This is a genomic window from Lactobacillus sp. LL6 (assembly GCF_007570935.1).
In the GTDB taxonomy this organism is placed as follows: domain Bacteria; phylum Bacillota; class Bacilli; order Lactobacillales; family Lactobacillaceae; genus Lactobacillus.
This window is the reverse complement of sequence record NZ_VLLR01000001.1, coordinates 461,373-576,715: the sequence shown is the minus strand read 5'-3', so window position 1 is coordinate 576,715 and position 115,343 is coordinate 461,373. Positions and strand designations below refer to the sequence as shown.

The 115,343-nt window shown below is 34.2% G+C and carries 101 protein-coding genes, 6 tRNA genes, 3 rRNA genes, 1 riboswitch and 1 other annotated feature (2 of these 112 cut by a window edge); of the genes, 24 read left to right on the top strand and 86 right to left on the bottom strand.

Annotated elements, in window-relative coordinates; genetic code table 11:
- A protein-coding gene (locus FOD82_RS02910) for an SH3-like domain-containing protein (protein ID WP_144354998.1) crosses the window boundary here: on the bottom strand, nt 1-1,362 show its 5' portion. It extends 150 nt beyond the left edge of the window; the window shows 1,362 of its 1,512 coding nt (coding positions 1-1,362); the start codon lies at nt 1,360-1,362; the stop codon falls past the left edge of the window.
- A 195-nt stretch (nt 1,363-1,557) separates the two neighbouring features.
- Here FOD82_RS02910 and FOD82_RS02905 point away from each other — a divergent pair, with 195 nt between their 5' ends.
- Both FOD82_RS02905 and FOD82_RS02900 read left to right on the top strand, forming a co-directional pair.
- Nucleotides 1,558-3,000: an amino acid permease gene (locus FOD82_RS02905; protein WP_144354997.1), complete on the top strand. Its 1,443-nt coding sequence runs from the start codon at nt 1,558-1,560 to the stop codon at nt 2,998-3,000.
- Nucleotides 3,001-3,097: 97 nt separating this feature from the next.
- The gene (locus FOD82_RS02900; protein ID WP_144354996.1) at nt 3,098-3,538 is read left to right on the top strand and encodes a Fur family transcriptional regulator; all 441 of its coding nucleotides are present in this window, start codon (nt 3,098-3,100) and stop codon (nt 3,536-3,538) included.
- A 26-nt stretch (nt 3,539-3,564) separates the two neighbouring features.
- On the opposite strand, the gene FOD82_RS02895 is transcribed toward FOD82_RS02900, so the two are convergent.
- Nucleotides 3,565-5,241, bottom strand: coding sequence for an SH3-like domain-containing protein (locus tag FOD82_RS02895; protein ID WP_186277705.1), 1,677 nt, complete (start codon nt 5,239-5,241; stop codon nt 3,565-3,567).
- Nucleotides 5,242-5,444: 203 nt separating this feature from the next.
- On the opposite strand from FOD82_RS02895, the gene clpP reads away from it, so the two are divergent.
- On the top strand, nt 5,445-6,029 hold the full coding sequence (gene clpP / locus FOD82_RS02890; RefSeq protein WP_144354994.1) for an ATP-dependent Clp endopeptidase proteolytic subunit ClpP: 585 nt from the start codon (nt 5,445-5,447) through the stop codon (nt 6,027-6,029).
- Nucleotides 6,030-6,071: 42 nt separating this feature from the next.
- Here clpP and whiA read toward each other — a convergent pair whose 3' ends face one another.
- The 23 genes from whiA to FOD82_RS02775 all read right to left on the bottom strand — a co-directional run bounded on the left by whiA (nt 6,072) and on the right by FOD82_RS02775 (nt 36,878).
- A complete protein-coding gene (gene whiA, locus FOD82_RS02885) occupies nt 6,072-7,007 on the bottom strand; it encodes a DNA-binding protein WhiA (RefSeq protein WP_144354993.1) in 936 nt (311 codons plus the stop codon).
- Nucleotides 7,000-8,043, bottom strand: a complete 1,044-nt coding sequence (gene yvcK / locus FOD82_RS02880) for a uridine diphosphate-N-acetylglucosamine-binding protein YvcK (protein ID WP_144354992.1) — start codon at nt 8,041-8,043, stop codon at nt 7,000-7,002. Before yvcK ends, whiA begins: the two co-directional genes overlap by 8 nt.
- 11 nt (nt 8,044-8,054) lie before the next feature.
- Nucleotides 8,055-8,930: an RNase adapter RapZ gene (gene rapZ, locus FOD82_RS02875; RefSeq protein ID WP_144354991.1), complete on the bottom strand. Its 876-nt coding sequence runs from the start codon at nt 8,928-8,930 to the stop codon at nt 8,055-8,057.
- An 81-nt stretch (nt 8,931-9,011) separates the two neighbouring features.
- On the bottom strand, nt 9,012-9,554 hold the full coding sequence (locus tag FOD82_RS02870) for a DUF308 domain-containing protein (RefSeq protein WP_144354990.1): 543 nt from the start codon (nt 9,552-9,554) through the stop codon (nt 9,012-9,014).
- A 62-nt stretch (nt 9,555-9,616) separates the two neighbouring features.
- Nucleotides 9,617-12,457 (bottom strand): excinuclease ABC subunit UvrA, encoded by a 2,841-nt coding sequence (gene uvrA / locus FOD82_RS02865; protein ID WP_144354989.1) that lies wholly within the window; start codon nt 12,455-12,457, stop codon nt 9,617-9,619.
- Nucleotides 12,457-14,493 (bottom strand): excinuclease ABC subunit UvrB, encoded by a 2,037-nt coding sequence (uvrB, locus tag FOD82_RS02860; protein WP_144354988.1) that lies wholly within the window; start codon nt 14,491-14,493, stop codon nt 12,457-12,459. The genes uvrA and uvrB overlap by 1 nt, the downstream gene beginning before the upstream one ends.
- 107 nt (nt 14,494-14,600) lie before the next feature.
- The gene (locus FOD82_RS02855) at nt 14,601-16,325 is read right to left on the bottom strand and encodes a phospho-sugar mutase (protein ID WP_144354987.1); all 1,725 of its coding nucleotides are present in this window, start codon (nt 16,323-16,325) and stop codon (nt 14,601-14,603) included.
- Between the two features lie 84 nt (nt 16,326-16,409).
- Nucleotides 16,410-18,191, bottom strand: a complete 1,782-nt coding sequence (locus FOD82_RS02850; protein WP_144354986.1) for a glycoside hydrolase family 13 protein — start codon at nt 18,189-18,191, stop codon at nt 16,410-16,412.
- A 2-nt stretch (nt 18,192-18,193) separates the two neighbouring features.
- Nucleotides 18,194-20,602: a glycogen/starch/alpha-glucan phosphorylase gene (locus tag FOD82_RS02845; protein ID WP_144354985.1), complete on the bottom strand. Its 2,409-nt coding sequence runs from the start codon at nt 20,600-20,602 to the stop codon at nt 18,194-18,196.
- An 11-nt stretch (nt 20,603-20,613) separates the two neighbouring features.
- Nucleotides 20,614-22,044, bottom strand: a complete 1,431-nt coding sequence (glgA, locus tag FOD82_RS02840; protein WP_144354984.1) for a glycogen synthase GlgA — start codon at nt 22,042-22,044, stop codon at nt 20,614-20,616.
- A 9-nt stretch (nt 22,045-22,053) separates the two neighbouring features.
- A complete protein-coding gene (gene glgD, locus FOD82_RS02835; RefSeq protein ID WP_144354983.1) occupies nt 22,054-23,196 on the bottom strand; it encodes a glucose-1-phosphate adenylyltransferase subunit GlgD in 1,143 nt (380 codons plus the stop codon).
- A complete protein-coding gene (locus FOD82_RS02830) occupies nt 23,186-24,331 on the bottom strand; it encodes a glucose-1-phosphate adenylyltransferase (RefSeq protein ID WP_144354982.1) in 1,146 nt (381 codons plus the stop codon). Before FOD82_RS02830 ends, glgD begins: the two co-directional genes overlap by 11 nt.
- Before the next feature lie 9 nt (nt 24,332-24,340).
- On the bottom strand, nt 24,341-26,224 hold the full coding sequence (gene glgB, locus FOD82_RS02825) for a 1,4-alpha-glucan branching protein GlgB (protein WP_144354981.1): 1,884 nt from the start codon (nt 26,222-26,224) through the stop codon (nt 24,341-24,343).
- A 205-nt stretch (nt 26,225-26,429) separates the two neighbouring features.
- Nucleotides 26,430-27,356, bottom strand: coding sequence for a thioredoxin-disulfide reductase (trxB, locus tag FOD82_RS02820; RefSeq protein WP_144354980.1), 927 nt, complete (start codon nt 27,354-27,356; stop codon nt 26,430-26,432).
- A gap of 75 nt (nt 27,357-27,431) precedes the next feature.
- Nucleotides 27,432-28,451, bottom strand: coding sequence for an NAD(P)H-dependent glycerol-3-phosphate dehydrogenase (locus tag FOD82_RS02815; protein WP_144354979.1), 1,020 nt, complete (start codon nt 28,449-28,451; stop codon nt 27,432-27,434).
- A 34-nt stretch (nt 28,452-28,485) separates the two neighbouring features.
- Nucleotides 28,486-29,322: a prolipoprotein diacylglyceryl transferase gene (gene lgt, locus FOD82_RS02810; RefSeq protein WP_144354978.1), complete on the bottom strand. Its 837-nt coding sequence runs from the start codon at nt 29,320-29,322 to the stop codon at nt 28,486-28,488.
- Nucleotides 29,323-30,279, bottom strand: a complete 957-nt coding sequence (hprK, locus tag FOD82_RS02805; protein WP_144354977.1) for an HPr(Ser) kinase/phosphatase — start codon at nt 30,277-30,279, stop codon at nt 29,323-29,325. It abuts the gene before it with no gap.
- A 13-nt stretch (nt 30,280-30,292) separates the two neighbouring features.
- A complete protein-coding gene (locus tag FOD82_RS02800; protein ID WP_144354976.1) occupies nt 30,293-30,547 on the bottom strand; it encodes a hypothetical protein in 255 nt (84 codons plus the stop codon).
- 8 nt (nt 30,548-30,555) lie between these two features.
- Nucleotides 30,556-31,672, bottom strand: a protein-coding gene (gene prfB / locus FOD82_RS02795; RefSeq protein ID WP_186277704.1) for a peptide chain release factor 2 whose coding sequence is annotated in 2 segments (ribosomal slippage) — nt 30,556-31,599 and nt 31,601-31,672 — 1,116 coding nt in all. Because the reading frame shifts where the segments join, the coding sequence is not laid out codon by codon here.
- 57 nt (nt 31,673-31,729) lie between these two features.
- Nucleotides 31,730-34,129 carry a preprotein translocase subunit SecA gene (gene secA / locus FOD82_RS02790; RefSeq protein WP_144354974.1) on the bottom strand — a complete coding sequence of 800 codons (2,400 nt, stop codon included), beginning with the start codon at nt 34,127-34,129 and terminating at the stop codon, nt 31,730-31,732.
- Nucleotides 34,130-34,267: 138 nt separating this feature from the next.
- Nucleotides 34,268-34,813, bottom strand: coding sequence for a ribosome-associated translation inhibitor RaiA (gene raiA, locus FOD82_RS02785; RefSeq protein WP_144354973.1), 546 nt, complete (start codon nt 34,811-34,813; stop codon nt 34,268-34,270).
- Between the two features lie 92 nt (nt 34,814-34,905).
- A complete protein-coding gene (locus FOD82_RS02780) occupies nt 34,906-35,598 on the bottom strand; it encodes a ComF family protein (protein ID WP_144354972.1) in 693 nt (230 codons plus the stop codon).
- A complete protein-coding gene (locus FOD82_RS02775) occupies nt 35,595-36,878 on the bottom strand; it encodes a helicase-related protein (RefSeq protein WP_144354971.1) in 1,284 nt (427 codons plus the stop codon). The genes FOD82_RS02780 and FOD82_RS02775 overlap by 4 nt, the downstream gene beginning before the upstream one ends.
- Before the next feature lie 54 nt (nt 36,879-36,932).
- Here FOD82_RS02775 and FOD82_RS02770 point away from each other — a divergent pair, with 54 nt between their 5' ends.
- Complete coding sequence (locus FOD82_RS02770) at nt 36,933-37,595, top strand: YigZ family protein (RefSeq protein WP_144354970.1); 663 nt, start codon at nt 36,933-36,935, stop codon at nt 37,593-37,595.
- Between the two features lie 24 nt (nt 37,596-37,619).
- Here the strand turns inward: FOD82_RS02770 and FOD82_RS02765 are convergent, their stop codons facing one another.
- The 13 genes from FOD82_RS02765 to FOD82_RS02705 all read right to left on the bottom strand — a co-directional run bounded on the left by FOD82_RS02765 (nt 37,620) and on the right by FOD82_RS02705 (nt 52,061).
- Nucleotides 37,620-38,777, bottom strand: coding sequence for an MraY family glycosyltransferase (locus FOD82_RS02765; protein ID WP_144354969.1), 1,158 nt, complete (start codon nt 38,775-38,777; stop codon nt 37,620-37,622).
- Between the two features lie 107 nt (nt 38,778-38,884).
- Complete coding sequence (gene rny, locus FOD82_RS02760) at nt 38,885-40,516, bottom strand: ribonuclease Y (protein WP_144354968.1); 1,632 nt, start codon at nt 40,514-40,516, stop codon at nt 38,885-38,887.
- Nucleotides 40,517-40,631: 115 nt separating this feature from the next.
- Nucleotides 40,632-41,711, bottom strand: a complete 1,080-nt coding sequence (recA, locus tag FOD82_RS02755) for a recombinase RecA (RefSeq protein ID WP_144354967.1) — start codon at nt 41,709-41,711, stop codon at nt 40,632-40,634.
- A gap of 174 nt (nt 41,712-41,885) precedes the next feature.
- Nucleotides 41,886-42,464 carry a CDP-diacylglycerol--glycerol-3-phosphate 3-phosphatidyltransferase gene (gene pgsA / locus FOD82_RS02750; protein ID WP_144354966.1) on the bottom strand — a complete coding sequence of 193 codons (579 nt, stop codon included), beginning with the start codon at nt 42,462-42,464 and terminating at the stop codon, nt 41,886-41,888.
- Nucleotides 42,465-42,480: 16 nt separating this feature from the next.
- On the bottom strand, nt 42,481-43,632 hold the full coding sequence (locus FOD82_RS02745; protein ID WP_144354965.1) for a helix-turn-helix domain-containing protein: 1,152 nt from the start codon (nt 43,630-43,632) through the stop codon (nt 42,481-42,483).
- Nucleotides 43,633-43,696: 64 nt separating this feature from the next.
- Nucleotides 43,697-44,425, bottom strand: coding sequence for an SDR family oxidoreductase (locus FOD82_RS02740; protein ID WP_144354964.1), 729 nt, complete (start codon nt 44,423-44,425; stop codon nt 43,697-43,699).
- Complete coding sequence (locus FOD82_RS02735; RefSeq protein ID WP_144354963.1) at nt 44,425-45,669, bottom strand: pitrilysin family protein; 1,245 nt, start codon at nt 45,667-45,669, stop codon at nt 44,425-44,427. Before FOD82_RS02735 ends, FOD82_RS02740 begins: the two co-directional genes overlap by 1 nt.
- The gene (locus FOD82_RS02730) at nt 45,666-46,937 is read right to left on the bottom strand and encodes an insulinase family protein (RefSeq protein ID WP_144354962.1); all 1,272 of its coding nucleotides are present in this window, start codon (nt 46,935-46,937) and stop codon (nt 45,666-45,668) included. The genes FOD82_RS02735 and FOD82_RS02730 overlap by 4 nt, the downstream gene beginning before the upstream one ends.
- Nucleotides 46,938-49,439: a DNA translocase FtsK gene (locus FOD82_RS02725; protein WP_144354961.1), complete on the bottom strand. Its 2,502-nt coding sequence runs from the start codon at nt 49,437-49,439 to the stop codon at nt 46,938-46,940.
- A gap of 12 nt (nt 49,440-49,451) precedes the next feature.
- Nucleotides 49,452-49,850 (bottom strand): DUF1149 family protein, encoded by a 399-nt coding sequence (locus FOD82_RS02720; RefSeq protein ID WP_144354960.1) that lies wholly within the window; start codon nt 49,848-49,850, stop codon nt 49,452-49,454.
- A 3-nt stretch (nt 49,851-49,853) separates the two neighbouring features.
- Nucleotides 49,854-50,411: a tRNA (uridine(34)/cytosine(34)/5-carboxymethylaminomethyluridine(34)-2'-O)-methyltransferase TrmL gene (gene trmL / locus FOD82_RS02715; RefSeq protein WP_144354959.1), complete on the bottom strand. Its 558-nt coding sequence runs from the start codon at nt 50,409-50,411 to the stop codon at nt 49,854-49,856.
- A gap of 48 nt (nt 50,412-50,459) precedes the next feature.
- Nucleotides 50,460-51,668, bottom strand: coding sequence for an AI-2E family transporter (locus tag FOD82_RS02710; RefSeq protein WP_144354958.1), 1,209 nt, complete (start codon nt 51,666-51,668; stop codon nt 50,460-50,462).
- 12 nt (nt 51,669-51,680) lie between these two features.
- Entirely contained in the window at nt 51,681-52,061 is a 381-nt protein-coding gene (locus tag FOD82_RS02705; RefSeq protein ID WP_144354957.1) for a PTS glucitol/sorbitol transporter subunit IIA, read from the bottom strand.
- Nucleotides 52,062-52,203: 142 nt separating this feature from the next.
- Between FOD82_RS02705 and FOD82_RS02700 the strand changes: the two genes are divergently transcribed.
- Together FOD82_RS02700 and FOD82_RS02695 are read left to right on the top strand one after the other, a co-directional pair.
- Nucleotides 52,204-53,232: a lactonase family protein gene (locus tag FOD82_RS02700; protein ID WP_144354956.1), complete on the top strand. Its 1,029-nt coding sequence runs from the start codon at nt 52,204-52,206 to the stop codon at nt 53,230-53,232.
- 92 nt (nt 53,233-53,324) lie between these two features.
- Nucleotides 53,325-54,017 carry a VTT domain-containing protein gene (locus FOD82_RS02695; protein ID WP_144354955.1) on the top strand — a complete coding sequence of 231 codons (693 nt, stop codon included), beginning with the start codon at nt 53,325-53,327 and terminating at the stop codon, nt 54,015-54,017.
- Nucleotides 54,018-54,047: 30 nt separating this feature from the next.
- Here the strand turns inward: FOD82_RS02695 and FOD82_RS02690 are convergent, their stop codons facing one another.
- The 4 genes from FOD82_RS02690 to FOD82_RS02675 form a co-directional block, all read right to left on the bottom strand.
- Nucleotides 54,048-55,823 (bottom strand): oleate hydratase, encoded by a 1,776-nt coding sequence (locus FOD82_RS02690; RefSeq protein ID WP_144354954.1) that lies wholly within the window; start codon nt 55,821-55,823, stop codon nt 54,048-54,050.
- A gap of 120 nt (nt 55,824-55,943) precedes the next feature.
- Nucleotides 55,944-56,825 carry an RluA family pseudouridine synthase gene (locus tag FOD82_RS02685; protein ID WP_144354953.1) on the bottom strand — a complete coding sequence of 294 codons (882 nt, stop codon included), beginning with the start codon at nt 56,823-56,825 and terminating at the stop codon, nt 55,944-55,946.
- Nucleotides 56,809-57,612, bottom strand: a complete 804-nt coding sequence (locus FOD82_RS02680; protein WP_144354952.1) for an NAD kinase — start codon at nt 57,610-57,612, stop codon at nt 56,809-56,811. Before FOD82_RS02680 ends, FOD82_RS02685 begins: the two co-directional genes overlap by 17 nt.
- Nucleotides 57,609-58,241: a GTP pyrophosphokinase family protein gene (locus FOD82_RS02675; protein ID WP_144354951.1), complete on the bottom strand. Its 633-nt coding sequence runs from the start codon at nt 58,239-58,241 to the stop codon at nt 57,609-57,611. Before FOD82_RS02675 ends, FOD82_RS02680 begins: the two co-directional genes overlap by 4 nt.
- A gap of 79 nt (nt 58,242-58,320) precedes the next feature.
- Between FOD82_RS02675 and FOD82_RS02670 the strand changes: the two genes are divergently transcribed.
- Nucleotides 58,321-58,935, top strand: a complete 615-nt coding sequence (locus FOD82_RS02670) for a CYTH domain-containing protein (RefSeq protein ID WP_144354950.1) — start codon at nt 58,321-58,323, stop codon at nt 58,933-58,935.
- Between the two features lie 101 nt (nt 58,936-59,036).
- Nucleotides 59,037-59,657, top strand: a complete 621-nt coding sequence (locus tag FOD82_RS02665) for a DsbA family protein (protein ID WP_144354949.1) — start codon at nt 59,037-59,039, stop codon at nt 59,655-59,657.
- Here FOD82_RS02665 and FOD82_RS02660 read toward each other — a convergent pair.
- From FOD82_RS02660 to FOD82_RS02635, 6 genes are all read right to left on the bottom strand, one after another.
- Nucleotides 59,643-60,494 carry a competence protein CoiA family protein gene (locus FOD82_RS02660; protein WP_144354948.1) on the bottom strand — a complete coding sequence of 284 codons (852 nt, stop codon included), beginning with the start codon at nt 60,492-60,494 and terminating at the stop codon, nt 59,643-59,645. The genes FOD82_RS02665 and FOD82_RS02660 overlap by 15 nt on opposite strands.
- A 62-nt stretch (nt 60,495-60,556) precedes the next feature.
- Nucleotides 60,557-61,213, bottom strand: a complete 657-nt coding sequence (locus tag FOD82_RS02655) for an adaptor protein MecA (protein WP_144354947.1) — start codon at nt 61,211-61,213, stop codon at nt 60,557-60,559.
- Between the two features lie 105 nt (nt 61,214-61,318).
- Nucleotides 61,319-61,717, bottom strand: coding sequence for a transcriptional regulator SpxA (gene spxA, locus FOD82_RS02650; protein WP_144354946.1), 399 nt, complete (start codon nt 61,715-61,717; stop codon nt 61,319-61,321).
- 233 nt (nt 61,718-61,950) lie between these two features.
- On the bottom strand, nt 61,951-63,684 hold the full coding sequence (gene ptsP, locus FOD82_RS02645) for a phosphoenolpyruvate--protein phosphotransferase (protein WP_144354945.1): 1,734 nt from the start codon (nt 63,682-63,684) through the stop codon (nt 61,951-61,953).
- On the bottom strand, nt 63,684-63,950 hold the full coding sequence (locus FOD82_RS02640; protein ID WP_144354944.1) for a phosphocarrier protein HPr: 267 nt from the start codon (nt 63,948-63,950) through the stop codon (nt 63,684-63,686). Before FOD82_RS02640 ends, ptsP begins: the two co-directional genes overlap by 1 nt.
- Before the next feature lie 114 nt (nt 63,951-64,064).
- On the bottom strand, nt 64,065-64,247 hold the full coding sequence (locus FOD82_RS02635; protein WP_144354943.1) for a hypothetical protein: 183 nt from the start codon (nt 64,245-64,247) through the stop codon (nt 64,065-64,067).
- A 218-nt stretch (nt 64,248-64,465) separates the two neighbouring features.
- Here FOD82_RS02635 and FOD82_RS02630 point away from each other — a divergent pair, with 218 nt between their 5' ends.
- A complete protein-coding gene (locus tag FOD82_RS02630; RefSeq protein ID WP_144354942.1) occupies nt 64,466-66,637 on the top strand; it encodes an ATP-dependent Clp protease ATP-binding subunit in 2,172 nt (723 codons plus the stop codon).
- 166 nt (nt 66,638-66,803) lie between these two features.
- Complete coding sequence (locus FOD82_RS02625; RefSeq protein ID WP_144354941.1) at nt 66,804-67,085, top strand: DUF1827 family protein; 282 nt, start codon at nt 66,804-66,806, stop codon at nt 67,083-67,085.
- Nucleotides 67,086-67,119: 34 nt separating this feature from the next.
- Here FOD82_RS02625 and FOD82_RS02620 read toward each other — a convergent pair whose 3' ends face one another.
- Nucleotides 67,120-68,691 (bottom strand): peptide chain release factor 3, encoded by a 1,572-nt coding sequence (locus tag FOD82_RS02620; RefSeq protein ID WP_144354940.1) that lies wholly within the window; start codon nt 68,689-68,691, stop codon nt 67,120-67,122.
- Complete coding sequence (locus FOD82_RS02615; RefSeq protein ID WP_144354939.1) at nt 68,691-69,560, bottom strand: hemolysin family protein; 870 nt, start codon at nt 69,558-69,560, stop codon at nt 68,691-68,693. The genes FOD82_RS02620 and FOD82_RS02615 overlap by 1 nt, the downstream gene beginning before the upstream one ends.
- A 122-nt stretch (nt 69,561-69,682) precedes the next feature.
- Between FOD82_RS02615 and FOD82_RS02610 the strand changes: the two genes are divergently transcribed.
- Entirely contained in the window at nt 69,683-70,144 is a 462-nt protein-coding gene (locus FOD82_RS02610) for a hypothetical protein (protein ID WP_144354938.1), read from the top strand.
- Here the strand turns inward: FOD82_RS02610 and FOD82_RS02605 are convergent, their stop codons facing one another.
- Nucleotides 70,145-70,624 (bottom strand): hypothetical protein, encoded by a 480-nt coding sequence (locus FOD82_RS02605; RefSeq protein WP_144354937.1) that lies wholly within the window; start codon nt 70,622-70,624, stop codon nt 70,145-70,147.
- Nucleotides 70,625-70,636: 12 nt separating this feature from the next.
- The gene (gene recX / locus FOD82_RS02600; protein WP_144354936.1) at nt 70,637-71,452 is read right to left on the bottom strand and encodes a recombination regulator RecX; all 816 of its coding nucleotides are present in this window, start codon (nt 71,450-71,452) and stop codon (nt 70,637-70,639) included.
- 122 nt (nt 71,453-71,574) lie between these two features.
- Between recX and rlmD the strand changes: the two genes are divergently transcribed.
- Complete coding sequence (gene rlmD / locus FOD82_RS02595; RefSeq protein ID WP_144354935.1) at nt 71,575-72,963, top strand: 23S rRNA (uracil(1939)-C(5))-methyltransferase RlmD; 1,389 nt, start codon at nt 71,575-71,577, stop codon at nt 72,961-72,963.
- A gap of 375 nt (nt 72,964-73,338) precedes the next feature.
- Here the strand turns inward: rlmD and FOD82_RS02590 are convergent, their stop codons facing one another.
- Entirely contained in the window at nt 73,339-74,283 is a 945-nt protein-coding gene (locus FOD82_RS02590; RefSeq protein WP_144354934.1) for an alpha/beta hydrolase, read from the bottom strand.
- 80 nt (nt 74,284-74,363) lie between these two features.
- On the opposite strand from FOD82_RS02590, the gene FOD82_RS02585 reads away from it, so the two are divergent.
- On the top strand, nt 74,364-74,645 hold the full coding sequence (locus FOD82_RS02585) for a hypothetical protein (protein WP_144354933.1): 282 nt from the start codon (nt 74,364-74,366) through the stop codon (nt 74,643-74,645).
- A gap of 46 nt (nt 74,646-74,691) precedes the next feature.
- Here the strand turns inward: FOD82_RS02585 and FOD82_RS02580 are convergent, their stop codons facing one another.
- The 6 genes from FOD82_RS02580 to map form a co-directional block, all read right to left on the bottom strand.
- Nucleotides 74,692-75,855 carry a hydroxymethylglutaryl-CoA synthase gene (locus tag FOD82_RS02580; protein ID WP_144354932.1) on the bottom strand — a complete coding sequence of 388 codons (1,164 nt, stop codon included), beginning with the start codon at nt 75,853-75,855 and terminating at the stop codon, nt 74,692-74,694.
- Nucleotides 75,855-77,090: a hydroxymethylglutaryl-CoA reductase, degradative gene (locus tag FOD82_RS02575; protein ID WP_144354931.1), complete on the bottom strand. Its 1,236-nt coding sequence runs from the start codon at nt 77,088-77,090 to the stop codon at nt 75,855-75,857. Before FOD82_RS02575 ends, FOD82_RS02580 begins: the two co-directional genes overlap by 1 nt.
- 8 nt (nt 77,091-77,098) lie before the next feature.
- Complete coding sequence (locus tag FOD82_RS02570; protein ID WP_144354930.1) at nt 77,099-78,256, bottom strand: thiolase family protein; 1,158 nt, start codon at nt 78,254-78,256, stop codon at nt 77,099-77,101.
- Nucleotides 78,257-78,413: 157 nt separating this feature from the next.
- Complete coding sequence (gene galU / locus FOD82_RS02565; protein WP_144354929.1) at nt 78,414-79,319, bottom strand: UTP--glucose-1-phosphate uridylyltransferase GalU; 906 nt, start codon at nt 79,317-79,319, stop codon at nt 78,414-78,416.
- A gap of 66 nt (nt 79,320-79,385) precedes the next feature.
- A complete protein-coding gene (locus FOD82_RS02560; RefSeq protein ID WP_144354928.1) occupies nt 79,386-80,303 on the bottom strand; it encodes a YihY/virulence factor BrkB family protein in 918 nt (305 codons plus the stop codon).
- Nucleotides 80,304-80,316: 13 nt separating this feature from the next.
- Nucleotides 80,317-81,144 carry a type I methionyl aminopeptidase gene (gene map / locus FOD82_RS02555; protein WP_144354927.1) on the bottom strand — a complete coding sequence of 276 codons (828 nt, stop codon included), beginning with the start codon at nt 81,142-81,144 and terminating at the stop codon, nt 80,317-80,319.
- Nucleotides 81,145-81,283: 139 nt separating this feature from the next.
- Here map and FOD82_RS02550 point away from each other — a divergent pair, with 139 nt between their 5' ends.
- Both FOD82_RS02550 and FOD82_RS02545 read left to right on the top strand, forming a co-directional pair.
- Nucleotides 81,284-81,730 (top strand): flavodoxin, encoded by a 447-nt coding sequence (locus FOD82_RS02550; protein WP_144354926.1) that lies wholly within the window; start codon nt 81,284-81,286, stop codon nt 81,728-81,730.
- A complete protein-coding gene (locus FOD82_RS02545) occupies nt 81,723-82,244 on the top strand; it encodes a GtrA family protein (protein ID WP_144354925.1) in 522 nt (173 codons plus the stop codon). The genes FOD82_RS02550 and FOD82_RS02545 overlap by 8 nt, the downstream gene beginning before the upstream one ends.
- Nucleotides 82,245-82,267: 23 nt before the next feature.
- Here FOD82_RS02545 and wecB read toward each other — a convergent pair whose 3' ends face one another.
- From wecB to leuS, 3 genes are all read right to left on the bottom strand, one after another.
- Nucleotides 82,268-83,404 (bottom strand): UDP-N-acetylglucosamine 2-epimerase (non-hydrolyzing), encoded by a 1,137-nt coding sequence (gene wecB, locus FOD82_RS02540; RefSeq protein WP_144354924.1) that lies wholly within the window; start codon nt 83,402-83,404, stop codon nt 82,268-82,270.
- A gap of 483 nt (nt 83,405-83,887) precedes the next feature.
- Nucleotides 83,888-85,558: a polysaccharide biosynthesis protein gene (locus tag FOD82_RS02535; protein WP_144354923.1), complete on the bottom strand. Its 1,671-nt coding sequence runs from the start codon at nt 85,556-85,558 to the stop codon at nt 83,888-83,890.
- A 95-nt stretch (nt 85,559-85,653) separates the two neighbouring features.
- Complete coding sequence (gene leuS, locus FOD82_RS02530) at nt 85,654-88,068, bottom strand: leucine--tRNA ligase (RefSeq protein WP_144354922.1); 2,415 nt, start codon at nt 88,066-88,068, stop codon at nt 85,654-85,656.
- A gap of 37 nt (nt 88,069-88,105) precedes the next feature.
- Nucleotides 88,106-88,295, bottom strand: a binding site (T-box leader).
- 70 nt (nt 88,296-88,365) lie between these two features.
- On the opposite strand from leuS, the gene FOD82_RS02525 reads away from it, so the two are divergent.
- Complete coding sequence (locus tag FOD82_RS02525) at nt 88,366-89,043, top strand: phosphatase PAP2 family protein (protein ID WP_144354921.1); 678 nt, start codon at nt 88,366-88,368, stop codon at nt 89,041-89,043.
- A gap of 34 nt (nt 89,044-89,077) precedes the next feature.
- Here the strand turns inward: FOD82_RS02525 and FOD82_RS02520 are convergent, their stop codons facing one another.
- From FOD82_RS02520 to FOD82_RS02470, 11 genes are all read right to left on the bottom strand, one after another.
- Nucleotides 89,078-90,532 (bottom strand): MDR family MFS transporter, encoded by a 1,455-nt coding sequence (locus FOD82_RS02520; RefSeq protein ID WP_144354920.1) that lies wholly within the window; start codon nt 90,530-90,532, stop codon nt 89,078-89,080.
- Nucleotides 90,533-90,548: 16 nt separating this feature from the next.
- A complete protein-coding gene (gene metK / locus FOD82_RS02515) occupies nt 90,549-91,748 on the bottom strand; it encodes a methionine adenosyltransferase (protein WP_144354919.1) in 1,200 nt (399 codons plus the stop codon).
- A riboswitch (SMK box riboswitch) is annotated at nt 91,746-91,831 on the bottom strand. Its footprint overlaps the gene before it by 3 nt.
- A 70-nt stretch (nt 91,832-91,901) precedes the next feature.
- A tRNA-Val gene (locus FOD82_RS02510) sits at nt 91,902-91,974 on the bottom strand.
- 5 nt (nt 91,975-91,979) lie between these two features.
- A tRNA-Glu gene (locus FOD82_RS02505) sits at nt 91,980-92,051 on the bottom strand.
- A gap of 311 nt (nt 92,052-92,362) precedes the next feature.
- Nucleotides 92,363-92,436, bottom strand: a tRNA-Asp gene (locus FOD82_RS02500).
- A gap of 4 nt (nt 92,437-92,440) precedes the next feature.
- Nucleotides 92,441-92,513: transfer RNA gene (locus FOD82_RS02495), tRNA-Val, on the bottom strand.
- Between the two features lie 34 nt (nt 92,514-92,547).
- Nucleotides 92,548-92,638, bottom strand: a tRNA-Ser gene (locus FOD82_RS02490).
- Nucleotides 92,639-92,663: 25 nt separating this feature from the next.
- Nucleotides 92,664-92,736: transfer RNA gene (locus FOD82_RS02485), tRNA-Asn, on the bottom strand.
- 13 nt (nt 92,737-92,749) lie between these two features.
- Nucleotides 92,750-92,866: ribosomal RNA gene (rrf, locus tag FOD82_RS02480) — 5S ribosomal RNA — on the bottom strand.
- Nucleotides 92,867-92,934: 68 nt separating this feature from the next.
- Nucleotides 92,935-95,840, bottom strand: a 23S ribosomal RNA gene (locus tag FOD82_RS02475).
- Nucleotides 95,841-96,044: 204 nt separating this feature from the next.
- Nucleotides 96,045-97,609, bottom strand: a 16S ribosomal RNA gene (locus tag FOD82_RS02470).
- The 16S, 23S and 5S rRNA genes sit together here with 6 tRNA genes alongside, the layout of an rRNA operon.
- 536 nt (nt 97,610-98,145) lie before the next feature.
- On the opposite strand from FOD82_RS02470, the gene FOD82_RS02465 reads away from it, so the two are divergent.
- Together FOD82_RS02465 and FOD82_RS02460 are read left to right on the top strand one after the other, a co-directional pair.
- Complete coding sequence (locus tag FOD82_RS02465) at nt 98,146-99,060, top strand: NAD(P)/FAD-dependent oxidoreductase (protein ID WP_242450192.1); 915 nt, start codon at nt 98,146-98,148, stop codon at nt 99,058-99,060.
- A 9-nt stretch (nt 99,061-99,069) separates the two neighbouring features.
- Nucleotides 99,070-99,720: a VTT domain-containing protein gene (locus FOD82_RS02460; RefSeq protein ID WP_144354917.1), complete on the top strand. Its 651-nt coding sequence runs from the start codon at nt 99,070-99,072 to the stop codon at nt 99,718-99,720.
- A gap of 10 nt (nt 99,721-99,730) precedes the next feature.
- On the opposite strand, the gene FOD82_RS02455 is transcribed toward FOD82_RS02460, so the two are convergent.
- From FOD82_RS02455 to FOD82_RS02435, 5 genes are read right to left on the bottom strand one after another with little or no spacing between them, the layout of a single operon-like run.
- Complete coding sequence (locus FOD82_RS02455) at nt 99,731-100,336, bottom strand: TIGR01906 family membrane protein (protein ID WP_144354916.1); 606 nt, start codon at nt 100,334-100,336, stop codon at nt 99,731-99,733.
- Nucleotides 100,333-101,109 (bottom strand): TIGR01457 family HAD-type hydrolase, encoded by a 777-nt coding sequence (locus tag FOD82_RS02450; RefSeq protein WP_144354915.1) that lies wholly within the window; start codon nt 101,107-101,109, stop codon nt 100,333-100,335. Before FOD82_RS02450 ends, FOD82_RS02455 begins: the two co-directional genes overlap by 4 nt.
- A 2-nt stretch (nt 101,110-101,111) precedes the next feature.
- Nucleotides 101,112-101,696 carry a YutD family protein gene (locus FOD82_RS02445; protein WP_144354914.1) on the bottom strand — a complete coding sequence of 195 codons (585 nt, stop codon included), beginning with the start codon at nt 101,694-101,696 and terminating at the stop codon, nt 101,112-101,114.
- 4 nt (nt 101,697-101,700) lie between these two features.
- The gene (locus FOD82_RS02440) at nt 101,701-103,071 is read right to left on the bottom strand and encodes a bifunctional UDP-sugar hydrolase/5'-nucleotidase (protein ID WP_144354913.1); all 1,371 of its coding nucleotides are present in this window, start codon (nt 103,069-103,071) and stop codon (nt 101,701-101,703) included.
- Between the two features lie 9 nt (nt 103,072-103,080).
- On the bottom strand, nt 103,081-103,410 hold the full coding sequence (locus tag FOD82_RS02435; RefSeq protein WP_144354912.1) for a hypothetical protein: 330 nt from the start codon (nt 103,408-103,410) through the stop codon (nt 103,081-103,083).
- Nucleotides 103,411-103,485: 75 nt separating this feature from the next.
- Between FOD82_RS02435 and FOD82_RS02430 the strand changes: the two genes are divergently transcribed.
- Nucleotides 103,486-104,862: a glycerophosphodiester phosphodiesterase gene (locus FOD82_RS02430; protein ID WP_144354911.1), complete on the top strand. Its 1,377-nt coding sequence runs from the start codon at nt 103,486-103,488 to the stop codon at nt 104,860-104,862.
- A gap of 58 nt (nt 104,863-104,920) precedes the next feature.
- Nucleotides 104,921-106,324, top strand: a complete 1,404-nt coding sequence (pepV, locus tag FOD82_RS02425) for a dipeptidase PepV (protein WP_144354910.1) — start codon at nt 104,921-104,923, stop codon at nt 106,322-106,324.
- 77 nt (nt 106,325-106,401) lie between these two features.
- Here pepV and FOD82_RS02420 read toward each other — a convergent pair whose 3' ends face one another.
- Complete coding sequence (locus tag FOD82_RS02420; protein ID WP_242450213.1) at nt 106,402-107,232, bottom strand: transporter substrate-binding domain-containing protein; 831 nt, start codon at nt 107,230-107,232, stop codon at nt 106,402-106,404.
- A 124-nt stretch (nt 107,233-107,356) separates the two neighbouring features.
- Complete coding sequence (locus FOD82_RS02415; protein WP_144354908.1) at nt 107,357-108,358, bottom strand: substrate-binding domain-containing protein; 1,002 nt, start codon at nt 108,356-108,358, stop codon at nt 107,357-107,359.
- A gap of 166 nt (nt 108,359-108,524) precedes the next feature.
- On the opposite strand from FOD82_RS02415, the gene FOD82_RS02410 reads away from it, so the two are divergent.
- Entirely contained in the window at nt 108,525-109,631 is a 1,107-nt protein-coding gene (locus tag FOD82_RS02410) for a Xaa-Pro peptidase family protein (protein ID WP_144354907.1), read from the top strand.
- Between the two features lie 64 nt (nt 109,632-109,695).
- Here FOD82_RS02410 and FOD82_RS02405 read toward each other — a convergent pair whose 3' ends face one another.
- Together FOD82_RS02405 and FOD82_RS02400 are read right to left on the bottom strand one after the other, a co-directional pair.
- Nucleotides 109,696-110,070 (bottom strand): DUF1269 domain-containing family protein, encoded by a 375-nt coding sequence (locus tag FOD82_RS02405; RefSeq protein WP_144354906.1) that lies wholly within the window; start codon nt 110,068-110,070, stop codon nt 109,696-109,698.
- A 22-nt stretch (nt 110,071-110,092) separates the two neighbouring features.
- Entirely contained in the window at nt 110,093-110,521 is a 429-nt protein-coding gene (locus FOD82_RS02400; RefSeq protein ID WP_144354905.1) for a DUF948 domain-containing protein, read from the bottom strand.
- A gap of 116 nt (nt 110,522-110,637) precedes the next feature.
- On the opposite strand from FOD82_RS02400, the gene FOD82_RS02395 reads away from it, so the two are divergent.
- On the top strand, nt 110,638-111,480 hold the full coding sequence (locus FOD82_RS02395; RefSeq protein WP_144354904.1) for a mechanosensitive ion channel family protein: 843 nt from the start codon (nt 110,638-110,640) through the stop codon (nt 111,478-111,480).
- 44 nt (nt 111,481-111,524) lie between these two features.
- On the opposite strand, the gene FOD82_RS02390 is transcribed toward FOD82_RS02395, so the two are convergent.
- Together FOD82_RS02390 and murI are read right to left on the bottom strand one after the other, a co-directional pair.
- On the bottom strand, nt 111,525-112,145 hold the full coding sequence (locus FOD82_RS02390) for an XTP/dITP diphosphatase (RefSeq protein ID WP_144354903.1): 621 nt from the start codon (nt 112,143-112,145) through the stop codon (nt 111,525-111,527).
- Nucleotides 112,145-112,945 (bottom strand): glutamate racemase, encoded by an 801-nt coding sequence (murI, locus tag FOD82_RS02385; RefSeq protein WP_144354902.1) that lies wholly within the window; start codon nt 112,943-112,945, stop codon nt 112,145-112,147. Before murI ends, FOD82_RS02390 begins: the two co-directional genes overlap by 1 nt.
- Before the next feature lie 88 nt (nt 112,946-113,033).
- Between murI and FOD82_RS02380 the strand changes: the two genes are divergently transcribed.
- Together FOD82_RS02380 and mscL are read left to right on the top strand one after the other, a co-directional pair.
- Nucleotides 113,034-113,441, top strand: coding sequence for a YslB family protein (locus FOD82_RS02380; protein ID WP_144354901.1), 408 nt, complete (start codon nt 113,034-113,036; stop codon nt 113,439-113,441).
- Between the two features lie 69 nt (nt 113,442-113,510).
- Nucleotides 113,511-113,882, top strand: coding sequence for a large-conductance mechanosensitive channel protein MscL (gene mscL / locus FOD82_RS02375; RefSeq protein ID WP_144354900.1), 372 nt, complete (start codon nt 113,511-113,513; stop codon nt 113,880-113,882).
- Between the two features lie 41 nt (nt 113,883-113,923).
- Here the strand turns inward: mscL and trxA are convergent, their stop codons facing one another.
- Together trxA and FOD82_RS02365 are read right to left on the bottom strand one after the other, a co-directional pair.
- Nucleotides 113,924-114,235, bottom strand: a complete 312-nt coding sequence (gene trxA, locus FOD82_RS02370; RefSeq protein ID WP_144354899.1) for a thioredoxin — start codon at nt 114,233-114,235, stop codon at nt 113,924-113,926.
- Between the two features lie 100 nt (nt 114,236-114,335).
- Nucleotides 114,336-115,343, bottom strand: the final stretch of a protein-coding gene (locus FOD82_RS02365; RefSeq protein ID WP_144354898.1) for an endonuclease MutS2. It continues 1,350 nt past the right edge of the window; only the last 1,008 of its 2,358 coding nucleotides appear in the window; its start codon lies beyond the right edge, outside the window — the gene reads right to left on this strand; it ends in the stop codon at nt 114,336-114,338.

The following is a 115,343-nucleotide window of genomic DNA, read 5'->3' as shown; positions in this document are numbered from 1 at the left end:
ATTAAATCCAATATAGAAATTACCATTTCCATATGCAAAACCTTGAACTGGTGAACCATTTGAGACAAAACTTCCTTGAGTTGCACCTACCTGCTCAGCATCCCATTCATCACCATTTCTTGTTAATTTCCAGTATTCATATTTGTTGTAGCCACCATTATGGAATAATGCATACATAGTGTTATCGCCAACAAAAGTAGCATTATGGATATAACGATTTTCAGCAATTCTAAATGTCCAAATTTTATTAATTTTCATATCACTCTTACGGATTTGAAGAATTTCTTCTGACTTTGGACCATTGTTATATTTATTATCATTTGCCATAACATAAATATACTTGCTGCTTGAACCAAGTGATTGCCCATGACCTAACTTAATATATGGACTTACTTTAATATTATTAGCATATGATTTAAAAGTACTCCATGACATAGTGGTTAAGTTTTGAGCGGCGGTTGTACTCTTAATATGATTTAAATTGTATGAAACTAAATGAGCATGATCACTGTTGGGGTTAGAGTACATTGAAGTAGTAAAAATTCCACCGTTAACTGTAATACCTTCTGGACTTACACCAACTTGTCCCATCTTATCTGCTGCTTGACCATATCCCAAACTAACAAAACGTGGCTGGAAAAGTCGGGTTTTTAAAGTTAAGCCATTATTGCTAAAACTATTTCCACTAGTTTCTGAAGTATAATGATGAGCGGCATTCCAATTGCGTGATGATCCTTTTGACCCACCCTTCCAAGCACTAACTGCTTTAAAGCCTTTCTTTGGAACTGCATTTCCCACATTATTTGCTTCATTATCATTATTTCTTACAGTAACGTTAACAGATGCTTTTGCTTTACCATAACTATAGTTAACCTTTGTACTGCCTGACTTAGCAGAACTCACTGAATTATGGTTTACACTGACTTTATTTGGATCAATAGCAGTACCTTGACCATCAGTTACATAGTTAATGGCATCTTTTGGATTAAAACTATAAGCGGCATTTTTAACTAGTGAAACATCTTTTGCAACAGAAATTTGATTTCGAGCAAAGAAGTTTTGACTTACCCAACCAATATGACGCCCATCAACATAAATGTCCCAGAAATTACCTTTCTTAGTAGAAACGTAACTTTTAGATTGAATTTGACCATGCTTAAAATACTTAGTAGAAGTAAATTTACCAGATGGTCCATTCTTTGACACATTGTGATAAATTGCGTAATTTTTACTCCCTGCCACTTTAGTTACAGCCCTAGAATAAGTCTTTGCTTGAACTTTATTTAGATTCGTTCCAGCAGCAATTACGCCACTAGCCAAAATTGCACTGGCAACTAATGTAAATTTAAACGATTTTTTCAAAATTCTTCTCCTCACATTACTATTTTATCCAATGAAATATTTTACTCCAAAAATATAAATAATCCATTTTATTTCGTATTCGCAAGTTTAATTAATAATAAAAAAATAATATCACTAGTCTACACCGCAAACCAATTATTCTGGTATATAATGGAAGGGTTCACATTGTTTATTATATTAAGGAGAAACAATTTTATGGTCGAATCTACAAACGAACACAAAAAAATGATGTGGTCGACGTTAGCGATGATGGCCTTTTCTACTGTATGGGGATTTGGTAATGTTGTTAACGGTTTCGTCTACTTCGATGGAACCAAAGTTGTCTTTAGCTGGGTATTAATGTTCCTGCTTTATTTTGTTCCATATGCTTTAATGGTTGGAGAATTAGGAGCAACTTTCAAAAATGCTGAAGGTGGGGTTTCTTCATGGGTAAATGCAACTATGGGTGCCAAATGGGCTTATTATGCAGGATGGACTTACTGGGCTTGTCACATTGTTTATATCTCTAGCAAAGGGACTGGCGGCTTGCGTGCAATGTCATGGGGAATCTTTGGTAATACGAACTGGTATGACAGTATTCCTACTGCTTGGACCCAACTTGCAACTTTAGTGGTATTTTTATTCTTTTGTTGGGTAACCAGTCGTGGAGTACCAGTACTTAAGAGCTTGGCAACTGTAGCTGGTTCTTCTATGTTTATCATGTCAATTCTTTTTATTGTTATGATGTTTGCAGCACCTGCTCTTAATCCACATGCAAGTTATCTATCAATTGACTTTAATTGGAAAAACCTCTTGCCAACTTTTAATGTTAAATATTTAACATCACTTTCAATTTTAGTGTTTGCAGTTGGTGGTTGTGAAAAAATTTCACCATATGTAAATAAAGTTCAAGATCCATCTAAAAACTTCCCTAAAGCAATGATGGCTTTAGCAATTATGGTTATGATTTCTGCAATTTTAGGTACATTTGCCATGGCAATGATGTTTGATCCAAAAATTGTTAATAATCATTTAAATGAATACATTTCAAACGGTCCTTACATGGCCTTTCAAAGATTAGGTGAATATTATCATGTCGGTGGCTTATTCATGTACATTTATTCTTGGTGCAATGTAATTGGTCAATTTTCTACCTTAGTAATTAGTATTGATGCTCCACTTAGAATGCTCTTGGGTAGTAAAGAAGCAAAAGCTTTTATTCCAAAGAAACTTTTAAAACTAAATAAGCATGGCGCTTATATTAATGGTATTTGGATGGTTGTAATTCTTTCAGGTGGATTAATTATTGCTCAAGCCCTTTTACCTGATGCACAAAGTGTAATGGCACAATTAGTTAAATTAAATTCAACTACTATGCCAATGCGTTATCTCTGGGTATTTGCCGCTTATATTGCTCTTAGAAAACAACAAGCAAAGTTCGCGACTTCTTATCAAATGACTAAAAATCAAGGATTAGCTTATACTGCTGGAATTTGGTGTTTTACAGTTACAGCTGCATGTTGTATCTTAGGAATTTACTCACCAGATCCATTTACTCTATTTTTAAACATTGCTACTCCAATTGTATTAGTTGCATTAGGTCTCATCTTACCCGCTATTAAAAAACGTCAAGATGGTGAAAATGCATTACTTGATTAGGCAATTTAGAAATAATCTAAATTAAAACGCTCCAAATGGAGCGTTTTTTGCTTAATCGTGATAAACTAAATTCATAAAACAAACAGGAGGTATTTTTTTGGATACAAATTTAGAAGAAAAAGCTGAAATCCTGCTTCATACTTATAACTTAAAAGCAACTAAGCCTCGTCTTAAAATACTAAGCTACTTAATGAGTCATCATAATCATCCTACGGTAGAAATGATTTACCATGCTCTAAATGAAGAAATTAATCGCGCAACAGTTTATAATACTTTAAATGCTTTATCGGAAGTAGGAATAATTATTGAAATCAAAAATGGTGATAATTCTACTCACTATGATTATTTTGTAAAACCACATTTCCATATTATATGTAAAAATTGTGGAAAAATTGCAGATGTAATTTATCCTAATTTTGATCAAATAGAAAATGAAATGCGTAAAAATGCTGAAGAACAGACTGGTTTTATTGCTTCTACTAGTCATTTAGAAATTTACGGACTTTGTCCTAATTGTCAAATTAAGCTAAAAAAATAAGAGTGAATATTCACTCTTATTTTTGTTTAATTAGTTAACTTATTACTTTCAAGAAGCTCTGCACGTTGTGCTAAGTTCACATATAATCTATTATTAGAAATTGACAAACCTTCAATTTCGCGACCAGTATTAATTTGATAGCCATCTTTAAAAGTACCATCGTAACCAATTTTAGCGATTACATCGTTAAATCCAATGTAGAAATTCTTATTTACTGGATCATAAGTAAATCCTTGAACCGGAGCATTGTCCTTTACAATTGTACCTTCAGTTGCACCAACCAATTCTGAATACCAGTTATCTCCTTTACGAGTTAATTTCCAATATTCATATTGATTCTTATTCTTATCGAAGTACAAACCATACATAGTATGATCATCAACAACTACCGCGTTTTGGTAATAACGAGAATCTTCTGAATTACCATTATTCCAAGTTTTAATAGTCCAAATCTTATTGATGCACATATCACTCTTTCGAATTTGAACTAATTCTTCTGAAAAATCAGTTTGATGTTGAGTATGGTCATTAACTAATGCATATACATACTTATCTGTTGAACCCAGTGCTTGTCCATGTCCTACTGGAATATATGGACTCACTTTAATGTTCTTTACATATTCATTAAATCTCTTCTGACTCATCTTAGAAGTATCAGTTAAATATTGTGGATCATATGGATCTGTTAACTTACTTAAATCATATCCAACAATATGCCCCTTCATATCTTCAGTAGTGCTTAAAAGACTTGTATATGCCCAATTATTTGAAACAGTAACACCTTCTGGAATATGACCAACACGGTTAATTGGACCATCATCAGCACTTGTTTGGACACTTAAAAATACTGGTTGATATAGTTTAGTAGTTAAAGTTAATCCATTAGCTGAATAAGTATGTAACTTAGTTTCAGGAGTAGATTCTTGTGGACTTAAGTAATTAATTGATGCTCCATAGTGCTTAGACCATGAATCATAATTACTTGGTCCCTTCTTAGCAACTACACTGTCAGCACTATTATCCATACCTTCTTTAGTACTCTTTCTAACAGTAAATTTAACAGTAGCCTTAGCTGAACCATAAGTATATTTTACATTGTAAGATTTAGGCTTAGAAGCATCAATCTTAGTTTTAGAAACAGCAACATCTTTATTGTCAACTACTGTACCAGTTGCATCAGTTGCATAACTAATCGCATTTTGAGTACTATAGTCACCATCTGGACTATCATTTCTAACTAAGGTAACACTCTTAGCTGCTTCGATAACATTTCTTGCAAAGTAGTTTTCATTAACCCACCCTACACGGCGACCATTGACATAAATTAGCCAATAAGTATACTTTTTAGTTTTAATACTTTGATTAGATTGAATATGAGCATAGCGGAAATTCATTCCATCTGCTACTTTTTTATGAACTTTTCCACCTGATACTGATTGCCAAACTTTGTAGTTTTTATCGCCAGCTACCTTAGTCATAATTTCATAACTAGTAGTTACTTGAACAGGTTGCTTCTTTTTATTATCAGTTGGCTCATCAGAGCTAATTTTCTTTTCATCAGTTGCATCAGTTTTTTCTGCGGCTTTTTTAACAGTTTTTTGTGCAGTTTTAGTTGCTGCAAAACTAGTATTGCCAGAACTTACTAAAAGTCCAAAACTTGCAGCTAAAGCTGATGCACAAGTTAGTAATTTTGTATAATTCAAAAAATTCCCTCCACAATTAAAAACACTACTTGTATTATAATATGAAATCGCGCTCATAAATAATACAAATTCATTAAAAAGATAGACAAAAGTGTTAAATTTAAGTCTCATTAGTTGACATGAATAAAAGTAAGTGATTTAATTAGCACTGTACTCTTATGAGTGCTAATTATACATTTTTATATATAGGAGGCTATTTAATTATGCTCGTACCTACAGTTATTGAACAAACAGCACGTGGTGAACGTTCATACGATATTTACTCACGTTTACTTAAAGACAGAATCATCATGCTTAGTGGCGAAATCAATGACCAAATGGCCAACTCAATTATCGCCCAATTATTATTCCTTGACGCACAAGATAATACTAAAGATATTTCTCTTTACATCAATTCACCAGGTGGTGTTATTACTTCCGGTCTTGCAATTATGGATACTATGAACTTTATTAAGTCAGATGTTTCAACTATTGCAATTGGTATGGCTGCTTCAATGGCATCTATTCTTTTGACAAGTGGTGCTAAGGGAAAGCGTTTCGCACTCCCTAACTCAACTGTTTTGATTCACCAACCATTAGGTGGTGCTCAAGGTCAACAAACCGAAATTGAAATTGCAGCTCAAGAAATCTTGAAGAGCCGTAAAAAGCTTAACCAAATTTTACATGAAACTACCGGTCAACCTATTGAAAAGATTCAAAAAGATACCGAACGTGATAATTACTTAACTGCTGAAGAAGCTAAGGAATATGGTTTAATTGATGAAATCATGGTTAACCAAAAGAAATAATCTTCTAATAACAAAAATGATGACTCAATGAGTCATCATTTTTTAATTTCTTAAACTATCTGCTAAATCACGAAGCTTTTTAAAGCGGTGATTAACCCCTGATTTTGAAATAGGACCATCTGGAAGTTGCGCTGCTACTTCTTTCAATGGAAGCTCTGGGTGGGTTAATCTAAAGCGAGCTAAACTTTCCAATTTTTCAGGAAGTGAGTCAAGACCTTGTTTTTCCTCAATTAGCTGAATATCTTCCACTTGTTTTGCGGATGCTGAAGCGGTTTTCTTCATATTTGCAGTATCACAGTTCACCAAACGATTAACAGAATTACGCATATCACGCATAATCCTTAAATCTTCAAACGCAAGCATCGCATTAAGAGCACCAACGATGTGTAAAAAGTCACCAATTTTTTCAGCTTCTTTTAAATAAACAATATAGCCTCTACGACGCTTAGTTTTTTTGGCATTTAAGTAAAAATATGTATTCATTAATTCCGCTAAATCATTATTATGATCTTCATAAGTAGAATAAATTTCTAAATGATAACGACTAGTTTCTGGATTATTAACGCTCCCACCTGCTAAAAATGCTCCCCTTAAATACGACATAGCTCCTTCACGAGATTTCATAATTCTATCTGGAACTCTGGTAACTAAACCTTTTTCCGAATCCCAAATTTGCAAATTTTCCATAATTTCGCGTACATTGTGTTGCAATCGCACTAAATATTGGTTGTTTTTCTTAAGTTTCATTTTTCTTGAAACAATTAACAAAGGCTCAACACCATAAGCGACTTTAATCAATGAAAAAATATGCCGAGCAATAGCAGGATTTTCAGTAGTTATATCTAAACTAAATTCATGATTATGAAGATTTAAAACACCGTTCATACGTAAAAAAGCAGCTAACTCAGCTTTGGCGTGTTCTGGATGCACAGGAAGCGAAGTCAGCTCTTTTTTTACATCACTTGCATAACTAACCATTATTATCAGCGATTCTTCTGCGTGACATAGCTTCAAATGCCAAGCTTATAATTTCTTTGGCTACCTTTTCACCATCATGAAAGACTAATCCATGGCGCTGATCAATAAAATCATCAGTAATCACGCGACAATTTTGTGCTTTTAATCCAGCAAAATCATTGCTTACAGGATCTAAATACTCATCATAATCTTCAGGGTGAAACTTGCTCATATCAATTTTTGCTCCATTAACTAAAGCGGTATTGATATAATTTCCTCCTAAGTGATCATTAATAACCTTAACATGATCACTATCGCTAAAGTGATCAGTTTCACCACGTTGGGTCATAATATTACAAATATAAATTACTTCTGCGCTAGTTTCACGAACTGCTTCTCCTAAGTTAGAAATCATTAAATTAGGTAAAATTGAAGTAAACAAACTTCCTGGACCTAAAACTACAGCATCAGCTTGCATAATTGCTGCAAGAACGGGTAATACAGCCGTTGGTTCTTCATCAGAATTTGAATCAGTTACCCATACACGCTTGATTCGTTTATCCTTAGAAGTGATTTCAGTTTCTCCAGATTCAAAACTTCCATCTACAAACTCTGCATTTAAAGTCAAAGGCTCATTTGAAGCTGGGAAAACATGACCATCAACATGCATCATTTTTGATAATGACTGAACTGCATCAAAAATATTTCCATGCATTTCATTTAAAGCTGCAATAATCAAATTACCAATTGCATGTCCAGAAAAAAATGAATCGGATGAATCGAAGCGATATTGGAAAATATTTTTTTCTTCTCTAGGAATATCACTAAGTGAAACTAAAACATTTCTAATATCACCTGGTGGAACTACATTAATAAAGTTCCTGATTGAACCAGATGAACCACCATCATCTGATACAGTAACAATAGCTGTAATTTCCGCATTTTGCTTTTTTAAAGCATTTAAAATAACTGGCAGTCCTGTACCGCCTCCAATAACCACAACTTTAGGACGGCGCGCTTTAATTACTCGAATAATTCGATTTTCACCATAAGACATTGTGGCTACACCTACTTTCTAATATAACGGCTAATTTCACGGTGAGTAATATCTACTGGATAATCTTTAGCAAGGTCACGTGCAAGCCTTTGAGCAATTGACACACTTCTATGTTGACCACCTGTACAGCCGATTGCAATCGTTAGCTTTTCTTTTCCCTCTTTGATATATCCTGGAATTGCCGTTTTCAATAAATCTAATAATTTCTCATAAAATACTTTAGTCTCTTCTTTATTCATGACATAGTCAAAAACTCGCTTATCAAGCCCAGTAAAAGGACGAAGTTCAGGAATATAGAATGGATTTGGCAAAAAACGTACATCCATTACAATATCGGCATCAATTGGCATACCATATTTAAAACCAAAACTCATTACTTCAATTGAAAATGGTTGACGCTCAGAATCACTAAATTCGTTAATTAACTTTTGTCTTAATTCTTTAGTTGAAAGCTTAGACGTATCAATAATATAGTTAGCACGATTTCTAATTGGATTTAAAATTCGGCGTTCTTCTAAAATTCCATCAAGCAACCTGCCATTAGCGGCAAGTGGAGGCAAACGACGTGTTTCTTTATATCTTGCAACCAAAGTATCATCAGATGCATCAAGAAAAACAATCGTAGCTTGAACTTTTCCATTATCTTCAAGAGAATTTACTTCATCGAGTAAATCCGTGTAAAAACTTTTAACTCTAAGGTCAATTACAACAGCTACTTTTTGGTAATCGTTTGAATTAATCATCAAATCCCAAAAACTACCAAGAAGTGTCGGCGGTAAATTATCAACCACAAAATATCCCATATCTTCTAAAGCATGAGAAGCAACAGTTTTTCCTGCACCACTCATCCCAGTTACAATAAGCAATTGCTTTTTTTCTTCAGCCATGAAAATAGCCTCCTTCCAAAATATTATAACATACCGGGTGTGCCATTTTCAGCAATAAAAAAAAGCCCTTCGGCTTTTTTACTAACGGTGCATCCATGCAGTTACAATTTCATTGATTCCAAATACTAGTAACCAGAATGACACTAACCATACCAAGCTAATCATTGCAATGACTGGATTAAAAATCAAGAAAATTGCAATAATTAAACTCAAAATATTCATAATCAAGCTGAATACAAAATATCCAGTTGAAATATCTTTCAAGTGCCACGAAAAAGCAATTCCAACTACTGAGTCAACAAAGAACCAAATTGCAAATAAGTAAGCAATAGTTAATGCACCAATATCATATGAACATAGGAATAAGACACCAATAATAATGTCTAAAATTCCTGAAACTATTGTTACCCAGCTGCGTGAAAAGAATCCACGAAAACGGGAGTAAGCAGCAAACCATACAAACCCTTGTACAATTGACAAAATACCAAATAAAAGTACAAAAGCATGTAAACTTTTACCAGGGTGTCTCATTAAAAGAAAGGCTACAACAACCATTAGGACACCAGCAATAAGAGCGCCCCAATCAAATCCGCCATCTCTTCTTGAAGTAGAAAAATTATCCATAAATTTGTCCTCCTTGGATAATATTGTACACTTCTTAAGATTCTTTTAAAAATAAAATGAGACTATTTTTCTAATTTTTTTGTCAATTTAGTGTCCCGCTCTAATACCGGTTTTAGGTATTTGCCAGTATAACTTTCTTTATTTTGAGCCACTTCTTCTGGAGTTCCAGTAGCGACAATTTGACCACCACCATCTCCACCTTCAGGACCCAAGTCAATCAACCAGTCAGCACACTTAATTACATCAAGATTATGTTCAATAATCAAAACTGTATTACCTTCATCCACTAAACGCTGTAAAACTTCCATCAAACGCTTAATATCATCTGTATGAAGACCAGTAGTTGGTTCATCTAAAATATAAAAGTTTTTACCAGTTGATAATTTTTGAAGTTCAGCTGCTAATTTCATTCTTTGAGCTTCTCCACCAGAAAGAGTAGTGGCTGATTGACCTAGTTTTACATAACCAAGTCCTACATCAACTATAGTTTGAAGCTTACGTTGAATTTTAGGAATATTTTCAAAAAATTTAGCAGCTTCATTAATTGTCATATCTAGAACTTGAGCAATATTTTTTTCACGATAAGTAACTTCCAATGTTTCAGAATTATAACGAGTTCCATGACAAACTTCACAAGGAACATAAACATCGGGTAAGAAGTTCATTTCGATTTTAATAATTCCATCTCCATGACAAGCTTCACAACGTCCACCTTTAACATTGAAAGAAAATCTTGCTTTAGTATAGCCACGCATTTTTGCTTCATTAGTTTGAGCAAAAAGAGTTCTAATATCATCAAATACACTAGTATAAGTAGCTGGATTACTACGAGGAGTTCGGCCAATTGGACTTTGATCAATATCAATAATTTTTTCAATATTTTTATAACCAGTAATTGATTTATACTTTCCTGGTTTTAAAGAATTATTATTTAATTTTTGAGCAAGCGCCCTTTTTAAAATCATATTAACTAAAGTGGACTTTCCAGAACCAGAAACTCCGGTAACCACATTTAATTTACCTAATGGAAAATCAACGTCAATATTTTTTAAATTATTTTGTTGAGCTCCCTTAACAGTAATCTTTTTTCCGTTACCTTTTCTTCGCTTTAATGGAACTGGGACAAATTTTTTACCTGATAAATATTGTCCAGTTAAAGATTTAGGATTATTTTCAACTTCTTCTGGAGTTCCTGCAGCCATTACTTGACCACCATAACTACCAGCACCAGGTCCCATATCTACAAGATAATCAGCCTGACGCATAGTTTCATCATCATGTTCAACTACAATTAATGAGTTACCTAAGTCTCTCATTCGCTTAAGTGAATCAATTAAACGATCATTATCACGTTGATGCAATCCAATTGAAGGTTCATCTAAAACATACATAACTCCTGATAAATTAGATCCGATTTGTGTTGCTAATCTAATGCGTTGGGCTTCTCCACCAGACAAAGTATTAGCTGAACGAGAAAGAGTTAAATAGTCCAAGCCTACACTATCTAAAAATGATAATCGATCACGAACTTCTTTCAGGATTGGTTTAGCAATGGTAGTTTTTTGCTCATTAAACTTTACTTGCTTAAAGAAATCTAGCGCTTTATTAATTGATAGATCTGACGCTTCAGCAATATCTTTACCATCTACTTTAACAGCTAATGCTTTTTCATTAAGGCGTTTACCGTGGCAAACTGAACAAGTAAGTTCGGTCATATATTTTGCCATAGCATCCCGCATAAATTTAGACATCGGACGACGATAACGCCGTTCCACATTAACCATTACTCCTTCAAAAGGTTGAGTAGTATCATTTACCCCAAAATCACCTTCCAAATGAAATTTAACTTCTTTTTTCGATCCAAATAAAATTGTTTCTCTCTGCTTTTTTGTTAATTTATTAAAAGGTTTATCCATTGGGATTTTAAGAGCAGCACAAGCTTGTTCAAGCATTCCAGTATAATATTTGGAACTTTGCCAAGGTGCTAAAGCTCCATCTTTTAATGATTTAGTCTTATCCGGAACAACTAAATCTTCATCTACCGATAACTTCATTCCTAACCCATCACATGCACTGCAGGCGCCAAATGGTGCATTAAATGAAAATAATCTTGGTTCCATTTCACCTACTGTGAAGCCACATTTAGGACAAGCATAATATTCAGAAAAATTCATCATTTCTGACCCAATTACATCAACATTCATGTAACCATCTGATAAACGAAGAGCTGCTTCAACTGAGTCAAATAAACGAGAACGAATACTTTCTTTTATAATCAGACGATCAACCACAATACTAATTGAGTGACGTTTATTCTTTTCTAATTTAAAGTCCTCGTCAATTTCATGCATTTCTCCATCAACAATGACTCTCACATAGCCAGCTCTTTGAATACGCTTAAAAACTTCCTTATGTTCTCCACGTTTATCACGCACTACTGGTGCCAATAGTTGAATTTTACTTCTTTCAGGAAGCGCCATAATTCTGTCAACCATTTGGTCAACACTCTGTCTTTCAATTACAGTACCATCATTTGGACAAACTGGCGTACCTACTCTTGCCCATAAAAGTCGCAAATAATCATTAATTTCAGTAACGGTTCCAACAGTAGAACGTGGATTGTGAGAAGTAGTTTTTTGATCAATAGAAATCGCAGGATTAAGACCATCAATTGAATCAACATCTGGTTTATCCATTTGCCCTAAAAACTGTCTAGCATAACTAGAAAGTGATTGCACATATCTTCTTCGTCCTTCAGCATATAAGGTATCAAAAGCTAAAGAACTTTTACCAGATCCAGATAAACCAGTAATAACAACTAATTTATCTTTAGGAATGGTTATATCAACATCCTTTAAATTATGTTCACGTGCACCACGAATTACAATTTTATCATTTACCATTAAATGTTTTTACCTTTCTTTTTAATAGGTTTTCTTGATGAATTTTCAAGTTCCATAATTGCATCACGAAGAGTTGCTGCTTCTTCAAAATCAAGTTTTTTAGCAGCTTCTTGCATTTGCTGACGTAAATTTTTAATCATTGTTGTCTTTTGTTTAGCAGTTAATTCATCAAAGTTAAGATCTGCAAAACTGTCACTATTTTCTTTAGTATCATTTACTGGCTTAGTTGCTGAAATAATATCACGTATTGGTTTAATGATAGTTTTGGGAGTAATACCATGTTCTTCATTAAATTTCATTTGAATATTGCGACGACGATTAGTAGCATCAATCGCCATCTTCATAGAATCAGTGATTTTATCAGCATACATGATAACTTCTCCGTTGCTATTTCTAGCTGCTCGTCCCATTGTCTGCACAAGTGGACGATACGCACGTAAAAATCCTTCTTTATCAGCATCTAAAATAGCTACAAGAGAAACTTCAGGAACATCAATTCCTTCACGCAAAAGATTGATTCCAATTAATACATCAAATTTACCTAAACGTAAATCACGCAAAATTTGCATTCGCTCTAAAGTTTTAATATCAGAGTGAAGATAGCGAACTTTGATACCTAAATCTTTTAAATAATCTGTCAAATCTTCAGCCATCTTCTTAGTTAAAGTCGTAACAAATACTCGTTCGTCACGCTCAATTCGTTTATTGATTTCTCCAACCAAATCATCAATTTGCCCATCAATTGGTCGAACTTCAACCTTTGGGTCAAGTAAACCAGTTGGTCGAATTACTTGTTCAACCTTATTATCTGTACGCTCTAATTCATAATCTCCAGGTGTTGCGGAAACATACAAGATTTGGTTAACATGTTTTTCAAATTCTTCAATTTTAAGCGGACGGTTATCAAGAGCTGATGGTAATCTAAACCCATAATCAATTAAAGTTTTTTTACGATTGCGGTCCCCATTATACATCGCACGAAGTTCTGGCATTGTAGCATGAGATTCATCAATTAAAATCAAAAAATCATCTGGGAAGAAATCAAGCAACGTATATGGCGGCTCTCCTGCCTTTCGGCCTTCCATATGACGAGAATAGTTTTCAATGCCGTTAGTATAGCCAACTTCTCCCATCATTTCCATATCATAGGTAGTCCGTTGCTTAATACGTTGAGCTTCAAGAAGTTTGCCTTCTCCTTCAAACTTCTTAACTTGCAAGTCCATTTCTTTTGAAATTGCTCCAAGAGCACGTCTAAGTTGCTCATCATTAGTCATAAAATGAGTAGCTGGAAAAAGTGAGATAGTTTCACGTTCTCCAATAACTTCTCCAGTCAAAGAATCAATTTCAACAATACGATCAATTTCATCCCCAAAAAACTCTACCCGGTAAGCATGATTAGAATTTCCTGCAGGGAAAATTTCAACCACATCTCCGCGAACCCGGAACCTTCCACGTTGAAAATCAATATCATTGCGATCATATTGAATATTTACTAAATCCCTTAAAAGAGTGTTTCTTTCATACTCATCTCCTTCATGAAGAGTCAGTACACTTTTAGCATATTCTCTAGGGTCCCCTAACCCATAAATACAAGACACACTAGCTACTACAATAACATCATTACGTTCCATTAAAGCACTGGTAGCAGCGTGGCGAAGCTGATCAATTTCATCATTAATCGCAGAATCTTTTTCAATATAAGTATCTGATTGAGGTACATAGGCTTCTGGTTGATAATAATCATAATAAGAAACAAAATATTCTACTGCATTATTCGGAAAAAAGTCCTTAAATTCCCCATATAGTTGACCTACTAGAGTTTTATTATGTGAAATTACTAAAGTAGGTTTATTAAGTTTGGCGATAATATTAGCCATGGTAAAAGTTTTACCTGTACCAGTAGCTCCTTCTAAAATTTGTTCTTTATATCCCTTTTTAAAACCATTAGTTAAATTATCAATAGCTTGTTTTTGATCTCCTGCTGGTTTAAATTTAGAAACCAACTCAAACTTTCGATTTTTTTGTTTTTTTATCATCTAAAACACCTCGCACAAAAAAGTTGGACCAAATTAATGTCCAACTTCCAAATATCATATTTATATTTTACTACCACGAACGTGCTTTCGCACGTCTTTTGCTTACTTTATTTTAGTAATTCTGCTAAGGCATCTTGATAGTTTTCTGCCGCTTTTTCAGCAGTTTCAATGTCTTTCTTATTAACACCAACATAAGCTTTAATTACTGGTTCAGTACCAGAAGGACGAAGTGCTACCCAAGTTTCATCATCTAAGAAGTACTTTAAAACATTAGATTCTGGGAAACCTTCAAGAGCAGAAACTTTTCCATCTTCAATAGATTCTTTCTTTAAGAAATCTTGAATCTTAGTAACTTTATGACCAGCAATTTCAGTTAAGTGTTCATTTCTAAGCTTATTCATTAGCTCCGCCATCTTCTTTTGACCACCAATTCCTGGCATTTCGATAGCACGAGTAATTTCATAAGAAACGCCGTACTTTTTCCAGATTTCTTTCAAACCATCAAAGACTGTCATGTTTCTTGAAGCATAGTAACTTGCTACTTCCGCAAACATTATTGCTCCTTGCATAGCATCTTTATCACGAGCAAATGGCTTAAACAAGTAACCATAACTTTCTTCAAAGCCCATGAGGAATTTACCATCATCAGCTTTCTTCATTCGGTCAACTTCTTCACCAATATACTTAAATCCCGTTAAAACATGCTTAGTCTTGATACCAAAGTCTTCTGCAATCTTAAATGGCAAAGCACTAGATACAATTGAAGTTACAATTTCATAATCACTAGTAAGCTTTCCACTTTCCTTTAAATGCACTAATAAGTAGTATGACATTAAAGTAGCAATTTGATTTCCAGTTAAAACTTGGAAGTCACCATTCTCAGTTCTAACAGCAGCTCCCATACGATCAGCATCAGGATCAGTTGCAATAATTACGTTAGCGTTAACTTCATCTGCTAATTTAAAACCAGGCTTGAAAACATCTCTGTATTCAGGATTTGGTTTAATTGTAGTTGGAAATTCCGGATCAATAATTGATTGACTTGGAACTGGAATAATATTGTCAAAACCGCCTTCTCTAAATGCTCTATCATAAAGCATTTTGCCTGTACCATGAAGAGGAGTATAGATAATTTTAAGCTTATCAGCATTTTGCTTAATCATATCTTTGTCAATGTTAACAGTCTTAAGTTCATTAAGATAAGCTTCATCTACATCTTCACCGATAAGTTGCAAAGTATTATTTGCACGAAGTTCTGCCACAGGGGCTGCTTTAACATCAAAGATATCCTCTACTTTTTGTGCATAAGCAAATAAACGATCGGCATGTTCTGGAGCCATTTGTGCGCCATCTTCACCATAAACTTTGTAGCCGTTGTATTGCTTAGCATTATGAGAAGCGGTGATATTAATTCCTGCAAAAGCATTTAAATAACGAACCGCAAATGATAACTCTGGAGTAGGTCTTAAATCATCAAATAGATATACATGAATACCATGTGCTCCTAAAATTCGAGCAGCATGTTCAGCAAATTCACGTGAATGATAACGTGAATCAAAAGAAATAGCAACTCCACGTTTTTTTGCTTCTTCGCCATTTTCATCAATTAAACGAGCTAACCCTTCAGTTACTCGACCAACTGTAAACATATTAATTCGATTAGTACCTGGTTCAAGCTTCCCACGCATACCTGCAGTACCGAAATTAATATCTTGACCAAAAGCGTCTTCAACCCACTTTTCATCTTTACCCAAAGTATTTAATTGATCTTGTAAATAGTCTGGTAAATTAGTAGCTTTTTGCCACTTTTCAAAAGTTTCTTGTGCGTTCATTTGAACCTCAATTCTTAAATTATAAAATTTAATTTCTCCCTAGCATTATTTTACTGTTTTTTATCTACATTTTGAATGCTTCTACTAGTTTTTTGAGAACTTTTTTAGTAAGTAACTCTCTTTCTTAATAGGCATTTGATTTAACACAGCAGCTATTCGAGAAGATAAGTCACTAGACAAGCAATGATAAATGAACTCATCACTACTTAAAACAACATCATCTTGTGTGCAATTATAACAATAAACAATAATATTTTCATTATCATATCGAACAATTGCATTAATGCCATATTTAATCTGGATGAAAGCAATTTTTCCATTAATCAAAGTTGAACAATTTTTACGATAAGCAATTAAATCTCTAACTGTTTTTTTAAGAAATTGACTTTGATTATTCCATGGAAAATATCGTCGATTATCTGGATCTTTTCCCCCAATCAACCCAACTTCATCACCATAATAAATACACGGCACACCAATCAGCATAAATAATAAACCAAAAGCTATGGCTACTTTTTGTTCATTATTATTCATAATGGTTTTAATTCTTTCGGTATCATGAGTTCCAATATTATTTAAACAATTCTGTAAAAAATCAGTAGGATAATTCTCAACTATTGCTGCTAAAGAATTCATCGCATCTTCTTCATTACTTGAATTTTTAGCATTTAATAAATTAATAATAAATAAACGAACTGGATAATTCATCACACCAGTTAAGTTATAACCAGTTGTATATGGGCGATATTGTCCATTAACAAATTTATGAGAAGCATCTTCCCATACTTCACCAATTAATACATGACAATTATTTTGTGCAAGGCGTTGGCGAATATTTTTCAAAAAATCCATCGGTAATTCATCAGCTACATCTAAGCGCCATCCGTCTATCCCTAAACTAGTCCATTTGCTTAAAATACCCTTTTCGCCATAGATAAAGTTTTGATAGTCTTTATTTTCTTTATCAACTTCAGGCATTGTCTTAATTCCCCACCATGATTGATACTGGTCAGGATAATGGCTAAATTTAAACCATGGATAATATGGACTACTTGGACTAGAGATGGCATCTTGGAAGTATATACTGTCTTTACCAACATGATTAAATACACCATCTAAAATAATGTGCATCCCATTTTTATGAAGAGCTTCTACTAAGTTTTTTAAGTCATTTTCAGTGCCAAGCAGTGTATCAATTTTGGTAAAATCGACTGTATCATAACGATGATTACTTTTTGCTAAAAATATTGGATTTAAATATACAGTATTAATCCCTAATTCTTTTAAATAGGGGATTTTCTTCTGAATTCCTAATAAATTTCCACCAAAGAAATCCCATCTGGCAATTTCACCATCAGCTTTCTTTATGTAGTAAGGAGTATCTTCTTCAGTCGCATATAAAAATGTATTTTTTTTGCGACCAGTTATTTCATGGTGAGGATTACCATTATAAAATCTATCAGGGAAAATTTGATAAACTATTCCAGCTTTATACCAATCTTCATTTGGTAATTTACAATCAGCACAAGTTAATTGAAAAGTTTGTAAATTATAATTACTCTGAGTTAGCTTTCCAACTCCAAAGGGTCCCTTTTCAAGATAATATTCCTGATTATTACTTTTAATTGCAAAATAATAATGATACAAACCTGAACTTTCAATAGTAACCCGAACGACAAACTTCTTTGAGTCGCTATCATACTCCATCTTATACGGAACATGATCTTCACTATTTTTAGTTAGCCATAAAATAACTTCTTGAATTGGTTCATTAACTTCAATTGCCCATCTAACAGTTTGTCCAGCATAGATAGCACCAAAAGGCTTTTTATATTGAATATACCAAGAATTATATTTTACTTGCATGATTATTTACTTTTTTCAATTCTTAGCTTATTTAAATGCCAAATATCTTGAGCATAACGTTCAATAGTCTTATCAACATCGAATCGTTCAGAATGAGCAATATTAACCAAACACTTCTGATTCCAAGTCTTTTTATGTTGCCAGAGTTTTTCAACTGCTTCTTGAATTTTGATATATGCTTCAAAGTCAGCCAAAACCATAAATACTTCATTATCACCAAGGAAGTTATTAAACAAAGCTTGAGCTTCACTTGAACAATTTGGAATAGTACCATCAATTAAAGCATCTACAGTTTGTTTCATTACACTATCGGCTTCATACATTTGTCTTGGATGATAAGAATGAGTTGTGTAATATTTGTAAACTTCATCTTTAGTCAAACCAAAACTAAAAATGTTATCCTCACCAACCGCATCTTTAATTTCAATATTTGCACCATCCATTGTAGCAACTGTTAAAGCCCCATTTGCCATTAATTTCATATTACTGGTTCCGCTGGCTTCTTTAGTAGTAGTAGAAATTTGCTCACTTACATCTGCTGCTGGAATAATTTTTTCAGCCAAAGATACATTATAGTTTTCAAGAAAAACAACTTTCAATTTGCCATGAATATCAGGATCATTATTAATCATCTTGGCAGTTTCATTAATGACCTTAATAATTTGTTTAGCAAACACATAACTTGGAGCAGCTTTTGCAGCAAAAATTACTACACGTTTTGGATGATCAATTCCTTGTTTTAAGTCAAGATACATTCTAATAATATGTAATAGTTTTAAAGTTTGGCGTTTATAAGCATGGAGACGTTTAATTTGCACATCAAAAATAGCTTTAGGATCAACTGTAATACCCGTTTTTTCTTTAATAAAACCAGCAAGTTTAACCTTATTTTTAAGCTTAATATCTCCTAATTCCTTTAAAACATGGTCATCATCATGATATTTTTCAAACTTTAATAACTCTGAACTATCTTTACGCCAACCTTTTCCAATTGTTTTATCTAATAAACCAGATAAGTCAGGATTTGCCAATTGAAGCCATCTACGCAAAGTTATTCCATTCGTTTTATTATTAAAGCGGTTAGGATATAAGTTATAGAAGTCTTTTAAAACTTCTGTTTCCAATAATTGAGTATGCAATGCGGCTACACCATTAATTGAATGAGAACCAATAATTGCTAAATGAGCCATTTGAACTTGATTATTTTTAATAATCTTAGTTCTATCAATTACATCATCATTAACTTTTCCTTTTAAACTTTCACAAAAACGTCTATCAATTTCTGTAATAATCTGCATAATTCTAGGAAGAAGTTCAGACATCATATTGACATCCCATTTTTCCATTGCTTCTGCCATAATTGTATGATTGGTATAGCTCATTGTTTTTTGCGTAATTTGCCAAGCTACATCCCAATCAATTCGATATTTATCAACTAACAGACGCATCATTTCCGCAATTGCCATTGCAGGATGAGTATCATTAATATGAATAGCTACATAATCTGGTAACTTTTCAAAATTTTGTTGCTTTAGATCCTGAGTATAATAATTCAAAATACTTTGAATCCCGGCAGAAACGAAGAAATATTCTTGCTTAAGTCGAAGCAATCTTCCCTCATAATTAGAATCATCTGGATAAAGAATTGAAGTTATATCTTCGACTTTTCTTCTATCAGCAATCGTTGGATAATCAAGTTCATTTTCTGACGGAATTTCTGCATCCCACAATCGTAAAGTATTGGTTATTCCATCTTGATAGCCGACTACAGCTACATCATAAGGAACAGCTCTGACAACCCGTTCTCCTTCATATTGAGGAACAAGCCATCCATCATCATCAATCATGTTAACTTTTCCGCCAAATCTAACTAGAACTGACTTACTCTCTCTTCTAACTTCCCAACTGTCTTCTTTTTTAAGCCAATCATTTGGAAGTTCTTTTTGATAACCATTTACAAACTTTTGCTTAAACAAACCATACTTATATCTGATTCCATTACCATTGCCGGTATATCCAGTAGAAGCTAATGAATCCATAAAAGCCGCAGCTAATCTACCAAGGCCGCCATTACCTAAGGCCATATCAGGTTCAGATTCCGCAATCTTATCAAGGCTTAAATTCATATCATCTAGAGCTTCACGTACTGTTTTTAGCCAACCTAAATTAAGCAAGTTTTTCTTAAGTAAAGTTCCAGGCAAAAATTCAATTGAAAAGTAATAAACTTGTTTTTGCTTTTCTTGCTTTTCCAAAATTCTAGTTTGGCGCCATTCAGGAGCAAATCCATCTCTAACAATTGAACTAATTGCAACATAAAGATCATGATTACTAGCTTCTGAAATATCTTCTTCAAAGTGATCGTCTAATTCTTTTTCTAAACGATTTTTAAATTCTTCTTTTGTTATTTGCATTTGATCATCTTTTAACCTATTAACTCGCCGTACATCCATTTATATTTATCGGCTGAATTTTTCCAAGAAAAATCAGAATTCATGGCTGTGCGTTGCATTTTTTGCCAATTATTTTTTTGTTGATACATGACTAACATCTTCTTAATAGCCTGTACCATTTGATAACCATTAAACTCTTTAAAGCCAAAGCCATCTCCTTCGTTTTTTGTCTTATCATAAACCCATACAGTATCAGCCAAGCCACCAATTTGGTGAACAATTGGCAAAACACCGTATCTTAACGAAATAAGTTGAGATAATCCACAAGGCTCAAATGCAGATGGCATTAAAAAGCTATCAACACCAGCATAGATTCGCTGAGCAAGTTTTACATCAAAAGCTAAAATTAGCTTCATTTTGTCACTATGACGATTTGCAATTTCACTTAAGCGTTGTTCATAATAAGGATCGCCATTACCCAAAATTACAACTTGAACATTAAATTGTAAGATATTATCTAATTCATCAACTAAAAGCTGGCATCCCTTTTGTGCAGTTAGTCTTGAAACCATCCCAATTAGCGGCACATCAGACTTCACTGGCAATCCTACTTCTTTTTGCAAAGCACGTTTGTCTTTATCTTTTCTACGTAAGCGTTTTACATTATAGTGTGTATGAATGTCTGGATCAGTTTCTGGATTGTACTTATCAAAATCAATTCCATTCAAAATTCCTGTTAATTTATGGGAGCACATTCTAAGTATCCCATCAAGTCCTTGACCATATTCAGGAGTTTGAATTTCTCGAGCATATGATGGACTAACTGTGGTTACTCGATCTGCATACAAAATACCAGTCTTCATCCAATTGACATCATTATCCATTCTCACGATACCGCTATCAAACCAATCATAGCCCAAACTAAAGAAGTCTGGCAAAGTTTTCGCATTATATTTTCCTTGAAATTCCAAATTATGGATTGTTAGAACTGTTTTGATATTTTGATAAGCTTGAACAAATCCCCACTTTTCTCTTAATAAGAATGGAATAAAAGCTGTATGATAATCATTACAATGTAATATATTCGGAATAAAGTTAAAACGCTCCATCATCATAATGACTGCTTGTTGAAAGTAAGCAAACCGTTCACCATCATCGTAATATCCATATACGCCCGGACGCTTAAAATAATATTCATTATCAATAAAGAAATAGGTTACACCTTTTCTTCTTAAAGTGAAAATTCCGCAATATTGATTTCTCCAGCCAACTGGAACAATAAAGTTACCCTGATATTGCAACTTATCGCGAAATTTTTGAGGCAAATCTTGATATAGCGGTAATGCCACCCCAACATCTACTCCGCTTTTTGCTAATTGATTAGGTAAAGAACCCAATACATCTCCTAAGCCGCCTGTTTTGAAAAATGGTGCACATTCTGCGCCTGTAAATAGAACTCGCAAGATAACTCCTTATTCATTAATCAAATCTTTACTTACAACTGCACCTTTTTTAACCACAATTGGTCTTTCAGGTGTACCTTTAATCGTCACATTTTCGTCAACAACAACATTCTTATCTAAAATTGCATATTCTATATGACTATTTTTACCTAAATTACAGTTAGCCATAATAACTGACTTATAAACTTTACTGTCATGATCAATATCTACTCTTCTAGAAATAATACTGCTATCAACTTCACCTTTTATTTTACATCCAGTAGCTAGCATTGAATCTCTAACTTTAGAATCATTTGAAAAATATGTTCCAACCTCATTACGAATACGAGTAATTATTTTTTGATTACCATAAAGCAAAAGATCGCGCTTATTTTTATCAATCATATCCATGTTAGCCTTGTAGTAACTTGGAATGTCATGAATATTATGTAAATATCCTGTATATTCATAAGCGCTAGTCCGGTATTTAGCTGCTAAATTCGCTAATCTCTTACCAATATTAATAGAAGCATCACTTCTTTGAGCACGTTTTAATTCTGAAATCAGCCAGCTGGTATTTGCTATATAAATATTAAGGCTTAAATTATAGGAATTTTGCTTTTGAGCATCAATAATTTGCTGGCAGGACACTATGGTATTTTTATCATCTAAAATAAACATTCTATCATCTGCAGCTACATTATCCGTACCTACTTTTTTAAAGACTGCAGTGATTTTATTATTATTTTCTTGATGGAAATGCAGAACCGACTGTAAATCTAAATTGGCTACCATTTTATTTTCAATAAATACAGTATACGGATAGTTTGATGTTTCTAGAAAATTAATTACATCATTAAAATATCCTTCACCAGCTGCTTGAGCTTGCATAATTTTTTGATAAAAGTCTAAATACTTATAAGAACCAATAGTATCAAGACCCCATTCTTTTCCTCCACCTAAATGATCAAGGTAAGAGCGAACTTTTTCTTCATTGATTAAAGTATAGACATTATTAATTCCAGCATTTACAATACTTGACAATGAAAAATCCATTATGCGATATTTTCCTGCAAAATATAAAGTAGATAAGGATCTTTCATCAGTTAACGGACGCAACTCAGTGTATTCATGTTGATTGCTAAAAATAGCAGCCATCTTATTAGTTTTCATTTGGTAAAACCCCAATTCTTTCTGAATTTCCTACTACTTCAATTTCTTCATCATTGCCTTCAACTACTGCCCCATCACCAATTTTGGCATTTTCACCGATAATTGCATGTTTAATTTTGACATTTTTGCCAATTTTTACTCCAGGCATAATAACAGAGTCAACAATCTCTGAACCTTGTTGAACATCAACATTAGTTGACAAAATTGAATGTTTAATATTCCCATCAACATAACAGCCATCAACTATCATTGAATTACTAATTGAAGCATGGTCAGTAATCACTTGAGGAGGTGCAATTGGGTTTTTAGTATAGATGCGCCAAGATCTATCATATAAATTCAAACCATCACTACCATCTAAAAATTCCATATTAGCAGCCCAAAGAGAATCAATAGTTCCTACATCTTTCCAATAACCTGAGAATTGATATGAAAATACACGCTCATCACTTTTAAGATAATAAGGAATTACATCCTTACCAAAATCGATCATATCATCATTTGTACTAAATGCAGTTGTTAATACTTCTCGAAGACGTTTCCAGTTAAAAATATAGATCCCCATTGATGCGTGATTACTTTTTGGCTTTTTTGGTTTTTCTTCAAATTGGATGATTCTACCACTGACATCAGTATTCATAATGCCAAAACGAAGTGCTTCTTTCCAAGGAACATCAATTACTGCGACTGTCAAAGAAGCCTTATTTTTACGATGTTCTTCAAGCATTGCTTCATAATCCATCTTATAGATGTGGTCTCCTGATAAAATCAAAACATACTCAGGATTTTGACTATCAATGTAATCAATATTTTGATAAATGGCATGTGCAGTTCCTTTGAACCACTTGCTTCCAGCATTATCAGTATATGGCTGCAAGATAGTAGCACTTGCATCTAAACCATCTAGTCCCCAGCTAGCACCATTACCAATATGTTTATTAAGTAAAAGAGGCTGATATTGAGTAATAATTCCTATATTACGTACACCAGAATTAGCACAATTACTTAAAGTAAAATCAATAATACGATATCTACCACCAAAAGGTACAGCTGGCTTGGCTTGATCACTAGTAAGCTTTCCTAATCTAGTTCCTTTTCCACCAGCTAAAATTAATCCCAGCATTTTTACATTCATCTTGTTCTCCTACTTTTTATTTTGCTTTATTTGAATATTTTCAGGTTTTAAAATCATTGCCCCGAAGCTCGGAAGATCTATATGAATTTGATATTCAAAATCTTTAAATGATTCATGTTTACTATTAACTTTTTGTGAACGTTTATGCCACTTTCCACCAAACTCTGTTTTTTCACTATTTAAAACTTCATGATATTGTCCACCGTAAGGAACTCCTACAGTAAAATCTTTTCGTTCAACAGGAGTAAAGTTTAAAATTATAATTAAAAAATCATGTCGATTTTTTCCTTGTCTAATAAAGGTTAAGACTGATTCATCCTTATTATCCGCATCAATAATTTTTACGGAATCTTCTTTTTGTTCTAGTTGCCATAAAGCTGGCTCTTTTAAATAAAAATCATTTAATCGCCGGTCAAATAACAACATTTTTCTATTTAAGGGATCTTTTAATTCAGACCATTCTAGGCCTTCGTTATATCGCCATTCCAAATATTGACCATACTCGCTGCCCATAAATAAAAGTTTTTTACCAGGATATGTAATCATTAAAGTATATAAATTTCGCAATTGCGCAAATTGCATTTCACGATTACCAAACATTTTATTCATTAAACTACGTTTACCATGAACAACCTCATCATGAGACAAAGGTAAAATAAAATTTTCACTCATTCGGTACATAAAAGAAAATGTAGCTAAATTGAAATTATACTTTCTAAATAATGGATCCATTTCATAAAAGCGAAGAATATCATTCATCCACCCCATGTTCCATTTGAAATCAAAACCTAATCCACCATCTTCAATTCGACCAGTAATCTTAACTTGTGCTGAACTTTCTTCTGCCATCATTAAACTCTCTGGATGAAGTCCCTTAACAGTGCGATTTAGTTTTTGTAAAAAGTCAATTCCTTCTAAACTACGATTTCCGCCAAATTTATCAGGTTTCCATTGACCGGGCCCTCTATCATAGTCACGATAAAGCATATTAGATACCGCATCAACTCTTAAACCGTCTAAATGATAAAATTCTAACCAAAAAAGAGCACTAGAGAGTAAAAAAGATTGTACTTCAGGCTTACCTAGGTCAAAGTTTAATGCCCCCCAACCTTTATTGTCTGCACGCCATCCTTCAGCAAATTCAAAACAAGCACTCCCATCATAATAAGCTAGCGCATCATCATTTTTACAAAAATGACCGGGAACCCAATCTGTGAATACTCCTATATTTTCTTGATGACAAGCTTCTACAAAATTCTGCAAATCCTCTGGAGTCCCATAAGTTCTTTCCAAAGCAAAATATCCAATTGATTGGTAACCCCAAGAAGCATCTAAAGGATGAGCTGTTAGTGGTAAAAACTCAATATAATTAAATCCCTGCTTTTTTACATAAGGTATTAATTCTTGTTGCAATTCTTTTAAAGTATACAAGGATCCGTCAGAATGTCTTTTCCAAGAACTTTCATGTACTTCATAGATATTAATAGGCTTCGTAAAATGATTTTCGCGTTTATTTTGATTATTCCAATGCTCATCGTGCCAAGTTTTATTAGGCAAATCAACTACAACTGCTGCATTTCCTGGACGCGGCTCAAGCTCAATAGCAAAGGGATCCATTTTCATTACTTCTCGCCCATTTGCCTGCTTTATTAAATATTTATATAATTGACCTTTTTGAGGTAATTCAGTTGAAATGCTCCAAATGCCATTTTCGTTTGTCATTTTTAGAGACTTGTCCCAATTATTAAAATCTCCAACAAGCCAAACTTGCTGCGCCTTAGGAGCCCATACTCTAAAAAAATATTTATTATCATAAAAATGACATCCTAATACATCTTGAGCATGTAATTCATTACCTAATAAAAATGAATCGAGACGTTTATTAACATCCACTTTATTTTGTCACCCAACTTTCTAAATAAAAGTGATTCTCTATATAGGATAGTAGCTATATAGTGCAAATAAGTCATCGTCAATATTTTCATTATAAACCTATTAGTGCACTTTTTCACTAATTTATGTAAGCGAATACAACAAAACATAAAAAGAGTACCATGCTACTGTTAGCATGGTACTCTTTAAAAATATTTCATATAGTTTAATCATTTAAGCTCTGAAGATAGTTATATGCCTCTTGACCAGCAATACTTCCATCTCCAACTGCATTAGCAATTTGGCGTAAATCTTTTTGACGAACATCTCCCAAAGCAAAAACTCCAGGAATTTTAGTTTTCATATGTTCATCAGTTGGAATCCAACCATGACTATCTAAAATACCTAAGTTCTCAAATGGCTTCGTCTGAGCTAGTACTCCAACATAAATAAATACTCCAGCAACTGGTAATGTTTTTACTTCACCAGTTGTTTTATCTTTGTAAGTAATGCCGGTTACTTTTTGACCATCACCATCAATTGATTCGGTTTGTGCATTCCAAATAAAGTTAATATTATCTTTGGCAAATGCACGCTTTTGCAAAGTTGGCTGAGCCCGTAATTTATCACGGCGATGGATAATAGTTACTGACTTAGCCATTTGAGAAAGATATATTCCTTCTTCAACAGCTGAATCTCCACCACCAATTACTGCAACATCTTCTCCTTTAAAAAATGCTGCATCACAAACGGCACAATAAGAAACACCGCGACCAGAATATTCCTCTTCTCCTGGTACATTTAAATGCTTATGATCTGCACCTGTAGCAATAATTACAGCAGGTGCTACATACTCAGATGTATCAGTCTTTACTATTTTTTTATTACCTTCAAGAATTATATCTTGAACATCGCCATATTCAAAATCAGGCTCAAACTTCATTACAGATTGATACATTTTTTCACTGAGTTCTGGCCCTTTAACTTCGCTAAAGCCTGGATAATTATCAATTGCATCAGTATTGTTCATCTGTCCGCCATATGGACCTCTATCAAGCAATAAAACTGATAAGTTAGCTCGACTTGCGTAAAGAGCAGCAGTAAGGCCTCCAGGACCAGCTCCAATAATGATTACATCATATTCTTTAGCCATAAAATTTACCTCTTGCATAAATTATTCTTACTTTTCGTAAGTAATGATAACTCTAAGCAGTTGGAAAAGCAAATATTATAAACGAATTTCAGGTTTTGGACTTCTACCCATCATCCTAGTAATTTCATCATCAACATTTGTTTGTTCATAAAGCACGCGATAAACAGCTTCACTAATTGGCATATCAATATTTTTTTCTTCACACAATTCATGAACCGCTTTAACTGTAGTTGCTCCTTCAACAACTTGTCCCATATTCTTTAAAATGTAGTTCAAAGTTTTACCTTCTCCAAGTTGCTTTCCAGCTCTCCAGTTACGTGAATTAGGTGAAGTACAAGTTACAATCAAGTCACCAATTCCAGAAAGTCCACTAAATGTCATTGGTTTAGCACCAAAATAGTTAACACCAAGTCTAGTAATTTCTGCAAGTCCACGAGTCATAAGAGCAGCCTTTGCATCATCACCATATTTTTTACCTACTAAAATACCTGCTGCAATTGCGATAACATTCTTTACAGCACCACCAACTTCAACCCCAATTAAATCATCGTTAGTGTAGAAACGAACATAATTATTAGAAAAAATTTCTTGAACACGCTTAGCATTTTCTTCATTTGTAGAAGCACAGGCGATAGCAGTAAGGTCTTTTTGAGCTACATTTTCTGCGTGACTTGGTCCAGAAATTGCCACAATTTTATCACTGTTTTCTGGATAAATTTCTTCAGTTAAAATTTCTGAAATCAACTTCTTACTGCCTGGCTCAATTCCTTTTGTAGCAGTTACTAATAAAGGTGTTGCTCCAGTTTTATCTAAAATTTGGCGCACATTTTTAGCAACGATTCTTACAGCTTTAGTTGGCAATACAAATAAAACAATTTCTGCACCCTCTAAAGCTTCTTCTAAATCACCAGTTGCTTTGGCATTTGGATTAAGTGACCAATCTTTCATGTAATGAGAATTAGTATGATGAGCATTAATTTCTTCATTAACACTCTCAATATTTCCATAAAGAGTCACATCATTGCCATTATCAGCAAGCATTGAACCAAGAACTGAACCCCATGAACCGTTACCTAAAACTGCAATTTTTGTCATTTTATTTCTATCTCAAACTTTCTAACTGAATTAATTAACTTCTTGTATATGGATACTTTAAGCCGCTTCCTTCAAGATACCACTTAGGCTTAACTACTTTTCGCCGGTAAATCCATAAACCAATTACCGCAAAAAATAATATTAAGCTAAGGGCCTGAGAAACACGAACTACTCCAAATATATATAAACTATCCGTTCTTAATCCTTCAACAAAGAACCGTACTGCCGAATACCATAACAAATAACTCATAAAAACTTCGCCTTGTTTAAAGAGATGTTTTTTATGACGTAAACTTAAAATCAAAATCAAACCAATCAAATTAAAAAATGATTCATACAAAAATGTAGGTTGATAATAAACCCCATTAATTTTCATTTGTTGGATGATAAATTCTGGCAAATGCAAACTTTGCAAAAAGTGCAAAGTTGTTGGACCACCATGAGCTTCTTGGTTAACAAAGTTACCCCAGCGTCCAATTACTTGAGCAGCCATTACACCCGGAGCAATAATATCTAACATTAAAAATGGGGGTAAGTTTCGTTTATGGCAAAATATCAATAAAACAAGTAATCCTGCAATTAATCCTCCATAAACTGCTATCCCACCATTCCAAATAGCTATTATTTGATCAGGGTGTTGCGAGTAATAATTCCATTCGAATATTACATAGTAGGCTCTTGCTCCCACATAACCTAATGGAACTGCCCACAATAATAAATCTATAAAATCATCACTAGCAATTTGTCTTTTTTTTCCTTCACTAATTGCCATCCAGGTTGCGACCATAATTGCAATGGCCATAATAATACCGTACCATTTAACGCTCAAGTTTCCTAGATGAAAAGCAATTGGATTTAAAACTAATTGCATTTATTTTTTCCCTTTTGCATCCTGCTTTGAGTTATCCGCAATCAAATTAACTAAATTATTATCAAATACCTTAGTTGCATCATATCCCATCTTCTTAGCACGGAAATTCATTGCTGCAACTTCAATAATACTTTCAATATTGCGACCTACTTTAACAGGAATAGTAATTTGTGGAATTTGAACATTACAAATTTCACGTGTATCTTCATTAAAACCTAATCGATCATAATTTTCATTATCTTTCCAATTAGCTAACTTAATTACTAATTGAATTTCTGTTCGATCTTTAACAGCACCAGCACCAAATAAATTCATTACATCAATAATACCTATTCCGCGAATTTCCATCAAGTGACGTAAAATTTTAGGTGCTTCTCCCATAACAGTGTCGTGATCTTTTTGATAAGCATCAACTCTATCATCGGCAATTAAACGATGTCCGCGATGTACTAAGCCCAAAGCTGTTTCAGACTTTCCGACACCAGATGCTCCAATAAGCATTACCCCCATACCCTTAATTTCAACAAGTACTCCATGAATACTAGTTCTTTTTGCTAAGCGTTCACGTAAATAATCTGTCAAAATGCTAGAAACATAGGTAGTTGATTCAGGAGATTGTAAAATTGGAATATCCGCTTTATCTGCTGCCTCTTTTAATTCTTCTGGAACTGGAAGAGAACGCGAAATCAAAAAACATGGAGTTTCATCAGTACACATTTTTGTAAAAACTCGCATTCGAGTTTCATGATCTAATCTCGCTGCATAGGAAATCTCAGTTCGACCCAAAAGCTGAATACGTTGTTTAGGATAAAAATCAAAATAACCTGTTAATTCCAAACCAGGACGATAAATATCTGAAACTGAAATTTCTTTTTCATCAACTACATGTTCACCTTGATAAACATGAATAATTTTATTATCACGAATTAATTTTTTTAATTGAACTGCTTCTACCATTTTTATGCCTCAATTATTTATCTACATCTTTAGTAGTCACATTACGTGCTTTTTTACGACCGGAGTTAGATTGTGTTTTATTAGTAAAATTACCATTTGAAGGCATATTATTCCCTTTTTTGGCTGATAATTTTAACAATAACCAAATAATACCCACTGCTACTGCCGCCACGGGAAGTAGCATAATAAATATATGAAATAAAGCAAACAGCATACTTAAAATTATTACTGCAACTAATACAAGAACAATAATTCCTGTTAAAGACATATTATCACCTACTCTGGATTTTCTTGTGCTAATAACCACTGCAAATATGCATAAATAAATGGATTTAACTTTCCATCCATTACACCACTTGTATCTGCGGTTTCATAGCCTGTACGTAAATCCTTAACCAAATTATAAGGATGAAAAACATATGACCGAATCTGTGAACCCCAACCTATTTCTTTTTGTTCACCTTTTAAGGCTTGTTTTTGCTTAAGTTTCTTTTCTTCTTCTAAATGAAACAGCTTCGCACGTAATTCATTCATTGCAGTTTCTCGGTTTTGCAGTTGAGATCTTTGAGCTTGTGAAGTTGTAACAATTCCTGTTGGTAGGTGGGTAATTCTTACCGCACTTGAAGTTTTATTAATATGCTGACCACCGGCACCACTTGAACGATACACATCTATACGCAAATCTTTTGGATCAATATCAACTTCAATACTATCATCAATTTCTGGAATGACTTCGACCGAAGCAAAAGAAGTATGTCTTCTTTTAGCGGAATCAAATGGTGAAATACGTACTAAACGATGAACACCATTTTCTGATTTGAGCATCCCATATGCATTTTTTCCGCTAATTCTGACGCTAACACTCTTTAATCCAGCTTCTTCACCAGGTTCATAATTATTGATTTCAAAATTTAATCCATTAGCATCACAATAGCGCTGATACATTCTAAAGAGCATCTGCCCCCAATCCATAGCTTCAGTACCACCGGCACCTGGGTGAATTTCCATTAATGCATTATGTCCATCATATTTTCCGGATAAAAGTAAGTCTAACTCATAATTGTGGAAATTCTCTTGCAAACTTTGCAAATTTTCTTCAACTTCAGTTTGCAATTCTGGATCCTCTTCCATACGTAATAACTCAAGAGCAGCAATTTCGTCATTGTAATCATTTTCAAGCTTCATAAATGAATCACGTTTTTCCTTAAGGAGATTATTTTCCGCAATTAATTTTTGAGCTTTTTCTTGATTATTCCAAAAATCTGGCTCCGCCATCTTTGCCTCATTAATTTCGATGCTTTCATTTATTGCATCTAAGTCAAAGAGACCCCCTAAAGTGATCTAGACGCTTATTTAATTCATCTAGCACACTTTGAATTTCACTAATTTCCATAAATTTCACCTTTTATTCTTTAAAAAAAGAGGAAGTTCTCCACCTCCTCTTTTGGCCTTAACGACTAAGATTTTGTCTAATTTCTGCCTTCATGAATAAGCGAGTTACATCAAATTCAATGTTAGAAACCATTTCTTCAAACATTCTATAACCAGAATCTTGATATTCAACAAGTGGATTAAGTTGTCCGTAGCCACGAAGCCCAATTGATTGACGTAATTGATCCATAGCATCAATATGATCAGTCCAACGATCATCAACAACACGTAAGATAACTACTTTTTCAAATTCAAGCATTTGGGACTTATCTGCTAAAGCCTTTTCCTTTTCTTCAAAGTTTGCTTCAACAATGTCATAGAGCTTTTTCTTCAATTCTTCAGGCGTAATCGTCTTAAAGTCAATCTTATCAGCTTCTTCTTCTGAAGTTAAACTAGAAATGATGAAGTCACGAAGTGAGTCTAGACGCCAGTCTTTTCTTTCACCTTGAGTAAACATTGCAATTTGACTATCAATAGTTCTATGAATCATTGGAATTAATACTGGTTTTAAAGTATCTTCCGATTCAATTACTTGCATACGTTCGCCGTAAATTATTTCACGTTGAATTCTCATAACATCATCATATTGAAGAGTTTGCTTACGTGTATCATAGTTATTACCTTCAACACGCTTTTGTGCTGATTCAACCTGACGAGTAATCAAGCGACTTTCAATAACTTTATCATCATCATTGTCTGATAAACGATCCAAGAAAGTCTTAACCCGATCTCCACCAAATCGTTTCATCAAATCATCTTCAAGCGAGAGATAGAATCTTGTATATCCAGGATCTCCTTGTCTACCAGAACGTCCACGAAGCTGGTTATCAATACGACGAGATTCATGACGTTCGGTCCCAATAACAGCTAATCCACCTAATTCTTTTACACCAGGCCCTAATTTGATATCAGTACCACGTCCAGCCATGTTAGTAGCAATAGTTACAGCACCCTTTTGACCAGCATTCATGATAATCTGAGCTTCTTTTGCGTGATTTTTAGCATTCAACACAGCATGTGGAATTCCTTCTTCATCCAGCATATGGCTAAGTCTTTCAGAACTTTCAATAGCTACAGTACCAACTAAAACTGGTTGTCCTTTAGCATGACGTTCTTTGATTTCTTTAACAACAGCCTTAAACTTTGAATCAAGAGTTGGATAAAGAATATCCGGCATATCTTTTCTAGCGATTGGACGGTTAGTTGGAATCGTGATTACCTGCATATTATAGATTTCACGGAATTCTTCTTCTTCAGTCTTACCTGTACCAGTCATACCAGACAACTTATTATACATTCTAAAGAAGTTTTGGTAAGTGATTGTTGCTTGTGTCTTAGATTCTTCTTGAATCTTTACACCTTCTTTTGCTTCAATAGCTTGGTGAAGACCATCTGAATAACGACGTCCCTCCATTACACGACCAGTAAAGGAGTCCACAATCATTACTTCGCCATCTTGAACAACATAATCAATATCTTTTAACATGATATAGTTAGCACGAAGAGCTTGGTCAATATGGTGAACTAACTTTTGATTTTCAACATCATACAAATTTTTAAGACCAAAATGTTCTTCAGCTTTAGCAATACCTGATCTAGTTAAAGCGATAGTCTTAGTTGGCCAGTCAATCTTGTAATCGCCAAAATCTTCATCGCTTTCTTCTTCATCATCACTTTTATCTTCAGTTAAAGTTTTAACAAAGCGATCAGCACGAATATAATCACTATTTGCTTGTTCAGCTTCCCCTGAAATAATCAATGGAGTTCTAGCTTCATCAATTAAAATAGAGTCAACTTCGTCGATAATTGCGTAGTTAAGCGGACGCTGTACCATCTGCTCCTTATAAACTACCATGTTATCACGTAAATAATCAAAACCTAGTTCTGAATTTGTTGAATAAGTAACATCACAATTATAAGCTTCACGCTTTTCATCAGGTGACATAGAGTTAAGGTTAAGACCTACAGTAAGACCGAGCCATTTATAAAGCTGACCCATCTCTTCTTCGTCACGACTTGATAAGTATTCGTTAACAGTAACAACGTGTACACCCTTTTGCTCTAAAGCATTCAAATATACTGGCATAGTAGCCGTTAAAGTCTTACCTTCACCAGTCATCATTTCTGCAATATTACCAAAGTGAAGCGCAATACCACCTAAAATCTGAACGTGGAATGGGTAAAGCCCAAGGACACGTTTAGCCCCTTCTCTGGCAGTCGCAAACGCTTCTGGCAAAATATCATCTAAAGTTTCACCTTGTTGCAAACGTTCACGAAATTCTGGTGTTTTTGCTTTTAATTCATCATCAGAAAGCTTACTGTATTCATCTGATAATGCTTCTACTTTTTCTGCATATTTTTCAAATTTTTTCAGTTCTCTTTTATCAGCGTTATATAGTTTTTTTATTATGTTTGCCATTCAATCGATCCTTATATATCGTAAAGTCTAGAAATACAGATTAATTTTAACATGATTATTCCAAAATGGAAAATAAACCAGCAAAAGCCTCGCATAAATTTATGCGAGGCCTTCATATTCATTAGTTTGATTTTATTTTTATTCGTTAGTTTCAATTAAACCATAACGTCCATCGTTTCTACGGTAGACAATGCTTGTGCCATTAGTTTCTGCATCTTGAAATACAAAGAAATCATGTTCAAGCATATCCATTTGCAAAATTGCTTCTTCTGGATCCATCGGCTTTAAATCAACTTGCTTGTTACGAACGATATCAAATTCGTTTGGCTTCTTTTCTTCTTCCTCAGTAGTTTCAACGAAGAAATCTTGAAGACCCTTTTCACGGCTCTTTCTATTAACGCGAGTCTTGTACTTTCTAATTTGACGTTCAAGCTTTTCAGAAACAAAGTCGATACTGCGATACATATCATCCGTGGTTTCTTCTGCTCTTAAAACTAAGTATGGTAATGGAATAGTAACTTCAACTTTAGCAGTACGATCACGATAAACTTTCAAGTTAACATGAGCAATTACATCTTGATCAAGTTCAAAATACTTTTCAAGTTTATTTAAGCGCTTTTCAACATAGCTTCTTAAAGCATCAGTTACTTCGATATTTTCTCCACGAACATTGTACTTTAACATATAAGATTCTCCTTCCACCGATTGTACGGTTTTTTGTTTACATATTTATTATAGCAGAATATGTAAGCGTTTTACAATATTTTCCAACTTATTTATCGACAAATTGAAAAACTCTCAATTTGAGAATCCGGAAAGTGCTCCCATACCTTATCTCGAGCATGATAAAGCGTTCTTCCCGTAGTATAGATGTCATCCAGCAATACAATTTTCCTTATATTTAAATTTTCTCTGATTTGAACTTTTTTTGCAAGCAAAAAACCTTGGCCTGTTTTTAAGCGCTCTTGTTTGTTTTTTTCGCCCTGACTATCCAGTCCAGCCTCTTTAATTAAAAGTGGTGTTAAAGGCAAAATATCAGCATAAATTGCACTAATTGTATCAAACTGCCTTCTTTTTTGATGTTCTGGAGAAGTTGGTATTGGAACATATAAATCTGCCTTTAATTTTTTAAGTTCTTTTTTGCATAACTCTGCTAATACATCTTTCAATATATAATCTCCATAACGTTTATATTGGACCATTAAGTCATGAAAATACAAATTATAACGAAAGATAGCATGATTTTTTAATGTTTTACCATGATATTTTTTCTGCCAATACTCACAATCAGAGCATATACCTTCTTTTTCCAAATTTTTTGAACAAATTCTGCATTGAATTGATGATAATCGCTCAAACTTTGCTAAACAATGAGGACATAATTTAGTTTGAGTATAATTATTTAAAGAAAAAATCTTCAAATAAGATATTTCAGGCGCATAACTTTGTCCGCATAATAAACAAATCATTGATTCATTTTCCTTATCTGCTTCATAGCAGCTTTAATATTTTTAGTATATTTATGATAGCAATATAATACTAGTCCAGTTTTGTCATCTTTTGCTCTTCCCACGCGCCCAGCAATTTGAACCAAACTTGCACTGGTATAAATTTCGTCATCTGCTGCTACGATAATTACCCATACATGCTTAAAAGTTACCCCACGTTCTAAAATAGTAGTCGTAACTAATAATTGTAATTTATTCTCACGAAACTCCTGTACTTTTTCTAGTCTCCTTTTATCAGCTGCATGAACCCCATCCATCTTAACTTCTTGAAGTTGACTATTCTTTTTTAAAGCTTGTAAATATACTGGAATTTGTTCAACTCGTGGCACAAATAGCAAAAGCGGATGTCCATGTTTAATAACTGTAATAATTTCATTTAATAATTTTGGATGAATCTTATCTTTTTGCAAAAATGGTCGCAAAAACAATTTTTCTTTTGGTACTGGCAATAATCCTCCATGAAAACGTCTATTTAGTTTTAAGACTTCTAAATTTCCTTCCTTCACTTCTTTGAGTAAATCATCAGTTGGAGTTGCTGTTAAGTATACTCTCACACCAGACACTTTTATAGCATGTTTAGCAGCAAAGTGCAGTTGCCTATCGCCTGCATAAGGAAAAGAGTCAACCTCATCAATAATTAATAAATCGAAAGCTTGATAAAATTTTAATAATTGATGCGTAGTACAAATAGTCAATTGATCAAAACTTGCCTCATTAAATTCTCGTCCATGATATTTACCAATTTTTATTTTTTCAAAAGCTTGGCAAAATCTAGGATAAAGCTCATTTACCACATCAATTCTTGGTGTAGCAATACAAGCTCTCTTACCTAAACTCATACATTTTGCAATCAATTCAAATAACATCTCAGTTTTTCCTGCACCCGTTACTGCATGAACCAAACTATTCTTTTTTGATAAATAATTATTTACAAGATTAGTAGAAATATTTTGTTGTAAAGGAGTTAATGTGCCTTTCCAAGAAAGACCGCCATCTAGTATTTTTTTAAAATCTTTTTCTATTTGATAGCCAACTATTGTATCCCCTTCTACAATTCTGCCAATTCCAATACATTCTCTGCAATATAATTTTTGGTTAGGTAACTTTGCATAAACATTTGCACCGCAACGTTGGCAATAATTATTTTTTATTGCAGGAATTTTCATACAGCCATCAAATGTGCTAGAATCCTCTTGACTGGTTAGCCATTGGCGACCAATTAATGGTGTCAAATCTTGCATAATTTTTCACCTCATACTTTCACAATAATATTTACGTAAAAAGAGGCGAGTTCTTTGTCAGAAAAAGAAAATTTTTTAACTATTAAGGAAAACGGCAATCATGAAATTATTATCAAAAAGAGTAAATTTATCGCTAGTTTAGCTCGAGTAACATCTGTAGAAGAAGCTAATGAATTTATTCAAGAAATCTCAAAAAAATATCGCGATGCTAATCACAACACATTTGCTTATACTATCGGCCTTCATGATGACCAAGTAAAAGCCAGCGATAACGGCGAGCCTTCCGGAACAGCCGGTGTTCCTGAGCTTAAGGCTTTGCAATTGATGAATATTAAAAATGTTGTAGTAGTGGTTACCAGATATTTTGGAGGAATTAAACTTGGTGCAGGTGGCTTAATTCGCGCTTATTCTAATAGTGTGACTGAAGGAGTTCAAAAAATTGGCGTAGTAAAACGAGTTTTGCAACAAGAGCTAATTTTTTCAGTTGCATATAATCGTTTTGATGAAGTGGATCATTATTTAAAAGAAAATAAAGTATTTATTTCAAATACAGAATATGGTGTTGATGTAAAAATAAGCGTTTTTCTTGATGAAAGTGATGTAAGTCAATTTGAAGCTGATATTATTAATCTTTTATCAGGACAAGTGGAATTTAATAAAGGAGAAAAACGCTATAACGAAATTCCAGTTGAAAATACAAATTATCATGAACAATAAAAAATGGACCCATAAGGTCCATTTTTATTTATTATTTTTATGCTGCTTTAATTGATTAGGTTTTTCTTCTCCCAAATGCCAAACCTCAACTGTTGGGTCAACTTTGCTCTTTTTATTAATCATTTTTTGAATTATATGCATTAAAGGGTGATATCTCTCACCTAATAACCCAATTGACTCCACAAAGAGTTCCAAAGCAAATAATAATGCAACAATTAATGGCCAAATTCCCCAAGTTGGTGAAAGCAAAAATAAAAGTGAAATGAATGAAAATACCAACGATAATGCATAAATCGTTAAAACAGTTTGTCGATGAGTAAGTCCCATCTTCATTAATTGGTGATGAAGGTGATGCTTATCAGCTTGGGAAATTGGTTTTTTATTTAGCCAGCGGCGAATCATTGCGTACACGGTATCTGTAATTGGAACTCCTAGAATTATAATTGGTACAAGTAAAGAAATAAAAGTTACATTTTTTAGTCCTTTTAAAGACAATACCGCAATCATGAAACCAATAAAAAGCGCTCCAGTATCCCCTAAAAAAATCTTAGCTGGATGAAAATTATAAGGCAAAAATCCAAGTAAACATGCCGCCATCATGAAGCAAGCAATCGGAACATACAATTGATGAGTATGTAAAAAGAAATAACCAACTATTCCCATAGTTGTTAGTGAAATCATTGATACACCATCAGCAAGTCCATCTAAGCCATCAATTAGATTAACTGCATTAGTTAATGCCAAAATCCAAAAAATAGTTATCGGCAGACTCCACCACCCTAGCTGAATTTCTTTATGAACAAAAGGAACATTTAAAACATTCATCCTAATTCCAGCTAAAAAATAAATAATTAAAGATGCAATAAAAATCCCTATCATTTTTTGGCGAGGTTTAAGTTCCAATATATCATCAATCATCCCTGTTAATACAATAACGCTAGATGCCAATAATACTGAAAAAAGCTCATGCGTAGGAAACTGATCCCTTAATAAAACAAATGCCCCAATATTATAAGTTACAAAAATCCCTAAACCACCAATAGTAGGCATCGGTTTTTTATTAACTCTTCTTGCATTAGGATTATCAACTGCTCCAAGCACAAATGCTAAACGCCTAATAAAAGGCGTGATAGCCGCTTGAATGATAACTAAAAAGAATAATTCAACAATAATTTTAAACATATCTTGCTACTTTCTTTATAAATGCTAGCCTTAATTATACAAGTAGAGACAATTTTGCACAAATTCAAATTAAATAAAAAAGCTAGATCCATAAAGATCTAGCTTTTTTATTTTGCAACTGCAACTACACGTTTTTCACGAATCACAGTAATTTTAATATTACCTGGATAATCAAGTTCTTTTTCTACTTGATTTCTAATATCTCGTGCCAAAATCGTTGTGCGATCGTCTGAAATTTCATCAGGTTCAACCATAACTCGAACCTCACGTCCAGCTTGAATAGCATAGGCTTCCTTAACACCTTGATAGCTTTTAGCGATTTTTTCAAGTTCTGTTAAACGTCTAATATAATTTTCCAAACTCTCACTTCTAGCTCCTGGACGAGCAGAAGACAATGTATCTGCAGCAACAACTAGCTCTGCAATATACGACAATTTTGGTACATCTCCGTGGTGTGCAGCAATCGCATTAATAACCAAGTCAGGTTCATGATACTTTCTAGTTAATTCTACACCTATTTCTACGTGAGAACCTTCAATATCATGATCGATGGCTTTTCCAATATCGTGTAATAATCCCGCACGAACTGCTAATTTTTCATCTAAGCCAAGTTCTGCAGCCATAGTACCAGCAAGCTTACCAACTTCAATTGAGTGAGCAAGGACATTTTGACCATATGAAGTACGATACTTAAGTCGACCTAATACCTTAACTAATTCTGGATTCATTCTATGAATCCCAAGTTCCATTAAGGCGCTTTCACCAGCTTCATAAATATCATCATTTACTTCTTTTCTGGCCTTATCAACCATTTCCTCAATTCGAGCAGGATGAATTCGACCATCTTTAATCAAACGCTCCATTGCTCTTTTAGCAATTTCACGTCTAATCGGATCAAACCCGCTCAAGGTAACAACTTTTGGTGTATCATCGATAATTAAATCAATACCAGTAAGAGCCTCAAAAGATCGAATATTGCGTCCTTCACGACCAATAATTCTACCTTTCATTTCTTCATTTGGTAAATCTACTACCGAAACTGTTGTTTCAGCTACAGTATCTGCAGCGCTACTTTGAATAGCATCGACAATTACTTGATGAGCAAAATGATCAGCTTTAGCTTGAACTTCTTCATTGCTATTTCTAATCATTTCAGCACGTTCTTTAACAAGTTCATCTGATAAGTTGCTTAAAACTAATTCTTTAGCTTTCTCCTTATCAAGACTAGCAACTTCATAAAGTTTTTGCTTTCTCTTTTCAACTAATTCATCAGCATCACTTAGTTTTTGATCTAAGCTAGCTTTTTGCTGCTTTAGTTTGTCTTCTTTTTGTGTGAGTCCGGCTTCTCTTTCATCCAATAAAGAATTCTTATGATCTAACGTATCTTCACGCTGTTGAAGACGATTATGCTGACGAGCTATTTCATCACGCTTTACATTCAGTTCGTCTTCAGTTTTTTGTTTATAATCATGGATTTCTTCTTGGGCTTCAAGAATTTTTTCTTTTTTAGTATTCTCAGCAGCCTGCTTTATGGCTTCAGCGGCTTGCTTTTGCGCATTAACTTCTGCTTCAGCAGCAGCAACTTGTGATTTAGCATCTGCTAAGATGTGGGCAGCATCCTGTTGAGCGTTTTGAGCATTTTTCTCCCAAACGTTCTTTCTAATGCTATATCCAATACCAGAACCTACAACAATTGAAACAATAGCAACTAGGGCGGGAATCAAAATTGTATTTATCATGATTACTATCGCCTTTTTTTAGATTATTCACACCAACTTTAATAATAAAGAACCTGAAAGCACATGTCAATTAGCAAGAAAAAAACCTTGGAAATTTCTAACCAAGGTTTCTTAATTATTTTTTGTTATCTTTTTTTGCTTCTTCAGCTTCTTCACGTTTTTCCTTTACTTTTTCAGGATTTTCACGATCTTCAACTGCTTGCTCATCAATACCAAATTCTTGGCGAACACGAGTATTAACATCTTGATAAACGTCGGGATGATCTTCTAAGAACTTCTTAGCATTTTCTCGACCCTGACCAATTCTTTCAGTATTGTAAGAATACCAAGAGCCAGCCTTATCAATAATGTCCTTTTCAACAGCCATATCAAGAAGTTCCCCACTTTGGGAAATCCCATGTCCATACATAATATCAACTTCAGCAACTTTAAATGGAGGAGCAACCTTATTTTTAACAACCTTTAATTTTACACGATTACCAATTACATCTCCAGATTGCTTGATTTGTTCAGCACGGCGAACTTCTAATCTAATAGTTGAATAAAATTTAAGTGCGCGTCCACCTGGTGTAGTTTCAGGATTACCAAACATTACACCAACTTTTTCACGAATTTGATTAATAAATAATGCAATTGTCTTAGTCTTAGAAATAGTGCCTGAAAGCTTTCTAAGTGCTTGACTCATAAGACGGGCTTGAAGTCCAACATGAGCATCGCCCATATCACCTTCAATTTCAGCACGAGGAACTAATGCAGCTACTGAGTCAACTACTACAATATCAATGGCTCCACTAGAAATTAATGTATCTGCAATTTCCAGTCCTTCTTCACCAGTATTAGGTTGAGATAAAATAAGGGAATCAATATCAACACCTAATGCTTCTGCATAAGCTGGATCCATCGCATTTTCTGCATCAATATAAGCAGCTGTTCCGCCACGCTTTTGAACTTCAGCAACAGCATGAAGAGCAACTGTAGTCTTACCAGAAGATTCTGGGCCATAAATTTCTACAATTCTTCCTCTAGGATAGCCACCTACCCCAATAGCGGCATCTAAAGCAAGTGATCCGGTAGGTACAGTAGAAATTTGAGTATCTGCTTTTTCGCCCATTCTCATAACTGCACCCTTACCAAAGTTCTTTTCAATTTTCTTAAGAGCTGCATCTAAAGCAGCTTTTTTCTCATCTTTGGCCAAAATTATCCCCCTCCTAAAAAATACATCTTAATAATTATACTTTGATTTACTATAATTTGGCAAGAAAAAAGCAAACTAGTGTTTTTTATTTTTCTTATCGTTTTTTAAATACGCATAAAAACTAATATTTTTTGTAAAAAAAGAAGCACTTTTTATAGCGCTTCCTTAAATCTTTTACATTGAACCTTTGAATACACTCCATGAACCACGGAAATAATCGATTCCTGAGTAAATAGCAAAAATTAATGCAATATAAAGTAATACTGTACCAATGTAATATGGATCACCAAGTAATAAGAAAATAATTGCAAGCATTTGTGCTGTTGTTTTAATTTTACCTGGCATTTTAGCAGCAATAACCTCTCCATCATTTTCAACTACAATCAAACGAAGGCCAGTTACAGCTAATTCACGACAAACAATGATAGCTACTACCCAAGCTGGAGCCAAATTTAAAGAAACCAAAAAGATAAATGCTGTCATCGTTAACATCTTATCGGCAAGTGGATCTGCAAACTTACCAAAGTTTGTCACCAAACCTCTTGCTCTAGCAATATGACCATCAAGCCAATCAGTTGCAGAAGCCACTGCAAATACTATCATTGCAATAACTTGAAGCCAGGAAACAGTTGTTCCTTGGACTACTCCTACAGGAGCAGTATAGCCACCCGTTGCACTTCTAAAAATAATCAATAACATGAAAACTGGAATCATAAAGATTCTGAACATAGTTAATTTATTAGGTAAATTCATTTAACTTTCTCCTGCTTTAGTTATTTCCACCATTGTTGGTATTGTTAGTGGTATTAGTGTTTTCAGTGTTGTTTGCATTATTAGTAGTTTCAGCACTGCTTGATTGAGTAGTAGATTGGCGAGTAGAACTTGATTGTGTTTGCTCTTGACGGCTACTTTGCGTAGGAGTACTTGATTGAGCATGAGTCTGTTCTTGATGACTGCTTTGATGAGTTTCAGTTTGAGACTGAGAACTTTGATGAGTCTGAGATTGCGTATTAGTAGAATGACTAGGGGTGGTATTAGTTGTAGTATTATTTTCAGTACTTTCACTTGAAGTAGTGGTTGAATTATTACTACTTGAGTGACGCTTTGCAGTCTTACCAATAAGCAAAGTAAGAGTCAAATTGCTACCCTTTTTAGTATATGGAATCTTCTTTCCACCAACAGTCACTTGAGAATCAGTATCATTACTCATAGTTACTACTACAGTATTTGCATCTTCTGGAATAGACATTGTGTGCTTTCCATTAGCAGCCAAAGTTTGAGACCATTGGCTATTGCCATTAACAGAAACTGATGCAGTAACAGTTTGATTACCAGCCTTAATTACTAACTTACGGTTACTCTTCAAACCAGTAATTCTAAACTCATCTTCACCTAAACGACTAACTTTAACACTGCTAGTTTTAACTGCAGGTTTAGTCTTTTTCTTTGAAGAAGAACTAGTTTGAGAAGAAACCGTCACATTATTACTTGCATTATCATTGCGTTGATTGCCAGATGATAAACGTGCATACAGTACATAAACAACTAAAATGGCTACAATAATTCCTAAGCCAATACCGATTTTAGGAAGATAGTTCTGCCATAAATCTTTTTTGTTATTAGTAGTTTCACGAACTTCTTCTTGTTTATTATCAATAGAATTTTCAACATATTCATCAGGCTTGGATTCTGGAACATCTTGATGATATTCACTAAGAAGTTCTTTTCCATCTAACCCAACAACCTGTGCATATTGTCTAATAAATGCTCTAACATAAAAATCGCCTGGAAGCTTATCAAATTCATCATTTTCAATAGCAGTAAGATATCTGCTTTGAATTTTCGTTGCCTTTTCAATATCTTGAATTGAAAGACCCTTTGCTTCTCTAGCACTACGTAATTTATCTCCAATATCTGCCATATTTACCTCTTCGAAATTTAGATTAACATAGTGAGTATACCACAAAATCTATTTTAAGACTTGCTTATATCAACCAGCCACCGCTTACATAGATAGTTTGTCCTGTTAAATAGCCACTATTTTTATTAAGCAAAGCATTTACCCAATATGCGACATCTTCACTTTTTGCTAAACGGTTGGCAGGTATTTCATCCTTAACCTCTTGCATTACTTCTTTAGAAAACATTGCATTCATTGGTGTATCAACTGCTCCAGGTGCGACAACATTCACAGTCATTTTTGTTGAAGCAACTTCTCTTGCATAAGCTTGGCTAAATCGACTCAAAGCAGCTTTAGTTGAGCTATAGACACTTTCCATAGCGCTGCCTTGGCCTCCATATACTGATCCCAAAAATACAATTCTACTATATTCTTGACGTATTAAAACAGTTTCTAATAAATGTGTCAGCTTGAGTGGGGTTGTTAAATTAACTTGAATAATTTTCTGAATAGTTTTTAAACTTTGACTGCCTAAAAAATTATAATCAGTTATTCCATGTGCAAAAACTGCCGCATTAACAGGCAATAAATTATTAACAAATTTTTTTAATTCTGTATCTTGAGCCAAGAAATCCAATTTAATTGGCATAAAATCTTGTTTAGGATATTTTTTCATTAAACTATGGCTTAAATTTACTGCCTTTTCCCAATTCTGACTACAATGAACGTATAATGACCAACCATTTTTAGCTAGTTCATTACAAATCCCTTGACCAATCCCGCCAGTCGCACCAAAAATAATTGCCCGCTTCATTATTGCTCACCTACAGCTTTTAAATATGCAGAGCAAAATTCAGCATCTTTCATTAATTCATGACAATTTTTAGCATAATTATCAAAACTCATAGTTTGTAAAATTCTTCCATTTTTGAAAAAATCTTCATTATCTAAGCTTTCTTCTGCCAATTCAATTGCTAAATAAGAAAGATTATCTAAACTGCGAGCACTTTGAGCTTGCCACTCTTTTTTTTGCAATTCAAAAATTTGACTAGCAAATCTTAATTCATTCTCATCAAGTTCCTTTTGAAGTTGTTTTTGAATTTCTAAAATTAGTTTCTGGGCATCCTCACTAATTCCAAAAATAGTAATGAAATCGCCTTGTCTAGTATAATTTACTGACATTTGAAGAGGAGTAGAAATTAAATTTTTATTTCTCATTTCTTCAAACCAAGGAGTCATTACACTTAATCTTGATTCTAACATTATTTCAAGTAATGTTTGAGCCAAATCCTTACTTGCTAACACTTTCTTAAAGTTTTTCAAACGGATACCGATACCAAATATATTAGAGTTACCATTTCCCTCTAAAACATAACTCTTCATATTTCCTAAAGGATGAGAAACTGTTTCAATATTTTGAGAGTCTTTAAAATACTTTTTCTGCAACTTATTAACTGTCTGCTTAATAGTTTTTACTTGATTATCTGAAAAGTCGCCACAAGCAATAAATCGCATATTAGAGGCAAAATAATTTTTCTCATAGGTTTCAGTTAAAGTTTTCGCAGTTATCGCTGAAATCGATTCTTTAGTTCCTGCTACATCTATTCCTAAGTTAGAGTCACCGAACATTGATTTCATAATAGCATTTCCAACGCTCCAATTAGGCTCGTTTTGATACATTGCCAGTTCTTGCTGAATAATCGGTTTTTCTTTTTGAACATTTTCTTTAGTAAAATGAGAGTCCCCAACTAATTCAAATAGTAGTTCAACTAGCTTCTTAGTATTTTTAACACCAATACAATAAAACATTGTCTCGTTAAATGAAGTAAAAGCATTTACATCCGCGCCAATGTCTTCAAATCTTTGCGAAATATCCCCCTCTTTTTTAGCAAATAATTTATGCTCTAAAAAATGGGCACTTCCAGCTAATTTTTGTTTATCACTACTACCGAAATCAACTATTATACCAAAGAACTTTTGATTAAAGTGTGGCTTTAAAACGATTTCAGATTTAAAATCTGAGTCATATTCATGTTTAATTATTTTTGGTGATATCATTTCAACACATAACTTTCATTAAGAGATAATTTTTTCGTAAAATCAATCAAACTTTTAGTGGTTGTTTGAGTTATTAATTTTGAAAAATCAATATCTGAATAAGATACAAATAAAGACTTTTTCAAAATTTCAGCCAAGTAAAAACTTTCCTGATCTTCACGAATCAAACGAAGATTACGAATAGATTTCTTAGCTTTAGCAAACAAATCACTATCTATTTCGCCATTCTTAACCTTTTCAATTTCTTCATTAATAATTTTTTTAGCCGCATCAACAAGTGTCGGATCAAGCCCCGCATTAATTAAAAACAAAGAGTTATTTGCATAATTATTTGCATCAACAGCATAAGCAGCACCTAATTCTTCACGAATTTTTGTAAATAATTTTGAAGATTGGTCTCCTGCCAAATATTGTACTAAAACTAATCCAGCAGCCTGCTCTTTAAACGTCATACTTTTATCATGGAAGCCATACCCCATATAAAGCTGCGCTTGAATATTTCCTTGATTTTCAACTTTATCAATTACATCTTTAGGAGCTGGAATTTGATTATTAATGCTCCAAAATTCATCAAGTAGACCTGCAAAGTTAAAACCTTTTTCAGCTAATTTACTTACAAACTTCTTATCTCGAGCCATTCCAGAAATAAGTGCTGGAGCTTGATGCAAATTTTGAGCATATTTTTTAATTGAATCTAAATCTGCATTTTCAATTTCTTCAATTGGTCCCATAAAACTATTTGCATAGTCAGGGTTATCTTTATACCATAAACGGAAGAAATTATCTAAAGCTCGATTAGCCGGACTTTCCATCAATTCACGATAGCTGTCTGTTAACTGTTTTTTGCTGAAATCTAATAGTTCCTGATCAAATGATGGATGTTGAATAATGTCAGTTAAGATCTTTATAATTCGTTCATAATTATAATCAGGATCCAAAATCTCACGCGGTTCAATAAAATTAGCAATATAGCTTAAAACAAGTTTATTACCATATAATTGCGGAACTACTGCAAAGTCCAAATCATATAAATCTGCAAGTATAACTTGTTGAGCGCTTAAAGTTGGATAACTTGCACTAGCGTTCATCTGCATTCTTGCAAGTAAACTTGCATATGCTAAATTATGCCCTGTAAGAGGCATTCTTACTGAAAAAACTAAAGCCGCTGTTGAAAACTTTTCATTTTTTATAATAATTGGACTATCTTCATTTAAAGAAGAATCAGACAGATCATTAAGTATGTCTGTCACATCTTTATTATTTAACATCTATTTTCCTTCTTCATCTTTAATTGGAGGAAGCAAAACTTCGCGTGGCTTTGACCCTTCAGAAGGACCAACTATCCCCTTTGCTTCCATCTCATCAACAATTCTTGCTGCCCGATTATAACCAATTCTAAATCGTCTTTGCAACATTGAAACACTTGCACTTTGCTGACGTCGAACTAAATCTACAGCTTTTGGATAAAGCTCATCTTCTGGGTCATCTTCATTTTCACTTGAATTATCAGTGCTATTTTGAGGAATCATTGCTTCATCATATTTGGCTTGCTGCTGCTCCTTTACCCATGAAATAACTTTTTCTACTTCATGACTAGCAATATAAGCCCCTTGAATACGTTCAGGCTTAGAAGCACCAATCGGCATATAGAGCATATCTCCTCGCCCTAAAAGCTTTTCAGCACCTGTTTGATCTAAGATAGTTCTAGAATCTACTCCACTTGAAACTGCAAAAGAAATCCGAGATGGAACATTGGCTTTAATTAATCCCGTAATAACATCCACACTTGGACGCTGAGTAGCTAAAATCATATGAATACCAGCAGCTCTTGCCATTTGGCCTAAACGCACAATAGCTCCTTCTACATCATGACCACCAACCATCATTAAGTCACTGAGTTCGTCTACAACTACTAAAATATATGGAAGCTTTTTCATAGCTGGTTTAGATTTATCTTGATTATTTTGCTCTACCTTTTGATTATATTCTCCCATATTCCGAGCACCGCTAGCAGCAAACAATTTATATCTGCGTTCCATTTCTTTCACAACTTTATGAAGTGATTTTGAAGCTAGCTTTGCATCAGTCACAACTGGAATAAGCAAATGAGGTACATTATTATAAACAGATAACTCAACCATTTTAGGATCAATTAAAACTAATTTTATTTCTTCTGGACGAGCCTTCATTAAAATACTAGTCAAAATAGTATTAATCGCTACTGACTTACCAGATCCAGTTGATCCAGCAATTAACAAGTGAGGCATTTTAGCTAAATTAGCTGAAATTGTAGCTCCAGCAACATCTTTGCCAAGAGGAACTTCCATAATATCTTTCTTAGCTTGGTCATCTTGATGTTCCATAACATCTTTAAACGAAACAACTGAAGTAGTTTTATTAGGAACTTCGATTCCAATATATGGCTTACCTGGAATTGGCGCTTCAATTCTAATATCTTTTGCAGCCAAAGCTAATGCTAAATCATCAGATAAGTTGACTATCCGACTTACTTTAACCCCTACTGCAGGCTGAACTTCATATCTAGTGATGGTTGGACCTAAAATAGCCTTTTTAATGATTACATCAACCCCAAAACTTTTAAAAGTTGCTTGCAAGGTTTGAGTATTCTTTTTAATTAGATCTCTATCAGCACTTTGATCCATATTTTTAATTGGGTCAAGCAAAGTAAGAGGGGGTTTTTTATAAGTTGGATTGATTATTGGTGCAGATGTTTTTGTAGAATCATGTTTTACTTGAGATAAGTTTTGTTTTAACTTTTTATCTTCATCTTCAAAAGCATGCGATTTTGGCAAAATACTTGGCTGATATTGCTTTTCAGGTTCAACTTTAGTTTCCTTTTTCGAACTATTTTCTGAGATTAGCCTTTCATTGATCTCTTCAACTGGCTCAGGCATCTGAATTTCAGGCTCTGGTATTGAATCATCTTTTAAATTTGGCTCCATCTCTGGCTCTGATTTTGAAGAAGAAATTTTAGTATCCTTCATTTCATCTTGATTTTCAAAGTCATCGGTATTCGGAAAAATAATATCAGTTTGATCCAATGGATCCTTAAATTGACGCGATGAATTTTCTGTTTTTACTTGCTTGCGTTTTAACTGTTCTTCACGCATTTCTGCATACTTTGTTTTAATTTTTGGTGCAATATCTTTATTTTTTTCAATAAATGCCTGCCCAATTTTTTGAACTTCTTCAACAATCGTTCTAAATTTAATATCAAAGAACATCATTATTCCAATCGGGACTAAGCAAACAGCAATTACTCTAATTCCAATTTGACCTAATAACGGATAAAAAATTTGAAAACCTACTGTTCCTATTAAGCCACCCCCAACAGACTCCGTGATTGCTGCTCTATTAAACTCACTTCCCATTGCTGTCCAAAAAGCATTAAGAAACCCAGTATTAACAGCTTCTTGATTAAAGAACATACTACTTTGAATCATTAAAACTCCAAAGATTGCAATAATAAGTCCAATAATCCGTTTAACTTTCAAATGAGGAGGTTGATTATATATCAACATCACTAATCCAAACAAAGCAATTAATGCACTAGCTAACAAATATGAATTGCCAAAAAAAATCCGCACTAAATTAGCAACCTGTTTACCTAGCATCCCTACTCGAGTAATTGCCAAAATCGCTACTAAAATCCCAACAATTCCAACAACTGCCCAAGATAAGTCTTCTTGCTTAGTTTTAGCACGCTTAGTGGTGTTCTTTTTAGTAACTTTTCTTTTTTTCTTAGGCATAAACTCAATCACCTAATCAAAATTTGCTTGAAAATTCAAATTAACTGGCTTATCTAATGCAACTTGCGTTACTTCATAAGTTAAAGTTTCAATATATTCAACTAAAGGTCGAGATAAAATCTTATAGTCATTTGTTGCAAGATCATCGCCTTTGCCATGATAACCCTTTAATTGAACAATTTGCGTAATTAAGCCACTAACTGTAAACTCTCCTGGAGCTGGCGCCACTTCAAAAACCACTCCAATTTCATAATATGCACCTTCTCTTGGATCAGCTTCAGTAGAACCATCTTCTAATTTTCTGTTTACTTTTTTAATCGCTACATTCACTTCATTTTGAACTTCAGCTTCATCATTCATATCGTAGTGAAAACCGCGTACAATGACTGGAGTAATTTTTTCAAAATCCATCTATTATTCTTCTCCTAAATCTCTTTCATATCTTTGAGGACGATTATAATCATCCTTCAATTTATCATTATCATAGTGATGCGCTTTTTCCATATTTGGAAAGCCTTGCTGTCTAAGCGCTTCTAAAAGTACCATCGCTACAGAATTTGATAAATTGTAGCAGCGAATATTATCAGACATGGGAATGCGTAAATTACGATCATAATACTCACGCATAAATGTTTCTGGTAAACCAGTAGTTTCTTTTCCAAAAACAAAATAGTAGTCTTTATCAGGATCTGTGTAATCAACATCAACATAATTTTTAGATGAAAATTTTGAAATCAAGTACATCTCATCATTTGGACCTAAAGTCTTCAAAAATGCCTCTAAGTCATCATGTCTTCTTACATCTACTTTATCCCAATAATCAAGACCTGCTCGTTTCATTTTCTTATTGTCAAGCTGAAAACCTAACGGCTCAATCAAATCAAGAACAGTATTAGTTCCTGCACAAGTTCTTGCAATATTTCCAGTATTAGCTGGCATAAGTGGTTCGTAAAGAACAACATGGTTTGTCATAATTTTTTCTCCTAACCAAAAAACGTGGTCAAACTAAACCACGTTTTTTTATTTTTTAGTATTATCTGTTAAATTTTTGTCTACTTCCGATTCTCCCGTGGTCGAAGAAGCAGTAGCTATATCGTCAAAAACTTCAGATTCTCTTCGATAATAATTGTACACGCGAGAGACAATAATCTTCAAGACTGCATAAATAGGAATTCCAAAAATCACACCCCAAAGTCCCCAAACAGAACTTGCTCCAATCAAAAGCAAAATTGTTGTAATTGGGTGCATCTCCATTTTACTTCCCATAACTAAAGGACTCACAAAACGAGATTCGATAGTTTGTTCAATTGCAAATACAACTAAAACTTTAATTATCATAGAACCTGGAGTCATAACTGCAACCACTAAAACTGGAATAAATGCAATAAATGTTCCAAAATACGGAATCAAGTTCATAAATCCAGCTAAGATTGCAAAGGCAGTTCCATAAGGCAATCCTATTACATTATAACCAATTGCAAACATTACGCCTACCCAAAATGCAACTGTAATTTGACCACGAATATATGATGCCAAAGCGTAATTAATATCATGTAAAAGTTGGCTAAAACTTTCTTGCCATCTTTGCGGAACAAACTTTGTAATATATGGTCTTAATTGATGACCGTCTTTTAGCATAAAGAACAAAATAAATGGTGCTGTAAGAAGCGTCATTCCAATCATAGTAACAATACTTACAGCTGATGAAATATTTCCAATAGCAGTATTAAAAGTATTCTGCCATGACTTAAACATCGTATTTTCTGTATTATCAATCATTGATTGAAGATTACCCTTTACACTATGAAGCCGAGGATCTTTTAAAGCCTTTTGTGTTACATTTACAGCATCATCCCAAATATGAGGCCAATTTTTAATCAAAGAATTGATTTGCCCTTGAACAATTGGAATTAATGTATTGATTATCCAAATAAGTGCTACTACTACAATTATAAACAATCCAACAATAGTTAAAGCTCGAGGAACTTTAAACTTTTTCTCTAAAAAATCAACCACTGGATTCATTATATAGAACTGAATAATTGCTAATAATAGTGGCGGAAAAATAGCACTAAAGAATACCCATGCAGGGTTTAAAACAAAAGATATCTTATTGAACACCCAAATTATTAGGAAGAACAATAAGATATTGAATAATATAACACTAAAACGATTGTTTAAGAACCATTTTTCAAAAACAGTTTGTCTTTTATGTCTTTTCTTTTCCATGGACCATCCTATTTAAATGTGTTCATAAACAATCTCATCGCCAACTTTAAAATTAGGAAGTGGCTGTTGAACATCAGGATCAAAGTAAACCGCATTAGCAAGGGGAGCTTTTGGTACTGGACGCTTAAAGAACAGTGTTGCGTGACCTAAAGCTTTCATATTGCTTTCTACCATTGGTCCAACAAAGTTTGCTACATAAGTTTGACCATCAATTGTGATAGTATCGCCCTTTTTAAAAACAAAAGTATTAATTGGAGTTGAGGCATCAAATTTTTGGATTACAGAAACATCTTCTAAATCCTTGTTAGCACCTTCACCAAATAAAATTACCATACCGTCTTTAGAATCAACGGCTTTTTTACCGATTTTTTTAATAGTTGATATCCATTTCATAGTAATCGCTCCTTTACTTAAAATTGTAGCATATCTGAAAACGCTAAACTAATATTATTGGTTATTTTTTAATAATTACTAATTTTTTGGATAATTATGCATGTTATACTTGAATTATTCAATGTGTTTATGGAGGTTCATAATGAAGATATTAATCGGTGGATATACAAAACATACCTCAAAAGGAATTTACGAATTAGATTTTTTAAATAGCAACGATAAGGCACAATTAACAAGTGCTAAAAACATTATCGAAATAGGTGGACCAACCTATTTTCAAAAAGATGGTAATTTGATTTTTGCAATCAATAACAGCGGAGAAAAAGGAGGTATTAGTTCATTTAAAAAAGAAAATGATCACTATCAAAAAGTAGATGATTACTTAACTGTAGGTGCTTCACCAGCTTATATTGGAATTAATCCAGAAAAACATTTGCTTTATACGGCTAATTATCATACCGCAGTTTTATCTATATTTTCATATGATAATGATGGTAAATTAACTTTATTAGATAGTATCACTCACAAAGTCGAACATTTAGGTCCTCGTCCTGAACAAACAGATGGACCTCACCCACACTTTTTTGATGAAACTCCTGAAGGCAATCTTGTTAGTTGTGATTTAGGTAACGATAGCGTTGATTTTTATCGTTTTAAAGACAATCACCTTGAACATCTTGCTCAATATAAAAATGAAAGCGGCTTCGGAAGTCGTCATATTGTTTTTTCAAAAGATGGAAATTATTTTTATGTAGTAGGTGAACTTTCCAGTAAAGTTAACGTGGTCAAATTTAATGAAAAGAATTGGTCATTTGAAAGTATTGCTACTTATTCAACTATTCCTGAAGACTGGAATAGCCACAATGGAGCAGCGGCGATTCGAATTTCTAAAGATGGAAAATTCATTTATGTTTCTAATCGTGGCAATGATTCAATTGCTGTTTTTGCAGTTCAAGAAGATCACACTTTAAAACTAATTCAACGAATTTCAGTTTTTGGAGAGTTTCCTCGTGACTTTAATTGGGACGAAAATGAACAATATGTAGTTGTCGCAAATCAAAATACTAATAACGCAACTCTTTATAGCAGAAATAATATTAGCGGAAGTTTAACTCCCCTTCAAAAAGATATCAATGTACCAGAAGGAACTCGCGTTTTATTTGAAAACTAATTTTATCAACTAAAAGCTATGACATACTAGTCATAGCTTTTTTTCTACGCTAAAATGAATATAACAAATAAAACTAAAAGGAGGCGGATTTATTGAAAGATAAAAAATCAATTAGAATAATTTTATTTATAATTGGTATAATTCTAGGTCTCTTAGTTTTATATAAATTATATTTGAGCTACTTACCTGAATTAAAACTATTGATTCATTTTAATAATCATAACGAGGAGCTTCTTATTAAAATGGTTCGTAGCCACGGAATTGAAGATGTTGCATTTTTATTTATTTTGAATGTGGTTTGTGTAGCAATTCCTGGATTATCTAACGGCATTTTTTGTGTACTTAACGGTATTCTTTATGGTCCTGAGGCAGGATTTGCAATTAATTGGGTAGGGGATATTTTAGGTCAAATTATATTAATGCTCCTACTTCAAAAACTATATAACCCTGACAAATTTAAGCATAGCAAAATTTATAAAATAATTACTACCTCTGATTTTAAACAAGTAGTTTTAACAATTGGCTACATGATTCCTTTTATTCCTAGCGCTACTGTTGCATATGCAAATTTACTAATTAATAAAAACAATAAAAAGCGTATTCTTCCAATTGCTATTGGAACAATTCCTTTCGCATATCTCTATGCTTATGGAGGAGATTCAATTTTACGGCTTAACGGTTCGAGATTAATTAAAGCTGTGATTGCTATCGTTGCAATTATTGTTATTGCAGGAATCATAGTATTGATTACTAGAAAAATCAAAAAACATACAAAAAATGTCTGAAACTTATAGTGTCTCAGACATTTTTTGTATTTAAATTAAATGAGCTTCTTTAAGAAGTTCGGCAACCCAAGTTCGTTTAATCTTGTTTAGTCCACTTCTTACCGCTAATTTTTCAGGTAATGGCATTTCCTGATCAACCAACTTCTCTTTATCTGACATATAATACATTGCACGCAAAAGTTGTCGAATATCAAAGATCGAATCAAAGACTTCAGGAACTCCACGGTCCACGTTTAATAGAGTATATACAGCCTCCATAGCGGTTCTAACTGAATATTCAGTAGTAAATACAGTATCACGAGTTGGACTTTCAGCAAAGTTTCCGATAAATGCTAAGTTAACTGAATTGTCAGGTACAACTGCTGGACGATCTCCAGCCTTTCTTGGCATGAAGTAGCTAGTAATATAAGGCATGTAAACAGGAACTGTATTCATGTTCTCTTCACTGGCAGCTTCTTTAATCTCAGATTCTGGAACACCTAAATGATAGAGCATTTCTTCACAAATTTCTTGTCCCGTACAATCTTCAACTTTCTTTTGGATATAATTCCCCTTAACATCAGAATAAAGCGCATAAATCCAAATTACAATTTCATTTGGTTTTTGACTCTTAAAGTGAGGCTGACGATGAATAGTAAAACTCAACCCCCAATTTGAGTCAGTAACAGTAATAATACCACCTGTATTTACTCGCCCATCATAAAGGCTGCGCTTAGTTAATCGTTCAAAATAAGGAGCATACTTTTTATTCTTCATGGTAGTAGTAGCTGAAACAAACCAACTACGTGCAGGAATATTTTCACAGAAAACATCTGGATGACCAAAGCTGCTATCTTGTTTAGCTAAATTTTCCCATAATTTCCAAGAGCCACCCTTTTTATGAGTAATTTTGGCTGGCGTAGTTTGATTACCATAAGTTGAACTTTCAGTAATTGAACCATTGGTTACAAAAACAATATCATTTGCAGTTAAAGGAATCTCAGTATCTTTTCCATGTTGCTTAAGAATAATTTTTTTAGCAATCTTTTTATCGCCATCATGATCGACAATTACATTTTCAACATGGCTATCATATTCAATCTTTACACCATGATCCTTTAAATATGCTAAAACAGGCTTAACCATTGATTCATATTGATTATACTTATTAAACTTCAAAGCGGTAAAATCAGGTAATCCATCAATATGGTGAATAAATCTCATACAGTAGCGTCTCATTTCAGCAAGTGAGTGCCATTTTTCAAAAGCAAACATTGTTGACCAATAAATCCAGAAATTAGTCTTGAAAAAGCCCTCACTGAAGAATTCTTCAATCGTCTTATCCCCCAATTCATTTTCAGGAGTCATAACTAATTTAACAATTTCCTTGCTGTACTTTCCTAATCCATAAGTTCCATCTGTTGGCACGCGATTGCCACGTTTATAAATTAATCGGCAGTTAGAAGAATTTGGATCTTTTTTATCAAGCCAATAATATTCATCTAGATAACTTGCTCCTGGCACTTCTAAACTAGGAATAGAGCGATACATGTCCCATAAACATTCAAAGTGGTTTTCCATTTCACGACCACCACGAACCACAAAACCTGCATTTGGTCGGTCAGTCCCATCAAGAGAGCCACCTGCAACTGGTAGTTCTTCTAAGATATGAATTCTTTCTCCTTTCATCTTAGCATCCCTTATCAAAAATACTGCTGCAGCAAGCCCTGCTAAACCACTTCCAATAATGTAAGCTGATTTATTATCAACTCCTGCTGGTTTTTGAGCATCAGCAAAAGCTTCATAGTTTCCATTTGAATAATACATAAGTAGTCCTCTTCTCTGTATAAGTATAGTTTTTTACTTCTTACTTATATTTTATTGGAAACACTTTCACAATTCAACAATTCATATCTAAAAACATATATCTTTACTAAAAAATAAAGACTAGTTTAAACTAGTCCAAAGTTCTTTCATATCATTAGGATCATCAATTCTTATCTCAACAATTTTATTTGTAAATGGATCTGGAAATTTCAAATAAAAACAATTCAATGCCTGCCGACTAAAACTATCTTGTGCACCATATAACTCGTCTCCATATAATATATGCCCGATTGACTGCATATGAACTCTGATTTGATGAGTCCTTCCTGTGAATAGTCTTAACTCTACTAAACTAGCATTTTGTTTCTGTTTCAAAACTTGATAAGCAGTTTGGGCAGCTTTTCCATTAGATAGGACAGCTCTTTTTACACCATTTCCCTTCTTACCAATTGGTTTATCAACTATTCCTATATTGTTTTTAAACTTGCCATGAACAATTGCATGATATTTTTTAACAAATAAATCTTTATCATACTTGCTAAAACGAGCATGAGCTACCGCATTTTTTCCTACAAGCACTAATCCAGATGTATTTCGATCAAGGCGCGTAATAACATGAGGTTTGGCATCTTCGTTTTTTATTTGAAAGTAACCCATTAACCGATTAACTACAGCATCTGAATCTTCATAACGAGATGGAATAGAGAGTACTCCGGCTGGTTTATTGACTATTATATAGTTCTTAGTTTCTTTAACAATTTCAATTGGATTATTTGAAGGTTTTAACCAAGGATTTTCTTTTTCTTGTCCCGTAATAAAAAACACTTCATCGCCTTGATTTAAATTAAAACTTGTATATCTTCGTTTATGGTTTACTAAAATCATGCCACCGTGATGTTTAGATTTATTGATAGCCTGTTTTGAAAAACCGTTTTTCATTAAAAAAGAGCCCAATTTTTTTGGGTCCTTTTCTTTTACAATTAGTTTAAATACTGTCATCATTTTCACCAATAAATGAATTCTGTACTCGATTCCAAAAATTATGATGACCAAAACGGTCAAATTGAATCGAATGATTTGAAATTTTATATACTATTTTTTTAGCATTGCGCACATCGAGCCTTTCTCCATCTATTGTCATTACGAAATGATCTGAATTTGGTACAATCGTAATCCATTGATCAGGAGCAATAACAATTGGAGCGGAAAGGGTTCTAAAAACACGGTTATTAATGGATGCAATCTCTGTCATTTGAAGAGCTTTAAGGCCTGGATGAATGACTGCTCCTCCTAAAGATTTGCTATATGCAGTTGAACCTGTAGGAGTAGAAACACATAAGCCATCCCCACGAAAATTTTCAAATAATTGATCATCAATATATACATTAGCCTCTAAAGTATGCGAAACTCTCTTAACAGCAGATTCATTAAGAGCTAAATAACGTTTCTTTTCACCACACTCTGTAATCAAATCTACTTCAAGGAGCGGATATTTAGCTGATTCTGGTTTACGAAGTAATAATGCATCTACCATTTTATTCAAATCATAACTGCGCCAATCTGTATAAAAACCTAAGTGTCCAGTATGGACTCCAATAAAGCGAATTGAATCAACTTGATTTTCATAACGGTGAAAAGCATTGATTAAAGTACCATCTCCACCTACAGTAATTACTACATCAGGATATTTTGCATCAAAAACCACGTTTTTTTCTTGAAGTAATTTTTTTAATTTCTTCGCAACTTCAAGTGTATTTTTATTATTATTATGCGCAATTGTTACTCTCATAGTTTTTCCTTACCCTTATTTTTTGTAAAAATTTTCTGCGCTTCTTGCACTTCTCCCTTGATTGAAGACATTTCTTCATCTAATTTATATGCAGCTTCTGCAGTTGATTTAAGTCTTTTAGAAATATCATCAGGATAAGAGCCTTGATATTTATAGTTAAGAGTATGTTCTACTGTAGCCCAAAAATTCATCGCTAAAGTTCTAAGCTGAATTTCAGCAATTAAAGTTTTAGGTCCTTCTGGTAAATACACCGTATAAGAAATCACCATATGATATGAACGATAGCCCGAAGGTTTGGCATTTTGAATATAGTCACGTTCTTCAACTACTTCCATATCTTCACGCTGGTGAATCATGTCTACAACTTTATAAATATCATCGACAAATTGTGTAACTATTCTTATCCCTGCTATATCTTGCATATCAGTTTCAATAACATCAGGACTAATTACACGTCTTTGCATTTTTTCTTTAATTGAATCTACTGTCTTAACTCGACCAATCACAAATTCAATCGGTGAATGCTCTCCTTTGGTTAAAAAACCTTGTCTAAGTGAGCGAAATTTTACTTTAAGTTCTCGTACTGCCTCATTATAAGGCCATAAAAAGTTATCCCATTCAATGTTCATAGAGAAAATTTTCCTTTCGTTGAACCAAACACATTCATTTTAACATATAATAATAATATACAGACTGGAGGACTCACAAATGTCGAAAAATCGTGAAATTGAATCTAAAACTATTTTAACCGAAGATATTTTTAATAAGTTAGTTAATGCATTTTTTAATAAGGAAGATTTTGTTCAAACCAATTATTATTTTGATAGTCTAAATCATTCGTTAAAAAGCAATAACATTGCAGGAAGAATTCGTATTTTTTCAGATAAGGCTGAACAAACCTTAAAAGTACCTGAAAAAAATCCTCTCCAAGTCAAATTTCATGAAGTAATTGAAATAAATGATAAACTAGAAGTACGGGATGCAAAGTCCTTAGTTAAGCAAGCAGAAGCTGGTAAAGCAATTAAATTTACGGGCAGCGTCGGTGCTTATTTATCTAAGAATTTTACAGACCAAATATTCTTGCTTCAAACCTGGAGTAAAACTCACCGCAGGCTTTTAAATGGTCCGCAAAATTGCGAATTAACCTTAGATAAAACGACATATCCTGATGGATATAGCGATTATGAGCTTGAAATTGAAAACTCAAATCCCGCTCTAATCAAAAAAGTTTTAATTCAGTTGGAAAAAGAGTATCATTTCAAGCAAGCAGCAAATCGCACCAATCAAAGTAAAATTGGTCGCGCTTTTGCCCATAAGAAATAGAAATAGATATAGAAATAGAATAGAAAAGCATATTTTTTGTTTCTAAATTTGTTGTTTGCTAAAGTAACAATAAGTCATTTTAATTAGGGGAGTTTAAAATTATGTTCGAGTTTTTTCTCTTCATTAATCCAATAGGCATCTACTGTTATGATATCGAAAAACAAATCCAAGATGCAATTAATGAATTAGGAGTAGAAGCATGTTATCACTTTATTCCAATTACAAGTATGAATGTAATTCAAGATGATATCATGCGTAGACGTAAGGACGCACAAAAGGTAATTGATATTACCAGATATACAATTGCAACTAATCGTGCTTTACAAGATTATCATGCAATTAAACTAGCATATGGCAATAAAAAAGCAAGAAAGTTTATCTTTGCTCTTCAACAAAAACTAAGCAATGATTGCTCTCTTTATTGTGCAGATATGCCAACAATAGTAGCAAAAGAAATTGGTTTAAATCCAAAAAACATCAATGCCGCCAAAAATGGTAATTACATTGATGATTCTATTAAACAAGATTTAAAGCTAGCAGAACAATGGAATGTTGTCAGCACACCTACCACTGTAATTTTTAATGAAGATGAAGAAGGAAGTGGAATGCTTCTTGAAGGGTCTTTAGATTATAAAGAATTAATTGATTTATTATCTTCAAAACCTGAAAGAAAAACTCTATTTCCTGATATCTTTGCCGACAAACATTTACGTTTGGTCTAAATACTGTTCAATGGTATTTCTTTCACCAGGTCTTCTCCATTTTGTAAATAAAGACTTGGGCAATTCATCTAAGGAAATTCGTTTTTGATAAAGTTTTTCTGCAATTTGCAGGCCTATTTTACTTTTTTGTTTAATCTGCTGTCTCAAATATTCTTTTTGACCAGTTGGATTAAGTTGATAGTTTTTTAAATTAGGTTGATAACGCCAAAACTCTTTTATTCCGATTTCATCAAGCAAAAATTCTTGTGTCTGGTAATAGACTACCCGAGTAATTGGTTCTTGAACAATATTATACTTTAAGCGAAGTAGTTGGTTCATTGGATCAATTTCTAAATAATAAGATTGCCACAGTTGATTTTCTCTCATAAAAATTAACTGGGCTTTTTTTATTTTATGATTTAAATAATGCCTTCTTCCGACAATCCAAATATCTTTAACCCCAATTTGACGATATAAACTATGTCGATGATTAAACTCTTTTTCACTTAATGGTGCACATTGAACTTCAAACGCCAATTTAGGGGATGCTAAAACATCTGCTCTTAATTGTCTCTCAGCTAGTGGAATTTCTACTTGTGCATCAAATCCAGCCGCAGTTAACGCCGTTTTTAAAAGAAGTTTAGAAGTATGATGTTCTTCTTTTTCTCCTAGTAAATTATCAACAGATCTAAAATGTTTGAAAAAGGCAGTCTTTTTCTGCGAAACGATTAAAATTACTCGCTTTTTACAATGCGGACAGCAATATTTTTCATAATTTATTTTTTTCTGCCCTATAGTTATAAGGTACGCCTCGCTTTTTGCTAATACTAATTTTCCATTTAAAAGTGCTGCATACAAAATTATCACCCAAATTTAAGTACGCAAAAAAGGACGAGCACTGCTCGTCCTTTTTTTATTTATTATGCTTTACAAAAATATTGGCGAATATTTCCTAATGCATCTTGTTTAAAGATAATTTTACCGGTTCTTCTAACAAAATCCATTTCACTATTTTCTACATGAATTCCATATTCATTAGTAATAGTCCATGCATCTGCTGGAGTAAGCTCAGCATAATCCTCATCTAAAAATGCTAAATCTAAATAATATTGTCCTTTAAGATAATAAAGACTTGCTGCTAAATCACTAACTTTAAGGCTATCAGCTAACTCAATAACCACTCCTAAATCGTTAAAGCGATAAGCTTGTCTCTTTTGCAATTTCCAATCATTGCCAGAATCAGACTTTTTAGAATTAGATACCTTATCATTTAAATCAAAAAAACTATCCTGACTATCATCCGTACCATCTAGTTTTGGAAAAGTACCTGGTTTCATTCCTGGAACCTTACTTATCAATAAATCTAGCCCACCATTATTGGGCATAACTTGAAAAGTAACAGGCGTATTATCTGCAAAACTATGGTCTGTGTCGATTTCATCAAGAATAGAATAGAAAAATTGTTGAATCTTAGACTTATCGCCTAATAAATCTAAAATTTTAACCCCTCTTTTTTCTAACTCTTGCTTAGTAATCCGTACACGAATTGTATTTTCATCAATATGATCAACTTGCACAATAGTCACCTCCATGCCAGTGATACTGTTATTATTGTAACCTACTTTAACAAAAAAATAAAAGCGTTAGTCTCAAAAACTAACGCCATTATCAGTTTAACTCAATTATAAGTCAGCAATCTTTTGAGCTTCTGCAAGTTCTAATCTACGAACTTTACGTGGTAAGAATCGACGAATTTCATCTTCATTGTATCCTACTTGAAGGCGACGATCATCCATGATAATCGGTCTTCTTAATAAACTTGGATTCTTTTCAACCAAGTCAAGTAATTCATCAATTGATAAATCATCTAAGTTTACCTTTAACTCCTGAAAAGCTCTCGAACGGGTGGAAATAATTTCTTCAGTTCCATTTTCAGTCATGCGTAAGATTTGAGTAAGTTCCTCTTTTGAAAGAGGTTCAGAGAAGATGTTTCTTTCCTTAAAAGGAATATCATGCTTTTTTAACCATGCTTTTGCTTTTCGACATGATGTACAACTTGGAGATACGTATAAATCTACCATTTAATTCACGCTCCTTGAAACAGACATTATTTCTTCCTTCAGCCTGAAATAATTATATCATAAATACTTCTTTTTTGTAAGTGACCATTTTTTATTTACTGTTAACTTTTACGTTACATCTAATAATAAAGGTAAAACGTGAATTATTTGTGAATTTTTTATTTAATAACTTATAAGAATAATAGACAAAAAATAGACTAAGCTAACGCTTAGTCTATTTTTTGTTGAGTTAACTACTTAGTTAACTTTGCCATTAAGTCATTAACTAACTTTTCATTTTGTTCAGAGGTTTCTGAAACAAAACAAGCTTCATTAGCTAATTCTTTGAGGTCAGCAGTATTAAGCTTCTTCATCAAACTTCTAATACGCAAGATTGAAGTTGCACTCATTGAGTATTCGTCAAGTCCCATAGAAAGTAAAATTGGGAACATAACGTTATCACCAGCAGCTTCACCACACATACCACACCAAATACCATTATCATGAGCAGCATCAATAGTATGCTTAATCAAACGAAGTACTGATGGATTATATGGTTGGTACAAGTATGAAACATTGTCATTACCACGGTCAGCAGCCATAGTATATTGAATCAAGTCATTAGTACCAATTGAGAAGAAGTCAACTTCTTTAGCAAATTGATCGGCAAGAACAGCTGCAGCCGGTACTTCGATCATCATACCAACTTGTAAGTTGTCGCCAATCTTAACACCGTCTTTTGTAAGCTTGTTCTTTTCTTCTGCCAAGATTGCCTTAGCTTTACGCAATTCACCTAAAGTACCAATCATTGGGAACATAATACCTAAACTACCATAAGCAGAAGCACGAAGAAGTGCTCTTAATTGCGTACGGAAAATTTCTTGGCTCTTAAGTGAAAGACGAATAGCACGAACACCCAAGAATGGGTTCATTTCATCTGGCAAGTCCCAGTAATCAAGGTGCTTATCTCCACCGATATCACAAGTTCTAATAATAACTTGCTTACCATTCATTCCTTCAATAACCTTCTTATAAGCTTCAAATTGAGCTTCTTCAGTTGGAAAATCTGAGGAATTCATGTACAAAAATTCAGTTCTGTATAAACCAATAGCTTCAGCACCGTTTTCATGTACACCTGGCATATCATCTGGAGTACCAATATTTGCTGCAATAGTAAATTTCTTACCATCTGCAGTAAGTGAAGGTTGGTCCTTCAACTTTTGCCATTCAGCTTTTTGTTTAAGGAAGTCTTCACGTTTTTGTTCATATTCACCAATTTGTTCATCAGTTGGGTTAATGATTACATCACCATCTAAGCCGTCAATGATTAAAGTTTCACCATTTTTAACGTCTTCAGTAATTGAATCAGTACCAACAACAGCTGGCAATTCAAGTGAACGAGCCATAATAGCTGAGTGAGCAGTACGACCACCAACATCAGTTACAAAGCCTTTAACATATTTCTTGTTAAGTTGTGCAGTATCACTTGGAGTTAAATCGTGTGCTACAACAACAACTTCATGATCGATAGAAGCTGGATTTGGCAATTCCTTACCTAATAAATGAGCCATGATACGCTTTGAAACATCGCGTACATCAGCAGCACGTTCTTGCATGTAAGGATTATCAGTCATACTTTCAAAAATTGTAATGAATTTTTGAGCAGTTTCATCAAGAGCAGCTTCTGCATTAATCTTTTGGTTCTTGATTTCATCTTCAATGGCACCAGTAAATTCTGGGTCATTCAAAATCATGAGGTGAGCATCAAAAACTTGTGCTTCTTCTTCGCCCAAGCTCTTTTTTGCAACATCACGAATTTTTTCAACTTCAGCAGTTGATTCTTCAATAGCCTTCTTGTAACGAGCTACTTCACTATCAACATCAGAAATTGATTTCTTAGAAAATGAAAGATCAGGCTCTACCAAAAGATAAGCTGGAGCAACAGCGATACCGTCACTTGCAGCAATACCTTTTAAAGTCTTGGTCATTATTCAGCTAAACCTTCTTTTTTCATAGTGTCAGCAATTGCATCCAATGCATCTTTTTCATCGTCACCATCAGCAGTGATAGTAACATCAGCATTTTGACCAACACCAAGTGACATAACACCCATGATTGACTTCAAGTTTACTGACTTACCATTGTATTCCAAGTTAATGTCTGAACCAAACTTTGAAGCAGCTTGTACAAGCAAAGTTGCTGGACGTGCGTGAATACCTGTTTCTGCAATAATGTGAAAATCGCGTTTTTCCATTTTTGAATATCTCCTTTTAAATTGAAAAATTAAACTGGTAATAAATACCCATTCGAGTAATAGATTATCATTTTTTAACGAAATAAACAACTATTATGTAACAGTTTACATTATTTATTTGACACTATTTACCGCCGAATAAATAATTGAACCTCCACGCATTGCGCGTCCAGTAATAGATTGTCTTTTTTCGTAATTTCTTAAAGTTCGTTGAAAATCAAAGGCCTCTTTAGGTTCAACCTTAAACTCTTTCAATTCACCATCGACTAACTGGTCGAGAACTTTTCGGTAATCCATTTTATCACCACACTTTTAATGAGTGTATAATTTTTTGCTATAAAATTCTACTTTATATATTCCCTTTTATGAAATATTAATATTTTTTGAAAGCATTATCACAAGAAATCTTTAAGTTTTTCTTACAAAAAATAAGTTCATAAGCTTTAGCACTTGACATCTTAGAGTGCTAATCATACAATTTTATTAAAGTTTGAAACTGAAAGGCGGTAAGAACAATGTTATGTCAAAATTGTCACCAACGGCCTGCCTCTATTCACCTTTTTACTAAAGTGAATGGCCAAAGCCGTGAAGTTGATTTATGCCAACAATGTTATCAAGAATTAAAAAATGAACAAGGAAATTTAAATATGAATAACGATAATAATGCAATTTTTGGCGACTTTGATGATTTATTTAATGCTTTAAATGGAAATAATCGAAACGCCTCAAATAACAATCAAGGACCAGATATGCAAATGGGTGGCGGTCCAAGAGGACCTCAAGGTGGAAATAATCGCTCTCTTTTAGATCAATATGGAACAGATTTAACAGCTCTTGCTAAAAAAGGAAAAATCGATCCGGTCATTGGTCGTGATAAAGAAATTGCTAGAGTAATTGAAATTTTAAATAGAAGAACCAAAAATAATCCTGTTCTTATTGGAGAAGCTGGTGTTGGTAAAACAGCAGTTGTTGAAGGTTTAGCTCAACAAATAGTTGATGGTTCTGTACCAGCAAAACTACAAGACAAAAAGATTATTTCATTAAATGTTGTTTCATTAGTTCAAGGTACCGGAATTAGAGGACAATTTGAACAGAGAATGGAACAACTTATCAAAGAATTGCAATCTAGAAACGATGTAATTCTCTTTATCGATGAAATCCATGAAATTGTCGGCGCAGGTAATGCTGAAGGTGGAATGGATGCTGGAAACATTATTAAACCAGCTTTAGCTCGTGGTGAGCTTCAATTAGTTGGTGCTACCACAATTAAAGAATATCGTGAAATCGAAAAAGATTCTGCTTTAGCAAGACGCTTCCAACCAGTCGAAGTTAAGGAACCTACTATTGATGAAACCATTCGCATTTTGAAAGGTATTCAAAAACGTTACGAAGATTATCATCATGTTCAATATACTGATTCTGCAGTTGAAAGTGCAGCTAAACTTTCTGCTCGCTACATTCAAGACAGATTTTTACCTGATAAGGCCATCGACCTTTTGGATGAAGCTGGTTCACGTATGAATTTAACTATTCCATATATCGATAAAGAAAAGATGCAAGAACGCATTTCTGCAGCTGAACAATTAAAGCAAGATGCTTTAAAGAATGAAGACTACGAAAAAGCAGCCTATTATCGTGATCAAATCGAAAAATACGATAAAATGAAAAATCAAAACGTTGATCCAGATAAATCCCCTATGATTACTGATAAGATCATGAATAAGATTGTGGAAGAAAAAACTAACATCCCTGTTGGTGATATTCAAAAACAAGAAGAAAATCAATTACAAAACCTTTCTAAAGATCTTGAGGGTAAAGTTATCGGTCAAGATAAAGCTGTTGAAAAAGTTGCTCGTGCAATTAGAAGAAATAGAATTGGTTTTAATAAATCAGGTCGTCCAATTGGCTCCTTCCTCTTTGTAGGACCAACTGGTGTTGGTAAAACTGAACTTGCCAAGCAACTAGCTAAGCAAATGTTTGGTTCAAGCGACAGCATGATTCGTTTTGATATGTCAGAATACATGGAAGCATATTCTGTGTCTAAATTAATCGGTTCTGCACCCGGATATGTGGGATATGAGGAAGCTGGACAGCTAACTGAACAAGTACGTCATAACCCATATAGCTTGATTTTACTTGATGAAATTGAAAAAGCTCATCCTGATGTTATGAATTTATTCTTACAAATCCTAGATGATGGTCGCTTAACGGATTCACAAGGTAGAACTGTATCTTTCAAGGATACAATTATTATCATGACTTCAAATGCTGGACAAGGAATCAAGAATGCAAGTGTTGGTTTTGCAGCTGAAAATCAAAAAGAAGAAAAAGATTCAGCACGAAATAACATGACTCAATTCTTTAAGCCAGAATTTTTGAACCGTTTAGATGACGTTATTGAATTCAATGAATTAACTAAGGATGACTTGATTAAAATCGTTAACTTAATGCTTGCCAAGACTAACGATATGGTTAAAGATCAAGGTTTGCATATTGACGTTACTGAAAAAGCAAAGGAAAAGCTTGTTGATGAAGGCTTCAACCCAGCAATGGGTGCTCGCCCACTTCGTAGAACTATTCAAGAAGAAATTGAAGATAAAGTTGCCGACTACAAGCTTGATAATCCAACAGCAAAAGATTTGGTAGCTGATTTAGTAAGCGATGAAATTGTTATCAAAGAAAAGTAATTAGGACTAAATTGTAAATTTTTCTAAATATATACAAATAACAAAAAGGGGATGTAAGTCATCTCCTTTTGTTATTTAACAAAATCTCGGAGATTTTTTATGCTTAAATTCTCTATTTAAGGTATACTAAAGATGGAAGTTAATAGTACAGAAACGGGTGAAATCCATGCATTTAATTGATGTAACTAACAGTTATTCTGACCTAGTTCACAGTCAACTTAACACAACCAGAGCAACTTATGTAAAGGTTTACTCATTAGGCAATACTTCAGTTATTTACACTGAAAACAAGAATTCAATTGGAATCGTCTTGGAAAACCATGATCGTCGTATCCGTGAAGATGAAGTTGAATTCGTAATTAAGCGTCTGGTAAAAAATACTGACACTTCTTATACTCTCACCGTAGATAAAAGTCGTCATGTCGTTGAGATTCATATCGATAAATAAAAATAAGGATTGAGGAAAACTCAATCCTTATTTTTTATAATTTTTCAGTTAATTTTACATCTGGATATTTATCATGGAAAAATCTTTCCGCAAATGCATTTTCAAACAAGAATAATGGATTATCATATCTATCTTTAACTAATAAGTTTCTTGAATTAGACATTGCAGGATCAAGCTGTTCTGGATCAATCCAACGGGCAACTCTATTACCAATTGGTGTCATTTCAACTTCTGAATTATATTCATTCATCATTCTGAATTTAAATACTTCAAACTGCAATTGTCCTACAGCCCCTAAAATATATTCATCAGTTTGATAATTACGATATAGTTGGATCGCACCTTCTTGGACTAATTGATTCATTCCCTTGTGGAATGATTTTTGTTTCATAACATTTTTAGCAGTTACTCTCATAAATAATTCTGGCGTAAATTCTGGTAATTCAGGATAAACAATTTTACGCTTACCTGAATAAATACTGTCTCCAATTTGGAAATTACCAGTATCATATAATCCGACAATATCACCAGCAACCGCATCAGAAACTTGTACACGTTCACTAGACATAAATTCTGTAGCGTTGTTTAAGCGAATTGGTTTACCAGTTCGTGCTAAAGTTACATCAAGACCCTTTTTAAATTCACCACTACCGACACGTACAAAAGCAATACGATCTCGGTGATGAGGATTCATATTAGCTTGAATTTTAAATACAAATCCTGAAAATTCTGGATCTTCTGGGCTTAACTCTTCATCCCCATTAACTGTATGACTTTCTGGAGCTGGTGCTAAATCCACAAAACTATTTAAGAAAGTTTCTACACCAAAGTTAGTAAGAGCAGAACCGAAGAAGACAGGTGTTTGATCCCCCATTGCAATCTTTTCACGGTCAAACTTATTTCCAGCTTCTTTTATTAAATCAATTTCATCTAAAGTTTCTTCAAATTGTGGATCATGACTTAATTCTTCACTATCTGGCAATTTTCCCTCATCATTAAGTGGAATAAAACGGTCTTCACCATCTTTATGATAAAGTTCAACTCGATTATTAGCAATGTCATATAGCCCTTTCAAAGTTTGCCCAGAACCAATCGGCCAGTCCATTGCTACACCTTCAATGCCAAGCAAATCTTCAAGCTCTGCAATTAAATCTAGTGGTGGACGACCATCACGGTCAAGCTTATTCATAAAAGTAAAAATTGGAATACCACGTTGTTTTACAACTTTAAAAAGTTTCTTAGTTTGTGGCTCAATACCTTTAGCTGAGTCAATAACCATTACAGCGCTGTCAACAGCCATCAAAGTACGATAAGTATCTTCTGAGAAATCTTGGTGACCAGGTGTATCCAAAATATTAATACGCTTACCTTGATATTCAAACTGCATAACAGAACTAGTTACAGAAATACCACGCTTTTTTTCGATTTCCATCCAGTCACTAGTTGCATAATTACCAGTTTTACGAGCTTTTACAGTTCCGGCTTGACGAATTACTCCACCAAAAAGAAGTAATTGTTCAGTAATCGTGGTTTTACCAGCATCTGGGTGTGAAATAATTGCAAATGTTCTTCTCTTCTTAACTTTATCTAATAACTCTTTATTCATTAATCCTCTAATTCTTCCTTATTATCTAAATTCTCTGGAATTGTAAGCAATACTGTTAAAAGACGTGAGCCTTTCATTCTTCTTGTAGTCAAAGTCATTCCATTATCTAACTTTACGCTTAATTTTTCTCCTTTAGCAGGTATCATTTTCAATGTATTAATGACAAAGCCAGCCACCGTATCAACATCTTCCATTTGAATATCAGTACCAAACTCTTCATTAAAATCATCAAGCGGCATCTTACCATAAATTACATACTTATTAGGCGCAATTTGATTAAACAAGACCTCGGCATGGTCAACTTCATCATCAATGTCACCAACAATTTCTTCAATTAAATCTTCAATTGTTGCAATGCCAACCACACCACCATATTCATCTGTTAAAACGGCAAGTTGTCGTTGAGTTTGTTGCATTTCCACCAAAAGCTCTCCCAAGTCTAAAGTTTCAGGAGCAAATAATGGCTCACTCATTACATCATTATAGTCTAACTTATCAAAACCAACTTTACGAGCTTTTCGTAATACTGTTCGAATATGGATAATTCCAATAATTTTATCTTTATCTTTATTGTAAACTGGTACACGAGAATATGGTTCACGTAAAATCTCATCCAAATTATCCTGAAATGGAATTGACGCATCAATCATAAAAGCATCAGTTCGTGGCACCATTACTTCTCGCACCATTTTACCTTGAAAATCTAAAATTCCTTCTAACATTGAAAATTCTGTATCAGAAATCTTATCATTTTTATGAAGAGTATTTATTTCTTCTTTTAAATGATCTCTGGTCCTTACTTCATTTTCACCAGAAAATTTATTACGTAATTTATCAAATAAATTTTCAGCAGCAGGATCGCTACTCATAGTTTTTTCTCTCTTTCTTAGTTCATATAAATACTAAAACTAAAATCTTCTTTAAATAAATTAATTATAGCATATAGTTAAATTTAATATGCTAAAATACCATTAAGAAGCGAGGTTTTAAAATGAAGAAAAGTCACGTATTGCTTGTATTTACATTTCTACTATTAATTCCATATATCTGTAGCCTTCTAATTATTGGAATTGGTTATAATGCGTTAGTCTTGCATTCTGCAGATATTTTTAGAACTATGATAGGAGCCTTGGTTGGTTCAATAGTTATGTTTGGAATTAAAGCAACCATCCAGCGTCCAGTTGACTTACTTGCCATGGAAACAAATGATGGCTTATTAAAGCAACTGCTTCGTTTTTTTAGTATTCGACGTCGATATTTCTTGTTAGTAGCAAATGTAATACTTGACTTTGTTTTATGTATTTTAGCAACTGTTATAGTTAGAAGTTTTTTGACGTTAGATCAAATTGTTGGCACTTCTACAGGATTTGTAATGCTTGTAATGCTCATTTCAACTTGTCTTGGAGCCTATGTAGAATATGACAATCTTTCAATAGATCCTAAGCAACATTAATTACTCACTGGCCTTAACGTAAAGCATTTGGGTCAGTTTTTTATTATCTAAATCCATATCCTCTACAATGTATGGAACTGGACTATCACCAATATTTTCATAAACTTGAACACCACTCTCAGTGATCTTTTTAATAAATTCTGGTAAAACTGAATTAAGTGGTAAATCAAAAAATACAGGATTTGAGTTTTCAATAATTTCTTCAGCTACTTCTGCCTTTGGAAGCTCATATTTTATTAATCCTTTAGGAACTTCTAAGCTTCCATCAGTAATTACACCGTACCAGTACATAAAGTTTTCTGGACCAAAGACAATCATTGCACTTCTTTTATTTTCTAAATTATTGTCTTCCAAAAACTTTTTAAAAGTATCATTGTTTTCAACTAGTTTGTTTGATTCAGCAAAACTCTTTTGTGCATCCATCATACCATCTGGAAATGGAGTTCCTACAAAAACTTTCTTTTCAACTTGTTTAGTCATAATATTCTCCTTCTAATATTCTGATAGTTCATCTAAATCAGTGATTTCACCATTTAAAAAAGCTTCAATTTCTTCAGATGAAAAACCATGGGTAAATAAATACTTCTTTATTTTAAAGTATTTTTCTCGTTCATCAAAGTTTCTAAATTTTTTATATGCTTTAATTCCCTGCTTTTTTAAGGCTTCTATCTGCTCATCTTCACTTAAAGATAAGTCAAAACTTGCCACCACTTCATTAGCTAATCCAGATGAAAAGCCATGATTAATAAGCTTAATTTTCATCTTATTTTTAATTTCTCGCTCTGATAATTTTCCAGCTTTTTTTATTAGCGATTTAACTAAGCGATTACCTACTTCAATAAATTCCTCTTCGTTTGTTTCTTCTAAAGCATTTTGAATTAACTCAGGATCAAGACCTTTTTGGGTTAATTTTCGGTTCAAATTATTAGGTCCATCAACTCCAACTTGTAAATCATTTCTAATAAAAAGCTTAGCATATTCTTGATCATCTAAATATCCCAATTTTGACAATTCTTGGACCGCTAACAAAGCCGAATCATCTGAAACTTCATATTTTTTCAAATATTGCAAAACTTCGTAAACTGTACGTGGTTCATAACTGAGAAATTTCGCAGCTAATTCACTTGCTTTGGCATCAGTGTCAAATTTTTTAATTTTCTCAATTTCACCATTACTTAATTCTTTTCCTTTTAAAAGAACAAAGTTCGCAACAGTTTTTTCACTTAATGAAAATGCATATTGATTATCCAAAAAAATATTGTAGCGTCCTGGTCGTTTTTGTGCACTTATTTTTGTAATAATTGCCATATTTAGTCCTTTCTACACTTTTTCCTTAATGCTAACAAATTTTTCTTTTGCTTGCTAAGAACTTTTCTTCCGTTGTACAATTAATTAGCAAAAATTGTTAGTTTTTAGTAGAAAGAATAAAAATGAAGAAAAATTTTAACAAAAAGAAATTTGCTCAAGCAAAAGAAAAAGACGTTATTATCACAATTAAGCGTCTTGGTATCAATGGTGAAGGAATCGGCTACTATAAAAAGAAGATTATCTTTATTCCAGGCGCTCTTCCTGGTGAAGTAGTAGTTGCAAAAATCATCAAGGATTATCCTCACTATATTCAAGGCGAGTTAGTACGAATTAAAGAAAAAAGTCCTGATCGTGTGGACTTCCCTGAAAAGGTAAATTCTGAAATTGGTGGTTTAGAATTAGCACACCTTGCTTATGATAAACAACTTGAATTTAAAAAAGATAATGTTTTAGAAGCACTGAAAAAATACCATCCACGTGGTTATAATAAATATAAAGTCAAAAACACTATCCCTGCTCCTAATCCATGGCATTACCGCAATAAAGCACAATATCAAATCGAAAAAGATCATGGAAAAACCAAGTTGGGACTTTTTGCGCCTAATTCTCATCGCTTAATCGATCTTCCAGTAATGCCTACCCAAAATAAAGATACGCAAAAAACTGAACGTGAAATTAAACATTTAATTGATAAACTTCACGTGCCAGTTGTAAATGTTTATAAACATTTAGGTGGAATTAAAACTATTGCAGTTCGTCAATCAGAAGCTAGTGGCGAAATTCAAGTAACTTTGATTACAATTGGTCATAAAATTAAAAATCTTATTCCATTAGCAAAAGAAATTATGAAATTGCCTAATGTAGTTAGTGTTTACCAAAATGAAACTGATTGGAAAAATCCACAAGTTTGGGGAAATAAAACTGAAAAACTTTTGGGTAAAAATCAAATTACTGAAGAAATTTTAGGTAAAAAATTCGCTCTATCTCCTCGTGCCTTTTTCCAATTGAATCCCGTACAAACAGTAAATCTTTATTCTGAAGCTTTAAAATTTTTAGATTTAACTCCAGAGCAAACTTTAATTGATGCTTATAGTGGTGTAGGAACCTTAGGTATTTTAGCTGCTGATTTAGTAAAACAAGTAGTTGGTATTGAAACAATTCCTGAAGCGGTTGAAGATGCACAACACAATGTAGAATTAAATCATATTAAAAACGCTGAATATTTCCAAGGCAGCGTAGAAAAGATTTTACCTGAACTTCAAAAAGGCGGCCTTCCAGTTGATGCTTTAATTGTAGATCCGCCACGAACAGGTCTTGCTAAAAGTTTAATAAAAACAATTTTACGCGTAAAACCTAAGACTTTTGTATATATTTCATGTAATCCATCAACTTTAGCTCAAGATTTAGTTTTATTAACTGAAACTTACGATGTTCGCTTAATTGAAAATATTGATATGCTTCCACAAACTCCACGTTGTGAGTGTATCGTGAAATTAACTTTGAGAAAATAATAAAAACAGCTGCCAAGTTAAGGCAGCTGTTTTTTGATCTAGCGGACGAGGTAATTTATCAATTGATAGTTACGATGATATATGTTGATATTTACAATCAAGCTAAGGCTCTTCGCAACCAACATCAACATTCACTTGTTCGGGTTTTACGCTTTTTGCGTAATTTAAATAAATTGGATCTTTGCGGACAGCCTCTTTACAAGAGTATTCTTAATAGGCTGACACCTCTATTCATTAGAGAACCTTTTAAAAAATAATACAATTCATTTTTTGGAGATAAAAACTTACTTATATTGTTATTTCAACTAGTACTTACCTCTTCCACACTTTTATTATACCAAAATTGAAACCGTTTACAAGAATTATGTATAAAATTTAAACATATTTATGTAAAAAGCTTGATACATGCTTTTCATATTGACGTGGGTGAGTTGCATAGCTCTTAGCATGTTTAGCTCCTGGAACAACCCAAAGCTCTTTAGGACCTTTAGAAGCTTGATAATTTTCATAAACCATATTTGTAGGCACAAAAGTATCTTTATTTCCATGAATAAATAGCATTGGACGTTTATTCTTCTTTAACTGCTTAACGCTTGAACCATCAGCCATGAAATAACCAACTTTTACACGATTAATTCCACTTAATATTTCAACCAAAGGAAAACGAGGCACAGCTGGCATACTATATAAGTCTTGGGCTTCATGCTCAATTTCATCTTTAACACTAGTGTAACCACAATCCTCGACAAAGGCTTTCACCTGATTAGGTAACTTTTCACCACTTGTCATCATTGTTGTAGCTGCACCCATACTTACACCAGAAACTACAATTTTACTATTTATTCCATTATTTTTTATGACTTTTTTTATCCATTTAGCTACATCGCTCTTTTCAATCCAGCCATAACCAATATATTTTCCCTGACTCTCTCCATGAGCACGTGCATCAGGTAATAAGACATTGTAGCCTAACTTATGATAAAGAAATGCATATGGTGCCATTGTATTTTTATTATTCATATACCCATGCAATAGAACTACTGTTTTGTTTGATTTATTATTCGGGATATAATTAGCATCCAATTTATATTTTCCATCTGCAGACATCATGTACCACTTTTGCTTTTTTTCTGCATAGTACCATTTTTTCTGCTTATATAAAGGGTCGGTTTTCTTAACTACATCAGAGTTTGCACTGATAAAACTCTTGTGTGAAGGAACACAGGCTACATTAAAAAAGTAAAAACCTGCCCCCACACAAATTACACTAATTACTGCTATAATTGACACTATCCATAACCAGAATTTTCTATGTTTCATTATTCCTTCTCTATTCTATTCAAAATCAAATATAAATAAGTATAATACTCGAATTCATATAGATAAAAGAGGAAAATAGAATGACTTTAACTAATTTTCTACAATTAATTAAGAATCTAAATCCTGATTATTTTATTTATTTAAAAATCAAAGAAAATATTTTACCACTAGGTAAAATTCAAATAACTTCTAATAATTGTCTGCTCTTAGCTGGAAATGAGGCTTTAACGATTAAGCAATTAATAAAAATAGTAAAAAACTTACGCAAACGCGGTATTCCTCTTTTGATAAAAGATTCTTCTTTACTATCAGTATACGGAATTCAAATTTCATTAAAGAACTCTCGAATTATTATAATGTGAAAAAAGGCAGTTGCCAAAGCAACCACCTTTTAAGAAAGATACTTAATTATTTTTGACGATATTGTCGAATATGATTTTGTGTACCGGCAAAATACCATACTCCAGACTTTTCATCACTTGTGAGCTCTTGACCATCAATTGGATCAATCAAAGCATCATTGAATATTTTTTCATATTCATCAACTGAAAGTTGAGTGCGCCCATCTAACATTTCATTAGTTTTATTTACATTAACTTCCTTTTCATAACCATCAGCAATATTTCCAGAGAAGAATTCGGCCATAGCACCAGAACCATAAGAAAACATCCCTACTAAGGAATTTGGTTCTAATTGTTTATTTTCAAGCAAGCTAAGTAAGCTCATATAAAGAGATGCAGTATAAATATTACCAACACGCATACTTAATTGCTTAGAAGCTTCAAAACTATCCTCAAGTCTTTTAACAGTTGCTTCGTCTTGATCAGCTATAGCTAATCTATTTGCTTTAAGCCCCTGCTTTGTGAAAGGCAAATGATAAAGAATAGCATTAAAATCACGTGTATTCCAATTCTTTTGTTTTTTATATCCCTCAAAAGTATTAGTAAAAAAGTCTAAATACACTTGCGTAGAATACTTGCCATCTACCATTGCCACTTTAGAGTTGTTTGGACGCCAAAAATCATTAATATCTTCGCTATATGCGCTATGTCCGTCATTCAATGAGAGAATTGCAGGATCTTTTTTAACGAGCAAACTAATCGCACCGGCTCCCTGAGTTACTTCTCCTGGAGTATTTACTCCATAGCGAGCAATATCACTACCAATCACAATTGCTGTTTGATCTGGATGCACACGCACAAAATCTCTAGCAATCATCAAGGCTGCAGTTAAACCAAAACAAGCTTCTTTAACTTCAAAAGCTCTGACTTCTGGCTTTAATTTAAGAGCAGACTTTACAAAAAGTGATGCAGATTTAGATTGATCAACTCCACTTTCAGTACCAAATACTAACAACCCTACTTTATCCTTTTCAATTTTATCAAGATATTGCATAGTTGCATTAATTCCCATCGAAACTGCATCTTGGGTTGCATCGGCAACCGCCATTTCTTTTTGACCAATTCCTATCAAAAACTTGTTAGGGTCTTCTCCTCTAGCATTCGCTAAATCAACCATATCAACATACTTATTAGGAGTAAAAAAGCCAATCTTATCTATTCCTACTTGCATTAATTATTTCCTCTCAATTCATTTAAAATTTGTAGTGCAAAATCTTTAGTGTAATTCTTATTTTTTACCAATTCTTGAACTATTTTATTCTTTTCTTTTTGATTTGCATCTAAATCAGCCACTAAATTTCTAGCTTGAAGCCGCATATGACCGGCTTGAATACCAACTGTTGAAATTGCTAAAATTGCAGATAAATTATTAGCCAACCCAATCGTAGTGATAATATTGGCTAGTTCTGCTACAGTAATATCTTGACCCAAGATATTAAAAGCTTGTTGAACATCATTTCTTGCCTTAATTGAACCACCTACAACTCCTATAGCCATTGGAAGAGTCAATTCACCTACAAGCTTACCATTTTTCATTTTCCACTCACTCAAACTACGATACTTTCCTGAGCGACTTGCAAAGACTCCGACAGCTGCCTCAATTGCACGAAAATCTTGTCCAGTCGCAATTAAAACACTGTCTACCCCATTCATAATTCCTTTATTATTGGTAACTGCTCGATAAACATCCTCTTCTGCTATTGCAGATAATAAACACATTCGTTTAGCAACTTCTAAGCCACCAACAGTTTTAGGATCAAGTTCAACTTTTGCAGTTGTTAGTTGACTTGGATAATTAGACAAAATAGCGAAAAGCTTCTCTTGAATACCCGAAAAAGTTAATAGTTTATCTTTTAAAAATTCTAAAATAGAATTAACTTTATTTGCTCCCATTGCAGCAGCTGGGTCAACTAGTACCTTTACAAATAGCAATTCACCATTTTCACTAAATTGTTTGGCATCTTTTTTTACCATTTCAATTGATTGAAGGCCGCCACCATGTTTAATTAAAGAAGAAAACTCGATATTTACATCCTTTTTCAAACTTGGAATTTGTTTTTTTAGTTCTTCTAAATTAAAGTCAGGCGTGATTTTCATTACAATTTGACCATAAATTCCTTCACGCTGACTTATTGAAACAGCACCATCATTTTGGGCAAAAATTTTAGCTGCATGATTAGCAGCAGCTACGACGGATGGCTCTTCTGTTACCATTGGCACTAAATATCTTTTATTATTAACAATCAAGTTTTGAACTACACCAACTGGTAAATACATGCCGGAAACGACATTTTCACTTAGTTGATCAAGTTTATTTAAAATATCGGAATCAATTTCAGCTAATTCAATTCCTTCTTGCTCTAAAATAGATCTCCGTTGTTTAGGAGATAATTGGTAAAATTTCATCTTTTATATCACTTCTTAATTTCATAAGCAATTGCTTGGCCACCACCAATACAAAGAGTGACTAAAGCTTTTTTGCCATTTACTTTATCAAGCGCACTTAATGCTGTTGCAATTAGTCTTGTACCTGTTGCTCCTAAAGGATGTCCTAAAGAAATAGCTCCTCCTAATATATTCAGCTTTTCATCTGGAATATTTAAATCACGTTTTAAAGCAACTGCTTGTGCAGCAAACGCTTCATTAATTTCAATTACATCATAATCTTCAATACTTGATTGAGTTTTATTGAGTAATTTCTTAACTGCGTAATATGGAGTATAACCCATCAAACTTGGATCAAAACCAGCTTCCGCAAATTCTCCTAATTTAGCTATTGGAATTAAATTCAATTCTTTGACTTTTTCAGCAGTAGCTAAAATTATTATACTAGCTCCATCAGTTAATGGCGATGCATTACCAGCAGTTACGTCCCCATCTTCTTTAAAGACCGGTTTTAAGTTTGCCAAAGCTTCAGAATTTGTATCTGGGCGGACAGTTTGATCATGACTTAATTTTTCACCGTTAATTTCAACTGGTAAAATTTCTTTCTTAAAAGCTTCTTCTTTAATAGCGCGAGCTGCTTTTTGATGGGAATTCAAACTAAAATCATCCATTTCTTTTCTAGAAACATGATATTTTTCAGCTACTTTTTCAGCAGTTAGTCCCATATGTTTACCAGAAAAAGCATCAATTAAAGCATCTTTTAAAAGAGTATTTTGTAAATGACTCCCTGCTTCATCTTTATACTTTTTTTCAACCACAAATGGGGCATTAGTCATACTTTCACTCCCACCTACAGCAACTAAACCTAAATCCCCCATCACCATCTGTCCTTGAGCAAGTCTCAAAGCCTTCAAGCTAGAACCACAGACATCATTAACAGTAGTTGCTACAGTCGTTTCTGGTAAACCACTATTCAATGCAACTTGGCGAGCCATATTTTCACCAAGCCCTGCAGAAATAACATTCCCCATAAAAACAGCTTCAATTTGGTCTTTCGGAATTTCAGTTTGCTTAAGTGTTTCAACTAATGCCATAGTTCCTAATTCTACAGCAGTTTTATCTTGATAAAAACCACGATATTTACCAAATGGTAAACGTTTTGCGGCAACAATATAAATATCTTTCATTTATTTATTCAAACCCTTTTGTATTAACTTATAACAAGCTAATTTTATTAAGTTTAAATAAAAGTTGCAACGCTATAACATGCTATAATAGAAAATCTTAAAAAATATAAAAAGCGGCCTAATATTTAGGCCACTTTTACGAGTTTTAGTTTTAATATTATTTTTTATTATTTTTCTTAGAATCAGCTTGAAGTTCATTACCCAACTTAATGATGTATTCACGAAGTTCATCTTTTGTTTCTGGGTGAGTCAAACCATATTCAATAGAAGTTTCAAGATATCCTTCTTTGTTACCTACGTCATGACGTTCACCATTAAATACGTGGGCAAAGACACGCTGTGTCTTATTCATGGTATCAATAGCATCAGTTAATTGAATTTCTCCACCACGACCTGGTTTTTGATTTGCTAAAATTTCAAAAATTTCTGGTGTTAAAAGATAGCGTCCAATAATTGCATAGTCACTTGGAGCTTTATCTACTTCAGGTTTTTCTACAAATGAATCAACATTAATCAATCCAGGTTCAATTTCATCACTCGGAGCAATTACACCATATTTAGAAACTTCTTCATGAGGAACTTTCATAACTGCAATTGTTGAGGCATGAGTTTTATCGTAGCGATCAATTAATTGCTTAGTTAATGGAGTCTTATCATCCATTAAATCATCGCCAAGCATAACTGCAAATGGTTCGTCTCCAACAAAACTTCTTGCACGCAAGATTGCATCTCCAAGACCTGCTGGATGTGGTTGACGTGTAAAGTATAAGTTAATTCCCAAGTTAGTAATTGCTTGAGTTAAATGCAGTAAGTTAGTTTTACCTTTTTCTTCCAAATCTTGTTCAAGTTCAGGATTTGCATCAAAATGATCTTCAATTGAACGCTTATTTTTACCAGTAACAATTAAAATATCTTCAATTCCTGATTTTTTAGCTTCTTCAACAATAAATTGAATAGTTGGTTTATCAACGATTGGCAACATTTCTTTAGGCATAGCCTTAGTTGCTGGTAAAAATCTAGTACCTAAACCAGCTGCTGGAATAACTGCTTTTCTGACCTTCATAATAACACACACTTTCTACATAAATTCTACCCTCTGATTTATCTTACCAAAATGTTTATATTTCAGCTACCTTTTATTGTGTCTACGGTAATAAATAAATTCTGCCAATCTTCCCGGTGAATAAGGCACTTGACCAACCCGCAATTGAATAATCGTAGCATTTATACAAGTTCCAAATAACAATAATAATGAACTAAGGTTAAGATATAGCATAAAAATAATAAAAGTTCCAACTATACCATAATTTTCCCAGCTAATTTTAAAATTATTCAAGTAAAAACCAAACAAGTAAGATAAGATGCTCCAACCAGCCACAGTTGTTAAAACTCCAGGCCAAATCACTCGTTTTTTCAAGCGGATATTTGGCAAAGCAAAATTTAAATACCAAACTGCTAAAATCATAATAATCATCACTACTGGATACCGATAACTCAAAATTTTTTGAATTTCTTGTACAGAAAAAGCAAGATAAGGTTTCAAATTTTCTAAGATGTACTGTCCCCAAATAAAAATCAAGGCAGCAGCTGTAAAAATAACGATCATTAATGTAGTTAAAAAAACACTAAAACCGCGAGTCCAAATTGCCATCAAAAAATTTTGTTTAAGTTCTGTTTTATGTACTCCATAAATTCTATTCATTCCAATCCGAATCGCATTAACTAAGGATGAAAATGACCAAATAGCGAATATAATACCAAAGGAAATATATCCTGTAGAATTACTTTTCAGCAAAGACTTAACTATTGGCATAATAAATTCAGCCACTCGATCTGGAAAAACCATCCTTATATAATCTGCAATGGGATTAATATCGATAGAAAATAAGGGTAAAATATTTCCCACAATAATGATAATTGGAAATATTGAAAACAAAATATAATAAGCAATTACAATGGAACTGACAGTAATTTCACCTTTAGAGATTTTAGCTGAAAGTACTGGATAGAATTCTTTCAGATGGTGTAAAATACCTTCTTTTTTTATAATAATTCACCCATTAGTCATCCATTTCATCAAAGTGAGGGATGTACTTTTCAAGACCATCGTATGGTTTTTGCAAAGTCAAAATTTTAGGACCATCTGCAGTAATTGCAAAAGTATGTTCAAATTGAGCAGCATTTGAGCCATCTGGAGTTGCGTAGTAAATCCAATCATCATTAGGATCATCAACTGATCGTTGATCAATATGCCAATCTCCTCCAGCTTCAACCATTGGTTCACAAGTAATAGTCATCCCTTCACGAAGACGAAGACCATGACCTGCTTTACCCCAGTGAGGAACTTCTGGATCTTCATGGATTGTTGGCTGGATTCCATGACCTACAAGTTCACGAACATCTCCATATGGATGTTCAACTTCAACAAAATGCTGAATAGCTGCACCAATATCCCCAATACGATTACCAAGTACTGCTTGATCGATTCCTAAATACATTGCTTTTTTAGTAGTTTCAATCAAATCTTCATCAGCTTTAGAAATTTTTCCTACTGGATAAGTAGTACATGAGTCAGTTTCATAACCATCAAGATTGCAAGTTACATCTACTTTAACAATATCGCCTTCTTTAAGAATACGATCTTTTCTTGGGGTTTGATGAGCAATTTCATCATTTACTGAAATACAAGTACCATATTTATATCCTTCAAAGCCTTGCTCTGAAAGACGTCCTCCACGACTTGAAACAAAGTCTTGGCAGAATTCTTCAATTTCCCAAGTAGAAATTCCTGGTTTAATAACATCACGCAAGCCTTCAAACATTGATGCAAGTAATCGACCTGATTTTTGCATTCCTTTAAGTTCACGAACTGATTTAATTGTAATCAAAATATTTTCTCCTTTTATAAAAAATTATAGATACTTTAATTATAACGTTTTTGTTAACTTTGCTAAAGTAATACGATAAAATAAGAAAATAATGTATAATATTAAATTGTACTCATTAAAGAAAGGTTGAAGAGATTTAATGAAAGCAAAAATTGTTTACGCTAGCATGACTGGTAATGATGAAGATATGGCAGATATTTTAGAAGAAGATTTATTAGATTATGGCTTTGAGGTCGACTCAAGTGATGTAACTTTTTCTGATGCAAGTGATTACTTGGATAGTGACTTGTGTATTTTCATTACTTACACTTATGGCGAAGGCAAAATGACAGATGAAATTGCTGATTTTTATGACCAACTAAAAACTATAGATCTTACTGGGAAGTATTTTGCTGTAATGGGTTCTGGAGACAAGACCTATGGTGAACACTTCTGTGAAAATGTTTTTGACTTTGAAAAAGCTTTTAAAGAACTTGGTGCCAGCGAAATTACTGCTCCAGTAACTATTGAAAATGCCCCAGATGATGAAGCAATTGATAAAATTGACACTGCCGCAAAGGAAATGGCTGATAAGTTAAATGGCTAAAAAAAATCAAGACGTGGTTGTTTCTGATGAAGCTAATATCCGAAAACTAGGACAAAAATTAGTTAAGCGTCATCGTAATCTCTGGGCCTATATGTTTTTTGGTTTCTTAGCGGCTTTAATTAATACAGTTGCTTTCATGATTTTACACCAATGGTGGCACAGTGCGATGGTTATTTCTAATACTGCAGCCTTTATAATTTCTAACTTAGCTTCATTTTTCTTCAACCAAAAAGCAGTTTTTACTAATAACGTTGACCATGACCACTCAGAGTGGCATAAGTTGATTGTATTTTTTACTTATCGCATCATTAGTTTAATTCCAGATACATTAATTATGTTAGTTGGACTTTCATGGCTTCACTTAAATGCCCTATTAGTAAAAATAATTGACCAAGTTTTAGTAGGAATTTTTAACTACTTAACAACTCGTTCCGTATTTCAAAAACAAGAGCATACAATGATTGAACGTGCAAAAATGCGCCTTCAAGCTCATAAACAAAAAGCAGACAAGTAATTTGTCTGCTTTTTTATATCCCATTATTCAAAGTTTGCCGGACGCTTACCCATTTTAAAATAATAACTAATCGCATCCATAATTCTGTCACTTGCATGACCATCCCCATATGGATTTTTAGCATTAGACATTTTGTTATAGGCTTTTTTGTCTTCTAAGAGCTCTATCATTGCCTCTCGCACTACTTTTTCTTGAGTTCCAACAAGTTTCAAGGTGCCTGCTTTTACACCTTCTGGACGCTCTGTTGTATCACGTAGCACTAGTACTGGTTTACCAAGGCTAGGTGCTTCTTCTTGAACTCCTCCTGAATCCGTCATAATAAAATAAGAACGTTTAGCTAAATTATGAAAATCTACAACATCTAAAGGATCAATTAAATGAATCCTCGAGTCTCCTCCTAATACGTCCTTGGCTACTTCTTGAACGCGCGGAGATAAATGAACTGGATAAATAATTTCAACATCATTATGAGTATCTACAACTTGTTTCATTACTTTGAAAACCCTACGCATAGGTTCACCTTGATTTTCTCTTCTATGCATAGTAACTAAGATCACACGACTAGATGGCATAATGTCATCAAGCACATCATGATGATAATCTTTTTGAACTGTTTCTTTTAGAGCATCTATTGCAGTATTACCTGTTACAAAAATATTAGCTGCATTATGATTTTCTTTAATTAAATTTGCCTTACTCAGTTCAGTCGGAGCAAAATATAAGTCAGCTAAATCGTCTGTCATTTGGCGATTCATCTCTTCTGGAAATGGTGAATATTTATTCCAAGTACGAAGTCCTGCTTCCACATGTCCCAAAGTTGTTTGTTCATAAAAAGTGGCAAGCCCAGCCGCAAAACTAGTAGTAGTATCCCCATGCACAAGAACGATATCAGGTTTTTCTTCTTTGATAACTTTTGCCAAATCAATCATTACTTTTGAAGTAATTTCTTCTAAAGTTTGATTTTTATGCATAATATTAAAATCATAATCTGGCTTTATTTTAAAGATTTCTAAAACTTGATCTAACATCTCACGATGTTGTGCTGACACGACTGTCACTTCTTCAAATCGATCATCTTTTTTTAATTTTAAAACTAATGGTGCCATCTTGATAGCTTCAGGACGAGTACCAAATACAGTCATAACTTTGATTTTTGACATATTTTACCTCAATGGATTCATCATAATTGCTGTAGCTAATCCCCATACAATAAAAACGCAAATTAAAGCTGCGTAAAGGAGATGCTTGCGTGTTTTAGCTGGTCTTGTTTTGTCAAGGCCAAATACAAGACAAAAGCTGCCGATTACAATAAATAATGCAGCCGTTAATAAATATCCCATAAGTTTATTCGCTTTCTTTTTATATATTTAATTAAAACATAATCCACACCAACAAAAAAGCTCCCAATAATATTTTCTTGATTTATAATTGCAAACGCTTCCATAGTGTGCTTATTCATGATATATTAAATGTGTAAAGAAAACCGAATCGTATATTTACTTAAGGAGATGAGCCACAATGATGGTCTCAACAATTATCGGCGGTAGCTTCTTATTAGTAGAACTTGCCGGTGTTATCACATTATCAATCGTTAACCCATATTAATTTAACTAAAAAAACCCGAGTTATCTCGGGCTTTTTTCTTATATTCTTATGTGCAATTTATTTAAAATTCGCTCAACTTTATTTCCTAGAATCTTTTGGGCCAATTGTGTTTTTAAAGTTATATAAGCATAAAAGATTACTCCTGCCATAACTGCAATTACCACAATTGTTAATGCTGGCATACGACGAGCTGGGCTTAAGAAAACTGTCAATAGTTTCTGAACTCCAGCAACTACTAAGAACATTCCAATAGAAAAAGTAGTAATTCCTACAAATCTTCTACCAGTTCTAGATAAATTAAAATTATAACTTACCTCTAAATGTTTCAAAGCTAAGAAAATAATTGCTATCATTCCTAGATTTGTCGAAATTAATGGTCCATAGACTTTAAATAAACTAATCATAGGATATTGGAAAAGAATTTTGATAATCAATCCTAAAACCAAATATTTAATAGCTAGACCATTTTCTGACAATCCTTGCAAAATCGCCATTAAAACAGTAAATAAGCCTAAACTTATTGCAGTAAATGATGATAAATATAAAACACTACTTCCTAATGGATCATAACTATAAAACACGGTATAAATTGGTGTTGCAATGGCTGCCATTCCAAATGAAGCGGGAATCATAATAAACAAGAATAAATCTAAAATATTACTGATTTGCTTCGCAATACTGCGATAATTACCTTGTGTATGAGCAGCTGATAACAAAGGAATCGCAGTAACCGCCATGGCACTTGCTAATGAGACAATAATCATAATTAGCTTATTGCCATTCAAAGCAAATAAAGCATACCAACTTTCAATCATGTCTGAACTAGCATTTACCATCCCTGCAATCATTGGGTGGAAGGTATATTGATCGACTAAATAGAATAATTGGATTCCGGCATCAATAATGATAAAAGGAATAGCTTGTTCAATAATTTCAGCAAATAATGAACTAGTAGAAACCTGAATTTTATTATTAGAGTTCTCTACCAAATTATCTAATTGGTTTTTTCTAGTAAATAAAAACCATGCTAAAACTCCTATTCCAAATAAAGCACCGATAGCTGCTGCTAAGTTTGACTGAACAACAGCATGGACATATGAACCACGCTGCACTTGCATAATGACAAACGCCGTCAAAAGCATCCAAATAACACGCGCTAATTGCTCTATGAACTGAGATAAGGCTGATGGCATCATATCAGCATATCCTTGAAAATACCCTCTCATAATACTTAATATCGGTATAATCAAGATTGCATACGACAAACTTCGCATAACTGCAACTTGTCGCGGGTCACTTTTAGCACCGTGCATCAAAGCACCCATTACATCATTAGTTGCAAGAAGCGGTGCCGCAAAATACATTATTGCTGCCGAAACTATTCCTAAGATTGTCATCAATATCAATCCTTTACGAAATAGCTGTCGACCAATTCCATACTCATTTAAAGCATTATACTTCGCCACTTGCTTCGCAATTGCTCCTGGAATCCCTGCGGTAGAAATTAAAATAAAAATACTGTAAATATTATAACTCTTTGCAGTTAAAGCATTTGCAATATTCCCATAGTTTCCCATCCAGGCATACCAAGGAATAATATAAAGTGCCCCAAGAATTCTAGAAGTAATCGAACCAATTGTCATCCACGCAGATCCTTTTAGAAAGGTATCTTGCGAATTTTTTGCATTTAATTCATTTTCTTCTTCCATTTAATTTCCCTAATTCAAAGTACTAACTAATTTATTTTGAAATTTTTGAAAGAAAGATACAATATCTTTTTCTCTCTTTTTAGGAAAAATTAAACTTATTTAGCAACAATGTTAACAATCTTATTAGGAATCACAATAACTTTTTTAACATCTTTGCCTTCTAAGAATTTTTGGACATGTGGAATTGCTAAAGCTTGTTTTTGAACTTCATCTTTATCAGTATCTTTAGCAATTTCAAACTTACCACGTAACTTACCATTAACTTGAACCATGATTTCAACTGTTGATTCAACTAATTTTGCAGGATCAAATTCTGGCCATTTAGCATAAGTAATTGATTCATCATGACCAAATACTGACCAAATTTCTTCCATCATGTGAGGAGCAACTGGTGCTAAAAGCTTTACAAAACCTTCCGCATATTCACGTGGAATAGTCTTAGCTTTTTGGGCTGCATTTACAAAGACCATCATTTGACTAATAGCTGTGTTAAAGTGCATGTTTTCAAAGTCTTCAGTAACTTTTTTAACGGTTTCATTATAGACTTTATCCAGTTCGCCATTATTTTCGTCAACAATCTTTTCATTAGGAATTGCTTTAAGGTCTAAATCATTTACCATCATTCTCCAAACACGGTCTAAGAATTTTTTAGTAGATGCTGGACCATTGTCATCCCAATCAATTGAAGCATCAAGTGGACCCATGAACATTTCATACATTCTCAAAGAGTCAGCACCATATTCATCAATTACTTCATCTGGGTTTACAACATTACCTTTTGATTTAGACATTTTTTCATGATCTTTCAAAATAAGACCTTGATTGTAAAGTTTTTGGAATGGTTCCTTAGTTGGAACAACACCTAAATCATAAAGTACCTTATGCCAGAATCTTGCATAAAGAAGGTGACGAACAGCGTGTTCTGCTCCACCGATGTAAAGATCAACTGGAAGCCATTGCTTTAATAAATCATAATCAGCAAGTTCCTTATCATTATGTGGGTCAATATAACGTAAGTAGTACCATGAAGAACCAGCCCAGTTTGGCATAGTGTTAGTTTCACGCTTACCTTTTCGACCATTTTCATCAACTACATTTACCCAGTCAGTTAAATTAGCAAGTGGACTTTCTGGAGTACCAGATGGCTTAATATCAGTAGCATGTGGCAAACGAAGTGGAAGTTCATCTTCTGGAACTAATGTAGTTTCTCCATCTTCCCAGTGAATTACAGGAATTGGTTCACCCCAGTAACGTTGACGACTAAAGTCCCAATCACGAAGTTTGTAGTTAACCTTTTCTTTACCTACATGGTGTTCTTCAAGCCAGTCAACCATCTTCTTTTTAGCTTCTTCAATATTTAAACCATCTAAAAAGCCAGAATTGATATGTTTACCATCTCCGCCAAAGGCTTCTTTAGAAAGATCAGCTCCTTCGATAAAAGGCTTAATAGGTAAATTATATTTTTTAGCAAATTCATAATCACGTTGGTCACCGGCTGGAGCAGCCATAACTGCACCTGTACCATAACTTGCTAAAACATAGTCAGAAATCCAAATAGGAACTTCTTCACCATTTACTGGATTAATTGCATAAGCTCCTGTAAATACACCTGTTTTATCCTTATTTAAGTCGGTTCTTTCAAGGTCTGACTTGGATTCGATCTTCTTAATATATTCTTCTACAGCAGCCTTTTGTTCAGGAGTAGTGATTTCTTGAACTAATTTACTTTCTGGAGCAAGCACAGTATATGAACAACCGTATAAAGTATCTGGACGAGTAGTAAAGATATCAAAAGTTTTGTCACTATCTTTAACCTTGAAAGTAACTTGTGCCCCAACTGAACGACCAATCCAGTTTCTTTGCATTTCTTTAACTGGTTCTGGCCAATCTAAATCATCTAAATCTTCTAGCAATCTATCAGCATATGCTGTCATCTTAAGCATCCATTGACGCATGTTTCTACGATATACTGGATAGCCACCACGTTCAGTTTTACCATCAACAATTTCTTCATTGGCTACAACAGTACCAAGATCAGGTGACCAGTTAACTGGAACTTCTGCTTCATATGCTAGGCCCTTTTTATACATTTGTTCAAAGACCCATTGAGTCCATTTATAAAAGTTAGGGTCTGAAGTTCTAACTTCACGGTCCCAATCATATGAAAAACCTAGCTTGTTTAATTGACGCTTAAAATTAGCAATATTTTCATCGGTAACTTTAGCAGGATCTTCACCAGTCTTTAATGCATATTGTTCAGTGGGAAGACCAAATGCATCCCAGCCCATTGGATGAAGAACATTATAGCCTTGTGCTCGCTTCATACGAGACATAATATCAGTTGCAGTATAACCTTCTGGGTGACCTACGTGAAGGCCCTTAGCAGAAGGAAATGGGAACATATCTAAAGCGTAATAATTCTTCTTTTTAGGATCTGTTCCTGTCTTAAAAGTATCATGATCTTCCCAATATTTTTGCCATTTCTTTTCAACAACTTTGTGATTATACATAAATTCTCCTTAAATAAAAAAGTCCTATGATAAATAATCATAGGACGAATTTTTCGCGGTACCACCTAAGTTTCGCGCTTAAGCGCGACACTCAATTGCTCCTTAACGCGGCTAGCATACGATAGGCTTATCTTAGGACAAGTTCACAAGTTCTTAGTAAGACTTCACAGCTACCAGTCTCTCTCTGAAAAAAATTACCTGCTACTACTTCCTAACCTTTATTTTCTAATGGATAATGATTATAATTTACCACATATGCTAAAAAAAACAAGTGTTAATTGTTAGGAGAGGAAAAATTTGATTAATACAAAACGTCCGCCAAGAGATACTCTGCCATGGGGAATTGTTTTTTTAACAATTTACGTTATTTGGGCAATTTTAGTTTCTACAGGTTCTGAACTTATTCATCAATTTGATAAAACTATTATTTCTGTTGTTTGCAATAATAATCCTGCCAATGTTGCCTTTGCTAAGACTTTTACTAACCTTGGTAATACTAGCACGATTGTAGTTGAAACAGTTATTCTAGTTGTGATTTTACTTTTATTTAAGCAGTTCGCTTATGCGTGGTTTACCGCAGGTGTAATGATTGCAGCAAATGGTTATAATTGGATAATTAAACATGCAATTGAGCGTCAAAGACCTACAGTTCATCATTTAGTATATGCAGATGGATATAGTTTTCCATCAGGGCATTCAGTCGGAAGTGCTGCTTTATTTGGAATTTTAATTTTTTTAACTATTTTACTAGTTAAAAATAAATTTTGGAAAACTCTATTAATTATAATTTGGGCATTGTTTCCAATTCTAATAGGATATACCAGAATTTTTGTACATGTCCATTATCCTTCAGATGTTTTTGGAGGATGGATTGAAGGAATTACATTTGTATTACTTGGTTATTCTTTTCTTTACCATTTTTATATTGAACCTGAAATGGCAAACCATAATTTTAAACGAAAAACTCGTTCATAAAAATAAGCTTCGTGAGCATTCACGAAGCTTATTTTTATACTTTTTGATAATCTTTATAAGTTCTATTCAAAATTATTGAAATAATGATAACAATTAATGAAACCACATATACACCAATTAATCCAGCAAATAAAACTTGTCTTAATTGCGGTACCAAATTTGGCGCTAACTCTTTAGCTTTTTCCGCAGATACAATCTTATTCATCATATTTTGGGTTAGTCCTGGATGAAGTGATAATTGATGAGCAATAATTGTATTAAAAGTAATTCCATAAATAGAAACCATCATTGTTTGTCCCAAATACTTCATTAACGTATTAAAAGAAGTTGCCACTCCAATATCTTCTTTACCTACAATAACTTGAGAACGAACTTGAGAAGCTGTAGTAATTGCACCAAAAGCGATTCCATTAAAAGCAGCTATGATGCAAAATACCCAAAATGGCGTATAAATAGGAACCACTATCAAAGCTAAATCAGTAACCACTAACAAGGCTAACATAATATCATAAGTCTTTTTAATGCCCCATCTTCCTAACATTCCACCAATTAGAAAAGATCCAACAATCCACATTAGTGAACTTGGAGTTACTGCAAACCCTGCTAAAGATGCATTAGTTCCATTAATCCCTTGCATCCAAGTTGGAATATAAAATTCAAAACCAATTACAACACCCGAAATAAGTAGCGTAATTAAGTTAATTGCTAAGAATTCTCTATCTTTTAACATTGAAAGCGGCATAATTGGATCTTGTGCTCGTTTTTCAACTTTAAAGAAAGCAACTACACTTATTAAAATTATTGCAGCCAAAACTGCCATTATAACCCAACTGATTCCAGAACCTAATTCTTGCAAGAAAAACATTAAACTTAAAAGTAAAATAACAAGCCAAATTGTTCCTTTCAAATCTAACTTAGATGTAGAACTTGTTTTTTTCTCTTTAAAGAATAATAAAACTAATAAAAACGCTACAATTCCAATTGGTACATTAATATAAAAGACCCAATGCCATGATAAGTGCTGGACAATAAAGCCTCCTAAAAGAGGTGCAATAACTGAAGCTACACCCCAAAATCCTGAATTAAGCCCCAACATTTTAGCACGTTTTTTTAAAGTGTATAAATCAGCAATAATTGTAATTGCTACAGGCTGAACGGCGCCTGAACCTAAACCCTGAATTACTCTAAATATAATTAATTCAACCATATTGTGAGCTAAGCCACATAACGAGGATCCTATAACGAATATTGCAATTCCAAACAAAAAAACTGGCTTTCGCCCAAAGCTATCCGCCAGTTTTCCATATAAAGGAGTCGACACCGCTGTCATTAACAGGAATATTGAAACAACCCAATTCATTATTTCAAGTCCATTTAAATCTGAAACTATTGTTGGCATAGCAGTTGAAACAATCGTTCCTTCAATCGCGGTCATAAAAGTCGTCATAAAAATCGCAAGCGTGACTATTTTCACGTTTGTTTTTTTCATAGTTTACCCCTTAAAATTATTTATGCTCTTCTACAAAATCAAGTAAATCTTGAGTTTTATCAGTTCGCTCCCATGGTAAATCTACATCAGTTCTACCAAAATGACCATATGCAGCAGTTTGTTCGTAAATTGGACGGCGCAAGTCTAACATTTCAATTATACCAGCAGGTCTTAAATCAAAAATGTTACGAACTGCTTCAGTAAGCACTTCATCGCTAACTTTACCTGTTCCTGCGGTATCAATCATAATAGAAACTGGATGAGCTACCCCAATTGCATAAGCAAGTTGAACTTCACAACGGTAAGCTAAGCCAGCAGCCACAATGTTCTTAGCAACATATCTTGCAGCATAACTTGCACTACGGTCAACTTTAGTAGCATCTTTTCCTGAAAATGCACCACCACCATGACGTGCATAGCCACCATAAGTATCAACAATAATTTTACGTCCGGTAAGACCTGAATCACCCTTAGGTCCTCCAATAACAAAACGCCCAGATGGATTAATTAAAAACTTAGTTTTTTCATCTAAGTATTTTTCAGGTATTACTTCCTTAATAACGAGATCAATCATTGCTCGACGAATTTCTTCATTAGATACTTCATCATCAGTTTGAGTTGAAATAACTACAGTGTCAACTCTCATTGGCATATTGTCTTCATTATATTCGACAGTAACTTGTGCCTTAGCATCTGGACGAAGCCATTCTAGAGTTTTATCTTTTCTAAGTATAGCAACTCTCTTCATAAGCTTATGTGCTAAAGAAATTGGAAGAGGCATTAGTTCTGGAGTTTCTTTAACCGCAAAACCAAACATTAAACCTTGGTCACCTGCACCAATTTGATCAAGTTCATCAGAATTTGACTTATTTTCACGAACTTCAAGTGAATTATCAACACCACCAGCAATATCTGCTGACTGTTCGTCAATATCTACTAACACTGCACAATTATTTCCATCAAAACCAAGTTCTGGTTTGTCATAACCAATCTTAAGAACAGTTTTTCTAACTACTTTTTGAATATCCACATAAGCATTCGTAGATATTTCTCCAAATACATAAACCATACCTGTAGTTACAATTGTTTCGCAGGCAACGTGAGCATTTGGATCTTTTTCTAATAATGCATCCAAAATAGCATCTGAAATTTGATCAGCAACTTTATCAGGATGTCCTTCAGAAACTGATTCTGATGTAAATAAACGTTTTTCCATATTAGTCCCCCTATATAGACAATAGCTATTCGGTTACAAGGCATCTTCACAAATTATGAATCCTATCAGGACTTGAACCGATAATAATAATTTTTCCTCGTTCTAAAGCATAAAAAAAGACCACCGATTTAATATCCGGTAGTCTCCGAACGATGGAGGATACAGGGCTCGAACCTGTGACCTCCTGCTTGTAAGGCAGATGCTCTCCCAGCTGAGCTAATCCTCCATGAGTGACCCGTACGGGATTTGAACCCATGTTACGGCCGTGAAAGGGCCGTGTCTTAACCACTTGACCAACGGGTCATATTCAATTTATACTTCATATCTCAAGCACATTTATTAGTATACCTGATGTTTGAAAAATTGCAAGCTTTTTTTATAAAAAATAAAATTAAAAGCCATTAGGTGTAGCATTACCTAATGACTCCAGTTGTTTAATCTAATCTATATACTTTTCTTAATGGTAGCAGATATTATATCTGTCCTCCATTATGTTTTAAACTCTGTATGTTTTATTCCCTACGTATATTATTTTCTCAAACTTTAATTAAAATAGCAAGTTTTTTATAAAAATAAAAACGAAGTACTTTAAAAAGTACTTCGTTTATTATTAGCGGTCCATATCGGATTTGAACCGATGATCTCCTCCGTGACAGGGAGGCGAGATAAACCACTGCTCCAATGGACCGGAATGGAGGATACAGGGCTCGAACCTGTGACCTCCTGCTTGTAAGGCAGATGCTCTCCCAGCTGAGCTAATCCTCCAACTAAAACAGGCTAACATACTGAGCTAGTCCTACGGAGTGTGAGGGATTTGAACCCTCGATACAGGATTAAGCCCGTATACATGATTTCCAATCATGCTCCTTAAGCCACTCGGACAACACTCCATTAGGTTTAAATATAACCCGCTAGCTCCGGCTGTCAGACTCGAACTGACGACATCTTGATTAACAGTCAAGCGCTCTACCAACTGAGCTAAGCCGGAATATTAAAAAAGAGCACGGCAGCTGCCTACCCTCGCAGGCAGTCTCCCACCAACTACTCTCGGCGTTAAGAAGCTTAACTTCCGTGTTCGGCATGGGAACGGGTGTATCCTTCTTGCTATCGCCACCGTACTCTTTTGTGAGCTTTTACACTCAAAACTGAATATGAAACCTTTCCGCAAAAACCGTTGCGAATCGCTTTGGTCAAGATATCGACTGATTAGTACTGGTCCGCTCCAAGTATCACTACTCTTCCACTTCCAGCCTATCTACCTCATAGTCTCTGAGGTGTCTTACTGCTTTCGCAAAGGAAATCTCATCTTGAGGGGGGCTTCGCACTTAGATGCTTTCAGCGCTTATCCCTTCCGCACATAGCTACCCAGCGATGCCTTTGGCAAGACAACTGGTACACCAGCGGTGCGTCCATCCCGGTCCTCTCGTACTAAGGACAGCTCCTCTCAAATTTCCTGCGCCCACGACGGATAGGGACCGAACTGTCTCACGACGTTCTGAACCCAGCTCGCGTGCCGCTTTAATGGGCGAACAGCCCAACCCTTGGGACCGACTTCAGCCCCAGGATGCGACGAGCCGACATCGAGGTGCCAAACCTCCCCGTCGATGTGAACTCTTGGGGGAGATAAGCCTGTTATCCCCAGGGTAGCTTTTATCCGTTGAGTGATGGCCCTTCCATACGGTACCACCAGATCACTAAGCCCGACTTTCGTCCCTGCTCGAGATGTATCTCTCGCAGTCAAGCTCCCTTATACCTTTACACTCTGCGAATGATTTCCAACCATTCTGAGGGAACCTTTGGGCGCCTCCGTTACACTTTAGGAGGCGACCGCCCCAGTCAAACTGCCCACCTGACACTGTCCCTGACGCCGCTGAGGCGCCGAGGTTAGAGTATCCATCAAACAAGGGTAGTATCCCAACAGTGCCTCCGATAAAACTAGCGTCCTATCTTCTCAGGCTCCTACCTATCCTGTACATGTTTAACAGATACCCAATATCAAGCTACAGTGAAGCTCCATGGGGTCTTTCCGTCCTGTCGCGGGTAACCCGCATCTTCACGGGTATTATAATTTCACCGAGTCTCTCGTTGAGACAGTGCCCAAATCATTACACCTTTCGTGCAGGTCGGAACTTACCCGACAAGGAATTTCGCTACCTTAGGACCGTTATAGTTACGGCCGCCGTTTACTGGGGCTTCAATTCGAACCTTCGCCTAAGCTAAGCTCTCCTCTTAACCTTCCAGCACCGGGCAGGTGTCAGCACCTATACGTCGTCTTACGACTTTGCAGATACCTGTGTTTTTGATAAACAGTTGTTTGGGCCTATTCACTGCGGCTGATCTGTTACGATCAGCACCCCTTCTCCCGAAGTTACGGGGTCATTTTGCCGAGTTCCTTAACGAGAGTTCTCTCGCTCACCTTAGTGTTCTCCACTCGACTACCTGTGTCGGTTTGCGGTACGGGTACGATCTCTCTGGCTAGAAGCTTTTCTCGGCAGTGTGACATCAGAACCTTCGCTACTTTTATTTCGCTCCTCATCACGCCTTGCTTTTATCAAGAGCAAGCATTTGACTCACTCTCTGGCTTGACGCTTGAACGTGGATTTCCAGCCCCACGCGTTCCTAGCCTCCTGCGTCCCTCCATCGCTCTTAACGATTGATCGCAGTACAGGAATCTCTACCTGTTGTCCATCGACTACGCCTCTCGGCCTTGCCTTAGGTCCCGACTTACCCTGGGCGGACGAGCCTGCCCCAGGAAACCTTAGTCTTTCGGCGGATAGGATTCTCACCTATCTTTCGCTACTCATACCGGCATTCTCACTTCTAAGCGCTCCAACAGTCCTCTCGATCTGCCTTCGCCGCACTTAGAACGCTCTCCTACCACGTGCTCTTTAAAACACATCCACAGTTTCGGTACTATGCTTAGCCCCGGTAAATTTTCGGCGCAGCGCCACTCGACTAGTGAGCTATTACGCACTCTTTGAATGATGGCTGCTTCTGAGCCAACGTCCTAGTTGTCTACGCAACTCCACATCCTTTTCCACTTAGCATAGATTTGGGGACCTTAACTGGTGATCTGGGCTGTTTCCCTTTCGACTACGGATCTTATCACTCGCAGTCTGACTCCCGTGTATGGATATATGGAATTCGTAGTTTATCTGGATTCAGTAACCCCTGACGGGCCCCTAGTCCAAACAGAGCTCTACCTCCATTATCCTCTACCACGAGGCTAGCCCTAAAGCTATTTCGGAGAGAACCAGCTATCTCCAAGTTCGTTTGGAATTTCACCGCTACCCACAGCTCATCCCCGCAATTTTTAACTTACGTGGGTTCGGTCCTCCAGCGTGTTTTACCACGCCTTCAACCTGGCCATGGGTAGGTCACTTGGTTTCGGGTCTACGTCATGCAACTGCTCGCCCTATTCAGACTCGCTTTCGCTGCGGCTCCGTCTTTTCTGACTTAACCTCGCTGCATAACGTAACTCGCCGGTTCATTCTACAAAAGGCACGCCATTACACTTTAATGTGCTCTGACTACTTGTAGGCACACGGTTTCAGGTTCTCTTTCACTCCCCTTCCGGGGTTCTTTTCACCTTTCCCTCACGGTACTGGTTCACTATCGGTCACTAGCTAGTATTTAGCCTTGCGAGATGGTCCTCGCGGATTCAACCGGGATTCCTCGTGTCCCGGCCTACTCAGGATACTGCTCAGCCTTCTTAAGATTTCGCTTACGGGGCTCTCACCCTCTCTGGCTCACCTTCCCAGATGATTCTGCTATCTCTTGAAGTGCCTTATTGCAGTCCTACAACCCTCAATAATAAATTACTGAGTTTGGGCTCTTTCCTCTTCGCTCGCCGCTACTAAGGAAATCGATCTTTCTTTCTCTTCCTGCAGCTACTTAGATGTTTCAGTTCACTGCGTCTTGCCCTTACCATCTTAACAATGATAAGTAATGCATCTCTGCACTGGGTTCCCCCATTCGGATACCCCCGGATCATAGCTTACTTACAGCTCCCCGAGGACTTTCGTGGTTCGTCACGTCCTTCTTCGCCTTCTAGTGCCTAGGCATTCACCGTGCGCCCTTTTCTTCTTGACCTTACTCAAGATCTCTCTTCTCGGTCGCTCTTCGCAATCTGTTCAATGATTGTCTCGGTTTTTGCTTGGTTTCTTATTCAGTTTTCAATGTACTAGCTCTTTTGAGGTACTACCCTCAAAACTAAACAAAGTTTCTCTCGTGTGCTTCCGTTTGCTTTCTTGGCTTCTGTTAGTATCTCTACTCTCCACCATTCAGCTTCCTTAGAAAGGAGGTGATCCAGCCGCAGGTTCTCCTACGGCTACCTTGTTACGACTTCACCCTAATCATCTGTCCCACCTTAGACGGCTGGCTCCATAAAGGTTACCTCACCGGCTTTGGGTGTTACAGACTCTCATGGTGTGACGGGCGGTGTGTACAAGGCCCGGGAACGTATTCACCGCGGCGTGCTGATCCGCGATTACTAGCGATTCCAGCTTCGTGCAGGCGAGTTGCAGCCTGCAGTCCGAACTGAGAACAGCTTTAAGAGATCCGCTTGCCTTCACAGGTTCGCTTCTCGTTGTACTGCCCATTGTAGCACGTGTGTAGCCCAGGTCATAAGGGGCATGATGACTTGACGTCATCCCCACCTTCCTCCGGTTTGTCACCGGCAGTCTCATTAGAGTGCCCAACTTAATGCTGGCAACTAATAACAAGGGTTGCGCTCGTTGCGGGACTTAACCCAACATCTCACGACACGAGCTGACGACAGCCATGCACCACCTGTCTTAGCGTCCCCGAAGGGAACTCCTAATCTCTTAGGATGGCACTAGATGTCAAGACCTGGTAAGGTTCTTCGCGTTGCTTCGAATTAAACCACATGCTCCACCGCTTGTGCGGGCCCCCGTCAATTCCTTTGAGTTTCAACCTTGCGGTCGTACTCCCCAGGCGGAGTGCTTAATGCGTTAGCTGCAGCACTGAGAGGCGGAAACCTCCCAACACTTAGCACTCATCGTTTACGGCATGGACTACCAGGGTATCTAATCCTGTTCGCTACCCATGCTTTCGAGCCTCAGCGTCAGTTACAGACCAGAGAGCCGCCTTCGCCACTGGTGTTCTTCCATATATCTACGCATTCCACCGCTACACATGGAGTTCCACTCTCCTCTTCTGCACTCAAGAAACACAGTTTCCGATGCAATTCCTCGGTTGAGCCGAGGGCTTTCACATCAGACTTATCTTTCCGCCTGCGCTCGCTTTACGCCCAATAAATCCGGACAACGCTTGCCACCTACGTATTACCGCGGCTGCTGGCACGTAGTTAGCCGTGACTTTCTGGTTGATTACCGTCAAACATGAGCCAGTTACTACTCATGTCCTTCTTCACCAACAACAGAGCTTTACGATCCGAAAACCTTCTTCACTCACGCGGCGTTGCTCCATCAGGCTTTCGCCCATTGTGGAAGATTCCCTACTGCTGCCTCCCGTAGGAGTTTGGGCCGTGTCTCAGTCCCAATGTGGCCGATCAGTCTCTCAACTCGGCTATGCATCGTCGCCTTGGTGAGCCGTTACCTCACCAACTAGCTAATGCACCGCGGGTCCATCCTTTAGCGACAGCTTACGCCGCCTTTCAATCTACAGCCATGCAGCTATAGATCATATCCGGTATTAGCACCTGTTTCCAAGTGGTATCCCAGACTTAAGGGCAGGTTACCCACGTGTTACTCACCCATCCGCCGCTCGCTTCCAAAGCGTCATTACCGAAGTAAATCTGCTAATTCCGCTCGCTCGACTTGCATGTATTAGGCACGCCGCCAGCGTTCGTCCTGAGCCAGGATCAAACTCTCATTTTTATAAATAATCGTTTTTTTAAGATCTTTGTCTCAAAATTTATTGCTTGCGAATTGACTTCGCTCATTTGTTTGGGTTATTACACCCGCACACTTTGCGAAACTTTGTTCAGTTTTCAATGTACTACCTTCTGACTTAGAAGTCAGCTTTTATATTATATCAGGCTCATTTTCTTTTGTCAAGAACTTTTTTCAATTTCTTTTAAAAGATTTTTGAGCTTGGCTGTCATCTCTCTTTGGCTTTCTGCCTTTTTCCTGACGACAGTTAAATATATTACCAGCTTTTCTTCTTTTTGACAACCCCTTTTTTGAATCTTTTTTAAAAAAGTTTCCTTGAGCTATCTCTTCCTTTTTCAGAAGTTCTTTATCGCTTCAAGCGACTTTATTAGAATACAGGACTTTTTGTTAAATTGCAAGCTTTTTTTGCAAAAAATTTTAATGAATCTTTTTAAGTTTCGTGTTAAAGTTTATACATCAATAGTTAAGAGAGGGGTTTTAATATCAAAAATTTTGATTTAGCAATTATCGGGGCTGGTCCTGTGGGACTTTTTGCTGCAGATTTTGCTCATCTTCATGGTTTAAATACTATTATTTTTGATTCATTAAATGAGGTGGGTGGTCAACCTAACTGGCTTTATCCTTTTAAACAAATTGCCGATATTCCAGTTTTTGACTCCATTACAGGAAGCGACTTAATTAAAAAACTTCATAACAATATCAAAGATAAAGTTACTATACAAACCAATTATAGTGTTGAAAAAGTCAAAAAAAATACTACAGGATTTAAAATTAATGATGATTATCAAGCAAAAACGATTATTATAGCTACAGGAGTCGGTTCTTTTAAACCTAAAAAATTCCCGTTAAAATCAACCCCTGAAATTAATAATCGTATTCATTATTACATTCAGAATCCAGCATTATTCAAAAATCAAACAGTCGGTATTTTTGGTGGCGGTGACTCAGCTTTAGACTGGGGTGTAGAACTTTCAAAATATGCTAATATCAAATTAATTCACCGACGCAAAGAATTTCGGGGATTAGAAAGTAGTGTAAGAAAGCTTAACACTTTAGACAATGTTGAGTTACTCACTCCTTATCTTCCAAAAAATATGGAATTAAAAAATGACAAGCTTTCTATTGAATTAAGAGAAGTTGGCAGCAATAATCTTTTAACACAAAACTTTGATCAAATAGTTGTAGCTTACGGTTTTCGTTCAGATAATCGTTTAATCAAGCAATGGGGTATTGATCTAACTCCATCCCACATCAAAGTTGACCAAGAAATGAAAACCAATATTGATGGCATTTATGCTATTGGTGACGCTGTTAATTATCCTGGAAGAGTCCCAGTGATTGGGCTTGGATTTGGAGAAGCCCAGATTGCAATTACTGCAATAATGCGTCAGCTTTTCCCGGAAAAAACTCTCACAATTCATTCAACAAGTATATAGGAGAAAATTATGCCATTAATTGATTTTATTCTTCATATTGATGACCATTTAGTAACAATAGTTAATCAATTTGGCGGATGGACTTATTTGATTTTATTTGCCATTATTTTTATTGAAACTGGTTTAGTCATCTTTCCATTTTTACCAGGCGATTCATTAATTTTTGCAGCAAGCGCTATGGCAGCTAATCCTCGCTATCAACTTAATATCTGGATTATTTATTTAGTAGTTGCTTTAGCAGCTATTTTAGGAGATAGTGCTAACTATGAAATTGGAGCACGAACTACACACGCTGGTGAAAAACATGCTTGGTTTAATAAATTGATCAATCAAAATAATCGGCTTGCTGCTGAAAAGTTCTTTGATCGACATGGTCCGATTACAATTGTAGTTGGACGTTTCATCCCTTTCATACGAACTTTTGTACCATTTATCTCTGGCGGTAGCAAAATGCATTACGGTAAATTTATAACTTATAATATTGTCGGCGGTATTTTATGGACTGGTCTTTTCACACTTATTGGATTTTTCTTTGGAAATATTCCATTTGTAAAAGATCACTTCTCAATGATTGTTATTGCTATAATATTAGTTTCTGTTGTTCCAATTGTAATTGTCGCATTAAAGAAAAAAATCACACTCAAAAAGGAATTCCACTAAGGAATTCCTTTTATTTGTGCAATAGCTTTTTTATGAAAAACAGTTCATAAATTAAACCACCAACTGCAAAACATGCAGCAAAAAATTCTTCCGTCAAAACATTAATAATTGGATCTGTTTCAGGATCAAACAACCAATTACTATTAGAAAAAAACATATGATGAAAAAGTACAAAAAAACTATCGAAGTTTATCAATGCAAACGGTAAAACAATAAGTGGCAATAATAACAAAGCAATTGTCCATGATCTGTCTAAAGTAAATATAGTCAACTCATGCTTTTTTATTGCTAATATCCACACTACTAAGCAAACAATAAAAACTACTATTACCATTAAAAATAACTTCTTTACATCTGCAAAATGCTCAGCTGCATTAGTTGACGTAGGAAAATCATTCATCCGTAGTTTTCGATCAAAAGGCCAAATCAAATACCACATTAACTGATTATAATTCGACATAACTTTAGAAACCGACAAATTAACTAGATTATATGTTTTCTGAAGTAAAACAGAAATTAATAATAATGGCCAACTTATAATTATTGCTCCAACCACACTAACAGTTAGAGCAAAAAATAAATTATATGCTATAACTAAAGGATTGTTTTTTCTCATATTTTATATTCATCTAAACTATTTACTAAAATTGTAGGCTTCCGCTTTCCAGCAATATCTTCTTTTGTAGTAACACCAGTCAGAGTTAGTAATTGATCAACATCACTATTAAAACCGGCTCTAATATCAGTATTATAGTTATCTCCTACAATCAAAGTTTCATCACTAGTATGTCCAGTTAATTTTAATGCCATATCCACAATAATTGGCTCTGGTTTTCCAATGTATAAAGGTTTTTGACCGGTTGCTGCAGCAATAAATTCACATTGAGAACCATTTCCTGGAATCAATTCATCCCCAAGTGGCAAATTTAAATCTGCATTAGTTCCAATAAATGTTGCTCCATTGCGAATTGCACGCGTTGCCACACGTACTTTATGGTATGTTAAATCTGTATCCATTCCAACAACTACATACTCAGGATTCTCTTCATTTAACTGAAACTCACAGTGTTCATTCAAAAATTCACTTTTTAAGCCAATTTCTCCAATTATGTAAACACCAATTTTCTTATCGTGAGGATGTTTATTTAAAATATAAGTTGCAGTTGCCATGCTAGGAGTATATACATGCTTAGTATCTGTTACGACACCGTGTTTAGCTAATTTTTCTACAACCATTTCAAGAGTACGAGTTGTATTATTAGTTAAAAATAAATAATCTTTACCTTCTTGCTGTAAACGATGAACAAAATTTACCCCACTAGCAATTGTTTCATCTCCACGGTAAACAGTACCATCTAAATCAATTAGATATAATTTATAGTCTTTCATTATTAGCTTTTCCTTTTCTTTTTAATTATAAATGAATGTCGGCTATTTTCTTTTTTTACAGCAATAGTTTTTTGCTTTTTAAATTTTGTTGAATGTACTTTTCTCTTTTTAAAATTATTATGCAAATTTTTCTTAGCATAATGTTTTTTGTAATGACCACGATAATGTTCACGTTTACGTGTATTATTAGTGTAATGATGAACTGGCATTATCAATTGCAAAACAAAATACGCACTACCGGGATTACAATACTCAATTAAGTAATCGGCAATCGCTCTTTGCTTCTTATCAATAGATGTGCGGACATTATCTTTATAAAAACCCTTTAATCTTAAATGATCACTTGAAATATCACCCACTAAAAAATCATACTGATCTAAAAATGGGTCATATTTTTTTCTTAATAAATCAATATCAATGGCATCAAACTTATTAATTAAAATTTTATAAACTTGATTACCAATTCGTATTTTTTGGCCTTCCTCATCAATCACTACTTTAGTTAGTGGATGACGCAAAGGTTGCTTTTTTTCGAATTTGTTTTCACCATTTATAGTGGTGTTCTCTGTATCTTCTTTTTTTGCCATAACTTCACTTCTTGTCTATTGGGTAAGTCTTAGTTAAATAGTCTCCAATAACTTCACGCAAAAATTGCGGGAATAAAAATTCATTTTCTCCTACTATTGATAAAGTTGGGAAAAATGGTATTAAAACATAATGGTCCAAAGTAGCTATTTTATATTCTTTTTCTGGATCAATTTCTTTACCATTTACATAAACGATTCGATGACGAGTATCAACTTTAATTCCTTTATAGTAAACTTGTCCGAAAATTTTTCCTCTAAAACTCATCCCCTGTAAAGGAAACTTATCTAAATAATGTCTATTTTTTTCAATTTCCATTACTAGTCGCCACAAATCAATTCCTTTTAAAGTAGAACGCACTACATGCATTGGATGAGGGAGAGCCTTTTGCAAATCGTATTTAGTTAAAACTCCAGCCTTAAACGGTGTCAAAAACAAGCCAGAACTAAGCATTGCTAAATCCACTCCTGCATACTCACTTATTGCATCTAAAGAAGCTTCAATAGCAATATCCTTATCATCTGCAAACTTAGCTGGTAATTTAGCTACTTTTTCACTTTCTAAAATTTCTCTCCCTTTATCTATATAACCTTGAATAATTTTTTCATCATTTGCCTCAGATGGCATTGATGCAGTAGGAACCGTAGTTGGAACTATCTTTTTAAAATGATGATTGTCATCTACTTCAATATGAATATCACCAACATAATTACCCCATTTTCCTGTTTGAGTGATCCAAGTATTATTAACTTTTTCTCCATTAGGAATTAAGTCATGACTATGGCCGCCAACAATTAAATCAATTTGGGGATAAGTCTTAGCAAGCCATCTATCCATTCTTAAACCAATATGGGTAAGCATAATTAAAGCATCATATTGACCTTCAATTTTTGGCAATAAATCATCCATTGTATTTTTAAGCATTTTTATATGCCAATGATTTGGACCATATGTCATTGGATAAGCAGCCGTTAACCCAATTAAGGCGATTCGAGTACCCTTTTTAGTAGTTAAAATTTTACTTTGACTGCACCAAGTTGGCATTGATTCATCTTCTTCACGTAAATTTGCCAATACCACCGGAAAATCAGCATGATCAAATAACCTTTCAAGAACTTGATGCGAATTAGAAATTCCCTCGTTATTTCCAATAGTGATAGCATCATAATTAAAATCATTCATCAATTTTACATTTGCTTGTCCTTCAGTAGCATCACTTAAAGGATGAGACCTATCCATAAAATCTCCTGCATCAAAAGTTAAAACTTGATCTGCTGTATTATCATGTTGCGCTTGATGAAGATAACGCTTAATTTTAGGAAAATGCTCAAAATGTGAATGTAAATCATTAGTATGTAAAACTCGTAGTGTTTCCATAATGTGCTCCTAACCGATATGATTTGCTTTTAAAACCATATTAAATGCATCTAATATTTTCCCTTTAGGTTTATCCCATTCAGTCCACTTAGGATTTTTCCAATCATCTTCATTCAAAAGGGTCTGAAGATCATAATTTTCATTGATATATTTTTCATAGGTTATCAATGGCTTCGTACGAGCAATATTAACTTGAAGTATCTTAACTTCTTTAATCAAACCATTATCTGCAGCAAGCTCTGCAATTCCATTTTGGTCAATATTAGAAATTTCATAATATTTACTTCCATCATTTCGGGTAACTTCTTCAATTAAATCCAATTGTTCATATTGTGCCATTATCTCAATTCCTTATCTTAAGTTTTATAGCCTTTTTGTGCTTTTACATGTTACCATCTAAGAAGAGGTGGATCTATGCAAAAAAAACATTACTTATTATTAGTTTTTTTCAGTTTAATATTTTGTCTAAACTCAGGCTTCACTGTAGTGGGTCACCGCGGTGATCCAGTCAAATATCCAGAAGAAACTATTCAAAGTGATAACTCTGCTTTCAGTTCTGGAGCTGATTATGTTGAACTCGATCTTCAATTGTCAAAAGATGGAGTATTAGTAATTACTCACGACGACGACCTTTATCGAGTTACTCATACACATGCAATTGTATCACAAAATAATTTTAGTACGCTTAAGCATCTAACATATGATAACGGGGAACATGTCATGAGCTTAAATGAATTATTTGAGCATTACAAAAATAAACCTAATACCAAGTTTGTTTTAGAAACTAAAATTGATCATTCAGTAGATGATTCCTATGAATTAGAAGATAAAATTGCACAAGTAGTTAAAAAATACCATATGGAAAACAGAATCATGATTCATTCTTTTTCTAATGCAAGTTTATTTCATTTTAGGAAAATACTCCCAAATAGCTATTTAATTTTAATTGTCGGAAGTTTAAAACGAATTAATTTTAGTATTTTACCTCAAGTTAATGCAGTAAACGTTTCATCAGATAATATTCAAAATCATCCTTTCCTCATTCGCTGGCTTCATAAATTAAATAAGCAAGTTTATGTATGGGCAGAAATGGATGAGTCACCTTCTTTATGGCATTGGCTTATCAATAAAAATGTAGATGGAGTTGTTACTAATTTCCCTGCAACTGGGTTTAAATATAAATTAGCAAAAAAAGGAACCGAAAAATACGCTATCAATCGCACAGGGGTTTATTTTGGTAAAACTAAAACTGCAACGATGATGAATCCTTATGTCAGAATTAAAGAAAAAAAATATGTTTATCCTAATCAAAAATTAGACATCATGTATGGCGTCAGAGCTGACGATAAGCTTTATTATCAAATTGCTGAAAAAACATTTATTTCTGCAGAATTTGTTAATCTTGATTTAACTAAAAAAGATATTGCTCCTTATGAAAATAAACAAATTCTTGCTCCAACTAATAATGTTGCTATCTATAATTTACCTGAAAACCAATCTAAAACTCAAAAAACTTTACCTTCAAATAAATTATTTAAAATTTTAAATTTCAATGGTACTCCTAAAAATCTCTGGCTTTACACAAGTCAAGGATGGATCAAAGCTAATGATGTTTTATTCTATGGCTTTTTTAACAACTTAGCATTTAAACAGTACAAATCTTTACCTCCAGTCAGTCAATATACCAATATTGCATTACTCAACTTCAAATTACCAGACGTTACAACCAATTCATATTTAGAAAATATTTCCATTTTAAAGAAAATTTGCAATTATAAGGTGCTTCTCTAGCTTAGAGGCACCTTTTTTTGATAAAATTTTTTTAAGATATAAAAAGGAGGATTTTTTAATGGATTTAGATTATAAAAAATTAGCACTTGCTAAAAAAGATGATATTTTACGCGATTTAGGAGAATTAATTGCTATTGATTCTTCTGAAGATCTAAACAATACATCTAAGGAATATCCAGTAGGACCTGGTCCAGTCAAAGCAATGAAAAAGTTCTTGTCTTTTGCAGAACGTGATGGTTTTAATATTAAAAACATTGATAATTATGCTGGCCGAGTAGATTTTGGTGAAGGTGACAAGCGTTTAGGAGTTATCGGTCATATGGATGTTGTACCTGCTGGAGATGGGTGGGTTACTGATCCATTTAAGATGATAATTAAAGATGGTAAAATCATTGGTCGTGGTAGTGCTGATGACAAAGGACCAGCTCTTGCTGCATACTACGGTATGCTTTTACTTAAAGAAGCAGGCTTTAAACCTAAAAAGAAAATTGATTTCATCGTTGGTACCAATGAAGAAACTAACTGGGTTGGAATTAACTACTACTTAAAGCATGAACCAACTCCTGATCAAGTATTTTCTCCAGATGCTGAATATCCTATTATCAATGGTGAACAAGGTATCTATACCTTAACCTTAAAATTTAAAGATAATCCTGAAAAAGGACAATTTAGTTTAGACAAATTTACTGCTGGAATCGCTGCAAATGTTACTCCACAAAAAGCCTTTGCAACTATTTCTGGTCCTGATCTTGATGAAGTACGCAAGGCATATGATAAATTCTTAAAAGAAAATGATCTTGAAGGTGAATTTGAAATCAATGGCGATACTGCCACTCTTGAATTAACTGGTCAAGGTGCTCATGCTTCTGCCCCTCAAGTTGGTAAAAATGCTGCAACTTTCTTGGGTCTTTTCTTAAATGATTTTGAATTTAAAGGTCGTGACAAAAACTTCTTAAACTTCTTAGCTGAAGTTGAACATGAAGACTTCCAAGGTAAGAAGTTAGGCGTATATCATCATGATGAGTTAATGGGTGATTTATCGAGTGCTCCAAGTATCTTTGAATACAATGGCGAAAAAGCAATTTTAAAAGATAATATTCGTTACCCACAGGGAACTGACCCAGAAAAAATGGTCAAACAAGTCAATGATAAGTTTGGTGACATTTTGACAGCAAGCTTCGATTCATTTGAAGAACCTCACTACGTTCCAGGAGATGATCCACTGGTAAAAACTCTTCTTAAAGTATACGAACATCAAACTGGTAAGCCAGGACATGAAGTTGTAATTGGCGGAGGGACTTATGGTCGTCTATTTGAACATGGAGTGGCCTTTGGAGCTCAACCAGAAGATGCACCAATGGTAATGCACCAAGCCAATGAATACATGAAAGTTGACGATTTAATTGATTCTATTGCTATCTATGCTGAAGCAATTTATGAATTAACTAAAGATGCTGACTAAATAAAAAAATGGACTTAAAAATGTAATGAGCCTCAAAAGTGTCTAACTTTTGAGGCTCATTACAAAAAGTCCATTTTTTATTTGCCTTCTGCCTCTTTAATACTAAATCCAGGAATTTCACTGAACCATTTTTTCATTAAACGACTATACGTCCCATCTTTTTTAAGTTCAGCCAATGCTTTATCAATTTTATTAGCGAGTTTTGTTTGACCTTTATTAACTGCAATTCCATAAGGTTCATGTGTAAAAGTCCCACCAACAACCTTATAACCAGGATTTTCTGCTGCAATACCTGCAAGCATTCCATTATCTGTACTCATCGCAACAGCTTGACCTGCTTTTAAAGCTGTAAAAGCTTGTCCATAATCATCATATTCTAAAACATGAGCTTTTGGGGCAAACTTATGAATATTTTCAACTGCAGTAGTCCCTTTAACAGCTGCAACAACAGCTTTATCATTATTTAAACTTTTAATATTCTTAACTTTGCTATCTTTTTTTACTAGAAGTGATTGACCAGCATAAAAATATGGTTTAGAAAAAGTAACGATTTTCTTACGTGCAGGTGTAATAGTAACTGAAGAAATAGTCGCATCAATGTTACCATTTTTTAATACAGGGATTTTAGTCTTAGAACTAACTTGAAAGAGTTCAGCTTGTCCATTTTTACCCAAAATCTTTTTAGTGATTGCACGTGCCATATCAATATCAAATCCAACTAATTTATTTTCTTTGATATCCATAATTGAAAACAAACGCGTATCATTTTTTACGCCCCAAATAATTTTATTGCTACTTTTTACTTGCTTATAAACTTCATTTTTAGGAGCTTGTTCTGCTTCACCAGTATCATTTTCACAAGCTGCTAAATTAAGTGCTGCTAGAAAGATAATAATTGCAGCAAACATTTTTCTGTATTTTTTAAGCATCAAATCGTTGCCTCCTGAATTAATTATGCATCCCTTATTATACGAAAAAAGGATGAGTTACTCAAAACGAGTTTCTCATCCTTTTTAAATAAAGTTTTTTCAATTATTGATTTAATGTACTTTGCTTCTTCAAAAGTTCATATGGAAGTTCAATATTTGTATCATCAACTTCTTCATTATTCATCAACTTTGTTAGCATTCTCATTGCTACTGCACCCATATCATAAAGTGGCTGCTTAATAGTAGTAAGAGCAGGACGAACAACGGAAGCAATCTGTGTGGCACTTGCAGTTACAATTTCTAAGTCTTCTGGTACATTTCTACCAGCATCAATAGCAGAATTTAAGATACCAACAGCACTACTATCACGAGTAACGATTACCCCATCAACTCCATCTTTTACAAGTTGAGAATAAAGATTATAACCATCTGAATAATCTTTAATATTGGTATAAATATGTTCTTCAGATATATTGTGATCCTTTAAAAATTGCTTATATGCAGGGATACGATATTCACTATTAACTACAGCATTAGGATCTCCCACAACCATAGCTAAATTCTTTTTACCATCATTAAACATTAAATTTAATGCTTCTGTATCGGCTTTTTTATAATCGATAGTAACTGAAGGTAAATCAGTATGATTATCCTTAGTTCCGGCAAGAACAACAGGAGTATTAGTTCTTTCAAAGGCTTCTAAAGTCTTATCAGATAAGCGATTAGACATGTAAATGACACCATCAACTTGCTTATTAAGCAAACTTTGAATTGCCTGCTCTTCTTTCATTAAACGATTTTCAATACTAGTAATAATAATATTGTACTTATATAAAAGTGCAATATCATCAATTCCTTTTGAAAGCTCCGCAAAGTATAAATTAGTAAGGTCTGGCACAACTAAACCAACAGTTGTTGTACGCTTAGAAGCTAAGCCTTGAGCAACAGCATTTGGTTGATAATGAAGTCTCTTAATAACTTCCATAACTTTGTCACGAGTTTCCTTACGAACATTATTATTTCCATTAACTACTCGAGAAACAGTAGCCATAGAAACTTTCGCTTCTCGAGCAACATCATAAATAGTTACTTCTTGTTTATGCATTTTAATTCCCCAGTTCTTCTTAAAAATTTCCATTACACAAGATAACACGAAAAACAAAAAAGTGCAAACGTTTACACCTATTCTTTCATTTTTTCATGATTTTTTATACTTTTTTCATGTTATAATCACGTTGATTGTACACTTTTTTCAAGAAAGGACTAAATATATGAATTTAGATAAACTGCAAGAATGGCTTGTATCAACTGGCAATGATGTAGCTTATATTTCTGATCCATTGTCAATTGCTTATTTTACTGGTTATGCCATGGAACCACACGAGCGTATCTTTAGCTTAGTAGCTTTAAAAGATGCACCTGCATTTGTTTTTGTTCCAGCTTTAAACGTAGAAGAAGCAAAAGCATCAGCTTGGAACGGAGATGTTGTTGGCTATCTCGACTCAGAAGATCCGTGGGCAATGATTGCCGATGAAATTCGTAAAAGAACAAGCGAACACAAGAATTGGGCAATTGAAAAAATCAACTTACCTGTTGCTCACTTTCAAAACTTACGCAGTAACTTTCTAGATGGCAGCTTTACTAATGATGTTTCAGGATTTATTGAACGTATTCGTTTATATAAAACTCCAGAAGAAATTGAAAAATTAAAAGGCGCAGGACGTGAAGCAGACTATGCTTTTCAAATTGGCTTTGATGCTCTAAAAACAGGCGTGACAGAACGCAGCGTTGCTGGACAAATTGACTATCAATTAAAAATTCAGCATGGTGTAATGCATGAAAGTTTTGAAACAATTGTACAAGCAGGAAAAAATGCTGCTAATCCCCATTTGGGTCCTACAATGAATACTGTGCAACCTAATCAATTAGTTTTATTTGATTTAGGTACCATGCATGATGGATATGCTTCTGATGCTAGTCGAACAGTTGCTTATGGTGAACCAAGTGCTAAACAACGTGAAATTTATGAAGTCGATAGAGAAGCCCAACAAGCTGCAATTGAAGCTGCCAAACCTGGCATCACTGCAGGTGAGCTTGATGCTGTAGCTCGCGACATTATTAAGCGTGCTGGTTATGGTGAGTACTTTATCCACCGTTTAGGTCATGGAATTGGAATGAATGTTCATGAATTTCCTTCAATTGTTGGTGGAAATGATTTAGTAATCGAAGAAGGTATGTGCTTCTCAATTGAACCTGGAATCTATATCCCAGGCTTTGCCGGAGTTAGAATCGAAGACTGCGGCGTAGTAACTAAAGATGGTTTTGAACCATTTACTCATACTGATAAGGACTTGAAAGTTTTACCATTAAAAAATTAAGTAGCAAAAAAGACATGCTAGTAAAATGCTAACATGCCTTTTTCTTTTATAACTCCAATTAAACTTAAGCTTCTGGTTTAGCTTCTGATGAATGATCAGTAGTATTATCAGTAGCTTCTGCATTGTTCAAGTCATTAACTGACTTTTCTGCAGTGTCAGTTGAATTGTTATCATCTTTCTTAGAATCGTCAATAACGATATCATCAAAATCTTTCAATTCTGAATCATCTTCAACGTTCTTTGGGAATGATGCAAGTTGGTTCTTAACAACTTCAGTACCATTGTCGTACTTCTTCTTTAAATCTTGAAGAGTATCATTGTCCTTGATCTTCTTCTTAACATCATCTAATTGTTCATCAGTTACAAGAAGTGAACCTGCAACAAAACCAGCTGCAGCACCAGCAATAGTACCAACTAAAAAACTAGTAAATTTACCCATAATTAAAGTCCTCCTTTGGATTTTATTCTTCGCCTTTTCGACGTTTGCGTCTAGCTAAAGCGGCTGTCAATAATGAAGAAACAACCCCAGCACTTGAAAAGCGACTACGGTTATTAAAACGCTTCACCATCTTTTTGGAAGAAGCATTAATTTCTGAAACACTTTCTCCAAGTTCAGCAGCTGCCTTAACTACTGGTTCAATCGTCTTCATTTTACCATTAACATCGGCTAAAAGTACATTTGTTTTATCCAATAAATCACTAGTTTGTCCCATCAAACCATTGACATCTGATGAAATCTTTTTAATTGATTCATTGGTTGTCTGCATTGTCTTATTAGCTTCTTCAATAGCTTTTGAAGTACGAACAAGCATCGGAATTGTGAAAAGTACTAATATTAAAAATGCGATAGCGGCAATTAGTCCTGCTAAAGCACCGTAAGAAATTACCATCTTCTACCTCCAATAATACATCTAAAAAAAGTTTAGCATGAAAACACTTTATTCTCAATGAATACGTAATTTGTTATGCTTAATTTATAAAAACAAAGAAAGGAATTTTATTTTCAATGAAAAATACTCTTCATTTAAATAATAAAGCCCTCTCCGTTAACTGGGATAAAATCAGTGATAATTTACTCAATGTTATTTGGCAGCTGTTTTTAACTACATTGATCTTTTATCTGATTTCACACTATGGCACTAAGCTTATTAACCGCTATATAAATCATAGCAATAAGCCACGCAATAAGCGAACCCAAACAATTAAAGCACTAATTACCAGTGTCTTTCAATATACAATTATATTCTTTTATTTGGGCGGTGTCTTATCAATTTTAGGAGTTCCTGTCGGAACACTACTTGCCAGCGCTGGAATTTTCTCACTGGCTTTAGGAATGGGAGCTCAAGGATTTGTAAGTGACTTAGTAAATGGTTTTTTTATTTTGAGTGAAGATCAATTTGATGTAGGCGATACAGTACAAATCAACTCACAAATAGGTACCGTTATTCAGCTAGGACTACGAACAACTCGTTTAAAAGGCTCTGACGGGTCCATTATTTATATCCCTAACAGAAACATTTCAATTGTACAAAACCTCGCACACGGGGGAATAAGCGTAAATGTAGCCGTAGAATTAGATGCTGCAAATGACTTTAATCAAGTCAAAGAAATCATTAAAAATGAAAATAAACAAATTCAACCTGAAAAAAAGACTCTAGTTCAAGGTCCAACAATCGTTGGGATTACCGCCCAAACCGGTAATAATGTTACTTTTACCGTCCATTTTCAAGTTAAGCCGGGTAAAGAAAGTACTGTTAGAGATCTTTATTTAAGCCACTATATTCGTGCTCTACAAAAAAATAATATTAAATTTGCTACAATAGCAAAACCGATTGCTGCTAAAAGCTAAAATTAAAACCTGAATGTCGATTATACAACGCATTCAGGTTTTTTCTAATCAAATTGTTCAAACCATTCTGGTAATTTTTTAAGTAATTTTTCTACTGCACGACCTCTATGGGAAATTTCATTTTTTTCATCTGTTGTCATTTGTGCAAAAGTTTTGCCCTTTTCTGGAACATAGAATAATGGATCGTAGCCAAAACCATCTTCTCCGCAAGGACCAGCCAAAATCTCACCATCACAAGTTCCACTAACTACTAGATCTTTATCAAAATGATCAGGCATTGAAACTACAATAGTCGTATTAAAATGAGCTGTCCTTTTTTCTGAAGGAGTTCCTCCCAGCTCTGCTAAAAGTTTCGCATTATTATGAGCATCGTTGTGAGCTTCTCCTGCATAACGAGCTGAACGCACCCCTGGTGCCCCATTTAATTTATCTACCATTAAGCCAGAATCATCGGCAATAGTTGGCAACTTACTAAACTCTGCTAAAGCATGAGCTTTCAATTTAGCATTCTCTTCAAAAGTTCGACCAGTTTCTACGACATGAGGAGCATTAACTAAATCAGCATTAGTTTTGATATCAATATCTACACCTGCTTTTTTAAAAGCTTCTTTTAATTCACGTACTTTTCCTTGATTATTAGTAGCAAATAAAACTTCCTTAGTCATTATAAATTCTCCGTTTCAACATGTTCAGCACTTAAATCAGCCTCACCTAAAAATCGTTGCCCCATTTGTGCAAAAGAAATAGGATCTCCTGTTGTATAATATTCATGAGTGACATTTGCAGATTCATTAAACAAGCTATCTCGCTTCATCACATTATATGTGTATTGAGCAACTTGATCTGCAGGATCAACAATCTTAATATCTTTTCCTAAAACTTCCGCAAATTCCTTCTGAATAATAGGATAGTGAGTACAACCCAAAACAAAAGTATCAAAATCTTTTCCTTTAAGAGAAGCCACACTTCTTTTAACTGCTTCTAAATTAGTTTGATAATCTTTTTGTGCTTCAATAAGCGGAGCTAATTCAGGAGCAGCAACTTCTGCAACATCAATTTTAGAATTACGAAATTCTATTTCTTTTTTATATGCATGAGAACTAATAGTAACCGGAGTTGCTACTACAGCTACTTTATTATTTTCAGTTGTACGAGCAGCTGCTAAACTTCCAGATTGAATTACTCCAATAATTTGCTGGTCAACTTCTTTTTGAAGAGTTGGCATAGCAGCAGCAGTTGCAGTATTACATGCAAAAATAATCAATTTAACGTTCTTACTTAATAAAAATTTAACACTTTGTCTAGTTAGCTTAATAATTTCTTGTTGGCTTTTTTCACCATAAGGCATATTAGCATTATCACCAATAAAAACTGTAGATTCATTAGGTAATTTTTCAATAACTTTTTTTACTACAGAAAAACCTCCATCTCCAGAATCTAATAACCCTATAGGACGATTATCCATTTTTATGTCCCCTTTCAAGAAAAAAATATTTTCTACTTCCACTAGTTTACGGTAAAATGAATAAGAATAAAAGGGAAGAAGTACACTCATGGAAAACAACACAGAACATAACGAACACGTATATTTTGTTAATCAATTATATCGCGATTTTATTTTGCCAACGATTTTAGGTGACGATGATGCAACTATTCTTTACTGGGCTGGTAAGAGAATTTCACGTCACTATGATCTGTCGTCATTTGAAGATTTGGCTGATTTTTTTGCAATGGCCGAATTTGGTACACTTACTAAAGTTAAAGAACGCAGAAGTTCTACAACTTTTGAATTAAGCGGTCAAAATGTAGCCGACCGTCTAAGTAGTGATAGCCGAGAATTTGCTTTAGAAAGCGGTATGATCGCTGAAGCATTAGAAAAAGAAAGCGGTCGAACAACAGAAAGTGAAATCACTATTTTAGATAAGCAAAAAACAGTTGAATTTCTTGCACGTTTTAATTAAGCATTTTTCTAGGGTATTTTTATATTTTTCTGTATACTTTTAAATAAATCATAAACAGGAGAATTGGAAATGTTTAAAGAATTTAAGCAATTTATTGCCCGTGGAAATGTTATTGATTTAGCTGTCGGTGTAATTATCGGAGCTGCATTTACTTCTATTGTGAAGTCTCTTGTCTCTAATATTATTAATCCTCTTATTGGAATTTTTATTGGAAAAATCGATCTTTCTAATTTAGTATTCAAGGTTGGGGATGCAACATTTAAATATGGTAGCTTTCTTAATGCTATAATTAACTTCTTAATTATTTCATTTGTAGTATTTTTAATTGTCCAAGCAGTTAATAAAATTACTCGTAAGGAAAAGAAAGAAGACCCCAAGCCTACAGCAGAAGATTACTTAAAAGAAATCCGTGATATTTTAGCAGAACAAGAAAATAAATAAAAAGCGTTGAGGCTGTAATGAGCCTCAACGCTTTTTTGTGATTAAGCTGTGTATTGATCTAAGATTTGGTTAAGTTTTTCCTTTGGAGTATAACCAGTTAAACGGTCAACAATCTTGCCATCCTTCTTAATAATCAAAGTAGGAATTGCCATAATGCCTAGATTTTTAGCTGTTTCTTGATTTTGATCTACATCCATCTTGGTGAACTTAACATCTTGACGCTCTTCAGCTAGTTGATCAATAACTGGTGATTGCATCTTACATGGACCACACCAAGGTGCCCAAAAGTCAGTTAATACAACACCATTATCAGTTTCTTCGTTAAAGTCTTGATCTGTGATTGCTTCAACCATAATTATTACCTCTCAATCAAAAAATCCAAAAAATAATTTTTTGAAAACTCTTTATAATTTAATAATATCAGCATAACTTACTTTTTACAAGTTAAATGCACTACTTTAATTGCACAATAGTTGCTCCATTACCACCTTCATTTGCAGGTGCATAATTAAAACTTTTAACATGTCTACTAGATTTTAAATATTGCCAAACACCCTTTCTAATAGCACCTGTTCCAATCCCATGAATAATGGTTATGGTACTTAAACCTGCTAACAAAACAGAATCAATATAGCGGTCTAAATTTGTCATCGCTTCATCATAGCGCTGTCCACGTAAATCAATCTCACTATGAGCATTACTTCTTCTAACTGCACTTGTTGCACGAACTTTAGGCTGAGATTTTTTAGGTGAGGACTGAGAAATCTTCTCAACATCACGATCACTAACCTTCACCTTTATAATTCCTAGTTGAACCTCATATTGGTGCTCTCCAAGCTTCTTTGTAATAGTGCCTGTTTGCCCATAAGAGAGGACTTTTACTTGGTCACCCACACTTACATTATGGCGACGTTTTTCACGCTGTAAGACCTTATTATGGGCCAAATTCTCAGCTTGACGCTGTAAGCTATTAAGTTCGCCTTTAGCATCAATAATTTTATTTTGTTTGAGATTAATCCCCGCTTTTTGTTGCTTTTCAAGCTCTTCAATAATTTTATCAGCCTTTTTACGACGTTTTGCCACCACTTCATTAGCTCGCTCTTGAGCAAAATCAAGTTGCTTTTGAATGCGTTGATTATACCAGTCAAGCGCATCTTGTAATTTTTTCTCAAGTTTTTGACTACGATCTAAACTCGTTTGCAAATGCTCTCTTGCAGTATTAGCAGCTTTAGTTTGCTGATTCAAACGCTCAATCATATTATTGATATCTGAATCTTCATCACTCATCAAACTTTGTGCATTTTTAACTACATCTTCACGCATTCCAAGTCTTCTAGCGATTGCAAAAGCATTACTATGACCTGGAATTCCAATTTGTAAATGATAAGTAGGAGAAAGTGATTTTAAATCAAATTCCATTGACGCATTTGTTGTTCGCAAGCGATTATAGCCGTAAAGCTT

Coding starts and splice junctions, on each gene's coding strand:
- FOD82_RS02905 (WP_144354997.1), top strand. CDS start 1,558: ATGGTCGAATCTACAAACGAACACAAAAAAATGATGTGGTCGACGTTA.
- clpP (WP_144354994.1), top strand. CDS start 5,445: ATGCTCGTACCTACAGTTATTGAACAAACAGCACGTGGTGAACGTTCA.
- whiA (WP_144354993.1), bottom strand. CDS start 7,007: ATGGTTAGTTATGCAAGTGATGTAAAAAAAGAGCTGACTTCGCTTCCT.
- yvcK (WP_144354992.1), bottom strand. CDS start 8,043: ATGTCTTATGGTGAAAATCGAATTATTCGAGTAATTAAAGCGCGCCGT.
- rapZ (WP_144354991.1), bottom strand. CDS start 8,930: ATGGCTGAAGAAAAAAAGCAATTGCTTATTGTAACTGGGATGAGTGGT.
- FOD82_RS02870 (WP_144354990.1), bottom strand. CDS start 9,554: ATGGATAATTTTTCTACTTCAAGAAGAGATGGCGGATTTGATTGGGGC.
- uvrA (WP_144354989.1), bottom strand. CDS start 12,457: ATGGTAAATGATAAAATTGTAATTCGTGGTGCACGTGAACATAATTTA.
- uvrB (WP_144354988.1), bottom strand. CDS start 14,493: ATGATAAAAAAACAAAAAAATCGAAAGTTTGAGTTGGTTTCTAAATTT.
- FOD82_RS02855 (WP_144354987.1), bottom strand. CDS start 16,325: ATGAACGCACAAGAAACTTTTGAAAAGTGGCAAAAAGCTACTAATTTA.
- FOD82_RS02850 (WP_144354986.1), bottom strand. CDS start 18,191: ATGCAAGTAAAATATAATTCTTGGTATATTCAATATAAAAAGCCTTTT.
- FOD82_RS02845 (WP_144354985.1), bottom strand. CDS start 20,602: ATGCAAATAACAAAAGAAGAATTTAAAAATCGTTTAGAAAAAGAATTA.
- glgD (WP_144354983.1), bottom strand. CDS start 23,196: ATGAAAACTAATAAGATGGCTGCTATTTTTAGCAATCAACATGAATAC.
- FOD82_RS02830 (WP_144354982.1), bottom strand. CDS start 24,331: ATGAATGTAAAAATGCTGGGATTAATTTTAGCTGGTGGAAAAGGAACT.
- trxB (WP_144354980.1), bottom strand. CDS start 27,356: ATGGCTAAAGAATATGATGTAATCATTATTGGAGCTGGTCCTGGAGGC.
- FOD82_RS02815 (WP_144354979.1), bottom strand. CDS start 28,451: ATGACAAAAATTGCAGTTTTAGGTAACGGTTCATGGGGTTCAGTTCTT.
- lgt (WP_144354978.1), bottom strand. CDS start 29,322: ATGCAATTAGTTTTAAATCCAATTGCTTTTCATCTAGGAAACTTGAGC.
- hprK (WP_144354977.1), bottom strand. CDS start 30,279: ATGGTAGAAGCAGTTCAATTAAAAAAATTAATTCGTGATAATAAAATT.
- FOD82_RS02800 (WP_144354976.1), bottom strand. CDS start 30,547: ATGTCTTTAACAGGAATTATTGTTCTTGTATTAGTTGCAGTAATAATT.
- secA (WP_144354974.1), bottom strand. CDS start 34,129: ATGGCAAACATAATAAAAAAACTATATAACGCTGATAAAAGAGAACTG.
- raiA (WP_144354973.1), bottom strand. CDS start 34,813: ATGTTAAAGTACAATGTTCGTGGAGAAAATATCGAAGTAACTGATGCT.
- FOD82_RS02780 (WP_144354972.1), bottom strand. CDS start 35,598: ATGATTTGTTTATTATGCGGACAAAGTTATGCGCCTGAAATATCTTAT.
- FOD82_RS02775 (WP_144354971.1), bottom strand. CDS start 36,878: ATGCAAGATTTGACACCATTAATTGGTCGCCAATGGCTAACCAGTCAA.
- FOD82_RS02765 (WP_144354969.1), bottom strand. CDS start 38,777: ATGTTTAAAATTATTGTTGAATTATTCTTTTTAGTTATCATTCAAGCG.
- rny (WP_144354968.1), bottom strand. CDS start 40,516: ATGATAAATACAATTTTGATTCCCGCCCTAGTTGCTATTGTTTCAATT.
- pgsA (WP_144354966.1), bottom strand. CDS start 42,464: ATGAATTTACCTAATAAATTAACTATGTTCAGAATCTTTATGATTCCA.
- FOD82_RS02745 (WP_144354965.1), bottom strand. CDS start 43,632: ATGGCAGATATTGGAGATAAATTACGTAGTGCTAGAGAAGCAAAGGGT.
- FOD82_RS02740 (WP_144354964.1), bottom strand. CDS start 44,425: ATGAAGCGGGCAATTATTTTTGGTGCGACTGGCGGGATTGGTCAAGGG.
- FOD82_RS02735 (WP_144354963.1), bottom strand. CDS start 45,669: ATGATATCACCAAAAATAATTAAACATGAATATGACTCAGATTTTAAA.
- FOD82_RS02730 (WP_144354962.1), bottom strand. CDS start 46,937: ATGTTAAATAATAAAGATGTGACAGACATACTTAATGATCTGTCTGAT.
- FOD82_RS02725 (WP_144354961.1), bottom strand. CDS start 49,439: ATGCCTAAGAAAAAAAGAAAAGTTACTAAAAAGAACACCACTAAGCGT.
- FOD82_RS02720 (WP_144354960.1), bottom strand. CDS start 49,850: ATGGATTTTGAAAAAATTACTCCAGTCATTGTACGCGGTTTTCACTAC.
- trmL (WP_144354959.1), bottom strand. CDS start 50,411: ATGACAAACCATGTTGTTCTTTACGAACCACTTATGCCAGCTAATACT.
- FOD82_RS02710 (WP_144354958.1), bottom strand. CDS start 51,668: ATGGAAAAGAAAAGACATAAAAGACAAACTGTTTTTGAAAAATGGTTC.
- FOD82_RS02705 (WP_144354957.1), bottom strand. CDS start 52,061: ATGAAATGGATATCAACTATTAAAAAAATCGGTAAAAAAGCCGTTGAT.
- FOD82_RS02700 (WP_144354956.1), top strand. CDS start 52,204: ATGAAGATATTAATCGGTGGATATACAAAACATACCTCAAAAGGAATT.
- FOD82_RS02690 (WP_144354954.1), bottom strand. CDS start 55,823: ATGTATTATTCAAATGGAAACTATGAAGCTTTTGCTGATGCTCAAAAA.
- FOD82_RS02685 (WP_144354953.1), bottom strand. CDS start 56,825: ATGATGACAGTATTTAAACTAATTGTAAAAGAAAAGGACCCAAAAAAA.
- FOD82_RS02680 (WP_144354952.1), bottom strand. CDS start 57,612: ATGAGAGTAACAATTGCGCATAATAATAATAAAAATACACTTGAAGTT.
- FOD82_RS02675 (WP_144354951.1), bottom strand. CDS start 58,241: ATGAACATTGAATGGGATAACTTTTTATGGCCTTATAATGAGGCAGTA.
- FOD82_RS02670 (WP_144354950.1), top strand. CDS start 58,321: ATGTCGAAAAATCGTGAAATTGAATCTAAAACTATTTTAACCGAAGAT.
- FOD82_RS02665 (WP_144354949.1), top strand. CDS start 59,037: ATGTTCGAGTTTTTTCTCTTCATTAATCCAATAGGCATCTACTGTTAT.
- spxA (WP_144354946.1), bottom strand. CDS start 61,717: ATGGTAGATTTATACGTATCTCCAAGTTGTACATCATGTCGAAAAGCA.
- ptsP (WP_144354945.1), bottom strand. CDS start 63,684: ATGACCAAGACTTTAAAAGGTATTGCTGCAAGTGACGGTATCGCTGTT.
- FOD82_RS02640 (WP_144354944.1), bottom strand. CDS start 63,950: ATGGAAAAACGCGATTTTCACATTATTGCAGAAACAGGTATTCACGCA.
- FOD82_RS02635 (WP_144354943.1), bottom strand. CDS start 64,247: ATGGATTACCGAAAAGTTCTCGACCAGTTAGTCGATGGTGAATTGAAA.
- FOD82_RS02630 (WP_144354942.1), top strand. CDS start 64,466: ATGTTATGTCAAAATTGTCACCAACGGCCTGCCTCTATTCACCTTTTT.
- FOD82_RS02625 (WP_144354941.1), top strand. CDS start 66,804: ATGCATTTAATTGATGTAACTAACAGTTATTCTGACCTAGTTCACAGT.
- FOD82_RS02620 (WP_144354940.1), bottom strand. CDS start 68,691: ATGAATAAAGAGTTATTAGATAAAGTTAAGAAGAGAAGAACATTTGCA.
- FOD82_RS02615 (WP_144354939.1), bottom strand. CDS start 69,560: ATGAGTAGCGATCCTGCTGCTGAAAATTTATTTGATAAATTACGTAAT.
- FOD82_RS02610 (WP_144354938.1), top strand. CDS start 69,683: ATGAAGAAAAGTCACGTATTGCTTGTATTTACATTTCTACTATTAATT.
- FOD82_RS02605 (WP_144354937.1), bottom strand. CDS start 70,624: ATGACTAAACAAGTTGAAAAGAAAGTTTTTGTAGGAACTCCATTTCCA.
- recX (WP_144354936.1), bottom strand. CDS start 71,452: ATGGCAATTATTACAAAAATAAGTGCACAAAAACGACCAGGACGCTAC.
- rlmD (WP_144354935.1), top strand. CDS start 71,575: ATGAAGAAAAATTTTAACAAAAAGAAATTTGCTCAAGCAAAAGAAAAA.
- FOD82_RS02590 (WP_144354934.1), bottom strand. CDS start 74,283: ATGAAACATAGAAAATTCTGGTTATGGATAGTGTCAATTATAGCAGTA.
- FOD82_RS02585 (WP_144354933.1), top strand. CDS start 74,364: ATGACTTTAACTAATTTTCTACAATTAATTAAGAATCTAAATCCTGAT.
- FOD82_RS02580 (WP_144354932.1), bottom strand. CDS start 75,855: ATGCAAGTAGGAATAGATAAGATTGGCTTTTTTACTCCTAATAAGTAT.
- FOD82_RS02575 (WP_144354931.1), bottom strand. CDS start 77,090: ATGAAATTTTACCAATTATCTCCTAAACAACGGAGATCTATTTTAGAG.
- FOD82_RS02570 (WP_144354930.1), bottom strand. CDS start 78,256: ATGAAAGATATTTATATTGTTGCCGCAAAACGTTTACCATTTGGTAAA.
- galU (WP_144354929.1), bottom strand. CDS start 79,319: ATGAAGGTCAGAAAAGCAGTTATTCCAGCAGCTGGTTTAGGTACTAGA.
- FOD82_RS02550 (WP_144354926.1), top strand. CDS start 81,284: ATGAAAGCAAAAATTGTTTACGCTAGCATGACTGGTAATGATGAAGAT.
- FOD82_RS02545 (WP_144354925.1), top strand. CDS start 81,723: ATGGCTAAAAAAAATCAAGACGTGGTTGTTTCTGATGAAGCTAATATC.
- wecB (WP_144354924.1), bottom strand. CDS start 83,404: ATGTCAAAAATCAAAGTTATGACTGTATTTGGTACTCGTCCTGAAGCT.
- FOD82_RS02535 (WP_144354923.1), bottom strand. CDS start 85,558: ATGGAAGAAGAAAATGAATTAAATGCAAAAAATTCGCAAGATACCTTT.
- leuS (WP_144354922.1), bottom strand. CDS start 88,068: ATGTATAATCACAAAGTTGTTGAAAAGAAATGGCAAAAATATTGGGAA.
- FOD82_RS02520 (WP_144354920.1), bottom strand. CDS start 90,532: ATGAAAAAAACAAACGTGAAAATAGTCACGCTTGCGATTTTTATGACG.
- metK (WP_144354919.1), bottom strand. CDS start 91,748: ATGGAAAAACGTTTATTTACATCAGAATCAGTTTCTGAAGGACATCCT.
- FOD82_RS02460 (WP_144354917.1), top strand. CDS start 99,070: ATGCCATTAATTGATTTTATTCTTCATATTGATGACCATTTAGTAACA.
- FOD82_RS02455 (WP_144354916.1), bottom strand. CDS start 100,336: ATGAGAAAAAACAATCCTTTAGTTATAGCATATAATTTATTTTTTGCT.
- FOD82_RS02450 (WP_144354915.1), bottom strand. CDS start 101,109: ATGAAAGACTATAAATTATATCTAATTGATTTAGATGGTACTGTTTAC.
- FOD82_RS02445 (WP_144354914.1), bottom strand. CDS start 101,696: ATGGCAAAAAAAGAAGATACAGAGAACACCACTATAAATGGTGAAAAC.
- FOD82_RS02440 (WP_144354913.1), bottom strand. CDS start 103,071: ATGGAAACACTACGAGTTTTACATACTAATGATTTACATTCACATTTT.
- FOD82_RS02435 (WP_144354912.1), bottom strand. CDS start 103,410: ATGGCACAATATGAACAATTGGATTTAATTGAAGAAGTTACCCGAAAT.
- FOD82_RS02430 (WP_144354911.1), top strand. CDS start 103,486: ATGCAAAAAAAACATTACTTATTATTAGTTTTTTTCAGTTTAATATTT.
- pepV (WP_144354910.1), top strand. CDS start 104,921: ATGGATTTAGATTATAAAAAATTAGCACTTGCTAAAAAAGATGATATT.
- FOD82_RS02420 (WP_242450213.1), bottom strand. CDS start 107,232: ATGTTTGCTGCAATTATTATCTTTCTAGCAGCACTTAATTTAGCAGCT.
- FOD82_RS02415 (WP_144354908.1), bottom strand. CDS start 108,358: ATGCATAAACAAGAAGTAACTATTTATGATGTTGCTCGAGAAGCGAAA.
- FOD82_RS02410 (WP_144354907.1), top strand. CDS start 108,525: ATGAATTTAGATAAACTGCAAGAATGGCTTGTATCAACTGGCAATGAT.
- FOD82_RS02405 (WP_144354906.1), bottom strand. CDS start 110,070: ATGGGTAAATTTACTAGTTTTTTAGTTGGTACTATTGCTGGTGCTGCA.
- FOD82_RS02400 (WP_144354905.1), bottom strand. CDS start 110,521: ATGGTAATTTCTTACGGTGCTTTAGCAGGACTAATTGCCGCTATCGCA.
- FOD82_RS02395 (WP_144354904.1), top strand. CDS start 110,638: ATGAAAAATACTCTTCATTTAAATAATAAAGCCCTCTCCGTTAACTGG.
- FOD82_RS02390 (WP_144354903.1), bottom strand. CDS start 112,145: ATGACTAAGGAAGTTTTATTTGCTACTAATAATCAAGGAAAAGTACGT.
- murI (WP_144354902.1), bottom strand. CDS start 112,945: ATGGATAATCGTCCTATAGGGTTATTAGATTCTGGAGATGGAGGTTTT.
- FOD82_RS02380 (WP_144354901.1), top strand. CDS start 113,034: ATGGAAAACAACACAGAACATAACGAACACGTATATTTTGTTAATCAA.
- mscL (WP_144354900.1), top strand. CDS start 113,511: ATGTTTAAAGAATTTAAGCAATTTATTGCCCGTGGAAATGTTATTGAT.
- trxA (WP_144354899.1), bottom strand. CDS start 114,235: ATGGTTGAAGCAATCACAGATCAAGACTTTAACGAAGAAACTGATAAT.